This is a genomic window from Enterococcus sp. LJL98 (assembly GCF_054871745.1).
On sequence record NZ_JBTXLU010000012.1, the window covers coordinates 1 to 112,479 of the forward strand.

Consider the following 112,479-nt stretch of genomic DNA (forward strand, 5'->3'; position numbering starts at 1 on the left):
AAGTGCAGTGATGTACGGAGCGGACTGATACTAATCGTTCGAGGACTTAACCAAAGTTCTTAAAATAGTCTTGGTAAGACGCAATGATTTCTTCAAATCCAGTTTTGAGTGAGCAATGTTTACTCAACAATTAAATAGTGTGGTGGCGATAGCGAGAAGGATACACCTGTACCCATGCCGAACACAGAAGTTAAGCTTCTTAGCGCCGATTGTAGTGAAGGGTTTCCCTTTGTGAGAGCAGGACGTCGCCACGCCATTCAAGACTTAGGAAAATTCCTAAGTCTTTTTCTTTGGTTATTCTTTCAGTCTATCATTAACGAAGGGAGCGTTTTTTTACTTATTTACTTCCCGGTAGATAATCGAAATGTTCGCATAATTTGAAAAAATAAGGCAAAATGAAGAAAAGGGGTTGAGACAAATGAAAAATCAAAAAAAGGACTTAAAAGAAAGGTTAAATGAATTATCTTATGCAGTCACTCAAGAAAATGCAACAGAACGTCCTTTTACTGGGACTTATGATAATCATTATGAAAAAGGCATCTATGTTGATATTGTCAGTGGCGAAGCTTTATTTTCTTCAACAGATAAATATAATGCAGGATGTGGTTGGCCCTCATTTACGCGTCCACTGCCTACTACTATCATAAAAGAAAAAACAGATCGAAGTTTAGGCATGGAGCGAGTTGAAGTTCGTAGTCACGAGGCGGATTCACATCTGGGGCATGTTTTTACGGATGGCCCATTAGCTGAGGGTGGATTACGCTACTGTATTAATTCTGCCGCCTTAAAGTTTATTCCATTAGAAGAAATGGAAGCAAAAGGTTATGGCCGTTTTATTTCTTATGTAAAATAATCAAGAGGCCTAGTGAAAGAAATTTCTCTAGGTTTTTTCTTCTCTTGTACCATCGAATGAAAGACGGGTTTCGCTCCTTAAAAGAGGTTGTTTTCATAGAAACTCATGCTATAATAGATACAAACAAACGTTCTCTTTTTTTTGGGACTTGAGGTAAATAAGTGATGTATCATGCGTGAAAACTTGATAAGTAAGGAAGATTCAAGGTACAATAAAGGGAACACGTAGTAGAAAGGGATTGTCATGTACGAATATATTAAGGGAAAAATTACTGGAATTACACCGGCTTACATCGTACTAGAAAACCAAGGTGTCGGTTATCAAATTCAATGCGGCAATCCGTATTATTATGCTGGAAAAGAAGCACAAGAACAACAGATATTTGTGCATCAAGTGATTCGAGAAGATGCCCATCAACTTTATGGCTTTAAAACAATCGAAGAAAAGAAGCTATTTTTACGACTCATTAGTGTTTCAGGTATAGGACCTAAAAGTGGTTTAGCAATTATGGCAAACGAAGATCATTTAGGTTTGATTCAAGCGATTGAATCAAATGATGTGACCTACTTAATGAAATTTCCAGGAGTTGGAAAAAAGACGTCTCAACAGTTGATTTTAGATTTGCAAGGAAAGCTGGGCGATATTTTAGAAGAAGGACTGCCGGTGAAACAACCACAGCTCTTTGATGGTGACCACCATCTCGAAGAAGCGCTGGAAGCCTTAAAAGCGTTAGGTTATAGTGAGCGTGAAGTGAAGAAAGTCCAAAAAGAGCTACAAAAAAATGTTTGTTCGACAACAGACGAGTACTTACGTATTGCGTTAAAACTGATTATGAAGAAATAAAGGAGTAGTCAATGGAAGAACGAATGATTTCGCCAATCGAAAGAGAGGAAGACACATTTGAAAAGTCGCTACGTCCACAATTTTTTAAAGAATACATTGGGCAAGACAAAGTAAAAAATGAACTGAATATTTATATCCAAGCTGCGAAACAACGAGAAGAGTCCCTTGATCACGTCTTGCTTTACGGACCACCAGGTTTAGGAAAGACAACGATGGCTATGGTCATTGCAAATGAAATGGAAGTAGCGATCAAAACAACAAGTGGCCCCGTAATTGAAAAACCTGGAGATCTGGTTGCTATTTTAAATGAATTAGAGCCAGGAGATGTTTTGTTTGTTGATGAAATTCATCGTTTACCGAAAATTGTCGAAGAGATGTTGTATTCAGCAATGGAGGATTATTATATTGATATCATGGTTGGCCAAGGAACAAGCGCTCATCCCGTCCATTTTCCTTTGCCGCCCTTTACCTTAGTTGGAGCGACAACTCGTGCAGGAATGCTCTCTGCGCCTTTAAGAGACCGATTTGGCATCATCTCTCATATGGAATACTATGCCGAAGAAGATTTACAAGAAATTATCTGTCGTTCAGCAGAAATTTTTATGACGGAAATTGTTGAAGAAGGAGCACTTGAAATTGCGCGTCGCTCACGTGGCACTCCTCGGATTGCCAATCGATTATTAAAAAGAGTCCGTGACTTTGCTCAGGTTGAAGGAGATGGTGTGATTGATCAAAAACTTGCCGATCATGCACTGGAACGTTTACAAGTCGATCATGCAGGACTAGATTATGTCGATCAAAAGTTAATTAAAACAATGATTGAACTTTATAATGGCGGTCCTGTTGGTTTGAGTACATTATCGGTGAATATCGGTGAAGAACAAGAAACCGTTGAAGATATGTATGAACCCTATTTAATTCAAAAAGGTTTTTTAAAGCGTACATCAAGAGGTCGAATGGTGACTCGTTTGTCTTACGAGCATTTTCAATATCCTTACCTCGAAAAATAAAGGAGTCGAAAACAATGCGTGTGTTATTTGTTTGTTTAGGTAATATTTGTCGTTCACCAATGGCAGAAGGCTTGCTTCGAAAGGCCGCGAAAGAACAAGCCTTGCCCCTCGTTGTTGATTCTGCAGCGACGAGCCAATTTCAATTAGGGAAAGCACCACATCCTGGGACACAAGCCATCTTAGAAGCAGCGGGAGTCGATCATCATGCAATGATTGCTCGACAAATTGAAAAAAAAGATTTTTCCAAATATGATTATATCATTGGAATGGATCGGCAAAACGTAACCGATTTACTCAGACTTGCGCCAGAAGAAGAACAAGATAAAATTCATTTATTTCTATCCGTCTTACCGGAGCAAACCGTTCTAGATGTTCCAGATCCTTGGTACACAGGCGATTTTGCCCAAACCCAACAAATGATTGAAGCAGGGCTCGTGGCTTGGTTAGAAAAGCTAAAAACCACCGACAAATGAAGTGATTTAGGAGGCGAAAAAGATGGAGAAAAAACCAAATACCTTAAAAAAAATAGGTCAGCGTATTGTCATGACATCAGTCACCTTGTTGGACCATTTATTTAACGACCATTTGGTAGCCGAACAATTGCTTGAGGAATCCCGTATAAAGCTTATGGAAGCAGCTTTGAACCATTCGATGGTTGTTTTACAATTACAAACAGAGAAGATTGATCGTTTTGAAACCGTCGTGGGTTTTGTTGCAAGTAAGAAAATGGACAAAGGGCACGTGGTCATAAAAATGCAAAATAACCCAAATCAATTACGAATCATCCCATTAAATCAGATTGAGAAAGTCAGTGTGTTAGGTAGAAAAAAACCGCTTGCTAAATAAAAAATCTTCTTCTTTCGTTAAGGAGGGAAGAAGGTTTTTTTTATTGCCAAAAAAGCTGTCAAAATGGAACCGTTTTTAGTATCCTTAATAAGAACCAATAATTATGATTCATCAGAAAGGATTTATTTGCATGAGTATGAAATTTTTAGATTTGGCGACACCCGAATTATCTGAAGAATCCCTTATCTTTTCATCAGAAAGCACGCCATTAATCCTATGGAAGAAAGAAGAAGCGACCGTTTACTTTCATCTGTCAGAAGAAGAATTAACAAAGAAAAGTCTCCAAGTAAAAAGTTCCTCTCACGTGCATACGCAGTTGTTTCAAGTGCAAACGACAAAAGCGCATCTTGGACGAGGAGTGACATGGGGAGAAATTCCGAATGCACCGGTCCATTCTTTTTATGACCGATTGCAACCGTATACAAGCGGCGAGGAACTAAACACCACTTTATTTGGATTGTCTGTAAGTAGCTCTGAAGCAGGACAATGGACAGCTGTGATTGAATTGATTGAAGAAGAAAGAGTCATCGACACTTTGACGATTTCCTTTGAAGTCTTGGATTTAGCATTACCAATGCAGCCTTTATTTGATTTAGAACTCTGGCAATACCCTTACACAGTAGCGCGGTACCATGGGATTGAGAACAATCAACTTTTTCAATCGCAGCATGAAGCGCGTGTGAAGGAAAACTTAGCCTGTTACCAGGCAGCAGGCGGAAAAACAATTGTGACAACGATTGTGCATGATCCTTGGAATCATCAGACATACGATCCATATCCCAGTCTGGTAACTTGGACCAAAAAAGGCGCCACAATGACGTTTGATTTTACGGCCTTTGACCAATATGTAAAATGGAATTTGGCATTAGGAATTGATCAAAAGATTAAATGTTTTTCCTTATTGCCCTGGGAAGATCAGATTTATTATTTCGATGAGACGGGAAAACAACAGAAAGAGAAGTTGGTGATTGATTCCCCCGAGTGGCATCGTGTTTGGGGTCAGTTTTTAATGGCCTTTGTGGCTCATTTAGAAGAAAAAGGTTGGTTTGAAAAAACGTATATTGCGATAGACGAACGACCGGCAGAAGTTTTAACGTGCGTTTTAGCCTTATTGAAAAAATATCCGAATCGACAAGGAGGCGTCTTAAAGTTATCTTGCGCCATGGACTATCAAAGTTTTGATGAACGGTTATTAGATCAAATTGCTGATCTATCAATTGGGCAAAGTCATCTCGGTGATCAAAAAGCTTTTCAACAGCTTTGTGCCAAACGCCGGGCAAAAGGCCTGTTTACATCGATTTATAACTGTGTTGGAGACTACCCAGCCATGTTTTTATATAGCCATCCATTAGAAAATCAATGGATTATTTGGAATGCAATGGCTTATGGGGCCGATGGTTTTTTACGTTGGGCCTTGGATGCATGGGTGAAAGAACCGCTTGAAAATGCTAGTCATTGGTATTGGGAGAGTGGCGATCCGTTTTTAATCTATCCAGGGGGGCAATTATCGATTCGCTATCAACAAATGATGCAAGCACTCATCGATGTCCAAAAATACCAATGGTTACAAGCGGAAAATCCAGCCTCTGTCCGTGAGTTAACAAAATCCCTTGCACAGTGGGGACCGCTACTTGGGAAAACGAATGCCTATGGTGCACAAGTTGCAGCATCGAAAGAAAATAGCAATCAATTAAGACAGCAAATGGCGACTTTGCGTGAACATTTAGCGCTGGGAGCGAGAAACTATTTAAAGGAGTCAAATACATGGAAATCAATCAATTAACAAAAGTAGTTCCAACCGCACGCCAATTGGCTTGGCAAGAGACGGAATATTATGGCTTTATTCACTTTGGTGTCAATACGATGACCGATCGTGAATGGGGGCTGGGAGATGAACCGTTATCCTTGTTTCATCCAGAAAAATTAGATGCGGATCTATGGGTTAAGACCTTGGCAGAAAGCCAAATGCAAGGCGTGATTCTAACTTGTAAACACCATGATGGTTTTTGCTTATGGCCGACGAAAACAACCGAGTACAGCGTGAAAAATACTCCGTGGAAAGAGGGGACAGGTGATTTAGTACAAGAAGTTTCAGCGGCCTGTCAAAAGTATGGCTTGAAGTTTGGGGTTTATTTGTCGCCATGGGACCGCCACGAGCCGAGTTATGGCAGTGGACAGGCCTACAATGACTTGTATGCCCAACAGTTAACAGAACTTCTAACGAATTATGGCGACATTTTTAGCGTTTGGCTGGATGGAGCAAATGGTGAGGGGCCGAATGGGAAACAGCAAAACTACGATTGGGAGCAAATCAATCAGCTCGTTCGACGGTATCAACCACAAGCGGCGATTAGTGTTTGCGGGCCCGATGTTCGTTGGTGTGGGAATGAAGCAGGACAAACGAGGGCACAAGAATGGAGCGTCGTACCCGCAGCATTACAAGATTTAGAAAAGATTGCAGAGCGGTCACAACAAGTCGATGACGGGCTCTTTTCACGCAAAGTAACTTCAGGCGATGAGGATTTGGGAAGCCGAGAAGTTTTAGCGGATTATCAAGGAGAGTTAGTTTGGTTTCCAGCAGAAGTGAACACATCGATTCGTCCAGGTTGGTTTTATCATGCGTCAGAAGATGACCAGGTGCGGACGGTGGAAGAATTGTACCAAATTTATTTGAACTCAGTTGGTGGGAATGCGACCTTTTTACTGAATATTCCACCGAATCAAGCAGGTGAAATTCACGCAAATGACGTGGGCGTGTTAATGGCACTTGGTGAAAAAATTAAAGCCGTAAAAGAAGAAGCGGTGATTCGCCGTGGAACCTTGAGTGATTCGAGTGGGCAATGGTCAGGAAGCGTTGCGGACTTTTTAGATGACGCCAATCAAGTGTGGTCGCATCATACCATGCAAGAAAGCCCCTATATCCAAGTGAATTGGGAAGAAGCGCAGACCCTTTCTCGAGTGACCTTACAAGAAGACATCAGTCAAAGCCAACGAATTGAAGCTTTTAGTGTTTATTATTACCATAATCATCAATGGAAAAAATGGCTGACGGGTGGCATGGTAGGTTACCAACGGATTTTAGAAGGGGAACCGATTACGACGACTGGCGTGCGCGTGGTCTTTCACGCCTATCGGGAGTATCCAACCCTTCGCAAAATCAATTTGAATTAAAAAAAGACAATCGAATCGATTGAAAGAGAGTGACCCCCAAAAGTTAGACCAAAAATCTAACTTTTGGGGGTCGCTTTAAAAGGCTGTGACTTTTGTTGCGGCTTTTTGTCGTTAATGAAGGAGGCGCGTAACGAGCTTCCCCCTTGGCTCTTATGAAAGGCAAAAAAAGACCTACCGGCGGGGACCGGTAGGAAAGGAGTAAAAATGAAAAAGTGTTTGTTAGGGTTGTTTGTTGGTATGCTTATATACTACCGAGTAAATGTGAATATTTTGTGACGAAAATCTTGGAAAGTTGTTAAGATTATTTTTTTGATGCGAATCGCCAAATCATGCCACCTGCAAATCCGATAAGTGCCGGTAACAGCCAACCCATTCCAATGCCAAATAGTGGCAAGGTGGCACTCCCTAATTCGATGAAAAACTGGGCAAACCCTGTCTCCCGAATGAAAGCTGGACTGGCATTTAGGCCGTCAATGATCGATGCGATTAAGGTAAAGAGTGTCGTCATTTGATAAACTTTTGGATCGTGTTTAAAAATCGGACCGACAATTGCTAATAAAATTAAGGTCATCGCTAGTGGGTATAAAAACATTAAGACGGGAATTGAAAATTCAATGATTTTTGTTAATCCGACATTGGCAAAAACACCAGCCATGAGACTAACGAGTGTTGCAAAGAATAAGTAACTACGACGAGGAAACATTTCAGCAAAGGTTTCAGAAAAAGCGGAAGTTAAGCCAATGGCTGTTTTTAAACATGCCGAAATCACAACTAGTGCTAAGACGATACTGCCATAGGAACCCAGGTAGTATTGAGCGATTTGAGCAAGCGCGATCCCGCCATTTTCACTTAGCGTAAAGGTTCCGAGACTCATCGCGCCCATATAGGCTAATAAAGTATAAATAATTCCCATCAAAACCACGCTAATCGCCCCTGATTTAATGGTATCTACCGCGATGGTAGCTGGCTTGGTGACTCCACGGTTTTGAATGGTTGTTACGATAATAATACCAAAAGCCAAGGAAGCAAGAGCATCCAGCGTGTTGTAGCCTTCTGTAAAGCCAGTGAAAAAGGAAAATTCTTGATAGGCGTATTGAACCGGCGCATCGGCAACCGCCCCTAAAGGTTGAATAAAAGCAAATACAATTAAAATACCGAGTAAGATTAAAAAGAAAGGATTTAAATATTTTCCAATATAATCAAATAGCTTGGAAGGCTTTTTCGCTAAAAACCAGGCAGTCAAGAAGAACAAAGCGCTAAAAAGAGCTAAAGCAAGTGTCAGCTGTTCTTTTGGTAAATAAGGTGCAAAAGCAATCTCAAAAGAAGTGGTCGCTAGCCGTGGTAGGGCAAAGAAAGGGCCAATAACTAAATATAATAAAATCGTAAAAATAAAGGCGTAGGACTGGTTGACACGCGAAGCAAGATCGAATAAGCCTTTGCTCTTGGAGCTTCCGATTGCAATGACGCCAAGAAAGGGCAGGCCGATACCTGTAATTAAGAATCCTAGGTTGGCCCAAAAAACATTTTGACCGGCCATTTGACCGAGGTGAACTGGGAAAATCAAATTACCTGCACCAAAGAAAAGGCCAAAAAGCATCGAACCAATCGTTAAATAATCAGTAAAAGTTAATTTTTTCTCCATAAAACTCCCCCACAATTCTCTTCTATATTGTTACAAAAATAACAAAATGCTTAGTAAATAGCAATTCAAAAAGAGGTATTTTCAGTAAATTCTTAGTTAAATGATAGAACACTCTAACAAATGAGATAAGAAAGTGAAAAATGTTCGCTTTATTTCCTTTTTGCCACAAAAGAAAAAAAGTCTATGACAGGGAGATGCTCCCCCTATATTGGACGTTTATTTCCTATATAGGAGGAGCATCTCACCGCAGTCGCAGACCCTTTTCTTTCGTATCACAGGATAGGAAGCTTACACAACTACTCTTTTTTCGCGCGATTCATAAAAACAATGCTTAAGCGAGGATCCGACTTAAAAAAGCTTTCGTACGTGCTTCTTTGGGATGGACAAAGAGGTCTTCTGGTGTGCCTTCTTCAGCGATGACACCCTTATCCATAAAAATCACGCGGTCAGAAACTTCCTTGGCAAAGCCCATTTCATGCGTGACAATGACCATGGTCAAACCGGTATCTGCAAGGTCTTTCATTGTTTTTAGCACTTCGCCCACCATTTCTGGATCAAGGGCGGAAGTCGGTTCATCAAAAAGCATAACATCCGGGTTCATCGAGAGGGCACGAGCAATGGCTACCCGTTGTTTTTGCCCACCTGAAAGTTGATTCGGTTTGGCTCCTTGGAATTGTTTCATGCCGACTTTCTCTAGGTTTTCTAGGGCAATGGCTTTGGCCTCTTCAGCGCTCCGTTTTAAGACGGTGATTTGACCAGTCATGCAATTTTCTAATACATTCATATTGTTAAATAAATTAAAAGATTGGAAGACCATTCCTAGATGCGTCCGGTATTTTGGTAAATTATAGCCTTTTGCTAGGACATTTTTTCCTTCGTATAAAATTTCGCCGCTCGTGGGTTTTTCAAGTAAGTTAATGCATCGTAACAAGGTTGATTTTCCTGAACCGGAAGAACCAATGATTGTCAGGACCTCCCCTTTATTCACCGATAAACCAATACCTTTTAAGACTTCGTTTTGACCATAACTTTTTTTCAGCTGGTTAATTTCAATAATTGTTGACATAAGAGCCTCCTATTCTAATTCCTGAACGGTTTCATCAATTTTGGTGTACGCAGAAGGACCATCCATTTTCTTTTCCATTAGGCGTAATAAACGTGTCGCTGTGAGGGTCATGACTAAATAAATGACACCAATAATTAAGAAAGTTTGGAAAAACTGGTAATTGGTCCCAGCAGCTGCTGTTCCTTGGAAAAATAAGTCGGCGACACTAATGACGCTTAACACGGCGGTATCTTTAATGTTAATGACCGTTTCATTTCCAATTGCCGGTAAAATGTTTCGTACAACTTGTGGTAAAACGACTTTGCGCATGGTTTGGGTATGAGTCATCCCAATTGCTTGTGCCGCTTCAAATTGGCCTCGATCAACAGCAAAAATGCCTCCACGGACAATCTCAGACATATAAGCGCCCGTATTAATTGAAACAATCAGCAATGCCGCAACCGTTCGATTCAAGTCGATACCAAAAGCCAAGGCTAAGCCGTAGAAAATAACCATCGCTTGAACCATCATCGGCGTTCCACGGAAAACCTCGATGTAAATGGTTAGACAGAAGTCGCCGAGTTTTTGGAAGAAGCGAGCCACAAGGTGTTCGCTTTTAGGTAACGTTCGAAAGACACCGACCAATAAACCGATGAGTGTTCCTGAAATGGTTGAGAAAATGGCGATGAAAAGTGTTAAACCTGCTCCTTGTAAAAATAAAACGCCGTAATCATCGATAATTTTTTTGAAGCTGTCCATTAAGCTCGCCGTCGCGTCTTGGCCAGCGGAAGGTTGATTTTTAATCGCTTCATCCATTAAGGCAGTTCGTTCATCCTGGGAGATACCAGCCAAAATTTGATTTACTTCTGTGACAAGGGCGTCATTTTTTCGCATGCCAATCGCAACTTGGACGTCTTCTGGTTCCGTTTGAAAACCATTTGCTGGCTCAAAGGCAATCATCGTGAAATTATCATTGATACTGCTAGCGGTAACCCCTTCTGGTCGTTCACTAACGTAACCATCAATGATACCTGAAGCAAGTGCGACCCGCATCGCTGAAAAATCTTTCATGGGGTCCAACCGTTTGACATTTGGAATTTGATCAATCACGGAGTAGTGGAAGGTATTTAATTGACCGGTCACCTTCGCGCCTTCAAAATCGGCCAAAGTCGTTGCTTGAGCAAAGTCACTGTTTTTACGTGTGACGATGACGAGGTTTGATTCGTAGTAAGCTTCTGTAAAATCAATTTTTTCTCTGCGTTCCGCGGTTGGGGACATTCCGGCAATAATGGCATCAATTTTACCTGATTCCAGTGCGGGAACGAGCCCGTCCCATTGCGTTGGGACGATGACAAGTTCACGTCCGAGTCCTTTGGCGACCCGCTTCGCCATTTCTACATCGTAACCACCGGCAAAAGCATTTTTTTCTCCATACTTTAAGACGGCTCCGTGGGCATCGCTTGTTTGGGTCCAATTAAAGGGCGCATAAGCCGTTTCCATTCCGACCCGAAATTGACCTTCAGGGGTCTTGTCATCCGCTGCCACAACGAAATGGTTACCGAAAAATGAAAAGGCCAAGCTTAATAATAGAAACAAAGTCATTCTTTTTTTCATTGAAATTCTCCTTTTGTATTTGAATCGTGAATATTCTTCGAGGTAATGGATGGTTTTTAAAGACAAAAAAACAGCCGGTCTCTATGGTTAGAAAGCGGCTGTAGACAGACTGAAATAAATTTGTCGACAAACTTCTCACAAAAACATAGCGCACCTTAGTGTAAAACTAAGACAGTTCGCAAGTTATTCGCTTGCGACCCAACGATTTTTAGAAAGCAGCTAAAAAACGTTTCGGCGATGTTCCCTAGTCCTGCGTCAAAGTGTTGCTTCACTCGACAGGGTTAATGAACCTCGCGACCTCTACCTGGTTGAAGGTATCTCGTATTCAATTGATTTGTCACTGGTGACTGAAGCGATTGTAGCTGATTTTTAAAGGAATGTCAAATAAGGTGAGAAAGACCTTTAATCGTGCATGAAGTCAAAGAAAGTTTCTTTTCGCGTGATTGGTTGGGGAAAGTGAGAAAAAACCAGCTGTGACAATTGTCACAGCTGGTGAGTCAAAGATGCCTTAAGCGGTTTTTAATTTTGGTTCACGACCTAAAATTGCTTGGAGGATGGTTAAAACACCCATTATACCTAAGATTAGGTAGATTAAGCTTGAGTATTGAGTGACTCCAAATCCCCATGTGCGGAAGACAAGAAGGGAAATGCCTAAAACGATCATTGCCATAACGTTAAAGAAAGCAAAAGCCCATAAGTTTCCGTTTTCTTTTCGAGTTAAGTAAAAAACAGAGAAATAGAAACTCACGGCGGTCCATGCGATACATACGAAAATAATTGCCCAGTAAATCATTGCTGCTAACATCTTTATTTCACCTCACTTAAAAAATCAATCCCCTTGATTTTAACATTTATTTGAAAATCTGTCATGAAATATTTGTGAAAAACTTCGACTTTGTGTAAAAAACAGCTGCTAGCGAAAAAAAGCCCCCTTTCGCTTCTCATTTTCGGTATAATGAAGAAAAGAAAGCAAGACTAAAAGGAGTTTGAAAGATGGGAAAACGTAGTGAAAAGGAAAAAATGATTGCTGGTGAACTGTATCGAGCAGGCGATCCTGAGTTAGTAAAAGACCGTCAAGCGGCACGTGCCGTTTTAGAAGTATTTAATCAAACATTAGATCCGGCTGTTCGGGAAGAGCTACTAAAGGGGATTTTGGGGCAAGTAGCAGATACGATTTATATTGAACCGAATGTCCGTTTTGACTATGGATACAATCTTTTTGTGGGAAAAAATTTCTATGCGAATTTTGATTGCATTTTTCTTGATGTTTGTCCGATTACTTTTGGCGATCATTGCATGCTGGCACCAAATGTGCAAATTTATACTGCGAGTCACCCCTTAGAGCCGGCTGCACGGAAGAGTGGTTTGGAAGACGGGGCGCCGGTGACGATTGGTCATAATGCTTGGATTGGCGGAGGTAGTATTATTTTACCTGGAGTCACGCTGGGAGATAATGTCGTTGTGGGTGCGGGGAGCGTTGTAACAAAATCGTTTCCAGATAATGTCGTCTTAGCGGGCAATCCCGCTCGAGTGATTCGTTCTTTAGCAGAAGAAAATGTTACGGACCAGTCCCACCCCTTGGCGGCGACACGTCAAAAGATTGATGCCATTGACGCGCAAATTGTCAAGCTATTAGAAACGCGCATGACAGAAGTTTCAGAAGTTATCCGGATAAAAAAAGAAAATGGCATGGAAGTTCTCGATCAAACGCGAGAAGATCAAGTATTAGAAAAGGTTCGTCAACGGGTTCAAAACCCCGACTATGCAGAAACAATTGTGGCCACCTTTTCAGATGTGATGGCTCAATCGCGCCAGTATCAAAAAACGCAAAAGGAGCGATAAGTATGTTAGATGGGGAGCAACGACGAAAAGAAATTCTCGCAAGACTTCAAAAGACGAAACAAGCGGTGAGCGCGACGAAATTTGCCAAAGAATTTGGTGTGAGTCGTCAGGTGATTGTCGGCGATGTCGCACTTTTACGAGCAGCTGGGGAAGAAATTCTCGCGACCGCCCGAGGTTATCAATTAAACGCGAAAGAAATGGCGTCGGGCTTCTTAGCGAAGATTGCAGTACAACACGAAGAATCACTGACAAAAATCGAGTTAGAAACGATTTTAGCTTTTGGTGGGGAAGTCATCGATGTCGTCGTGGAACACGAGCTGTATGGTGAGCTTGTCGGTGGGTTGCATATTGCAAGCCAAGCAGACGTCGAGCGGTTTATGCAAAAGTACCAACACGCCAATGCTCGTCTCTTGTCACAGTTGACCAACGGCATTCACTTACATACCATTCGCTATCAAAAAGCAGGTGATTTAAGCAAAATCAAAGCAGCTTTGGCGGAAAAAGGTATTTTGTACCAAGGATGAAGGCAACCAGCCCTGGTCACCAAACTCTAGGTGAAGAACTTCCAAGGAATTTTTTACACAGGAAAAAAAGAGGTTGACAAAGTGTAGCGATTGCTGTAAATTAATGAGCAACAGCAAAATAATAAGAATTCCAATGAGAAGGAAAGTATACTTGGATGCTTTATTAGAGAGGCTCTGGTCGGTGAAAAGAGCTAAGTTCAGAAAAGTAGAAAAATGGCCTTGGAGGAAAGTTTGTCGATAAGTAGGCAAGCTCGGATCGTTTCACCGTTAAAAGAAACGCCAATCTTTCATGCAAAATGAAATTGTTGGGTCTAAGGGAAGGCAACTTCCGAACAAAAGGTGGTAACACGAATTTTCGTCCTTTTACTAGTTTCAACTAGTAAAGGGACTTTTTTGTTTTTTTAGGCACATGGATTGGGTCAAGGGGTGAATGATTCACTCGAAATGAGGTGGTACCACGCAAGAACGCGTCCTCAAATGAAGAAAGAATTCTTTGTTTGAGGGTGCGTTTTTTTGATTGGGAAACCGAAAGTTTAGACAAATTTAGGAGGAAGAACATGATTGAATTAAAAGATATTTCTGTGATTTTTAATCAAGGAAAACGTCAAATTAAAGCAGTAACCGATGTAAACTTAACGATTGAACGCGGCGACGTGTATGGAATTGTCGGGTATTCCGGCGCTGGAAAAAGTACGCTCGTTCGAGTGATTAACTTGTTACAACGGCCGACTACGGGGCAAGTAACGGTCGATGGGACGGAACTAACCCATCTAACCGCGAAAGAACTTAGAGCCAAACGCAAATCGATTGGGATGATTTTCCAACACTTTAATTTAATGGATAGTCGAACAATTTTTGATAACGTTGATTTTTCATTGAAATATTCAAAAAAAACAAAAAGTGAACGTCAAGAAAAGGTAACAGAACTACTCGAACTAGTCGGACTGGCAGACAAAGCCAATGCCTATCCAAGTCAACTCTCGGGTGGTCAAAAACAACGCGTTGCGATTGCAAGAGCGTTAGCCAATGATCCTGAAATTTTACTTTGTGATGAGGCAACGAGTGCTTTAGATCCGAAAACGACTTTACAAATTTTAGCTTTATTAAGAGAACTAAATAAAAAATTAGGCTTAACGATTGTACTTATCACGCATGAAATGCAAGTCGTGAAAGAAATCTGTAATCGAGTCGCAGTGATGGAAGACGGGCGTGTGATTGAACATGGCGATAGCGTTCAAATCTTTAGTCAGCCAAAACAACACTTAACAAAAGACTTTATTCGCACGGCAACGCATATTGACCAAGCCTTAGAGACGATTGTCGGTCATCCGAAGTTAGCAAAATTAGCGGAAGACGAATGGTTAATCGAACTTTCCTATGTCGGTGAACAAACGAGTCAACCGATTATCGCAGAATTATTTAGTTCTTATGAGGTAGTCACGAATATTTTATACGGGAACGTGGAAATTATCCAAGAAATACCATTGGGTAGCTTGATTGTCACCTTGAAAGGGACCTTAAAAAATCGGCAAAGAGCCTTTGAATATTTAAGAACTCAAGGGGTGAACGTGACGATTTTACAAGAAAGTAAACAAGGAGGGAATGCATAATGTATGCTTTTTTTGAAACATATTTTCCAAATGCCATCGCGATTCCAGATGAGTTTGTGAAGGCAACGATTGAAACCATTTATATGACTTTTTGGACGTCGTTAATTGGCGGTTTGTTAGGAATCTTTTTTGGCGTCTTACTCGTAGTTACTCGACCGGGAGGCATTTTGGAGCAGAAACCAATCTTTGCCTTTTTAGACCAGGTAGTCAATATCGTGCGGTCGATTCCCTTTATTATCTTGCTGTCCTTACTGGTTGGTTTTACCCGTTTGATTGTTGGAACATCGATTGGGGCGACAGCGGCTTTGGTCCCTTTAATTGTCGGCGTGATTCCATTTTTTGCCCGTCAAATTGAAATTGCTTTACTGGAAGTGGATCCAGGAGTCATTGAAGCGGCAGAAGCGATGGGAACGAGTCCTGTAGGCATTATTTTCCGCGTCTATCTTAAAGAAGGGTTGGCAGGGATTGTTCGAGTGTCTGCTTTGACCATTATTAATATTATTGGTTTGACTGCGATGGCCGGAGCAGTTGGTGCCGGGGGGCTCGGTAGTATTGCCGTTACTCGTGGACACAACCGTTATCAAACAGACGTGACGATTGTTGCCATGGTCATCATTTTAATTTTAGTTTTTATTAGTCAGGCCATTAGTAATCAAATCATTAAAAAAATTACACACTAAGATTAGGGGAGGAAATGAAAATGAAAAAATATGTATCGTTTGGTTTAGCAGCCCTTGCTTTATTGGTTTTAGCAACAGGCTGTGGAAAAAAGGCAGTAGAAGAAGAGCGAGTAACCGTGAAACTTGGCTTAATTGGTGAAGACACCGATGTATGGGATGACGTTCAAAGCCGTTTGAAAGAGGAAGGGATTGACTTGGAATATGTCAAGTTTACCGAGTATAGTCAGCCCAATATTGCTTTAGCAAATGGCGATATTGACTTAAACTCTTTCCAACATCAATACTTTTTAGATAACTTCAATGCAGAACATGATACCGACTTGACCTCGATTGGGAATACGGTGAATGCGCCTTTAGGCATTTATTCAGAAAAAATAAAAGACGTGAGCGAAATCAAAGCAGGCGATCAAGTTGCCATACCGAATGATGTAACGAATGGTGGTCGTGCCTTGAATCTGTTAGAAGCAGCTGGTCTAATTACAATTGATGCGAGCAAAAAACAGGCGCCCACAGTTTCTGATATTACTGAAAATAAGTTAAATTTAGAAATTGTTGAGTTAGAGGCTTCGCAAACGGCACGAGCAATCCAAGACGTGACCGTTTCAGTGATTAATAGTGGTATGGCCGTGGATGCTGGTTACATCCCCAATGACGATGCGATTTTCTTAGAACCAGTCGATGAATCGTCTCGTCCATACGTTAACATTATCGTTGCGCGAACAGAGGATAAAGAGAATGAAATTTATCAGAAAGTCGTTGCTGCCTATCAGACCGATGCCACGGTGAAAGTGATTGAAGCGACTTCAAAAGGGTCAAGTATTCCTGCTTGGGAGACCTTCGGCGAAAAATAAAAAAGAAAATGAAGAAAAAAAGGAGAGAATGGTTATGACAATCGCAACAAAAACAAAACATGAGGTTATTGAGACATTTATTAAAGAAAGTTTACCAAAGTATCAAGCATTAGCTCTTGCGATTCATGAACACCCCGAAGTGAGTAATTATGAAGTATATTCTTCGCAAGTATTAATTGATCAATTAAAAGCAGAAGGTTTCGACGTGACAAAGGACGTGGCTGGACACCACACTGGCTTTGATGCCCGTTACAAATCAGAGAAACCCGGACCGACATTGGCATTTTTAGCAGAATATGATGCTTTACCAGGCATTGGTCATGCTTGTGGGCATAATTTATTTGGCAATTATTCGGCACTTGCGGCAAGTGCCTTGAAACAAGTCATTGAAGAAGTCGGTGGTGAGATTCGTGTCTACGGAACACCAGGGGAAGAAGGGGGCGAAAATGGTTCGGCCAAAGGAAGTTTTGTCCGTGAAGGCTTCTTTACCGATGTGGATGCGGCCTTGTGTGTGCATCCAGGCCATCGCTACACCAAGACGTCTACCGGACTCGCAAACGATCCGGTTGATATTAAATTTTATGGAAGAGCGAGTCATGCGGCGGGGGCTCCTGAAAAAGGGATTAATGCCTTAGAAGCAGTCATTCAAGTGTTCAACAGCATCAATGCCTTACGCTTGCACTTGCCAAAGGATGTCAATATCCATGGAATTATTACAGACGGTGGCGTCGCAGCAAACGTCATTCCAGAATTTGCCTCTGCTCGTTTTTATTTACGAGCGGCGAATCGAGCAACGCTAAATGACGTGTACGAAAAAGTGGAGAATATCGTCAAGGCAGCAGCACTGGCGACAGGCGCAATTTATGAATTTGGTCTTTTCCAAAATTCGGTGGATGACATTATTGTGACAGACGCTTTTGATGAGGTTTTCTTTAGCCACGCGCAAGCAGCAGGGGTTCCAGAACATGAAATTGTCGCAGCCAAAAAACAAAGTTTAGGCTCTTCAGACGTAGGCAATGTCAGTCAAGTCATTCCAACGATTCAACCGACTGTTTCCATCTCAGATGATTACATTGCTGGACATTCAATTGAATTTAAAGCGGCGGCTCGCAGCGAAAAAGGGTTACGTTCGATTGGCATTGCAGCAGAACTGTTAGCGAAAACCGCGTTGGATTTGATTGAACAACCCGCCCTGTTAGAAAAAATTAAAGCAGCACATCAAGTGAGTTTGGCAAAAGGAAATTAATACAAAAAAAGGTTCCAATTCTCGTAGAATTATCCACGAGAACTGGAACCTTTTTTATTTCCCAAGTGCGTACGTGACTTACTCAATCACTAAGACGTCTGGTGTTAAAGCAAACGGATTTTCCTTGTGAATGTGATCGTAAAACATCACACCGTTTAAATGGTCAATTTCATGTTGTAAAACAATCGCTTGGTAGTTTTTAAAGCGAATTTTTTTGTTTTCACCTTGTGCATTCGTATAAGTGACCGTAATACGAGCAGGACGAATCACATAGCCTGGCACTTCTCGGTCGACGGATAAACAGCCTTCACCATCTGCCAAGCAAGCATCTTGCACGGAGTGGCTCACAATTTTAGGGTTATACATGACTTCTTTTAATAGCGGTTGGGGTTGTTCCGGATCGTTACTTGGGATTAAGACTGCAATGATCCGTTTTAACACAGCCAATTGTGGCGCAGCTAAACCGACGCCCCCACGTAAGGCTAGTTCTTCTGCTTTCACGGGATCTTGGCTATTTTCTAAAAATTCAAGCATCGTTTGGCCCAATTTTTGATCTTCTTCACTTAAGGGAAAAGGAACAGTTTGGGCAGTTTCCCGCAAAGCAGGGTGGCCTTCACGAATAATATCTTTCATTGTAATCATAATAAGTAGACTTCGCTCTCTTTCATCAAAAAATCAATCCCTAAAGGAAGGGATCTTTACTTGGTTAGTTTACCATAAAAGCATAAAAAGAGGCAAAAGAGAAATCAAAAACCTTTCTTTTTACCAAAAGTTAAGAAACATCTGAAATACTTCATCTACCGGACACTTGAATCCTACGAGAAGAGTGGCGTTTAGGAAGGTGCAAAAAAAATCACAAAAAAATCAATCCTTTTAGCTTGAGCTTTTTGTAAAAAAAAGCTAAAATGACAGAGTGTCATATGACAGGGTGTCATAGAGAGGAGGAAGAAGGATGCCGACAGAAACCTTTTTTAATTTAGCGAAAGAAAAACAAGAACGCATCTTAAAAGCAGCAGAGCGAGAATTTTCGCGAGTCGGATTAAAAGAAGCTTCGATTGCACGAGTGATTAAAGAAGCGGATATCTCGCGTGGCAGTTTTTATCAGTATTTTGAGGACAAAGAGGATTTATACTATTATTATTTTCAAACGTTAAAAACCAATGGGCATCGTTTTTTGATGCAAGCGATTGAAGAAAATCAAGGCGATTTATTTGCAGGGGTAGAAGAATATTTCATGCGCTTGTTGCCCGAAGTTTTTGAGGGAGAAAATCAAGCTTTTTTTCGGCATTTGTTTATGAATATGGATGCACATGGCTTCCAAAGGGTCATACCTTATCTCGAAAAGAAACAAAACAGGCAACTGGAAGATCATGCAAAAGCGATGAAGCAAAATCAAGCGCATCTGATTCAGGTGGTGAATCGAAGCAATCTTGCCGTAGCGAATGAAGAAGAGTTATTGCTACTATTTAAAATGCTGATGCATGTTCTTTTCTCAACGATTGCAGAAGGTTACCGCGAACAAAACAAGCAGATAGACACGACACTTGAACGCATCACTCAGCGTTTTTTAACGAAATTACAATGGCTCAAAGCGGGCGCAAGAAAGGATGAATCAGATGATTAAACTAGTGAAACGCGTCTCACTCGTTTCGGCAATGATGGCTGTGTTATTTATGGTCGTACAAGTGATTTCCGATTTGTATTTACCAAATCTAACTTCCAATATTATTAATGACGGGGTGGCCAAAGGAGACATTGATTATATTTGGCGAACCGGTTTGATTATGCTCGGATTTTCTCTCATTAGTATTCTTGCAGCAATCGGAAATACCTACTATGCGACGAAAGAATCACAAAAACTTGGTCAAACCTTGCGTAGCGAAATGTATCGGAAGGTTGAACATGCGTCAATTAAAACATTTGATAAATACGGAACAGCTTCGCTCATTACTCGAACAACGAACGATATTAACCAAGTCGCTTTAGTGACACAGATGTTTTTACGGATGATGATTAATGCTCCGATTACCTTATTAGGAGCGAGTTTTTTAGCTTACCAAAAAGATGCCAAATTAACTCAGGTTTTTTTAGTTGTCATTCCAATTATGATTCTAGTGATAGGTACGATTATGTTCTTTGCAGTGCCACTCTTTAAGAGTATGCAGGAAAAAACAGACCGTTTAAACTTAGTTTTTCGGGAGAATTTAACTGGTGTGCGTGTGATTCGTGCCTTTAATAAAACAAAATATGAAGAAAAACGCTTTGATGAAGCCAATCTAGACTATACAAACACTGCAGTGAAAGTCAATACGATTGTCTCATCGATGATGCCTTTAATGACCTTAATTATGAGTGGAACAAGCGTTGCGATCACTTGGCTGGGGGCGCACTATATTTCAGATATGCAACTAGAAGTCGGAAATTTGATTGCTTTTATTTCCTATGCGATGCAAATTTTATTTAGCTTTATGATGTTTGCCATGCTCTTTGTCATGATTCCAAGAGGGCAAGCTTCTGCCAAACGGATCAATGAAGTCTTAGCAGAAGAAGATCATGTGTTAGACGTGGCGCACCCCGCAGAAATAACGCACCAAGGAGCAAAAGCTAGCCTTTCCTTTAAGCAAGTCAATTATCGTTATGAAGGTGCAGAAAAATTAACTTTAGAAAATGTCGATTTCCACATCAAATCAGGCGAAACCGTAGCAATTATTGGTGGAACGGGTTCAGGAAAAACAACGCTCGTGAATTTAATTCCACGTCTGTATGATATCGAAAGTGGGGGCATTTGGCTGAATGGTCAAAACATTGCGGAAGTTACCCAAAAAAATCTCCGTGAAAGAATTGGTTTTGTTCCACAAAAAGCGGTTCTCTTCATGGGAACCATTCGTGAAAATATGCAATACGGAAACAAGCATGCGACCGATGAAGAAATTTGGCAAGCTTTAAAAACCGCTCAGGCTGACGATTTTGTGCGTTCTTTACCAGAAGGCTTAGATAGTTGGGTTGAACAAGGCGGCGGCAACTTCTCTGGTGGTCAAAAACAACGACTCGCCATTGCTCGCGCCTTAGTAAAACCGGCCGATGTCTTTGTGTTTGATGATTCTTTTTCTGCCTTGGACTTTAAAACGGACGCGAAATTACGGGCGGCTTTAAAAGAAGACGTCACAGACGGTATATTGGTGATTGTTGCCCAACGCGTCAGCACAGTCATGGATGCCGATGTGATTCTTGTTTTAGATGAGGGACAGGTTGTGGGACAAGGGACGCACGAAGCACTACTTGCAACCAATGAAACCTACCAAGAAATTGTCGCATCGCAATTGAGAGAGGAGGATCTAGCATGAGCGAAAAAGAAAGAAAACCGCAAGGAGGCCGACCAATGAGAGGCGGTCCTGGACGTGGGATTGGAATGAAAGCGGAAAAGGCCAAAAACTTTGGACCGACCGTCAAACGACTTTTTCGATATTTATCCAAACGAATCGTGGCAATCAGTCTCGTTTTTATTCTAGCGGTGGCTGCAGTCATTTTCCAAATTCAAACACCGAAAATCCTTGGACAAGCAACAACCGAAATTTTCGCCGGCGTAATGAAAGGTGTCGAACAAATGAAAATGGGAGAAAAAATCACTCATTTTCCGATTGATTTTGATAAAATTGCGAAAATTATTGCCATTGTCATCGGCATGTATTTCATTTCTGCAATCTTCAACTTTGCGCAACAATTTATAATGACGCGTGTTTCTCAGCGTACTGTTTATGAATTGCGTCAAGAATTGGATGAGAAAATGAATCGCTTGCCAATATCCTATTATGATACCCATTCAAATGGAGACATCATGTCGCGTGCGATTAATGACATGGATAATATTGCGAGTACTTTGCAACAGAACCTGACGCAATTTGTAACGAGTATCGTGACATTTATTGGGGTTTTGTGGATGATGCTAACAATTAGTTGGCAGTTGACTCTCATTGCCCTCGTAACGGTTCCTCTAAGTCTCGTCGTGGTTATGCTGATTGCGCCAAAATCACAAAAATATTTTGCCGACCAGCAAAAAAGTCTGGGACGATTAAATGACCAAGTGGAAGAAACATATGGTGGACACACGGTTGTGAAAACCTTTAACCATGAAGAAGCCGATCAAGCCGTCTTTGAAATTGAAAATGAAAAACTTTACCATGCCGGTTGGAAAGCTCAATTTATCTCAGCCATGATTATGCCCTTAATGAATTTTGTTAAAAATTTGGGCTATGTTTTAGTGGCAGTCTTAGGGGGGATTAAAGTTGCCAATGGCCAGTTACCATTGGGAGATGTTCAAGCCTTCTTGCAATATACGAATCAATTTTCACAACCAATTACACAAATGGCAAGTTTAATGAATACGATTCAATCAACGGTTGCTTCTGCTGAACGTGTCTTTGAAATTTTGGACGAGGAAGAGATGCAAGACACCGCTTCTGGTTTACCAGTTGAAACGCAAACACCTTATAAAGTTTCCTTTGAAAATGTCCAATTTGGTTATACCAAAGAGAACTTATTAATGACTGGCTTCACACTTGATGTGGAACCAGGGGAAATGGTTGCAATCGTCGGACCAACAGGCGCCGGGAAAACAACGCTTATCAACTTGTTAGAGCGCTTCTATGATATTTCCGGTGGAAGTATTCGTTACAACGGGAAAGATACACGCGATTTTAAACGGGAAGAATTGCGCAGTCACTTTTCCATGGTGCTACAAGATACTTGGCTCTTTACAGGCACTATTTATGACAACATTTTATATGGGAATGAACATGCAACCAAAGAGCAAGTCCTTGCTGCAGCTAAGGCCGCCCATGTCGATGAATTTGTTCGGAAATTGCCTGAAGGTTATGATACCTTGTTAAATGAGGATGCCAGTAATATCTCTCAAGGTCAACGTCAGCTCATCACAATTGCTCGTGCCTTTTTAGCCGATCCAGATGTCTTAATTTTAGATGAAGCCACATCCAGTGTCGATACAAGAACGGAACACCTGATTCAAAAAGCGATGGGGCGTTTACTTGAAAAACGAACAAGTTTTGTCGTGGCTCACCGTCTTTCAACCATTCGCGATGCTAGCAATATTATCGTTATGAATCAAGGATCAATTGTTGAAACAGGCAACCATGAAAACTTAATGGCCAGAGAAGGTTTTTATGCCGAGTTGTATAATAGCCAGTTCTCAGAAGAAGCCGAATAATAAAAAGTAGTGAATGAAATGGCGTGCAATCAAAGAATAAGGAAGGGGGGCTGTGACATAAGTCCCAGAAGAAACCCAGAAAAAGGATATTTTATCCGCTTTTCTGGTTTTTTTGGTACAAAAAAAAAGAGCACAGGATCACTACTCCCGCACTCTAATCAACCACCCTCGAAAGGATGATACAAATGAAACCTAATTATAACATAAATCAAATGACTTTAGAAATTTCAACGAGCGATGGTATGTGTCAAGTTATTTGAGGTTGAATAAAAATTTGAACTATTGACAAGCAGCTATTAATATTTTTTCATTTAAGAATGCCTCAACTACGTTCGGCTGGCCTCGTCACTTATGATGGAAACCTGCTTCCATCATAAGTAACGAGGAGTAGTGGATAATTGATTTAAGGCGCTTGATAGACGGTCTAAAGAGGAGGTTGAGGCATAACCATACCCAATTCGCCCATTAAAGACACCTGTATGTAGAATAAATCGTGGTTTTCTTTGAACCGCATGCTTCATTTTCTTCCATCGTATTTCATTCTCATACACCTCATTCGGTAAATCATAATATTGATTCAACCAATCATCGAGCTCATGGTTTCGTAAACTATCAATCACTCAAATCATGGCATTTGCCCCTGTTTTTGTCCACAATCGACCTTGTCGCTTCATCCGATAGGTCATTTTTCGATGAGTACTTTCTATTGATCCAATACAGGAATGCTTATCTTGAACCCCTCGGGCTTTCAGTGGACACAAATATTGCCAATTTCGTTGAAGATACGCGGTTAAAAGGCGAAGTTGTTCCGTGTATTGTTCTTCATGAGCGTCATCAATCAACTTTCTGCAGTATCCAAACAAGCCTGTACACGACCAAAATCATATTGACTCACAGCCTCGATTAATTTCTTTTGAAGGAGAGGCAAAAAATTCAACCGTTCTTTGATTTTTTGGTGCACATGGTATTTATCTCTAAAATGTTCATGACGAAAACAACCTAAAGAAAGCTCTTCAAAGACGTCTTTTTCATAACCTGAACCGCCATCACTATTAGAAATAACGATGGTTTCTTTTAAGTCATACGTTGCTTGAAGATAAGCCATCATTTCTTTTTGTGCTTGTTTGCGATTCAGGTGACTTACAAAATGGGGACGAGTTAAGGTCGATCGATTACCGTTTTTTTCTCTTCCTTCCGACACTTGGAATCGATGGATTTCAAGACGTGTTTTTTGCTGACCTCGAATAAGTACGCCATCTCCTTCAAGATATAAAAAAGAAACTTTTTTCTTTGCTTGCATCCCTTCATATCGCTGTTCATGTGTCCTTTTCTCTTGAATGAGTTTCCCTGTCTTGATCACTAACTGTTGCACATTTTGGTGACTCATACTCTGAGTGGTTAAACAATCGATGGCTTTCGATACATGACGATACACCATCAGAGAACCAAGTTCGGAAACATTTCTAAGAACCAAAGAACTGTAACGTGTGCCTTTTCGAATACCTAAGAATTCATCCAGAGGATAACGAATGTTCCCTTCTTTATTTTTTAAGCGTCTTCGTTGACTTTGACGATTACTTTGATAACCTTCTTTTTTTAATTGCTCAAAAAGTTCATCATCAAGCTGTTTAAATGCTTGTTGAGCAATTAAACAAATGAGTTCGATAAAAAAGAGCATCATGGCTTTTTCTCGACTTAAAAATGTTTTTTCTTCCTTCATTAATTTAATTAAATCTGATATAATAACTTCCATAAGAAACCGCCTCTGTGATTAGTGCTTGCCAGCCCGATTATAGAATAACGGTTTCTTTTTTATTCGTCTACCCCTTACCTCAATAAATTTTACACTTAGAATTTTATCAAGACTTGTTTTATTGTTCGAAGGAGAATGACTACAAAGGATTGACAAAGAAACAGAATTTATCATCTTCTATGAAAATATCTATAAAATGCTACTGAAGTACCTTCCTCAAATCAAAAATACTTTTACGTTGCCTACGGATATCGTAATTTTTGATAATAATAGAGCTCGAATTTTAGTGAGTTTTGAAAACAAAGAAATAAGCAGGGAGCTCCAAGAGGAGCTCTCTGCTTAAAATGAACATTATTTAACTGTTTAAAAAGTCTTCCCCATCATTTGGCGTAGAGATTTTTTAAAATTAAATTTTAGTCAGTTAATATTATTTTCCGGAAAATCAAGATTAATTGACTAAATAAGGTGTTTTACATATACTTTCTATTGTTAAACTAATAGGATATATTTTCTTAAATTAAATTACATTGTTTTGGTGATTAAATGTCCAGGCAGTACCAGTCCCACGTTTAATTTTTAGAGTAAGAGTATTCCCCATTGCGTGAGGTCCATTATCAGGTGAAACATATTTAGTAAAACCTGTGTTATAAGACCATGAGTCTCCTGAAGGATATTTAGTAGCATTTTGAGCATTTAACATATCACTGCATCCATATACAAGAGTTAGTGAAGTTATTTGTATTCCCGATTGAGAAATTGAACGACCACCGGAAACTGTGTTCAATAAATACATAGTCTTACTGCTTACAATTTTTTTATCATAATAATTTGTTGACCATGCTTTCACAGAAATAGAAGAATCCCAAGCTTCCTCATACTTAGTACCAGCTGCTAAAGGAGATATATTACTTTCGTTAGCATTACTTGTATCGATTACTTCAGTTTGTACAAATGCCTCTTTTCCAGTAATATCTTCTACCAATTCAGAAATATCTATTGTATAGACTGGCAAGTTGTAAATAAGCCCTTCGTCACTAATAAACTCCGTAAATTTATTTTCAGATTGAGAAAATAAATTTACTTTATTTTCATTTAGAATACTATCTATATTCTTTTGAATATAATTATCTACATTGAAAATATCTTCTGCATCTAGGGAGGCGTCTATGTCAGTAGACGCCTGTATTGTCTGTGTTGAGGCCATTCCTAAAAATATTAAACTTACCAAAAATATTATTTTTTTCAATGGTGCACTTCCTTTCTATAGACCGAAAAAACAACAATAAAAAATATAAATTATATATCCTATTAGTTAAATTTTAGGTTACTCATGTAGAGCTAATCAAAACTAATCAGTAATTTGATATGTAATCGTACTAATATCATTAATTTTATTTTTTGAAGGAACTTGAGATGTACCTGGTTCTGGGTCATATTGAAAAATTTTTATAGTATGTGATCCTACAGTAAAAAATTCTGGGTACATTTCAGAATCATAACTTTCAACGACGGAATAAAGAGCATTTGTATTTTTGTTTTTAACATCTGTAATTGGAAAACCTGCATCAATTTTATCAAAATAAACTTTAATCGATTGCTTCGAATCTAGATTAGAGGCATTGATTTGAATAGTAGAGGTTTTAAGACTATCCAAGTTAGTACCATTTTCTATTTCTACTATTCGATCATTAATTATTGCGGAAAAAACTATATCTAGTTTACCAGTATCTTTTAATTCAAAAATATCAGTAACCTTATTGGAATTCACACATCCAGTACCTAAAAATAAAATTAAAGAAAAAGAACTAGTAAAAAAAATAGTCTTGAATTTCATTGAACAAACCTTCTTTTCATTACTCTATTTTTGTTTTTAATCTACGTTGCATTATAACTTAAGGATATCACTAATTTTAAAAAAAATCATTTAATACCCTTTCTCTTTATTTTAAAACTTAGTTATCTCACCTTTTTTAAATTTATCCATATTTTCACTCTAGATTTATGAGCAATGAGAAAAATAGAAATTACGATGAGGTTATTCAAGTTTTTGACCACGGTTGCAGAATCAAATCGAAGGCAGCAACAAGGAATTAAACTAGCGAAAGAGCGTGGTGTTTATAAAGTCCAACCTGTTCTTTATTCTCCAACCTCGAAAGACCTTCAAAAGCGAGTCGTCTATGGTTGGGTAATTTCTATGGGGGAATCAATCTCTCATGTTGCCAGGACCCACGTAATAACCAGACAAATAGTCTATCGAATTAAAAATGAAATTGCTGAATAAATAGGCAAATTTTCTACGGTAACTTTTTAGTTTAAATTTCTAGTTCTAGAAATAGTGCAACATAAAATAAAAAAGGTGACTAAAACTAGCATTAAAGATGAAATGTTTTTCATTTCTATATAGTCAGAAGCTGTTTTAAGAAGCTTTCAATTTATTATTAAGTGCTTACTATGTTCTAAGTGAGACAATAATTGTAAAAAAACATAATTAACCGGTTGATTTATATCATCAAAAGTTGATCTTAGGATACAATTTTTAAACGATTATCGCTTATGTAATGGAGGATAAATATTATGAAAAAATTATGTCGATTTCAAAGTAGTGAAAACGAAATCAGATATGACTTCTAATTCTTCCGTCAAATTGCTTGACGATATAAAGGCGAAGGCAATCTGAAGAACGATTGGAAAATGGATGGAAGACAATTTTAGCAGTACAAACTAAACATGATTTCAAAACTCTCCTTTTCATCATTTTTCCATCTCATTATTATTATTGTTTTTTTGGTATAAAATTACAGTTCGGATATAAAGATATAGCGTTAATATAAATATATGTTATAATTGTATTGTAAGCGTTTTTGTAAAAAAATCAAGTTGATTTTGTAATTTAATTATTTATAATCAGGAGGGAAAAAAGTCAAGTCCACAATCCTGTGTAAAATACTATACAATGCTCTCACTATTTTTTACTTGGTAAATTTAATATACTTTCTTGATGAAGAAAGCCACTCATCGTGTTGATCAATAAGGACTGCTCCGATTAAACGATTGGCTGAAGCGCAGTTTGGAAAGATACGAATAATTTTTTCTCTTCTGCGCACTTCTTGGTTCAATCGTTGAAGAAGGTCGGTACTTTTTAAACGGTTGTGGGCATTCTCAAATAGAGTATATTGAAAAGCATCTTCGAAGCCATTGTCCAGGTTTTCGCAAGCTTTTGAATATTTTATCTGATCGATATAGTCACTGACCAGGCGATTCTTAGCTTTCCGCGCTAAGTTGATATCTGTAAGTTTAAAGATCGATTTTATGGCCTCTCTAAAGGGTTTTGAATTCTTTTTAGGAATACTCGTAAGGATGTTTCTTAAAAAGTGAACTTGACATCTCTGCCAACTTGAATTTATGAACGACTGACGGATCGCAGAAACTAACCCTTTATGGGCATCGGAAATCACAAGTTCCGTTCTTCGTAATCCTCTGTTTTTAAGGTATTCAAAGAAATAGGACCAAGTATCCTCACTTTCTTCATTTTGAATCATGAATCCGAGGATTTCACGGTCTCCGTCTTTATTTATCCCAATAGCGATATGGCAACTTTTAGAAAGGACTCGATTCTCTTCCCGTACTTTTATATAAAGAACGTCTGTCATTAAGTATGGATAATCTTTCTCTGAGAGCAAGCGATTCTGCCACTCACTGACCATAGGATCGAGCTGTTCAGTTAGACTGGAAACAAAGGACTTAGACACCGATTTCCCACATAGTTCTTCTACAATTTTTGAAACTCTACGTGTAGAAACGCCGGAGACATACATCTCAATCATCGAAGCGAGCAAGGCTTTTTCATTTCTTTGATATCGTTCAAATATCGTAGGAGAAAACTTGCCATCACGTGTTCTAGGTACTTTTAATTCAAGTGTGCCAATACGTGTTGTATAGTTCCGCTCGTAGTAACCATTTCGCTGACTTTGTCTATTTTCAGACCGTTCATAATCTTCGGCTTGAATGTATTCGGTTCGCTGATTCTCCATTAATTGATTGAAAACTGTTGTTAAAATATTTTTAGATACCTCATCTTTTACGGAATATTCAATAATACTTTGAAGCTCTTCGCTATTCAGTATAAAATGTACTTGGGTCATGTAAAGTCCTCCTAGGTATGTTTTTGTGGTTAAAAACATTGTACCGTAAAAGGACCGTTACATGGCCTTTTCTCTTTTACACAATTATATGGACTTTATCACTTCTTTTTATTTTTAGTACCATTATTCTATTTAGCACTTTTTTCTATCTTGTTGGTAAGTCGGACAAAGAAAACAAACAAAATACAAAGAAGAGTTCAACGTACTTATCAACTGATGAAAGTGCGAGTTTATCTTCAACTTATTACGATCAAAAAATTGAAAGAGTAGTAGAGGTAGAAACCCAAGAATCAAAGGTTGAAACAAATGAAATATTTGAATTAAATTTAACAACTGGTCAAATTATTCAGTGGATTCAATCCGTATTGACAGAAATGGGAACTTGAATTTTCAAATCAGTTCGGTGTAGAGATTAGTTGGGAAGTCATATCAAAAAAATTCTTGATACTAGTCTGGTAAAAATCAGATATGCGGAGAATCCAATGCATGAAGCTTATCAGATAATGGAAGATTTAACAGGAACTTGGGCAGTACCACAAAGTGATAATATATTTACGATTCATAGGGATCGTACATGGACTACACATGTTTTTGGGGCGAGTGAAGATAGACAAATACCAGTCAGTATCATTTCTTACTACGCTGCCTCTAGAGTATTATATTTAACAATTGATGGTAAAGATTCCAAGGTATACATTATTGGTGATTATGATGAGTTGAGAATTGTGAACGACGGTGGAATAGGTACAAATTTTATTAGCATACGTGAGTAATACTTAAGGCCTAAATTAAAAATAAACTATAAAAGGGGCTGTGACATCTGTCACAGCCCCTTTGCTGTTTTACGAACGTTTGGCAGATAAACGGGCAACAAAAGGCTGCGTTTTTGGAAACTTCACGAAATTCGAGCAATTGAAAAAGCCACTTATTCGAATTTCTTTCCAATTTCTCAGAGAAAAACGACTTTTGTCACACCTTCTTTTTTTATGGGTTTTCAATTTTCACCATGGTATAATTAGAGTAATTAATTTGGAGAGGAAAGAAATGAATGACATTATCCTTAAAACACGTCACAGGCGGTTACGGCCATGTTCCTGTCTTAAAAGATCTTAGTTTTGAAATTAAGAATCATGAATTAGTAGGTTTAATTGGTTTAAATGGTGCTGGAAAAAGTACCACCATCAAAGAAATTATGGGGTTATTGCAACCTCAAAAAGGGACCATTACTTTAGACGGACTTAGTTTAAAAAATGATCCGGAAGCCTATCGTAAAAAAATTGGCTATATCCCTGAAACCCCGGTTTTATATGAGGAATTAACTTTGAAGGAACATATTGAAATTACCGCGATGGCTTATGATATCCCTCAAGAAATCGCCTTTCAACGGGCAGAGAAGTTACTGGCTATTTTTCGCTTAGAAAATCGAGTGGAGTGGTTTCCAGCGAATTTCTCTAAAGGAATGAAACAAAAAGTCATGATTCTGTGTGCGCTATTAACCGAACCAAGTTTATTAATTGTTGATGAACCCTTTTTAGGCTTAGACCCACTAGCGATTCACGCCCTATTAAAACTTTTCGACGAGATGAAGCAAACTGGGGTATCGATTCTAATGTCTACCCACGTGTTGGCAACAGCAGAGAAACATTGCGATCGTTTCATCATCTTGCATGAAGGGGAAATTCGCGCACAAGGCACGGTCCAAGAGTTACAAGTTGAGTTTGCCTTGCCGCATGCCTCTTTAGATGAAATTTATCTAGCGTTAACGAAGGAGGCGTGAGCATGACAAGCTTCTTTCAACAACGCGTTCGCTTGCATCAGCGACGCATGCAGCGTTATTTAAAATATGTATTTAATGACCATTTTGCTTTTACTATGACGTTTTTACTGGGAGGATTGGGGTATTATTATTCTGGCTTATTAAAAACCTTGCCTTCACCTTACCCTATCGGAAAAATTATCGTGCTGTTGTTTATGCTCCTGATGCTCCACTTTGGTCGTTTTGCGAGTTTAACGCAATTACCCGATGGTATTTTCTTATTACCTAAGGAAAAGCAAATGCGAGATTATTTAAAACAAGCCTTGATCTATAGTTGTTACGTTCCCTTTGGTGTGTTACTCCTGACAACTGCGATGGCCATGCCATTCATCGTGATTGCGACCGGGGGCTATCCTTTTTCCAGCGTACTTTTCTTTCTCCTTTTGAATTGGAGTTTGAAATTTAGTCATTTACTGATTCAACGCTTGGCTTTCTTTCAGGGAGTCGAGAGACAGCGCAAACAAGCCTATCTCATCTGGTTGGGGATCAGTGTCTTGATTTTTGCGACGAGTCTTTTTGCATCTTATTATCTGGCTCTTTTCTTTAGTTTGCTGCAGGTAGTTTTCTTTTACCAATGGCTATGGCTGAAAATGACGGCACCGATTGATTGGGAAAAACTCATTCAAGGAGAACAAACACGTTTGCGCCGCGTCTATCAGTTTATTCATTTATTTACCGATGTGCCTGAGATGCAAGGAACCATCAAACGCCGGAAATATTTTGATGGCTTCTTATCAAAAATCAAGTTCGAACAAAGGAACACCTATCTGTATTTGTTTATGCGACACTTTTTACGAGGGACCGAATATAGTGGCCTCTACTTTCGTTTAACACTCTTTGGTAGTCTACTGTTATTTTTTGTGACGGACTTTTGGTTTGTTTTAGGGCTGGGGAGTCTTTTTATCTATTTAATTGGCTTTCAACTATTGCCATTAAGTGAGCAATTTCGCTATATGACCACAGTGCAGCTCTATCCCATTTCACCTTCTCAAAAGCAAAAAGCTTTGCAACAACTCTTATTTGTTTTATTATTGGTAACGTCTTTGTTATTTGCTTTCATCACATTGTTTTCTTTGGCTTCACTTAGTCAAAGTCTACTTGTCTTAGGCGGTTACTGGTTGGTAGTCAGTGGCTTTATTTGGTTGTATTTGCCTTATCGGCTAAAAAAATAAAAACCAGCTACCCGAACATACATGTGCTTGACGAAGTTTGTTCCAAAAGATAAAATGAAAGTTACTGTCTGAAGAAATAAAGGAGGAGGCGTGAAGATGGATCTGCGATTAGATAGCGGTTGGAAAGTCCGGCCGATTAAAGGGGACACCGGAAAAACATATCTTGGATTAAATGCAGAAGAAAAAGTCTTCATTAAACGCAATACGACTCCAATGCTAGCAGCACTTTCAAAAGAAGGGATCACACCGAAACTGGTTTGGACCAAACGGATGGGAAATGGGGACGTCTTAACGGCGCAAGAGTGGTTGGATGGACGGATTCTAGCTTCTGAAGAAATCGGGGAACGCAATGACGTCATTGATGTCTTGTATCATTTGCATCATTCATACTCTTTGAGTAACATGTTGGAGAAAATGGGTGGAAAAACCTATACTCCTCAAAGAATGTTGCAAGAGTATCAAGCAGACTTGCCACAGACCTTACAAGAAAATCAGTTTTTGACGCTCGTCTATCAGTACCTTGAAGCGCAGACGCCAGCTTTTCAAAAAGCGGATAAAACCGTCGTGCATGGCGATGTGAACTGCCGTAACTGGTTAGTTTGTAATCATTACTTATATTTGGTCGATTGGGATTCGGTCATGTTTAGTGACTTATTTGTTGATATCGGGACAATTTTAGGTCATTACGTACCAACGTCGAATTGGAGTCAGTGGTTGATTAGTTATGGGATTCATCCAAATAGTGAAAATCTAGAAAAAACCTATTGGTACGCCTTATTAAGCCTATTACAAGAAATCAAGAAATACTATTTTAAAGGTGAGTACCAACAAATGAATCGTGAAATTTTACAATTAAAACGTATCTACATTTAAACACCAACGAAGTAAGAAGAGAGGCTGCTTGTCGCTTCTCTTCTTTTTAATCAGAAAGGATAAGAAAATGAGAGTTAGAAAACGTCAAGGAGCAGAAGTGTTAATCGCGACACACCCACAATATGTAGTTGATGAGCCACAAAAATGGAAGGGACGTTGGGCGGAGCGCTTTGGAAATGACCAACCAATTCATATCGAAATCGGTATGGGAAAAGGGCAATTTATCTTTGGGATGGCAAAAGCAAATCCTACGATTAACTATATTGGAATCGATATGCAAGTGAGTGTTGTCTCTTTTGCTTTAGACAAACTGATTGCAGAGGCATTACCGAACTTGCAGTTACTCCATGTCGATGGTTCTGAATTAACCAACTACTTTTCTGAGAGCGAGGTCGATCAAATTTATTTGAATTTTTCAGATCCATGGCCAAAAACAAGACATGAAAAACGCCGCTTAACTTATCAAACATTTCTGGCTGTTGACGAACAAATCTTACGTCCAGCAGGCGAATTGCACTTTAAAACGGATAATCAAGGATTATTTGAATACTCGTTAGCAAGTTTTTCGCAGTATGGCTTAATTTTGCAAAAAGTCTGGTTGGATTTACATGCCAGTAAGTTTGAAGGCAATATCATGACCGAGTATGAAGAAAAATTCTCAGCCAAAGGCCAACCGATTTATCGAGTGGAAGCAAAATTTCCTGATAAAACGAAAAAATAAAGCGTGAATTGAAAGAAAGAGAAAGCTACGATGAAAAATCGCTGGCTTTCTCTTTCTTTGTGTGACTCTTCTTTAGTTGAAACCCAACAAGAACTAGTCCTAGATAGGAAAGAGATGGAAAAAGACGAAAGTTTGTGAAAAGACAGGGAAATCAATTTGTTTTAATGAGGCGTGAAAATGGAGTCATAGAAAAAAATTTGCTAAGATAAGGAGAAAAGGAGGGTCGTAAAAGAAATACCAGATGGAAATCAGCGAGTCCATTCATCGGATGGAGACGTCTGGTCAAGTAGAACTGTCGTCGAATTTTTTCACTTCTTTGTCGTTTGGAATGAACGGGTCATCCAGCCTGTTTTTAAAATTGGAAGACCGAGCAAGGGTTGTCCCTTCAAAACAGCTTGCCGAATCGTCGGTAAAATGAAGCGAGTAGGGTTCGTTTGTTTGAAAGCGTTCTCCATAACATTCAGACACTTTTTCTAGCAAAGTTGATTTGAAAGGTGTCGTTGCCAATCGTAACATTGGGAAATGACGCTTGCGTGCCGTCATGTTTTTACAGCACGGATGATTCGGGAAATTAGGAATCGACAGGGGAGACAATGGGGCAGTTGGATTGAGGCAACCCGTCCCTTTTTTAGAAAAAGAGTAGACGGTGACTACAATACAGAAAAAAAGGAGTGTGTTCGTTGTGAAAAAACTGTCTATGGTCACACAAATTGTCCTCGCAGTTTTATTAGGGGTTGCTTTTGGGTTATTGTTCCCAACCATGGGATCCGGCTTAAAATTATTAGGGGATGCTTTTTTACGCTTGATGCAAATGGCGATACCGGTCTTGATTTTGGGCCAAATCATTCAGGCAGTCGCTGGCATTCAACCACAAGAATTAACAAAATTAGGCGGGAAAACCATTGCCGTCTTTGGTATTTCTTCTTTGTTAGCTGCCGCTTGGGGGGTCTTTATGGCCGTTGCTTTCCAACCGGGAAAAGGAATTGATTTGTCTGGGGCCAAAGATTTAGGCATCCAAGTACAAGAAATTTCTGCGGGAGAAACTTTTTTAAATTTTTTACCTACAAATATTTTTACGGCCTTGTCCCAAGGTTCGATTATTCAAATTATTGTATTTTCACTTTTTTTCGGTGTCGGCTTAAATCGCTACTTGCAAAAAAGACCAGAAACCAAATTGTTTGAATTGCTCGTGGACTTTAATGAAGTCATCATCAATATTATTCGCTATGTTATGGTCCTCGCACCAATTGGTATTTTTGCATTGATTGCTTCAACAATTAGTAGCTTAGGCTTACAGATTATTTTGCCCTTATTAAAGTATTTAGTTATCTATGGTATTGCCACACTGCTATTTATTGGCTTATGGCTACTCGTCTTAGCAATTTATTGCCAATTAAATCCCTTACAAATCGTGAAAAACATGCGGAGTATGACCGTCATGGCCTTAGCCACGACGTCATCGGCGATTACATTGCCGATTGCAATGGAAGAATCAATTGAAAAACTGGGCTTGAGCGAGCGCATTACCAATTTAGTGTTACCTCTAGGGATGTCACTCAATAGCAATGGTTCTGCGATGCATATGGCGATTACGGTGATGACGATTTCTCAAATGTATCAAATGGATTTTTCAATGGCAAAAATGGTCACGGTCGCGGTCACTGCAACTTTCGTTTCTCTGGCCAATGCAGTCGTTCCCGGTGCCGGGTTAGTTTCCTTAGCCATCATCGTTCCTCAACTAGGATTGCCAATTGAAAGTATTGCTATTTTTGCAGGTGTCGAGTGGTTCGTCGGCATGTTGCGTACCTTCTTAAATGTGAATTCAGATGTCTATTCAGCCATCTTAATTGCACGGACGGTTAATGAAATTGACGATACCGTTTTTAATCAAAAAGCGAATGAACAAGTGTAGATGGAAAGACTCAAAAGCAGGTACTGGCTTTGAAAAGGAACAGTGAAATGGTTTGATAAAAAAAAGGAGAAGTTGTCCCGGTGTCAATTTCTCGAAGGAGTGAATCGCAATGAATCGTTACAAGAAATGGTTTTTGCTGTGTCTGGTCGGGGTGCTTTCACCTGTGACTGTTTTTGCAGCAGAAATGGATGAAATTGTTGCCCCCGGTGGTTGGTTCGGTGTGCTGACGATCGTGCCACTCGTTGTCGTACTGGTCTTGTTGTTTTTAAAAGTGGATATGATTATTGCTGGAGTCGTTGGCGGTCTTTTAGCCATGCTGATTGGCGGTATTGGTTTAGCTGAAGCCAATGCACAACTATTGGAAGCCATTCCAACGATGCTGGGTATTACCGTACCGATTATTAATTCAGCCATCGCCATGGCCGTCTTTAAGTCTGGTGGGTATTCTGCCGCACTGACCTTAGCTAAGCGCGGTACCAAAGGGAAAGTCGAACTGGTTGCCGTCTTTATTGTTCTCTTGCTCGCGGCAGCCACCTACATGTCGGGCATCGGTGGTGGGAGCGCGATGGTCATTGCTCCGCTAGCCTTTGCAGCTGTAGGTGTCGTTCCAGAGTTAATTGCAGCCATGTCTCTTGCTGCTGCGGTTTCATTTACGACATCACCTGCGTCACTAGAGTCCAGTATCGTTTCACAATTAGGCGGATTCGATGTAAGTACTTACGTCGTAACCATGCGTCCTTACTGGTTGCTCTTTGTCGTACTGGCTCTTATTTTAGCTTATTGGGGGACAAAACGTCGAGAAGTAGGCTTTAAAGAAGATGCCAATGATGAATTTACCGCAATGACAAATGGTCAACTCTTTAAAGTGACCTTTCCCGCAATTTTCTTATTGTTTGCTGTCATTTTTGGTCCGCTAGTCAATCAAATGGTCGGTCTGGCAATTTTTACGCCCTTGGTTTACATGGTTGTCACGTTAGCTTTGATTTATTTGTGTACGAAATTTAATTTAAATGAAACAGTCGAAGCGATGATTGATGGTTCGACCTATATCTTGACCCGTTTGTTCCAAGTCGGCATTTTTCTAGCTTTTATTAATGTCATCGCCCAAACAGGCACCTTTGCCGTGATTGCGGGAGTTGCCAAGGAGGCTCCTGGGGCAGTCGTCGTTCCAGTCGCTGTTTTAACCGGTGTCCTAATCGGCGTTCCTGCTGGCGCCTATGTTGGCTCCGTCTTAACCTTAGTGCTACCAGTGGCGATTTCATTAGGCTTTAGTCCTCTAGCACTTGGATTTGTCACAATGGGGGTCGGACTAGGCAGTCAGATGAGTTTTGTCAACATTACGATGCAAGCCTTGTCTTCTGGCTTTGATTTACCGATTCTAGATGTTGTAAAAGGCAACGTCAAGTGGATTAGTCTCGCTGCCGTCGTGTTATTAGTTATTTCACTCGTGTTAGGATAAGAAGGAGGAAGAAGAAAAAATGGATTTATTAATTCAAAATGCACGGATTGATGATCAAAAAGCACTCACTGATATTGGGATTCACGAAGGGAAAATCGTTCAATTGGCAGCCAATCTCCCGGCAACAGCCAAACGGGTGATTGACGTTGCAGGAGCAGTCGTTATCCCTGGATTGGTTGAAAGTCATATTCATCTGGATAAGGCGCTAATTGCAAGCCGCAAACCGAATCAATCGGGAACACTAAAAGAAGCAATTGAAGTGACGGCAGAACTCAAGCCAACCTTTACCAAAGAAGACATTTACGAACGGGCAAAAAAAGCACTGGAGATGATTATTCCCAATGGGGTGACTGCGATTCGAACGCACGCGGAGTTTGATCCTGCGCAAGGTTTTACCGGATTTGAAGTTATTTTACAATTAAAAGAGGAATATAAAGACTTGGTGGACATTCAAGTGGTTGCTTTTCCACAAGAAGGGATTTTTAAAGCGCCAGGAACCAAAGAAATGATGTATCAAGCGATGGATATGGGAGCCGATGTTGTAGGTGGCATCCCTTATAACGATGCCCCAGCCAACGATCATATTGACTTGATTTTTGAAATTGCGAAAAAATATGACAAACCAATTGACCTACACCAAGATTTTGCAGATGAAGCCGATCAGATGAGTATTGAGTACCTCTGTCAAAAGACGATCGCAGAAGGGTATGAAGGGCGGGTTTCTGTTGGACACTTAACGGCATTACATGCGTTACCAAATGAAAAACTCCAACCAATCATTGAGTTGATGGCGCAAGCACAAATCAATGTGATGGCATTGCCGGCAACCGATTTACATCTAGGTGCGCGCAATGACGAATACAATGTCCGTCGAGCAGTAACGCCAATTCGTAAATTACGTGATGGAGGCGTGAATGTCTGTATTGCGACCAATAATATTCGAAATGCATTTACACCTTACGGCAATGGGGACCTTTTCCAAACCGCCATGTTGGCGATTCCGGTTGCCCATCTAGGAGGCGCCGATGATTTACCAACCGTATTACCAATGATTACCGAAAATCCAGCCAAGGCGCTAAAACTAGAAGGTTATGGGATTAAAGAAGGCAATCAAGCGAATTTAGTCGTCTTAGATACGAAACGGGTTCATGATGCGATTATTGATCTTCCTATCCGTCTTTTTGTCATTAAAGATGGCCGTGTAACGGTTGAAACCACGAAAGAGGTCAAAGTGAATCGTTAAGACATGCTTGTCAGCACGCACAATATTTGTGTGTGCTGTTTCTTTTCAAAAACCCATCAAAAGTCTGATAGACAACTTCTTTTACGAGCGATACAATCAAAGGAGGAAGAAAAATTGAAAAGAGGAGATGGGCTAAAATGATCGAATTTCAACAAGTGAGTAAGCAATATGGCGAGAAAAAAGCTTTGGAAAACTTAAACTTAACCATTCGACCGGGTGAAATTTTTGGTTTTCTTGGTCATAACGGTGCAGGAAAGTCTACGACGATTAAGAGTCTCGTTTCAGTTATCGAGCCAACTAGTGGCAAAATATTGGTAGACGGTCAAGAGTTAAGTCAAAATCGGTTAGCAATCAAGCAAAAAATAGGCTACGTCCCCGACACACCGGATTTATTTTTACAGTTGTCGGCAAGCGAGTACTGGGATTTAATTGCCGCAGCTTACGAGATGCCGCAAGAAAAAAAGGCCGCGCGGATAACCGAGTTGGCGACTTTATTTGATCTCTTGGACCACCAAGAAGCAGCGATTGGAAGTTTTTCGCATGGGATGCGTCAAAAGACGATTTTGATTGGAGCCTTATTACCCGACCCGGCAATTTGGGTGCTAGATGAACCAATGACTGGCTTAGACCCGCAAGCCGCGTATGATTTAAAGGAAATGATGAAGGCGCACGCAGCACGTGGCAATACGGTCATTTTTTCGACCCATGTGCTGGATACTGCGCAACAACTTTGTGATGAACTTGCTATTTTAAAAAAAGGGCGATTGATTTATCAAGGCAATACGGATGATTTATTGGCTCAATCCCCAGGAGAGTCTTTAGAAGCAATTTATTTACAAATGGCTGGTAGGAAAAGTGAAGTCGATATTCAAGTAGGCGGTGAAGGCAATGAATAAACAAAGGTTGTTGGCTTTAATGCGAACGTCTTTACTTTATACGAACCCTCAAGCGACCGATCAAGCTAGAAATAAAGGGAAATCAGGAAAAAAATTGACACGGAGCTTAATGTTTCAATATGTCTTTGTGGGGCTTTTGTTTACTGTCTTATATGGTGGCATGCTTTTTAACCTTGATTTTTCACAACTTCCAGGGTATTTCACCTTATATGTTGGCCTCTTTGGCTTATTGACGGTTTCTCAAGGCATTTCAGTCATTTATAATATCTTTTTCGAAAGCAAAGATTTAGCGGCCTATTTACCTTTACCCATTCGTCAGTCGGAAATTTTCTTATCAAAAATTTTAGTCGTGACCTTGACCGTTATTCCGTATCTTTTACCTTTACTCGTATTGTTTAGCTTAACCGCTTGGCAAGCAGGGCAATTACTCCTGGTGGCTGTCATTTTTGGTGTCCTTGTTTTTGTGTTGTTTGTTGGGATTTTGTTAGCTTTCTGTGCATTGATTGTTCTCGGGTTAACGCGGACAAAAATTTTTCGAAAACATAAAAAATTGATGACGACAGGCTTAATGTTTTTAACGACGATTTTGGCAGTTGTCGGTATTTTAATGATGCAATTATCAGAGACGACCGCTGAAGGGGGGAATGCCCTGATAAGCGACCGTGGAGAAATTCTTCCTTTTTCGCCAATCCATTGGGCGCTAAGTCAAACCTTTCGTGGGCAAGGATTGCTAGGTTGGGTGCTTTTAATCGGTGTTTTTTCCCTACTGGCTGTCTTGCTAAAAGTCTTTTTCTTACCACGTCTATATGAACAGTTAATCGAGATTTCTGCGACAGAAACCTTTCAAAAACGCAAACGTAAGGAACATCAAACGACGAAGCAACTCTTGCGTTCTTACAACTTGCAACTAATAAAAGAACCCAACATTGCCATGCAAGTATTATCAAGTTCATTGGTCTTACCCGTCGTCATGTTGGTGTCTGCTGGCGGCGTCATGACACGCTTGCTGGCGGATAGTCTTTCGTTACACTTTATCGGCGTTGTTTTTGTCGTTGGGCTCTTTGTGGCCTATATGTCTTGTAACCAAACGTCTTTTGTTGCCAACCTCATTTCACTGGATCGAGAAAATTATGACTTTATTCAAACCCTCCCTTTATCAAAAAAAACTTATTTAAAACAAAAATTCCTGATAGGGTTTGGGATTCAAGCGCTGTTAACAAGTGTCATTTTATTGGGGGCAGGCTTGTATTTGAAAATCTCTTGGATACTGTTGCTGGCAGCCTTGCTTGGTGGCTTACTGGGTAGTTATCTCTTAAGTTTGTTTTATTTTGCGCGTGACTATCGTCTGTTGTTGACCAATTGGACAAGTGTGACACAGCTCTTTCAAAGAGGGGGCGGCAACCTTTTAATGGGCCTATTGATTTTCGTAGGGATGTTCGTCGGCTTTGCCATCATTGGTGGTTATGCTTTTGCGACCGCCGTTTTGCCCTTTGCTCCCTTGACTCCGCTAGTACTTGGAGGCATTCTCTTACTTTCTGGAGGCATCCTCTATTTTTACCAGGTTCGCTTTTGGGAGCAATTAGAAAAATAGTTATCAGACGACAAAAACGCTGGTCAATCCTCCCTCGATTGGCCAGCGTTTTTGTTTATTTATTTATTTAAGGCTTGCGATGGTTTCATCAAATTCCTGTTTGATTGCAGCTAATTTGTCTGGATTTTCAAGCAATTCAAGAATTGTTAATGATAACCCTTGAGCGGCTTTAATCAATCCTTTTTTTCCATCAGGTGAAATGGTAGCATTGGCCATTTCAACGGTATGAGCATTGACTTCTTCTCCGCAAATTTTGATGAAACCTTGGATGGTTGGGCAGCGATAACTGACCGCGCCGACATCAGTTGAACCTGTTGCGACTTCATCTACGGGGTGAATGTCCGTTAATCCTAATTCTTCATATTTTTCGGTCAAGACGTCAGCCAATAAGTAGTTAATGACCGTGTCTTCATAGGGACATTCGTAGGTTGACGTTTGATAGGTTACGCCATTGGCAGCACAAATGCCATCAACCGCTTGAATCGCTTTATCTGTCATCGCTTTGGCATAGGCCATTGTCGGTGCCCGGAAGTAGTACTCAAGTGATGCATACGCTGGAATAACGTTTGCTGCTTCGCCACCGTCTTTTATCACACCATGAATATAGGTATGCGGGTTGGCGAATTGACGAATTAAGTTAATTTGCAAGTAACTCATGACAGCCGCATCTAGAGCGGAAGCCCCCGATTGAGGTTTGCAAGCATGGGCGTTCGTTCCAAAAAATTCAAATTTAATCGGATTTAAAGCAGACGAGCGACCGCCGACGCCATTATGGCTGCCTGGATGAACCATTAAAGCGACATCAACCTCATCAAAGACGCCAGCTTCGGACATACTGACCTTGCCGCCAAAATTTTCTTCTGCAGGTGTACCTACGACTAGTAGTTTACCGCCAAAGGAATCGATGATGCCTTTAATGGCTTCGCCTGTCGCTACGCCAATTCCGGCAATCAGGTTATGGCCGCAACCATGTCCGACTTCTGGTAGGGCATCAAACTCACACATGACTGCAATCGTGGGACCTGGTTTGCCTGTATCGTATTCACCAAGAAAACCAGTTGGAACGATATAACCAGAAGTGGTCTGAAACCCCGCCTGGTCTAAATAGTTTACGAGCAAGGCCATCGTTTCGAACTCTTCATTGCCAATTTCTGGATTGTCGTACATTGTTTGGACCAGCGCCATGTAATCGTCAATTTTATTTTCAATGGATGCTAAAATTGTTTCTTTGATCGTTTGAGTAGATGTTGTCATGTTCAATTGCTCCTTTATTTTTTATTCGACGGCTTCAACTGCAAGTTCGGTATATTCTTTCCGCCATTTTTCTAAGTTGCCATTTTCTAAGTTTTCTTGAATGACTTTGTTTGCCACTTCGATTAAGCTTGCGTTGTCATTGCTCTTTGGAAAGCCAATCACGTTTGTCGCGTATTTCTTATCGACATCTAAGTCAAAGGTTTCTTGTGGCAAAATCGTTAAATCAGGGAAGGTTGCTAACATTGGAATCACGTGTGAGGTTGACACTGTAATAACTTCGACGTCACCGGAGTTTAAAGCGAGAATGGCTGCATCCATTGTGCCAAATTGCTTAATTTTCTTTTCATCCGTGATGGTTGTCGCAAGTTCATACTGGATAGATCCGCCTTGCGCACCAACGGCTACTTTTGCTGCTTTTAATTCCTCTAAGTTTTGATATTTTTCGGCATTTTCTTTGGTCATTAAGACACCTTGGAAGCCATCAGCGGCCTCTTGTTGATAGCCATCAGAAAACTCCATGACTTGTCCTCTTTCATCCGTCCCTACAAAAGCTGCGATCCCTAAATCGACGCTTCCTGTTTGGATGTTTGCTAAAACACCATTAAAATCGGTTGGCTTAATTTCAAGTTCGACACCAATTTCATCCGCGATTGCTTGAATTAAGGCGATGTCGCTACCAACAATTTCTTTTTTACCATCTTTTAAAATATAAAACTCTGCGGGTGGAAAGTCTGGCGAAGTCGCCATCACGAGTTTACCAGCTGCTTTGATTTTGCTTAATTGATCGGTTCCAACCGCTGCGCTACTATCTGTTTTTTCATTGTTTTCACCGCTTCCGCAAGCAGCAAGTAAGATCAGTGATAAGAAGCCAACCATGGCTAATTTGATTTTATTTTTTTGTTTCATTTGTTTTCCTCCTAAGTAAGTGGTTTTTGTCTAAAAAGTAATTTGATCGAGAAAGGCTTTGGTTCGTTCTTCTTTTGGATGTTCAAAAATTTCAGTCGGTGTTCCTTCTTCAACGATGACCCCTTGATCGATAAAGAGTACACGCGAAGCGACTTTTTTCGCGAAATTCATTTCATGGGTAACAATGACCGTCGTTAAATGTCCTTTTGCTAAGGCTTGAATTACTAGCAAGACTTCTTTTACCATTTCCGGGTCTAATGCAGAAGTCGGTTCATCAAAAAGCATGACTTCAGGTTCCATCGCCAAAGCTCGAGCAATAGCAACCCGTTGTTTTTGTCCACCAGAAAGTTTATTTGGATACGTGTCTTTTTTATCCAAGAGGCCAACTTTTTGTAAGAGTTCTTCTGCAATTTTTGTGGCTTCAGCTTTGGATAAGTTTTTTAATTTCATTGGTGCAAGAATAATATTTTCTAAGACAGTCATATTCGGAAAGAGGTTAAAGTGTTGAAAAACCATCCCAATATGTTGACGAATTTGATCAATTTCTGTTTCTTTTAAATCTTTTTCGGTTAAGGATTGGTCTTTAAAGAAAACATCGCCACCGGTTGGTTGTTCCATTAAGTTCAAACAACGTAAGAAGGTCGATTTTCCTGAGCCAGAAGGCCCGATGATTGCAACGATTTCTCCTTTTTTAATTTCGGTTGTAATGCCTTTTAAAACTTTTAAATTGCCATAACTTTTTTGAAGCTTGCTTGTTTTAATCATAAATGCTTAACCTCTTTTCTAGTTGTTTCATTAAAGCAGTTAATGTGAATGTTAGGAAGAAGTAGATGATTGCGACAACAATTAAAGGTTCGAAAATGGAATAGGTGGAAGCTTTAATAATGTTGCTTGTATACATCACATCGAAAATCCCAACGACTGAAACAATCGAAGATTCCTTAATCATTGCAATAAACTCATTACCAAGACCAGGTAAAATGACTCGGATTGCTTGTGGAATAATGACTGCGTGCATCGTTTGTTTTCGACTAAGCCCAAGTGAACGTCCCGCTTCCATCTGGCCTTTATCAATGGCCTCTAAGCCGCCGCGTAGTAATTCGCAAATATAGGCGCCGGAGTTAATTGATAAAGCAACGACGGCAGTGAGAAATTCACGCGAACCATATGTTTCTCCCAAGAAGGGGAGAGCTGGAACGGTGAGCCCGATTAAAGGCAAACCATACAACCAAATGTATAGTTGAACGAGTAAAGGGGTTCCTCGAATAATTTGTGTATAAGCTGCTGCAATGGCTTGTAAGATTTTTTTCGGTGATTGTTGAAGTAAAGTTGCAAGCAAACCAATGATTGAACCTAGGAAAACAGTCATTAAAGAGAGGACGATCGTTACGATTGTTCCGTCAATGAAGGTGGGAATCCATTTGACCAGTTTGCCAAAATCAAGTGCGATTGCTGCGAATAAATAAAGATTCATAAAAGGCTCCTTTCGTAAATATTCATCAAAGTCTGTATATATGAATATTTCAGGGGTTAAATTTGTATAATATGTATAATAATCCTATTTAGAAAATAAAGCAAGCTTTTTTTGTATTTTTATTCAATTTTAAGTTAAAAATATTATATTTTATACAAAAAATGAATATGCGAGAAAGATGACAAGGGGGAAAAGATAAGGTACTCTTAGTAGAAGAAAGAAATTTAGGAGGAGAAAAAATGACACTTACTACAAGTTATCAATTAAACAATGGCATGGAAATTCCAATCGTTGGTTTCGGAACTTGGCAAACACCTGATGGAGAAGTGGCAGAAGAAGCGGTTTTAGCGGCTTTAAAAGCAGGTTATCGGCTGATTGATACGGCAGCAGTCTATGGAAATGAAGCATCAGTCGGACGAGCAATTAAAAAGAGTGGCCTGGCACGCGAAGAACTTTTCATTACAACCAAACTATGGAATGACCAACGAACGTATGAAGCGGCGCGCCAAGCGATTGATGAGTCACTCGAACGTCTAGGGTTAGATTTTATCGATTTGTATTTAATTCATTGGCCGAATCCTAAAGCGTATCGTGAGAATTGGCAAGCGATGAATGAAGCGTCTTGGCGTGCGATGGAAGAAGCGGTCGAAGCGGGAAAAATCAAAGCAATCGGTGTTTCGAATTTTCATCCGCACCATTTAGCGCCATTATTAGAAAGTGCTAAAATCAAGCCAGTCGTAAATCAAATCTACTTAAACCCGAGTGATCAACAAAAAGAACTGGTTGCCTATAATGAAAAACATCAGATTTTAAGTCAAGCCTATAGTCCATTAGGAACAGGTCAAATTTTCGAAATTGAGGAACTTCAAGAATTGGCAGACAAGTATCAAAAAACCATTGCACAATTGGTTTTACGTTGGAGTATACAAAAAGGGTTTTTGCCTTTACCAAAATCGGTCACAGAAGAACGAATCATTGAAAATACCATGCTTTTTGATTTTGAAATCACTGAGGCAGATATGAAAACCATCGACCAATTAGAAGGGCGCGCAGGAAGTGCTGGAAATCCAGATGAGAAGGACTATTAAAAAAGAGTCATTCGTTCGCCCAAACAAGCCATTTCTTTCGCATTCCTGTGAAGTGTAGTGCTTTTCCAAAAGTTCGACCGAAAAATCGAACTTTTGGAAGGCACTATTTTTATTCATTTTAACGTTTCGACGGAAGAAGGCAAGTGAAAAAAAGAAGGAGATTTATTTGAAAGAATCCTCGTTTCAGCGTATACTGCTCCATGTATCTTTTGAACGAGGAGGAGAAAAATGGATTTTTATCAAGCATTACAGTTGCCACCCTTGATGCTAAAACAGAAAATAAAAGAAGGGAAAAACCAAACTGAAAAACGTTTTTATCAAACAGCGATCGTGATTCGTTCTTTTTTGATGGTGGCTTTTTCCATTGCCTACATCTTATTGATGACCACACTTTTTGGACAGGAACAAAGCACGCTTGCCGTCGTGTTATTATGTATGTTGCTGAGCTTGCGCGTGGTTGATTTTGGTTATCGTGTAGAGCAAAGCTTACTTGGTTTGGCGGTCGTGTTTTTATTGCTTTTGTTTGCCCCTCAAGTGGCTGCAGAACTGCCACCAATCCTGCAATTTTTGTGTCATCTAAGTGCCTTATTTATAATTTTTTTGTTGACCAGTTATGATCGACAGTTGGGGAATCCTAGTTTGTATGGATTTTGTTATATTTTTTTAGTGGGAACCTTGCCGGGCAAAGAATTTTTTGCCAACCGAAGCCTGTTAATGTTTGGAACATATGTCTTTTTCGGTCTTATTTATTTCCGCAAACACCGTCATAAACATCGGAACTTGCATTTTCATCAACGTGTTTTTAGCGAGCGATTTTGGACGGAAAACAATCTTTTTTTGTTTTGTTTGGCTTTAGGAATTAGTCTTTTTTTCTTATTGATGGCGTATTATCCAATGGAACGTTCGATGTGGGCAGGATTTGCTTGTTCGTCCTTGTTAGCCGGGCAACGCAATCAACTCCGAAGTCGCTCAAAGGATCGTGTCTTGGGAGCCATCCTGGGTTCGTTGGGATTCTTTCTTTTGCTACTCGTGTTACCGGAAAAAGGATTCTTTTTAATTGGGCCCTTGGGTGGTTTTGCACTGGGACTGGTTACGACTTATCGCAACCAGACAATCATTAATTGTTTCGGTGCCTTGTATTTAGCCCGCCAATTTTATGCTGTCGAAGTTGCTGTTGGGTTGCGTATGTTCGCCAATCTCCTTGGAGTGGTATTCGCCTTAGGATATCTCTTGAGTCTGCGTTTGCTTTTTCAAGTAATTCAACCATTAAAAATACGTTTTTCAAAAGAAATCGACTAGTGAAAAAAAACGACAGGCTACGAGGCATCCATCTGAATCGAAACAAGGAAGCAAGAACCGTGATAAAAACCACGAGTCTTGTTTTTTTCTTTGGCATTTTGAAAAAAATGGGAGACAAAAGAATCAAGAAAGATCGAATAAACGAAGCATGCGTCGTTCGTTCTCAAGCCTCTTGCCAGAGGGGTATGTTATAATAAAAGAGAGTGTAAAATAAGATTGAAAGGGAGGTTTTTAAAATGGATGATTTAAAGCAATCCATTCAGACAGTGTTCAAAGGAGCTTTTCAAGCCGTTGCGACATTTCCTTCAGCTAGTATCAGTGCCTTTCTTTTCATGCTGACGACGATGGTTCGCATTCAAGTTGATGGGATGCAGGCAGAAAAATATCAATTGCTATTTAACAGTATTCATTGGTCTTTAGGTCTGTGCGCCTTATTTGGCTTGCTCTTAGTTACCTATCTTCGTGGAGCGGGAAAATCGGAAAAATTAATCGGAGGCGCGCAATGGTTGACCCCAGTTCTTTTTTTTCTCACCTTTTCTAGTTTGTATTTCTTTGGCAAAGTCCAACCGAGTCCAGATAGTTATCGAACGTATCCGTATTTGAGTGCTTTGACCAATGCACGGATGGGTATTTTGTATGGCATTCTTTTTATCGCTTTTCTCTTGGTTGCCGCTCGACCTAAAAAACAACCGAAGATGGCACGTGCTGTTTTTATGATCCAAAAAGGTCTTGTCGTGACAGGAATCTATGGCTTGGTTTTGTTTGCTGGAACGTCAGCAGTCGCAGGAGCCATTCAAGGGTTACTCTACCCAGCGATGAGCTTTAAAGTATATCAATATTTAGGCGCCATGGTTGGCTGGCTTACTTTTTTACTCTTTCTAGGGTATCTTCCTGACTTTACAAAAGATGAAAAGGATGCCAAAAGACAAGAAGCGGAAAGCCAATCGAAATTTACGCACTTCTTATTTTCTTATTTGTTCGTTCCAATTACGCTAGCATTAACCGTTGTTTTACTGCTTTGGGCGATAAAAATTTTATTCCAAGGTGTTGGCGATAATTTCTTAACACTTTCAAGTATTTCAACGAGTTATGTTGTCATCGGTATTTGGTTGCACTTAATGGTGCAAGAGGCCGACAACAAACTTGCCCGTTTTTATTGTCAGGTATATCCATGGGCGACCTTGTTAATTTTGGTGTTTGAAGGCTGGGCTCTGGTAACCCAACTTCGAGTATACGGCATGCAGACGACCGAATATTATTTTGTGCTTGTTTGGGTGGTGGCTTTGCTGGCAGTGATTTTGTTACTTTGGCAAAAAGACCAAGGTTATCCTAAAATTTTCCTGTTGCTAATGGCTGCCATGCTGTTTACTGTTTTACCACTTGTGGGCTATCAAAGCCTACCTATTCGCCTGCAAACGCAGCGCTTAGAGAACTTATTAATTGAAGCCAACATGTGGGAGTCAAATAAAATTATTCCAGGAAGTGAAACACTCGACCGTCCGTTAAGAGAAAAAATCACACTCTCGGCACAATTTTTAGCCCGACAAGAAGCCGAAAAAGTACCCACTTGGTTAACGATTTCGGCTTATGACAGTCAAAGCTTTGAGCAAGTCATGGGCTTTGCTCCAATTCGTCCAAGGCAAGACAGCCAGCCACCGGTGAAAGACGAGACGCAGAGCATGGATTTAAGACGTTCCGAGCAAGCCTTGAATATTCAACCGTATACTTGGCGTTTGACCTTGCGTTATGAAGAAAAACAAAAAGGGCAAGTCGCATCTTTTACCGGTCATGAAGGCGATTATGTGATTTCCTGGTTAGAAAATCAAGAAGAAAACCAAGTACCGCAGATAAAAATTACTTTGAATGAGCAAGAAATCGTATCGGAAAGTTTGGCTCCTTACTTGGAACAGTTATTGGCAGAACATCCGCTACAACCATTATCTGAACAAACGGAAGCGGTCCAATTAGACGACCTGGCCTTTCCATTTTCGAGTGATTACTTTGATGGAATCTTTGTTTTCAACGGCATTGAAGTACGACTAGATCCTAAAAAACAAGAAAAAACGTATTGGTTTGATATCGAAGGAATCTATGTAAATGAAAAAGAGTCAGACGATTAAGAAGCCCTTTTAACGAAAACGACAATCAACCGCAAGCATTCTTATAGACGGCTGACCGATGAAAAGAACTGTGTTTTTTGAAACAGTTCTTTTTTTTGAGTGAAGGAAAATGAAAGAGACAAAGAAGATTGCTTTTTCTCTTGAGTATGCTATTATTAGTAAACAAAAAGATGTTTAGTGGGGGTGTGAGGATGGCGACGATTCGTGATGTTGCAAAAGAGGCGAAAGTTTCTCCAGCAACAGTCTCTCGTGTCCTAAATAATGATCCAACGCTTTCGATTTTACCGGAAACCCGAGAGCAGGTCTTATTGGCAGTACGAAAATTGGATTATAGTTTGACCAAAAATAAAAAACGCGTGTCGGAAAAAAAGAAAATCATCTTGATTTTGGCCGTGACACGTGAAGATGAATCAGAAGATACTTACTATCGTTCCATTCGTAGTGGAATTATTGCAGAATGTCGAAAACAAAAAATCGACATTACCAAGGAAATCTTAGTTGAAGAAATCCCTCAATACGAAAGTGAAATCAAGCAGCAAAGTGGCATTCTTTCGATTGGAACGGTGGAGGAAACCGTGTTAGATTATCTAGGAAAAATCAGCCGCCAATTGGTTGTCCTAGATGATCCAAAGGCAAGCAGCGCCTATGATGCCGTCTATATCGATTTATCGGAAGCGACAAGAACGTTATTAGCTTATCTTTTTGAAAAGGATTATCGAAAAATCGGCTTTATTGGAGGCGTAGAAGGGCGTCGGAGCTTTCAAGGCAAGCAAGTGTTGGGCAATGAAGTCCGTTTTGAAACGTATTTGCGCTGGATGCATGAAAAAGGGTTAGAAGCCCACATTCAATACGAACTCGGTGAATGGACGGTCAAGTCGGGTTATGAGACGGCTCAACGCCTGCTTCAAAGAGAGCAACTGCCCAAAGCGCTTGTTGTCGCAAGTGACCCCTTAGCCATTGGTGTTTACCGGGCCTTAAAAGAAAGAAATCTCCGCATTCCCGAAGATATCGCAGTGGTGAGTTTTGATGATATCGAAGCAGCAGCCTTTTTAACGCCTGCCCTGACGACGGTGCGCTTTTTAGCAGATGATTTGGGGATGATGGGGGTACGAGTCTTACTTGATCGGCTGGAAAATGGCGAGCGCCACCCCGTTCGAGTGGTGATTCCAACAACGCTTTATGAACGAGAAAGCGGCTAAAAAAGAAGGAAGATTCATAGAGTTGTGACCACCGTCGCAGCTCTTTTTCTTTTTGTCTAAAATAAGCCTTGACAGAATAACTAGTAAACGATATAGTTAAACAAAAGTTACTTGTTTCATAAACAAGAAAGAGAAGGAGTGGGTATTTTGTTTACTACGCATCAAAAGTATGAAAATCCGAGAATTGTCGAGGAGAACCGAGAAGCGCCACGAGCAAGTTTTCAATCCTATCGAATGAAAGCGGCGTCATTTGTTGAAGGAAGTTCACCAGAGGATCGACGCTCCTTAAATGGGCAATGGGACTTTTTGTTGACGGACAGTCCGTTGGATGAACCAGCAGCTTTCTTCCAAGACACACGTCACTGGGAAAAAATTGAAGTCCCTGGAGAATGGCAAATGCAAGGATTTGGCAAACCAAATTATACAAACGTGCAATACCCTTTTCCAGTCGATCCACCTTTTGTACCAAATACGAATCCTACAGGCTATTACGTCCGAACTTTTGACATGACAAAGATCGAACCAGATACCCGATATTTGTTGCATTTTGCTGGTGTTGAGACCGTTTTTGATGTCTGGGTGAATGGCCAGTATGTTGGTTATGGAACGGGTAGTCGTTTGGCTTCCGAGTATGACATTAGCCACTATTTAATCGAAGGCACCAATCAGCTACAAGTCAAAGTCCTACAGTGGGCGGCCATGAGTTATGTGGAAGACCAGGACATGTGGTGGTTAAGTGGCATTTTTAGAGACGTTTATTTACTTGAACGTAAAAAAGGGGAAATCATTGATTACTTTGTCAAAGGTCATTTAACGAATGCCTATCGCGATGGGTTATTGGCGCTTGAAGTTGTCTTCCAAGAACTCTTGCCTCAAACAACCCTAATGATTCGTCTATGTAATACAGAAAATACAGAAATAGCCAGCGTAGAAGTGACACCAGAAAAATTGACGGAAACCTTTGAGTTAGAACTTGCGAATGTACAGAGTTGGAATGCAGAAGAGCCTTACCTTTATACCATGTATCTGGAAGTCTTTATCGCAGGTCAACTCTTACAAATGATTCCGCAAAAAGTCGGTTTTCGTGAAGTCGCAATTGAAGAAGGACTTTTGAAAATCAATGGGGAACCAATTATTTTTAAGGGTGTGAATCGCCATGAGTGGCACCCGACGAGTGGACGCAGTGTTTCTTTGGAATCGATGGAAGCAGATGTCCAAATGATGAAAGCGTTTAATATTAATGCAGTCCGGACGGCACACTATCCCAACGATCCGCGCTTTTATGCACTATGTGATCGTTATGGCCTTTACGTTATTGATGAAAATGACATCGAAACGCACGGAATGGAATTGGTGGGGCGTTGGCATGAATTAAGTGACAGCCCTGATTGGGAGCCAACCTATCTCGATCGGATGCAACGAATGGTCGAAAGGGATAAAAATCATCCTTCGATTATTATGTGGTCGCTTGGGAATGAATCTGGATATGGCGTCAATCATTTGAAAATGGCTAACTGGACGAAAAAAAGAGATGACACACGCCTTGTTCATTATGAGGGCGAAACGCGTGAAATTTTCTCGAAGAATTTAAGGACTGAAAATGAAGCGGGAGATCTTTATTCCACTATGTATACGTCATCTGAACGAATGGCCGAACAAGGGAAACGTGTCGAGCTGCAACAACCGCATATTTTATGTGAATACGGTCATGCGATGGGAAATGGTCCCGGCGGCTTAAAAGAATACCAAGAAATTTTTTATCGCTATCCACGAATTCAAGGTGGCTTTATCTGGGAGTGGATCGATCATGGAATCCAAGGAAAGACATCCGAGGGCGAAATCTACTACCAATACGGCGGTGATTTTGGAGAAACCCCGCACGACAGCAACTTTGTGATTGACGGACTCATTTTTCCCAACCGCCAACCTTCACCGGCGTTATTTGAATTTAAAAAAGTAATCCAGCCGGTTGAAGGAACATTTGATTTGGAAGCACGAAAATTCACTCTCATCAATCGCTATGATTTTAAAAATTTGCAAGAGCTACAACCTGTTTTTCTACTAAAACAAGAGGATCAATGCTTATTCGAACTCGAAATTCCGCCCTTTCATTTAGCTGCGCGGCATCAGTTAACACTTGATCTGCCAGAGGAAGTTTGTGCAGCGCTCGATCAACTCGATCAAATACAAGGAGAAAGTGTCTTGTCGCTCTTATTCTTTGAGAAGGAAGAAAAAAACCGGACATTCTTCCAAGCGGTCGCCTGGGAGCAAGTGGTTATTCACAGCTACCAACAGACGATTCAACCAGAAGAAACGTCGGTGACCGTCCATGAGACACCGACGACTGTTACAATTAAAACAAAGCAACTCAGCTTAACTTTTAATCGTCTGAATGGTCAATTAGAAAAATGGTTGAATGCACAAGAGGAAGTTGTTTTACAAAAGTTCACGCCGCATTTCTGGCGAGCGATAACCGATAATGATCGCTTGGGAATCGATGAATTTTTTGCCCCGGTAGTCTTAAAGGAATGGTTGTCTTATGGAGTGCATTTATTAGAAGAACGGCTGGTGGCATTTGACAATCAGGTGGAAGCCGACCAAGTGACCGTTCGCGTACAAAGTCGCATGATGCCGAAAACAAAAGATTGGGGAATCGAATTGACGACCACTTATCAAGTAACCGCAGACGATGCGCTAAAGATTCACGTGAGCGGGCAGCCATTTGGTAACCATCCAGCTACTTTGCCACGAATTGGGTGGCGCATGCAGCTACCAAAAGAACAACAGTTGGTGACCTGGTATGGGAAAGGACCAAATGAAAGTTACGTGGATAGTCAAACAGCCGGTTTTATTGATGTTTGGGAAAAATCCGTCCCTGAATTGTTTACACCCTACGTGAAACCACAAGAAAATGGCAATCGGATGGATACACGTCACGTAAGCATTCGAAATGCCGCAAAGACGGGTCTTTTCATCGAACAAGTCAGTCAACCCTTTCATTTTAGTATTCGTAATTACACGACAGAAATGCTTGATGCCGCCGAACACACCTATGACTTGAAAACGGCTGATTTTGTTGAGTTGACGATTGACTTTGCCCAATACGGATTGGGGTCGGCGAGCTGTGGACCCGATGTATTGCCGCAACATCGCCTGTCTTTAGCAGATTTTGAGTTTGGTTTTGCCTTGAAACAAATCACTAAATAAGAGGAGGAAAAAAAGATGAAACTTTCGAAAAAAATGATTACCGGTTTAACAACACTCGGCCTGACTTTGTTACTTGCAGCTTGTGGTACTGGAGGGACTTCAGGAAAAGACGAGTCATCGCAAGACACAAAAGCCAAAGGTGCATTAACCGTCTGGGCTTGGGATCCGAAATTTAATATCGCTGCTTTTGAAACCGCCCAAGCATTTTATCAAGAAGAACATCCTGATTTTCAATTGAATATCGTTGAAAATGCCCAAGCAGATATTGTTCAAAAACTAAATACGAGTTTGAGTTCTGGAACAACAAAAGGGCTGCCAAATATTGTTTTAATTGAAGACTATCGCGCGAAAAGTTTCCTAGACGCTTACCCCGATGCCTTTTATCCCTTAACCGATTTACTCGATGCCGATCAATTTATGTCCTATAAGGTAGATGCGACCAGTAGCAATCAGGTCCACTATGCCATCCCTTTTGATTCAGGAGTCACCGGCCTTTATTTACGCCAATCAATCATTGAAGAAGCAGGTTTGACGACGGCTGATTTTGAAAACATCACTTGGGATGAGTTTCGCGAGTTAGGAAAAATCGTGAAAGAAAAGACAGGCAAAGCAATGTTTTCAAATGACATGAACGACCTTGGCTTGCTACGGGTCATGATGCAATCAAGTGGGGCATGGTATTCTGGAGAAGATGGTGCCACCCCTACCTTTGAAGGAAACGCTTCTTTAGCAAAAGGCTTCGAAGACATCAAAGCGATGTTGGATGATGGCGTAATGGCAACTCATAACGGCTGGGACCAGTTGTTAGCAAACTTTAACAACGGAGAAGTCGCTGCAGTGGTGCAAGGAAATTGGATTACCCCTTCGGTGACAGCTGAAAGCGATCAAGCAGGCGATTGGCGAATTGTTCCAATCCCTCGACAAGACGGGGTAACAAATGCAACCAATGCCTCAAACCTCGGTGGTTCTTCTGTTTACGTGCTAAACATTGATGGAAAAGAAAAAGCAGCCAAATTTGTCTCAGAGACGTTTGGAAGTAGTACCGCTTTTTATGAAAAACTGATTACTGAGATTGGGGCTCTAGGTTCTTATGCACCTGCCAGTGAAACACCAGCCTATCAAGCAACCGTCCCATTCTTTGGCGACCAAGCAATCAATGTCCAATTTATGGACTGGGCAACGCAGATTCCCTCAGTTAATTTCGGGAAAAATACCTATGCTTTTGAAGATTTAGCGAAAGTGGCTTTGCAAGATTATTTAAATGGAAGCGATCTGACAACCGTCTTATCTCAGACACAAAAAACTGCTGAAACACAAGTGAAGTAAGCAATGAAGGAGTTTAAGGCAAAAACAACTGCCTTAAACTCTTTTAAATTAAAGGGGGAGCGTTATTTATGGAAGCATTGAAATTAAGTCAGACGAAAAGAAAGCAAACGATTGTCGGTTGGGCTTTTGTCTTGTTGTCCGTCGCATTAATTGTCGTTTTTTATTTCTATCCAATGGTACAAGCGTTTATTCTATCTTTAAAATCAGGTTCAGGAAATCACTTGTCCTTTGTTGGCTTGGCGAACTATCGACGTCTATTTTCAGATCCAACGTTTATTACTGCTACGAAAAATACCTTACTTTTTTTAATTTTTCAAGTGCCAGTAATGGTCTTGTTAGCGATGTTTTTTTCCGTCGTTTTAAACAACCAAGCCGTTAAGCTAAAAGGAGTTTTTCGGACGATTCTATTTTTACCAGCCGTCACGTCACTCGTTGCTTATTCGATTGTCTTTAAATCATTGTTTTCGAATAATGGGATAATCAATCATTTATTAGTAAACAGTCATCTTATTTCTGAACCGATTGCTTTTTTCTCAAGCCCATTTTGGTCAAAAGTAGTCATTATTTTAGCCATTACTTGGCGCTGGACGGGATATAATATGATCTTTTTCCTATCGGCTTTACAAAATATTGAACCGAGTATTTATGAAGCAGCGAGGATTGATGGGGCAAGTCCGGTGAAACAATTTTTCCATATCACCGTTCCAATGTTGAAGCCGGTTATTTTATTTTCATCGGTCACATCTACGATTGGTACCTTGCAATTATTTGACGAACCAATGAACTTGACGCAAGGTGGACCAGGGAATGCGACGACAACCATCTCGCAATACATTTATAACCTTTCCTTCAAATACACGCCTGACTTTGGTTATGCCGCTGCCGTTTCGTATGCGATTGTTTTAATGGTTATCGTGTTATCGATTGTTCAATTTAAAGTAGGAGGAAAAGAAAAATGAAAAAAATAATGATGTATGGTTTCTTAGGCTTATTTTCAATCGTCTTTGCCTTTCCTTTTTATTTTATGTTGGTCAGTGCAACGAATCACTCGGTCGATATTACAAAAGGCGCCTTACTACCCGGCAGCTATCTCATTCAAAATTTCAAAAATTTAATGAGTCAATACAATATTGGCGGCGCAATGTGGAATAGTGCGAAAATTGCCGTCTTGCAAACCGTTTTTTCTTTATTCATTGCCTCACTTGCTGGCTATGGTTTTGAAATTCACAAGAGTAAAGGGAAAGAGATTATTTTTAATCTTTTGCTCTTATCAATGATGATTCCCTTTGCAGCAATCATGATTCCTTTATTCCAAATGTTTGGTCAAATTTCACAAGTGATTCCTGCAATTGGGATTGATACGATCTCTGCGGTTATTTTGCCTTATCTGACGACTGCTTTTTTAATCTTCTTTTTTCGCCAAAACACACGGATGTTTCCAAAATCTTTACTTGAAGCTGGACGGATTGACGGCTTATCAGAAATTGGTTTATTCACGCGTATTTATGTGCCGACAATGCGTACCACCTATGCAGCGGCCGGTATTATTACCTTTATGAGCAGCTGGAATAGCTACATTTGGCCCTTAATTATTTTACAGACGCCTGAAAAACAAACCTTGCCTCTTTTAATCTCCAACCTAGGTTCAAGTTATACACCTGATTTTGGTTTAATGATGTTAGCCATTGTGCTCGCAACGATTCCAACGGCCGTGGTCTTTTTCGTGCTTCAAAAGTACTTTGTTGCTGGTATGTTGGGGTCCGTTAAGTAATCAGGCACTCGTTCATAATAACCAGTCGATGAGGGTCCCTTTTCTAAAAGAGAGGGAACCTTCTCTTTTTTTTGTGCAAAGTAGCCCTCATTGATTGACAATGAGAATCGCTTTCAGTTGAGGAAAACGCCTATCATATCCATAAAAAGGGTGCTAATGTTAAGGGAGTATGAAACAAAGGAGGGGATTTCGTTGGAAAAAATCAAAGAGAAGAGGACCTTCATTAGCACCGTTAGTTGTATCGTCTTTTTAGTGGCGGGTTTCATTCTTGAATTTGGTTTTCAGTGGCCAGGGAGTGCCTTCATTTATTTGGCTTCTGTCATCAGTGGTGGTCTGGAAATTACGTTGGCTGGCCTGCGAGAGTTCGTCAGAGAAAAACATTTCAATGTAGATTTATTAATGATTTTAGCGGCCTTAAGTGCAGGCTTGATTGGAGATTGGCGTGAGGGGGCTTTATTAATTTTTATTTTTAGCTTAAGCCATTTACTAGAAGAATACACGACCGAAAAAAGTGCCCGTGAAATCAATCGCCTCGTTGAACGCCAACCAAAAAAAGCGCGCCGCATGCAAGCGGACGGTACCTATGAAATGGTAGAGACTACAGATCTTTTGATTGGAGACCAGTTGGCCGTTTTTAAAGGGGAACATATCCCAACGGATGGCCAAATTATTCATGGGGCTTCCGAAATCGATGAGTCAGTAGTCAATGGTGAGAGTGTGCCGCGCTTGAAAGTTGTCGGTGAAGAAGTTTATGGCGGGACGCTAAATTTGGGTGACGTCTTAAAAATAGAAGTCAATAAGAGTCGTTCCGAGACGGTGTTTGCAAAAATCATTCAATTAGTTGAAACCGCACAAAATAGTCAAACCAAGACCGAGAGTTTTATCCAACGGGTCGAAAACCGTTACGTTCTTTTGATCCTCATCAGTGTGCCTCTAGCGATTTTATTCTTTCGCTTTGGCTTTTCTTGGGATTGGAGCGAAAGTTTTTATCGAGGGGTCAATTTGTTAGTTGTCGCAAGTCCGTGTGCCTTAGTGGCAAGCTCAACACCAGCTTTATTAAGTGCAATCAGTAATGGCGCGCGGCACGGCATGTTGTTTAAGGGGGGGACCTATCTTGAAGAATTAGCCGAAATCAAAAGTATCGCTTTTGATAAAACCGGGACACTCACGCAAGGGACCTTTCAGGTGACGGATGCGTATTGGGTAGAAGATCCTGCGACGCTTTTACCTTTTGTTCTTGGTTTGGAAGCCAAAAGTACCCACCCGTTAGCCAAAGGAATTGTTCGAAAGTGGCAAGCAGAGTATAGGAGTCTTGAGTTAATGACAGAAGAATTGACCGCACAAGGGATTCAAAGTAGGTACGACGGCGTGCTGTATTACGTAGGAAAAAAACGGAGTCAAGTTGTCGATCCGCCAGAATTGGCGCAGTGGAAACAAGCGGGGAAAACGGTTATTTATGTAGAAAAAGATCATCGCTTTGTTGGAGGGATTGCACTGTTAGACACCTTGAGCCCGCACGCCAAATCCGCTGTGACTTATTTTAATCAAGCGAGGATTCAAACTGTAATGTTAACGGGGGACCATCAAGAAACAGCAAAAACGGTTGCGAAAGAAGTCGGCGTCAAAAGTTATGAAGCCGCTCTTTTACCAGAAGATAAAGTGCGGCATGTCCAGCAACTGAAAGAAGCCTATGGGAAAAATGCGATGGTCGGAGATGGTGTCAATGATGCCCCTGCATTAGCGACCGCCACGATAGGAATTGCGATGGGTGAAGGAACAGACGTCGCAATGGACGTGGCCGACGTGGTCATTATGGAAAACAATTTAGCCAAGTTGGTTTACACGCATCGCCTATCGAAAAAGATGAAGAAAATTATCAAGCAAAACATTCTCTTTAGCATTTTGGTCATCTTCACCCTGATTAGTCTGAATGTCATGCAACGCTTGACGATTCCACTAGCAGTGATTGGTCATGAAGGAAGCACGATTTTAGTCATTTTAAATGGCCTTCGTTTGTTGAAAGAAGAAAAGACGAGCCTTTGATTGACGTACGCATGAAACAATGAATCGCTGATGGATGCGGGGCTGTGACAGCTGTCACAGCCCCCTTGGTGTTTTACGAACGTTTGGCCAGTAAACGGGGCTTTTTCGTAAAGTTTCTCAGAGCAAAACGACTTTTGTCACATTTCCGTTTTTCATTTTGAATAAATAAGGTGCGCGCATGTTTCCTTGCGCGAAATTTCTCTCGCTTCCTTTGAAAAATGGGGTAAAATAAAAGAAGAAAGAAAAATCAAGGAGAGAAAAAAATGCCAATAACTTATTATGTGAGCGCTTCACTGGGGAACGACCAAAATACTGGAATGACACCAGAAGTTCCCTGGAAGACGTTAGAAAAAATCAATCAGCAAGTCTTTCAACCTGGGGATCAAATTTTACTCAAAACAGATGATACATGGATGGGTGTCATAAAACCGCAAGGAAGCGGAACGAAAGAAGCGCCGATTCGTCTAGCGAGTTATGGCACGGGTGCGCGTCCGGTCATTCATGGAGGAGGGACGAAATATGGGGTCTACAGTAGTACGATTTTGTTAGAAAACCAATCGCATTGGCGCATTGAACAATTAGAATTAACGAATCATGGAACCGATGAAAGGGTGGGTCAACCTTTTTTAGCCCCTTATGTCCGAGCAGGAATTTATTTAATAGCGAATCGTCAAGGGACAAGGATTGAAAATATCAAAGTTCGTCAGTGTTATATTCACGATGTGGTTTCGCACACCGGAGGAGAAGTGCCAGGTGCTTCGGCGAAAATTTCAGGAGGCATTATCGTCTTGGCAGAGTATCGGGACATTCATGGTCAAAAGCAAATTCCCGATACTGCCAATACTGCGGGGTTTAAACAAATTGAGATTAGCCAAAATATTATTTATCGAGTCATGCATGAGGGCATTCGTACCAAGGTGGAAGGCGGCGCTTGGCCCCATTACCCACGAAATGGTGAGGACGTGACGATCAAAAATAATTATATTGAAAAAACCTTAGGAGACGGCATTGTGATGAGTGAAATTGCGACAACCGGGCTAGTTGAAGGCAACATTGTAAAAGACTGTGCCCATTGGGCGTTAAATGAAATTTATTATGCTGCTGTTTGGGCGCATTGCAGTGACAATCTTTTGTTTCAGTATAATGAAGTTTTTGATACACTCTATGGCCAAAAAGATGGGGAAGCCTTTGATGCAGACAATGAATGCCACGGGACCATTTTTCAATACAACTATAGTCATCACAACCGTGGCGGTGCACTACTTGTTATGGATAGTCAAACAGAAACGGTGTATCGTTACAATATTTCGGCCAATGACGGCTGGGGAGATGGAGAAGAAATCATTAATGACCATGCGACGAAAACACAGACACTCGATGCTTCGGTACCTAAAATTTATCACAATACTTTTTATATCGACCAAAATGCCAATCAGCCACTCTATGGCAGTTTGACCGGCCAAGGTTTTGCTTATTTTAAAAACAATTGGCTACTGGTCCAAACCAAAGACCAACAACTTCGCTTAGGAAAAACGGCCTTGGCGTGGGATTCGCACTTTCAAGGAAACCTCTTTCCAACGAAGACTTTCTTTCAGGAACAAGCTTGGACGCGTTTTTCGGATCAAAACCAGGCACAATTTGTCTCCCTGCCGGACTTAAAAGAGACACTGGCTGCCCATCGCACCTATTCACTTGAAAGTCAAGGATTGCAACAAATTGAAGCAGATTTGGCTCAACCGATTGCGCGTTTACGTCAAAGAGTGCAAATGTTTCAACCACCAGTCGATTTCCCAGTGGGGAAATCGCTAGCAGAACTGGAGGGCGCGCAGGATTTTCTAGGCTTTGAATGCCTATGCCCGCCGGTAGTTGGTGCGCTTTCGTCGATTGGAAAGAAAAAAAGACAGAAATAACCTTTGACAAATGAATGTGTGTTCATATATAATAGAGGTGACAAATGAACGAATGCTCATATATTCGTATGGGAGGTTTTTATTATGAAAACAATGACAGAACACACACATACCTGTCAAGGCGATCATTCACATCCAGAGGGTCACCAAGGGCATCACGAACACAAACACGGCGCAGCATCGAGTTGTGGCCACCACCACGACCATGGGAAATTACCAGTCGTTCTCTATTTTATTGGATTGGCTTTGTATGTCATCGCCTTGCTCGCACCCCTACCGGTTATTTTGGCGAATCTCTTCATGTTAGGTGCCATGTTGACTGCCGGTTATCATGTCATTTTAGAAGGAATTGGGGAAACCATCAAAGACAGTTTTCGTTTAAAAAAATTGTGGCCGAATGTTCACGTTTTAATGACTTTGGCGGCAATTGGCGCAGCGATTATTGGTGACTTTGACGAAGGCGCCTTATTAATTTTGATTTTTTCGGGGGCTCACTTTCTAGAGGACTATGCGGAAGGGCGTAGCCAACGAGAAATTACCTCTTTATTAAAAATGAATCCGACCGAAGCGCGTTTGCTTCAAGCAGATGGTGAAGTGCGGCTGGTTGATGTCGCGAGTTTGAAAATTGGCGATCAATTAAAAGTATTACCGGGAGACCAAGTACCCACCGATGGCTTGATCCTTTCTGGTAGCAGTACGATTAATGAGGCGTCCATTAATGGCGAAAGCATGCCGCAAGAAAAATCAAGCGGTGCCGAAGTTTATGGCAGTACCATCAATGGGCATGGCACCTTTACCATGGAAGTAACGAAAGACTCGGCCGACACGGTTTTTGCGAAAATTTTAACCTTAGTCAATCAATCACAGACGAGCCTGTCACCAACAGCCACGAAAATTAAACGGATTGAACCGCTTTATGTGAATACGGTGTTAGCCATCGTACCCTTATTTATTTTGGCTGGAGTCTTACTCTTTGACTGGGGTTGGTATACGAGTTTTTATCGCGGCATGGTCTTAATGATCTCTGCTTCTCCGTGTGCTTTGGCTGCCAGTGCGATTCCTGCAACGCTTTCTGGCATTTCAAATTTAGCCAAACGCGGCGTTTTGTTTAAGGGTGGGGCTTATTTAGCCAATTTAGCTGAAGTAAAAGTGGCCGCCTTTGATAAAACCGGCACGCTGACGGAAGGGAATCCTTCAGTGACGGATGTTTATTTTATTGATGAAGCCAAAGCCTCTCATTGGACGGAAATGATTGTCGCTATGGAAAAAAGTGCCAACCACCCATTAGCCAAAGCAATTCTCACTCATTTTTCTGAAGTGACGCCTCCAGAAATAGAGGTAGAAAATGTGATTGGCAAAGGGTTAGTAGCAACTCATGCAGGCAATCAATATCAAATCGGAAAAAAAGATTTCTTTCAAACAGTGCCGTTTGAGCTACTCGAACAAGCCGAAGCGTTAACACAGACAGGGAAAAATGTCGTTTTCTTTAGTGAAAATAATGTCGTGGTCGGCTTCCTTGCGATGATGGATTTACCGCAAGCAGCTGCTGCGCAAGTGATCGAGTATCTGAAGTCACAAGCGATCCATACGGTCATGGTGACGGGGGATGCCGAATCGACGGGTCAAGCTGTGGGCAAACTTCTTGGGATTGATGAAGTGAAGGGGAATGTCTTACCAGAAAACAAATCCTTGATTGTCGAATCACTACAAAAAACTTATGGTACAACCGTTATGATGGGAGATGGTGTGAACGATGCGCCAGCGCTTGTGAAAGCAGATATTGGATTTGCGATGGGGGACGGAACCGATGTTGCCATCGATGTCGCGGACGCAGTGATTATGAAAAATGATTTAACCCGCTTTAAGTATGCCCATCAAATCGCTAAGAAATTGGAGAGAATTGTGTGGCAAAACATGATTTTCTCGATGTTTGTCGTCATTGCTTTAGTGATTTTAAACTTTTTAGGGAAAATTGATATTGGGATTGGAGTCTTGGTTCATGAAGGCAGCACGCTGGTCGTGATTTTAAATGGCTTGCGACTCTTAGCTCCAATCAAAAAATAAAAAAAAGCTCCTTCTTTCTGAAAAAATAATGAAAGAAGGGGCTTTTTTCTGTTTAGTCGAACAAACAAAATGAAAAATGGTTTCAAAATTCGTCTTTAAGGCTAAACATGTTTTAAAATCGTTGAAAAATTTTATAAATAACCAAAAATTCATACAAATCTCATTTTCCTCGTTATAATACAGTAGAAGTTGACGAATCAAAGATCTCGGCTAAAGCCGCATGCAAAAGCCACTCGAATTGATTGAGGGCGGTGCCGAAAAAAAGATTGGGTGCCTGTTCTTGTAAAGTACGAGGAGAATACGTTTCCGTACTAATCGTAAGCGTCGCTAATTCACCAATTTTAGAATGGCGTTCACCAACAAAAGCGATGGTGGCCAGTTGATGTTTTTTTGCAACTTCTGCTAATTCGACCAAACGCTGTGTATTCCCAGAATTCGAAATAATGAGCAGCAAAATTTCTTCCTCAACATTTTCACGTAAAAACTCAAGATGGCTGTTGGCAGTTGCACGAAACCCATAAAGATTTAAGGCTTCATTCATATAGTTGGCAATGTTTTGTGAAAAACCAGAAGCTAAAACCATCATTCGCTTCTCACGGTACGTTTGTAAAAGTTTGGCAAATTGATGCTTTTCCTCCTCAGTCACTAAATCTACAGGTCCGGAGGCAGGCGCCGTCATCGGCGATTGTAAGTAAAAAACCAGTTCGCTATAACCTGAAAAACCAATTTTTTTCGACATATTGACGATACTGGCAGTCGAGACAAAGGCATGCTTGGCGACTTCACGAATTCCCATTTTTTTCAACCCTTCTTTTTCTTCATCCATAAAACGAAGGGCACGAGCTTCGGAATCATTTAATTGATATTTTTCAATTAAATTTTCAATATTCATCTTAGTATCACCCCAATAAAAATCTAGATAGGAGCATTATACCATGGAAAAGAAAAAAATCATTCAAGACCCTTGGGCAAGAACGACCACAAGAAACGGTTTAGCTGGCGATGAGGTCATCTCAGCCTTACAAAAATCGATTCGTCGTGGCTATGAAAAAGAGGCGTGTGAGTTTGCTTACGAAATGTATATCACATCCCCGCAATATGAGGAAAAATTATGGCGTCGTTTGCTTGCCATTTCAGTTGAAGACATTGGCATGGGCGATCCCCAAGCAGCAATCATGGTGAACAACTTTAACCAAATGCGTAAAGAATTTCAGTACAACGAATCGGATCGTTTAATGTTTATTATTCATGCGATTCGTTACCTATGTGCTTGCGAAAAAGACCGTTCGTCAGACTTATTAAAAAATATTATGATCAAGAGTTTTGCAATGGGCTATGTGCCGGAAATTCCTGATTATGCACTTGATAAACATACGACACGTGGCATGGAAATGGGACGCGATTCACACCACTTCTTACATGAAGCAAGTAAAGTCATTCCTCAAATGGCAGTCGACAATGATTACAAAGAGCGTTACGATGAAATTTTGAAACACTATGATCCAAAAAATCCAGTAGAAGATGCTTTCCAGTTTAATACTTGGCAAGTGTAACATAGGGGGAAAATAGAATGAAAAAGTCAGCCGGGTTCGTCGATCAACTCAATCGTCTTTTAAGTCCAATGGCAGCAAAATTAGGGAATCAGCGTCACCTACAGGCCATCTCAACGGGAATGATGTTTGGTTTGCCGTTTATCGTAATCGGTTCGTTTTTCTTAATCTTTGCGAACCCATCGATTAATATGGAGCAATACAATCCTGAAACTGCGGGGATCTTCTTGCGCTTTTTAGCCAGTTGGAAAGAGTTTGCTGTAGCCAATTATGACGTCATCACCGCGCCTTATAATTTAACCATGGGGTTGGTTGGATTAATTAGTGCCTTTGGAATTGCCTATTCTTTAGCGAAAGATTACGGACTCAATGCGTCCATGAATGGGATGATGGCCTTAGTTACTTTTGCCATGGTTTGTACGCCAGTAACAGAAGGAAGCATCAATTTAAACTACTTAGGAACGAACGGTCTCTTCGTGGCAATTATTATTGGGTTGCTTTCAGTCGAGATTGCCCGTGTCTTTGAAACCAAGAAAATTCAATTCTCTTTACCAGATACGGTCCCACCAATGGTGACGACTTTCATGAATACCTTGTTACCACTTTTAGCCAATATCGTGATTTTTTATGGAATGAACTTAATTTTCTTAGCAACAACTAAGCAGATTTTCCCAGAAGCCGTGATGCAAGTCTTAACGCCGGCGACCGATTTAGCTGGAAGCTTAGGTGGCTTCTTATTAATTGTTACTCTAGGAAACATTATGTGGCTCTTTGGGATTAACGGTTCTTCGATTATTTTCCCACTCGTCTTTACTTTAGGAATCGCGCAAACAGGTTACAATGCCGATCAATTAGCAAATGGCGAAGCGATGACGCACTTAATGAACTTACAAATGTTCCGTATTTCAGTGATGGGCGGTGCCGGGGCTACAATGGGCTTAGTCATTTTAATGATGCGTAGCAAGGTCAGTGAGTTCCGTACGATTGGAAAAATTTCATTGATTCCAGGTTTGTGCTCGATTAACGAGCCCGTGATCTTTGGCTTACCGATTGTATTTAATCCGATCTTAGCTTTTCCTTTCTTAGTGGCACCGATTGTCAATTTACTTTTGACTTACTTTGCTCAAAAGATTGGTCTGATTGGATTGGGATTCATTATTGATCCATCCTTTACACCATTTGTTGCCCAAGCCTACTTATCGAGTATGGATTGGCGAAATGTCGTCTTCACACTCTTCTTAGTCTTTACGAGTGCGATCATTTATTACCCATTCTTTAAAATTATGGAAAAAAATCGCTTAGAAGAAGAAAAATAAACGCAACAAAAAAACCAAGGCCGAGGCTTTGGTTTTTTTGTTGTCATTTTTAATCGAGGTGAAATTGATCGGTTAGTGTTTTTAAACCGGCTGAAATTTCATTGAGTTCGCCGACGTGTCCAATGAATTCTTCCATTGTTGCCAGTACCTCTTCTGCATTGGCAGAGACTTCTTGGGTACCAGCAGCATTTTCTTCGGTGGAAGCTGAAATGGACTCTAAATTGGTTAGGACGCTTTCTTGAATCGTGGCAATCTCACTGGTGGAAGCTTGAATGTTGCTGACACCATCAATTAAAGCCTGACTGCGCTTAAAGACTTCAAGAGAGGATTTGATGGCATTCCCAATTAAGACTGCTTGGTTTTCGCCGCCAGTTAAAGATTCCGCAGTCTGTTCTAACATCTGATTGGATTGTTGCTGAATCCGTGAGATGATCGTTTCGATTTCCGTCGTCGATTGTTTACTTTGTTCTGCTAATTGACGGATTTCGGTTGCGACAACGGAGAAGCCTCGGCCAAATTCACCAGCGCGAGCAGCCTCAATCGAAGCATTCAAGGCCAGTAAATTGGTTTGATAGGAGATGTCATTAATGACTTGGATAATCTTGGTAATATCTTGAATATTGTTATTCATGACATTCATATCGGTAACCAAGGTATTTAAATGGGCGAGCTCTTCTTGCCAGTTGAGACTGACTTGATCCATGATATCCATGTTTTCTTGGTTAATGGCCATCGCTTCTTGCGAGTCGACGTTCATCGTCGAAACATTGTCTAAAAGTCCATGAATGACTCGTGACAAGTCTTGGACGCTCACGACGCTGCCTTGTGTTTCTTGTGCTTGATTGCTCGTGATTTCTGCAATCCCGACGATGGTTTCGGTCACTTCTTCTGTGGCAGTATTGGTTTGCTTCGCCAGTTCAGAAAGCGAATCTGACATGGCAGCAACGTGCTCACTTTCTCCTTGCACACGTTGAATCAGTTGACCGACCGCATCAATCATCTGATTATAATGGAAAACTAAACGATGAATTTCATTGCCCTTCGCGTCAGGATAAACGGCACGTTTGGCCCAGCTAACAAAAGAAAAACGTTTTTCCTTGGTTTGGGTTAAGCGGAAAATATGCTTAAGATGGCCCGTGCTAATTTGTTCAAAGCGCTTGGTGAAAATTAAGATGGTTTCTTTAAACAAGGTGACGACGAGTGCGGTCACGACGATGACAATCAGCATCATGACAAGGAGAATCAAGGCTGCTGAGAATAAAAGGGCTCGGATTTCTGTTTGATACTCTTGCTTTCCAACGTTAATCATTACCCAATCTTTACTACCATTTGTTCCTTTATTAAAATAAGCGCCACGGTAGTCGCTCGGACTTTGGTCTTTAATAAAGCCACTAGGTGTTTGGGCAGCGACGATTTCACTAAAAAGAGGGAAGCCACTCAAGTCTTCACCAATGGCACTACGATTGGAAGCACTGATAACAATCCCAGTACTCGATACTAAAAAGACTTCACCGGTCCGACCAACGGCAAGATTTTTCACAACATTATCTACATTGGTATAAGCAACATCAACGGCTAAAACAAGCCAATTGCCATTAAAATCTTGAAAGGCTTTTGCAACTGTTACGAGGTAATCATCGATTACATTGAAGTAGTAAGGATCTGTCTGATAAGTTTTTCCTTTTTCTGCGAGGCCTTTCATGAACCAATCCAATGAAGTGGGTTCATAGTCATCTGCGACTGGTTCAAGCGTGGCATAGTCCCCTTCGGTTGTAGCCAGTACTAATTGTTGGATGTTATGATCGCCAATTGCCGATGTTTTTAAATCCCTTTCGATCGCTTCCTTATCAAAAGGTTGTTTAAAGGAAGCTAGCTGAATCATTTCATCGACTCGAATATCCACGGCATTAAACAATTCTTCTTGTACTTGTAAAATCGTCTTTGCCCCAACATCTTGTGCAATTTCATTTCGCTCCTCGATTAAATCCAGTGAGATACGAATAGAGGAAAAGAGCATCGCCAAGATTGGCAAAAGCGCCGTAAGGATCAAAGTAAGAGCAATTAAAGGCAAGATACTTTTTTCCTTCGTTCCTCGTTGAAGTTTCAAATGTAAAAATTTCATTTCCTCATCCTTTCACAAGCTGTTTGATTCTTTTAAACAGACTACTCTTTTAAATCGGTAAAAAAACGGAATCACTTAAGTCAAAGGACAAAAGATTCACAAAGAAAGACGGAATGCTTCCTTTCGATAAACCGTAAGGAAAGCAAGCGGCGCGAATAAAGAGTCTGCGACTTTTGCCACAGACTCTTTATTCGGTTAATTTGTGATTTGGAATTGATTGGTTAATTTTTGCAGACCTTCAGCAATCGTACGTAGTTCAGCGACATGTCCAATGAATTCTTCCATCGTCGCCAAAACTTCTTCCGCGTTGGCCGAAACCTCTTGCGTCCCGGCAGCATTTTCTTCGGTGGAAGCCGAAATCGTTTCTAAGTTTTCTAATGCCACTTGTTGGATGGTGACAATCCGATTCGTTGCTTGTTGAATTGCCTCAACGCCTGAAATCAACAATTGACTGCGCTTGAAAACTTCCAAAGAAGAGGAGATGGCTTGTTCGATTAACTGCGACTGTTTCTTTCCACCTTCAAGTGATTGGGAAGTTTGCTGGACCATTTGATTCGATTGTGCTTGAATCTGGGCGATAATCGTTTCAATTTCTTCAGTGGAACGTTTGCTTTTTTCAGCCAGTTGTCGAATTTCGGTGGCAACAACGGAGAAGCCGCGACCAAATTCGCCCGCCCGTGCTGCTTCAATGGAGGCGTTTAGCGCTAAGAGATTTGTCTGATAGGAAATATCGTTAATCACATGAATAATTTGGTTAATGTCTTGAATATTGGTATTCATGCCACTCATTCCAGTCATTAAAGTTGCCATCTGACTAAGTTCACTTTCCCAGTTGTGGTTCACCGCGTCCATGACTTCCATGCTTTGCTGATTCATATTCAAGGATTCTTGTGATTGTTCACTCATCGTTGTGACGTTACTTAAGAGTTCGTTGACTACCGTTGAAAGTTCTTGGACTTTCTCAACGCTGCCTTGCGTTTCTTGCGCTTGAGAACTCGTCACGCCTGCGATTTCTGAAATGGTTTCAGCCACTTCTTCGGTTGCTCGATTGGTCTGTTTCGATAAATCAAGTAAGGATTCGGACATCGTCGCCACGTGATCGCTTTCGCCAATCACTTGCTGGATGAGCGAACGGACCGCCACAATCATTTGATTATAATGAAAAGCCAACTGTTGGATTTCGTTGCCAGCTTCATCTGGGCGTGCAAATTGTCTTGCCGCCGTTTGAAACCCTAAGAATTTGGGCCAAGTGACTTGCTTTTTTTTGTCTGATTTTGCTTTGGTTTTCTTCGTTTTTTTTGTTTTTCTTTCTTTTAAACTTTTTGGATTTAAAATCAGTTCCAAGTTTCCTTGACTAATTTTTTGAAATTGTTCGCTAAACAAACGAATCATTTCTCGGACAAAATAAACAACAAACCAGACGAGTAAGGCGATAACAAGTAACATGACGAGCAAAACAATCCCCGAACGAATCATCAAAGAACGAGTTTCAGCTGCGTATTCGTCAGGAGCAATGTCAATGAGTGCCCAAGTTGTACTATCGGTGGAGCCTTTATCAAAATAAAAATCGTTTTCCGCTGTCCCCGTCATTTCAATAAAACCTTTGAGTTGATTGGAATCCTGAATTGCCTGTAATTGGGGACGATCGGTTAAATCGGTTCCAATTAAGGAAGGGTCCGAAGCACTAATGATAATCCCAGTTTGGCTAATTAAAAAAATCTGACCCGTCCGGCCTACAGTTAGTTTTTTCACGACTTGATCGACACTTTGATAAGAAATATCAATCGCGAAAACACCCCATTCACCATAATTGTTTTGGAAAGCACGAGCAGCCGTACTAATATAGCCATTGTCATCTGCGGCAAGATAAGGATCGGTCCGAATGGAACGGCCCTTGCTTGTCATGGCCATTTGAAACCAAGGCGTTGCTGTTGGATCAAAGTCGATTGCCGATTCTTTGACTGAGGTAAAAGTACCATCTGCAGTGGTAAAGGTCATTTGTAAAATCGTTGTATCTCCGAGACTCAGTAAGTTTAAAGTTTTGTTTATTTCATCTAGGTCAAACTTATCTGTAAATAGTGGGAGATGAACCATTTGATCGATTTTATTATTTACATTTGTGAAAATCGCTTCCTTTACTTCCAAAACCGTATCCGCACTACTTTCTTGACTAACGTGATTTCTCTCTGTTAGCAGTGTGGTTGAAGTGGATAAAGAGCTGTAAAACATGGTAAATACTGGAATTAAAGCAGTTGCAAGTAAAACAAGAGCGATAATGGGTGCAATACTTCGTGTTCTTTTTTTCATACAAACGAATCCTTCCTAAAGATCAATACTGAGTCTGAACAACTGTGAGAATATAAACGAACAGACGTTACTTTTATTTATCGGTGAAAAAAAGAAGAAGTTAAGCGTTTTTATTGGATAAAAAAGAAGGGTGCCAAAAGGGAGGTTTTTGCAAACCGTCTTTTGGCACCTCTTTTTTTGAAGCGCAGGAAAAATATTACCTAGGCATCTTCTAAATGGAATTGGGCAGTCAAGGTTTGTAAATCAACCGATATTTGACTCAATTGATTCATATGGCCAATAAATTCTTCCATTGCCGCCAAAACTTCTTCTGAATTGGCGGAAGCCTCTTGGGTACCGGCTGCATTTTCTTCGGTCGAAGCCGCAATGGTTTCCAAGTTTTCGAACACGTTCTTTTGAATGATCCCAATTTGATCCGTCGATGTTTGAATCTGATTAATGGCATGGACCAGGTCGGTATTTTGCTTATAGACTTCATCTGAAGCCGCAATCGCTTGGGCGATCAAGGTTGCCTGTACTTCGCCACCTGCTAGTGTTTGGGACGTTTCGGCTACCATATCGGCCGATTGGCTTTGAATTTGTCGAATAATGGTTTCGATTTCTTCGGCCGATTGTTTACTTTGTTCAGCTAGTACCCGAATTTCGGAAGCGACAACGGCAAAGCCACGTCCAAATTCGCCTGCACGAGCCGCTTCGATGGAGGCATTTAAAGCCAAAAGGTTGGTTTGATAGGAGACATTGTGAATCACATGAACCATTTGATTAATGGCTTGAATACTGTGATCCATCCCACCCATATTGGTCACCAATCCTGTGAGGTGTTGCAATTCTTTTTGCCAGTTTTCATTGACATGGGTCATGATTTCACGACTTTGTTCGTTGATGCCTAAGGACTCTTGCGAATGGGCATTCATGGTGGTCACATTCGTCATCAATTCATTGACAATCGTTGACAACTGTTGCACTTTGACCACACTCTGCTCGGTTTCAATGGCTTGTGAACTGGTCGCTTCGGCAATTCCTGTAATCATTCCCGCGGCATCCTCAGTGGCGGAATTGGTTTGTTTTGAGAGATCAAGCAGGGAGTCAGCCATTGTCGCAACAGTCTGGCTTTCGTTTTGTACGCGTTGAATCAGTTGACTGACGGCTTGAATCATTTGGTTATATTGGTAGACGAGGCGATGCACTTCTGTTCCTTCGTTATCAGGGTAGACCCAAGCTTGCGCCCAAGCTTGAAAAGAGAAGCGCTTCTTTTTTTCTCGTTTTGTTCGTTTAATTGTACTTAGACGTCCTTGGCTGACGTCATCAAATTGTTTCATCAAGACGAGAATGACTTCCTTTATCAAAAAGACGACCGTCAGAATAATCAAGGTGACTACAAGAAACATGATTGCTAAAATCACAAGAGAAGAAAAAATTAACGAACGGCTCTCAGGCGTATACTCTCCATTTTTTAAACTAATAAAAATCCAAGTCGAACCATTTTCGGGTCCTTTATCGAAGTAAATGTCATCGACGTCGGGAAAATCGCTCGCAGCCAGAAAACCGGAACGGTCGGTCTGTTCTTTAATCGTTTTAAAATCTTCAAACGTTGCGAGCGTTTCTCCAATGAAATCAGGATTGTCAGCACTAATCACTCGGCCGTCATCTGAAACCAGCCAAAGATTTCCTGTTCTTCCAACCGTCAAACTATTGACCAAATTATCCACGTTTTGGTAAGAAGTATTGACTGCTAGGGCGGCCCATTTCCCGGCTTTATTTTTAAACGAGCGTGAGCCAGTGGCATAGTAACTTTTTCCATCGTTACTTAAAACCGCACTCGATCGCAAATAAGTATCTTTTTGTGCAAAAACCTTTGTTGACCAATTGCTAATAGCCGCAGCGTCGGTCTCGTGGGCACCAAAAGCGGAAGTCATTTCCCCATCTTCGGTTAAATAAATAATATCAAAGACGTTAATGTCACCAGTAGCTGCCGCTTCAAGGGCCGTTTGGATTTCCTTTAAATCCATTTTTTCTTGAAAAACCGACAAGGCTAGCAGCCCATCGATCTTATTTTCTGCACTAATAAAAATATCTTCTTTCATTTGCATTAAGGCATTTGAGGCGCTAATCTGCGTCGCTTGATTTCGTTCAACGAGGAGCCTTTTGGAAACTTGAATCGAATTTAATAGCATCGAGAAAATCGGAATCAAAACCATCAAAGCAAGTACGGCAGCAATGTAGGGGGAAAGGCTTTTCTCCTTCTTTTTTTCTTTCTTTTTTTGCTCTTTTCTTGTGAAGTGTGTTTTTGAAAACAAAATATCATCCTTTCATGTCGCCGTTTTTGAGCAACAAAAGATAGTATCGGATAAAGAGAATGAAAGTTAATGAAAAAAGAAGGGAAAATATGAAAATCCTTCGAAACAAAATGAAACCGTCTCGAAGGATTTTTCCCTTTATTTAATTTTAAATTGCGTAGTTAAGTCTTGTAACCCTTCAGCAATTGTTCGTAATTCCGCAACATGTCCAATGAATTCTTCCATCGTTGCTAAAACTTCTTCGGCATTGGCAGAAACTTCTTGTGTGCCCGCCGCGTTTTCCTCGGTTGAAGCGGAAATCGTCTCTAAGTTTTCTAATACGAGGTCTTGAATTGTGACAATCTGGGTCGTTGCTTCTTGAATAGCTGCAAAACCTTGGATTAACGCATTGCTATGTTCGAAAACTTCATCCGAAGAAGCAATTGCCCGATCAATCAAGCCAGATTGCTTCTGACCGCCTTCAAGCGATTGTGCCGTTTGTTGAACCATCTGAGTCGATTGTGCCTGAATTTGACTGACTATCGCTTCAATTTCTTCGGTTGATTGTTTGCTTTGTTCTGCCAATTGACGAATTTCTGTGGCGACCACTGAGAAACCACGGCCGAACTCTCCTGCGCGTGCCGCTTCAATCGAAGCATTCAAAGCGAGTAAATTTGTTTGATAAGAAATATCATTAATGACCTGAATAATTTTATTAATGTCTTGGATGCTAGCATTCATCCCCGTCATGTTTTGCATCATTGCTGCCATGTGGGTGAGTTCGGTTTGCCAGTTTTGATTGACTTCTCCCATGATGGTCCTACTTTCTTCGTTAATTTTTAGAGAAGCTTGTGACTGCTCGTTCATCGAAGAGACATTAACGAGCAGTTCGTTAACGACGGTTGAAAGTTGTTGGACTTTTGTGACGCTATTTTGTGTTTCATGGGCTTGCGAACCGGTGACTTCTGCAATTCCCGTAATTGTTTCGGCGACTTCTTCTGTCGCTAGGTTGGTTTGCTTGGAGAGGTCTAAGAGAGAATCTGACATGGTAGACACGTGCTCGCTTTCCCCTTGGACTTGGACGATCAAAGAACCAATGGCTTGAATCATTTGGTTATACTGTGCGACCAGTCGATGGATTTCATTGCCATCTTTTTCCTCACGTACAAAGCCATGCGCCCAATGTTTGATTGAAAATCGGCGTTTTTCGGTCGTCGGATGAATCTGTTCGAGTTGTCCATGGCTGATTTTTTCAAATTTCATTCCTAGAACATTGACGATTTCTCGAATGACCGTAATCATACTCACAACAATTAGGAGGACGAAAAGAATCATCCCTCCGAGAACTGCGGCTGAAGATAAAAGCAAGGAACGAATTTCTTCTTGATATTCATCCGCTCCGACCTCGACAATTGTCCAAGCAGTACTACCGGCAACGCCTTTATCAAAGTAAAAACCTTCCGTTTCGCCATCGTTGACTGCGATAAACCCGGTTTGCTCATCGGCCTCAACAATCGCCTGAAAACTTGGATGTTCAGCAAAGTTCGTCCCGGTGAGTTCCGAATTGGCAGCACTAATAATCGTCCCAGTATCCGCAATTAATAAGGCACTCCCTGTTCGACCAACTGCTAAATGAGCAAGCACTCGATCGACATTTTGGTAAGAAACGTCTACCGAAAGCACGCCCCATTCACCAACTTTATTTTGGAAAGCGTAAGAAACCGTATTAACAAACGATTCTGTCGTGACATCAATATAAGGTTCTGTTCGGACAATCTCTCCTTGATTTTCCATGGCCAATTGAAACCAAGGTCGGGTAGTGGGATCGTATTCGCCAGCAATCGGTGTATCCGTTGCGTAGCGGCCGTCTGTCGTTCCAAAGGTAAGTGCCAGTGCCGTCGAATCACCCAGACCAGCGATTTGAAGGACTTCTTCAATTTTCTTTGGTTCAAAATCACGTTGGAAGACAGGGTGGGTGACGAGTTCAGTTAATCGCTGTTCAGCGGCATCAAAAACAGCTTCTTTGACTTCGTTGACGGTTTCAGCGGCACTGTGCTGAATGACTTTGTTTCGTTCAAATAAGAGATTACTAGTAATAGAAAGCGAACTAACTAACATCGAAAAAATAGGAACAAGGGCAGTAAGCATTAAAATCAAGGCGACAAAGGGAGCAATACTTTTTGTTTTGCGTTTCATAAAAAATCATCCTTCATATTGTTTTATTCTTCTGACAATTTGGAACTACCCATCAGTTATCGGTTGGAAATGATTAAAAGTTAAGTTTCTAACGAGGGGATTTTGAACATAACCGCTGTCATTTAATTAAAAGAGACGTAAACGAAAAGAAAACAGCCTTTTATCAGACCAAAAAGAGTCTGATAAAAGGCTGGAATGTGTTGAAAAATCACTTTAAAGTTTGACGTCAAATTGGTCGGTCAACGTCTTCAAATCATCCGAGATTGTCTGCAACTCAGCAACATGTCCGATAAATTCTTCCATGGTTGCTAAAACTTCTTCGGCATTGGCTGAAACTTCTTGCGTACCAGCTGCGTTTTCTTCGGTTGAGGCAGAAATGGTTTCTAAGTTTTCAAGCACCATCTTTTGAATGGTAACAATTTGATTGGTGGCTTGTTGAATCTCTTCGACACCTTGGATCAGGTCATTGTTGCGACGGAAAACATTACTGGAAGAAGAAATGGCCTGTTGTATCAAGTCAGATTGTCTTTCGCCACCATCTAAGGATTGAGCGGTTTGTTCCACCATGGCCTTAGATTGACTCTGAATTTTATTTATAATGCTTTCAATTTCTTCCGTCGATTGTTTGCTTTGTTCAGCCAGTTGACGAATTTCAGAAGCAACAACGGCAAACCCACGACCTGCATCCCCAGCGCGTGCCGCTTCAATGGAAGCATTTAAAGCCAATAGATTTGTTTGATAAGAAATGGCATTAATGGCATGAATAATTTGATTAATGTCTTGGATATTTTCGTTCATTCCGTTCATATTTTGCATCAAAGTATTCATTTGATTTAATTCGCTTTGCCAATTTTGGTTGACTTGATCCATAACATCCATGCTTTCTTGATTCATTTGCAGCGATTCTTGCGACTGATTCGTCATGGTTGAAACATTGCCCATTAATTCATTGACGACAGTCGATAGCTGCTGCACTTGTGTCACGCTATTTTCTGTGTCATTGGCTTGTGAACTGGTGATTTCGGCAATCCCAGTAATTGTTTCAGCCACTTCTTCCGTTGCCGCGTTGGTTTGTTTTGATAATTCAAGTAAGGAATCAGACATGGAAGCGACATGAGCGCTTTCTCCTTGCACTTGATGGATGACGCCGCCTATCGCTGCAATCATCTGGTTGTAGCTTGCGACAAGGCGATGAATCTCGGTGCCATTTTCATCAGCGTAAACAAAGCGTTGGGCCCATGAAGTGACCGTCCAACGATTGGTTTCTTTGGCAGTCAAACGAGGAATCACATTTAGATGCCCTTGGCCAATTTGATCAAATTGATTCATCAAGATTAAAATAATTTGGCGTACTAAAGCGATAATCATCCAACTAATTGCTGCCACGATGAGGGCCATAATGACGAAAACAGCCACAGAAGAAAAGAAAAGTAATTGCTTTTCTCGAGCATATTCATTGTTCGCGATATTAATAATGACGAAAGACTCTGCCGGTGTTTTGCCACGATCGAAAAATAGATCCGATGTTTCGTTGTCGTTAATGGCAATATGGCCACTCGTTGCGGTTTCTTCATGAATACGCGAAAAGTGTTCGTATTGGCTGAAGTCCATCCCGATCAAGGAGGGATCAGTTGCACTCAAAATCAAACCATCGTTGGTTACTAAAAAGATTTCCCCCGTTCGACCGACACTTAGACTTTGCACAACATCGTCTACGTTTCGGTAGGAAATATCGGCGCTTAAAACAGCCCATTCTCCCTTTTTGTTTTGGAAAGCTTTTGCAATGGTGTTGACTGCTTTTCCTGTTGCAGCAGCTTGGTAAGGCTCCGTCCGAATGATTTTCCCTTTGTTGGCCATGGCCTGTTCATACCAAGGTCGTGAAGTAGGGACATAACCATCGGGGGTGCCGTTTGCTGAAGTAAAGACATCTTTTTCCGTGGTAAAGACCATTTGAGAAATATTTTGATCACCAGCGATAGCAAATTGCAGCCCTTTTTCAATTTCTGCTAAATCAAATGTTTCGCTAAACATCGGGTAGGCAAGTAAGGTGTCTAATTTGCCTTCAGCAGAAGCATAAATCGAGTCTTTGACTTCAAGAATGGTCTTAGAAACCGATTCTTGCGTCTGCTCATTGCGTTCAACTAATAAGTTGTTTGAGACAGTTGTCGAAGTAAAGAACATGGCTAGAATAGGTAAAACAGCGATTACCATCAAGGCGAAACCAATATAACTACCCACACTCTTTTGTTTTTTGAAAATTTTCATTTTAAATCAACATCCTTTTCTATTTGGTAAACACGAGAGAGACAAAAACGACCAGGTTTTCTTTCGCACCGTATCTTGTGGGCTGAGGAAGGGGGAGAGCCCGTGGATACATACTTTGAGACAAACCAGATAAATACGATGCGATTCAGAGAGCCCCTCTCAAAATCGAGGCGGATTGCGAGTCATCATCATAAAAATAAGAACCTAAATAGGAGTATCGGTTCAAAAAGAAAAGAATTATAGTTTTTTTTGAACAAAAATATAAAAAAGAAAGATTTGTGAAAAAAGAAAAATAAAAAAAGTGGAATCGCTAAAAATGACAACTTTTATATAGGAAGGGAAGAACAGGAAAGTTTGTGAAAAACTAGGTTAAGAAGTTTTTTTCGTAAGTAATTGGTAAAATGTTCATTAGATATTTCTAATGCGAGATAAAAAGAACAGAAGTTTTTGAGTTCAAATAACTAAAATTAAATTTGAAACCCTAGATTAATGTTGGTATCAAGCGGTTGATAACGTTTTTCACATAATGAGTAAAAGAAAGATTGTTTAAGAAGATGACTGTGAACAAAGAAGCATCGAATTAGAAAGAGGTTGTAAAAGTGAGAAAGATTTATTATACTGGTTCAGGACTCGAAAGATTGAACAAAACAATAATTGTTCTAAAGTGAAAAATAAATAAAAGAAGGAATCAATCACAACAATCAGTGTTCACTTTTTTTGGAAATTGAGATGAAAAATGAAAGGAGCGTGATGTCGATGGAGACATACAATCTTTTGAAAAATGCGTTGAATGTTTCAGCAACGCGCGCGAATCTAATCTCCACCAATATTGCGAATGTCAATACCCCTAATTATAAAACCAAACGCATTGAATTTGAAAAAGAGCTCCAAGAGGCAGTCGGGAAAAATTCGTTCAAATTACACACCACACATCCGAAACATATCGGCCACCTCACAGCAGTGACACCCCGCATCGTAGAAAACCAAATGACCAGTGTGAAAGCGAACGGAAACAATGTCGATCTAGATATCGAAATGGTCGATCAGGCCACAAACGGACTTTACTATCAAGCGCTTACAGCCCAAGTGAATGGGCGTTTAAAAATGATGAATTATGTGACGACTCACTAAACACCGCACGGGTCATTGATTGCGAATAAATAATCGTGAAGGGACGAACAAAAATGACTATTTTTACAGGATTAAACATTAATGCCAGTGGCCTAGCCTTGGAACGTTTAAAGCTAGACACGATTTCCACCAATATTGCGAATGCCAATACCCATCAAACGACGGACAGTGCCGCCTATCAAAGAAAAACCATTGAATTTTCAGAAAGTTTAAAAAAATTTCAATCAACGAATACGACACAAGCATCTCGTCCTCCAATGAGTTTTGGTGTAAAAGTAGACGGCATCTTACAAGATACAACAGAAAACGTGAGTTATGATCCGACCAATCCAGCGGCCGATGAAAATGGCTATTTGGCACTATCGAATGTCAATATGGCCGATGAAATGGTTGCCATGATTGAAGCCGTTCGTACGTATGAGGCCAATGCTTCGTCATTAGAAGCCAATAAACTGCTATTAAAAAAAGCCCTTGAAATATCAAAAGACTAAGCCAGAAAGCGAGAAAATACCATGGACCCAATCAATCACATGCAACAATTAGTAAATTATCGTTCAAGTCTTCAAGAAGCAACCAACCCCCATGCAGTGAATGCAAAAATAGGAACGACAGATGAAACGGGCAAAACATTTAGTGATTACTTTAGCCAAGCCTTTACGCAAATCAATCAAAAAGTAGAACAAATGGATCAAGATACGCTCGATGTGATAACAGGCAACGAAACCGACTTAGCGCAAGTCATGATTCGAATGAATGAAGCGCAATTGACTTTGCAAACAGCAACCCAAATTCGAAATAAATGTTTAGAAGCATACAACGACATCAAGGGGATGCAATTTTAAAAAGATGAGGAGAATGAAATAAATGGTTGCGAAATTGAAAGATGGGTTAGAACAATTAAAAGAGAAATGGCAAGAAACTAGTCCGCTCGTCAAAAAAGCAATCGTTTTATTTGCCGTCAGTGCCGTCGTTGTAGGTAGCTTTGTCTTTTACTTCGTAACAAAGGTTGATTACGGAATCTTATTTTCAGACATGAGTTCCGCAGATGCTGGCATGATTAGTCAAGATTTAAAAGAAAAGAAAATCCCTTATCAACTGAAAGACAACGGGAAGACGATTTTGATTCCGGTAACTGAAATCGATGAATATCGCATTGACTTAGCAGTTGATAATAAATTACCAGATAGTACAACAGGTTTTGAATTATTTGACACTGCTGGGATTATGACGACCGATGAAGATCGTAAAATCATGTATCAACGAGCGCTAACAGGTGAGTTGCAGCGAGCGATTCATTCCTTGGATGGTGTCGAAAAAGTAAAGGTCATTTTAGTCACACCAGAGGATGACTTGTTTTCGACCAATCAAAAAGAAGCAACGGCGTCCATTGTTTTAACCTTAAAAAAGGCTTTAGAACCAGCCTCCATTCAAGGGATTGTGGCGCTGACGACAGGTGCCGTTGAGAATTTAAAAGCGGAAAACGTCAAAGTGGTTGACAGTAATGGTCAAATCTTGTCAGTGGTGGAAGAAGAGGATGATTTTTTCCAAGGTGGCGCAAACAATAAGTACATGGAAATGAAACGTAGCTATGAAGAAAGCCTGGAAAAGAAAGTGGAGCGTTTATTAGAACCAATCTATGGAGCCGATCGGGCGAAAGTTTCCATTAACGTCGATTTAGATTTTGATTCTGTGGAAAGCACACGGACAACCTATGGCAATCCTGAGGTGCGCAGTGAAAACGTGCAAGCGACAGGAACGGGCGAGGACATTGAACGTGCTCAGACCGGCCAAGTCAACGACAACGTGACAAACGTAACAGGTGGTACAAATGAAGGCAATAGTAGTTACAGTCGGAGCATTAATAATGAGTTAGATACAGAAGTTGTGACCACAATTAATGCACCAGGGACCATTCGTCGAATGACTAGTTCAATCGTGGTTAGCGCCAATGTCCCTGCTGACGTTCGCCGTGAATTAGAAGCCTTGGTCGCTTCAGCGGTTGGCTTTGATGAAACGCGCGGAGACAATATTGCTGTTCAAGGAATAGACTTTAACCAAGGGGAAGAAGTCATCGAAGAGGAGACGCAAGGAGGGGCAATCGCTATCAAAGACAATTTCAATCAATACTTACTCTATTTTGTTATTTTTTCAGGTGTGATTTCCACCTTACTCATTGTGATTTTGACAATTGTCTTGCTAAAAAGAAAACGTCAAGAAGAAAATTACCTCGTAGCGGATGAAGAAGTTGAAGAAATGACTGAAGAAGCACGCGTGACGGCAGCACCAATTTTTGAAACCTTCGATGTCGCTGATGAAACGCCTCAAAGGGATGAACGAGAAGAAAACGAAAATCCAATCGAGAAAAAACGTCAACTTCAAAAAGAACAAGTCCGTGAACAACAACGAAAAGATAAAGCCGCGAAAGACTATGCCGTTGAAAATCCAGAAGTCGCAGCAGAATTAATAAAATCTTGGTTAAAAGAACTTAAATAACAGGGAGTGAAAACGATGGATTCAATTGAGGGTGTAAAAAAAGCAGCCATATTATTAATTTCATTAGGTTCTGAGACCTCCTCGCAAATTATGAAACTCCTCCCTGAAGATGTGATCAAGAAGGTTAGTTATGAGATTGCGAACATGGAATTTGTGAGCCCAGAAGAAAGGGACCGTGTTTTAGAAGAATTTGTTGAAACTTCTGCCGCTAGAAGGTATGTCGTTGATGGCGGAATTGATTATGCTAAAGACTTGTTACAACAAGCTTTAGGACCCCAAAGGGCCAAAGAAGTGATCGATGTCTTAACACAAATTCAATTAAGAGAGCGCCCGTTTAATATGGCACGAAAAGCCGATACCCAACAATTAACAAATGTCTTGTTGAATGAACATCCACAGATTGTCGCCTTGATTCTATGCTATATGCAACCAGAAAAAGCAGCAAATATGTTGGCGCAGTTTCCTGATCACTTGCAAGTGGAAATTGCTGAAAGAATTGGTACGATTTCAAGTACTTCACCGGCCATCATTGCAAAAATCGAAAAAGTCATTGAAAACCGCTTCTCCAATTCGATTGAAAGTGACACCGAAACAGTTGGTGGCGTGAATACCTTAGTTGAAATCTTAAATTCCGTTGGACGTAGCACAGAGAAGAATATCTTGACCGATTTAGAAAGTCGCCAGCCGGACTTATCCAATGAAATTAAGGCGAGTCTCTTTACCTTCGAAGACATCGTTGGCTTGGACCGCTTGGATGTTCAAAAAGTCCTTCGCGATGTGGAAAACAGCATGTTAGTCTTGGCGCTTAAAGGGACAACGGATGATATTCGCCAATTTATCTTTGGCAACCTATCAAGTCGTGCAGTGGAAAACATTAAAGAAGAAATTCAATTTATGGGGCCAACCCGTCTATCTGCGGTAGAAGAAGCACAACAACATGTTGTTGCAGTAATTCGCCGCCTCGATGAAACAGGTGAAATTTATATCGGAAGAGGCGATCAAGATGCAGTGGTCAAGTAAGCATATTTTAAAAGATATTCGTATGGAGGCCCATCAAAAACCGATTTCCATTGAAACGATTGTGCCGCTTGCGCCAAAGCCGGTTCGGACTTCGGAACCTATAAAAGAAAAAAAAGCTGCTTTGACCCCAGAGCAACGAAGAGCTTTTGAAGAACAGGCGGCCAAAGAAAGAGAAGCTGCACGCCTAGCAGCAGAATTAAAAAAATTGAACCAACTAAAAGAAGAAATGCTGGCACAAGCGCAAACACAAGCGCAGCAGATTTTGGAAGAGGCACAGCTAGAAAGTGAACAAATCAAAAAAGCGGCTTATCAAGCCGCTTTTGAGCAGGGAGAAAAAGCTGGAAATCAAGCCGGCTATCAAGCAGGAATCGAACAAGCGACAGTCACAGCGCATGGCTTATTGCAAACGGCACAAGCCAATGCCGAAGCGATCTTCGAAGAAAGTCAAAAATATGTGCAAGAAAAGAAAAGCGAATGGACCGAGGCTGTCGTTCAAATGGCTGAAGCCCTTATCAAAAAACAGTTTTCAGTCGATGAACAAACCATTTTAGCCGTGTTAGAACCCCTATGGTTGGAAATTGAACAACCTGACCAAATGTTGCTTGTGCGAACGCATCCCGATCACGTTCAAGTCCTCAAGGAAAGACTCGAAGAAAAGAAAAAAGAAATCAGCCACTTCCGTTATGTTGTGCTAAAAGAAGAAAGTTACCATCCGTATCAAGTCGAAATCGAATCGGATGAAATGCTTTTAACATTTGATTTAGAAAAAGAACTGCACACATTTTTACAGCAGTTGAAAAAGGGTGAGTAAGAAAATGACGATTCATTTACCGTTCGCTTCGTTTATTGAAAAAGCCCAACAAACACCCTTTCGTACCTTATACGGCAAAGTAAGTGAAGTCGTTGGGCTAATCGTTAAAGTGGAAGGGCTCGACGTGTTTGTCGGTGAAATTTGTGAAATTGCCGTGCGTAACGGTGAGAAAAAAACACTTGCTGAAGTAGTAGGTTTTGTGAAAAAAACAGTCTTGCTCATGCCTTTAGACGAACTCGAAGGGATCGGTCCTGGCTGTTTAGTGAAACCAACAGGGAAAACTTTGACAATCAAAATAGATGATCAGCTGTTAGGAAATACCTTAGATGGTCTAGGACGACCAATGGATCGTTGGATTGATACCTCAGACTTTGAAGAGTACCCTGTCATGCAAGATTCACCTGATCCTTTTGAAAGGGAAAAAATCGGCGCGGTTTTACCAACCGGTGTTCGAGCAATCGATGGGTTACTAACAGTAGGTGAAGGGCAACGGCTCGGTATCTTTGCCGGAAGTGGTGTTGGGAAATCGACCTTGCTAGGGATGATCGCCAAATATTCTGAAGCGGAGATTATTGTCATCGGTCTAATCGGTGAGCGAGGCCGTGAAGTCAAAGAATTTATTGAAAACGAACTGGGACCTGAAGGATACCGTCGTTCGGTCGTGGTCTGTGCGACTTCGGATGCGCCACCGCTCGTTCGTTTGAAAGGGGCCCATGTCGCCACGGCGATTGCCGAGTATTATCGTGACAAAGGCAAAAAGGTGGTCCTAATGATGGATTCTGTGACACGTTTTGCGATGGCGCAACGTGAAATCGGCTTATCGATTGGTGAACCGCCAACGACCAAGGGCTACACCCCTTCAGTCTTTACTGCTCTACCCAAATTACTGGAGCGAAGTGGGATGTCAAATAAGGGATCAATCACGGCTTTTTATACGGTTTTAGTTGAAGGAGACGATATGAATGAGCCTATCGCGGATGCGGTACGTGGAATTTTAGACGGCCATCTGATTTTGTCGCGAAAAATTGCCGCTCAAAATCATTATCCTGCGATTGATATTCAAAATAGTTTAAGCCGCTTGATGAAAGCCATTGTAACACCCGAACAATCGAAAAACGCCGGTGACTTAAAAGAAAATTTAGCGACCTATCAAGAAGCCAAAGATTTAATTGATATTGGCGCCTATAAGCCCGGCAGCAATGCGGTCGTAGACTATGCGATTAGCTTACACCATCCAATCAATCAATTTTTACGCCAAAGTGTCGATGAATTTTCAGAATATCAACAAACACAGAGGCAACTACAGCAGTTATTTACTTAGTATTTTTGAAAGATAAAAAAGAAAGAGGCAGAACATGCAAAAGTTTACCTTTAGTTTAGAAAAAGTATTAGATGTACGTTGGACAGCTGAAGAAGAGGCCAAGCAAGCATATGCGACCGCTCAACAAGCTTTGTATGAACAAGAAGAAAATCTTCGTTTGCTTCGACAAGAAAAGGCAGAACTTTTAGAAGTGCCTGAAGTCGGAGTGAATCGCATGCAAGTCCGTTACTGGTATTTGATGGAGTTGGAACGTCAAACCGATTTGGCACAATCTCAAGTCGCTCATTTTCAACAAGCAGTCGAGGTCGCGCTCGAACATTACATTCACGCGCAAAAAGAAAGAAAAATACTAGAACGTTTAGAAGAAAAAAAATGGGAAGAACATCAAGTCGAAATGAAACGCGAAGAACAAAAAACGTTAGACGAGATGGGGCTGCGCAAGTTAGCCATTCAATAAAAGGGGAGGAGGGGAAGAAATGAAAGAAATCCAAGCCGCAACGACTGCGGTATTCGTGGGGAAGAAGGCCAGCGGTCACGCACAAGCAATCGATTCGCCAACCTTTCAACAATTCCTCCAAGGCTATACTTGGTCAGCCGAGTCAAATTCCCCCCAGGGAGAATCGGAAGTAGACGACGCCTTATTCAGTGAAACAGAGAGTGAGTCAACACTCGAAAGGGGAATGACTGACGAGTTCGTACCAGATGAAGGGCAAGCAGCTTTCAGCGAAGTGCCTGTTGCTCCGCCAGTTGTCGAAAATCAAGCGCCCCTTCAATTGCTTGAGAGTCCATTGACGGCACAACAGTCAATGAACTTCGCCGCTCAATGGACCGAGCCAGAAGCAAGGACTGAGGAGGAATGGCTTTTAAGAGGAAATGTGACACCTGTCACGGAGTCGTTGATCAGCAGTCGCTTGGCAGGACCATTGGAACAGCCAGCAAGTGAGCAGTGGAACGAAAACACCCCCTCACTTGTCGCAGGTCAGCAATCACAGGTAGGTCAAACATTCCTTGAAGGGCAAGCGGAGCGGGTCCATTCGATCGAAGAATCCGACAATCAATCGTTGGCCAAGACGGCACCTAAAGAAGTGAAGCAGGTAGAAACAAGTACGGTGCTGCCAAAAGAATCGCCAGTAACGATGGCAGAAAAAATTAACGTTAGCCCAGAACCGTTGGCAGCAAACGCGGTACAAGCGACGATGACTTTCCCAAGTACCGTCATTGAAAAAATGGAACATGGAAAAAGCGAAGCAGTCCCGATGGCCGTGATTGAAAAAATCAGCCAACCACTCGTCGAAAAAGTCACGACCATGAACACTTTTGACACTCAAAAAATCACAGTGGCACTCTTACCTGAGAAATTAGGCAAAATGGAAGTGACCATTCAAGTTACCAATCAAAAGGTGCAACTTGAATTTCTAGTTGAAAGTAGTCAGACGCGACAGATGCTTGAAACCATCACGACAAAGTTCGAACAAGTCTTAAATAAACAAGCCTTTCCACCGCAATTGTCGCAAGAAAAAGTCACACCAGCGACACCGCTAGCATCACCATTACAAAACGAAATGGGCTTTTTTAATCAATCTGCTTTTCAGCAAAGTTTTCAACAAGAAAGACAACAAGCTACGTTTTCTGGGAAAACAGGTCCCCAAAAAACATTTGCTGACCTTACAACAGAAAAGATGGAAAACCTTCCAAGTAAGGGCAGTGTGGATCTTTTAGTCTAAATCGAAAAAGAAAGGAACGAACAATCAATGCCAAGTTCAGTCAATAACTTTGCGAATACTTATGGACCAGAAGTTGCTTCTGCTCGTAATCGCGAAAAAAGCAATCCATCGGATATTTCAATGGATGATTTTTTGAAAATTTTAGCGGCATCAATGAGTAATCCGACCGTAATGGGCGGAGAATCCGGAGGTGGCGGTAACGCCGGTACGGATTATATTGGCCAATTCATTCAATTTACTTCATTACAACAAATGAAAGAAATTGGGGATGGCATGGTCAGTTCGTTACAAATGACTCAACAACAACAAGCCTTTGATATGATTGGCCGTCAAGTGACAATTGCCGATGGCGAAGAAACTGTTCAAGGGATTGTTGAAAAAGTCAAATTTGTCAATGGCTATGCCACGATTGTTGTGCACGGAACGGAGTATTATTTAGGCGCTGTGCAAGAAGTCGGTGACCGAATAGGACGCACCGATGAAGCGGACTCGACACCTACACCAGAGGAATCAGCGGACGAATGAGACCGATAAGAAACGATTTCGATTGGCTGGGGATTCAAGCGAAGGCGGCACAGCCTTCGCGTCCGGTGAAAGCGAGCGACCAAACCCGTTTTGAAGCACATCTTCAAGCCAAAAAAAGAGAAGTTCATGTCTCAAATCATGCCAAAAAGCGGCTGGATTTGCGACAACTTCACTTGCAAGCAGAGGATTATCATCAATTGAATCAAGCCATCAATGAACTAGAAGAAAAAGGCGGCAAAGAATCTCTCCTAGTTTATAAAGAAATGGGTTTCATTGCGAATATTCAAAATCGAACGATTATTACCGCGATGGATATGGAAGAACTCCATACCATTACCAACATTGATAGTGCCAAATTTATTAAATAAAAAACGGCTGGACTTGAAAAAGAGGCCCTTGCATTTTCGGACTGATTGAAGAAAATGCCCAACAATAGGAGGATGAAAGAAATGTTACGATCATTATATTCAGGTGTTAGTGGAATGAAAGGTTTACAAACAAAAATGGACGTGGTTTCCAATAATATTGCAAACGTGAATACGGTTGGCTTTAAATCAAGCCGTGTCGTCTTTCAAGATATTATGAGTCAGACAACAGGGAGTTCGAGTGCAGCAGGAAATGGTTTAGGGGGGCAAAATGCCCAACAAGTTGGACTAGGTGTCCAAATTGGTGCGATTGACACGGTGCATACAGTCGGCGCACCGCAATCAACTGGGCGAGAACTGGACTTTTACATTAGTGGCGGAGGTTATTTTGTTTTACGTGGTCCGGGAGCAGATGGAGAAGCAGTGAATTACTATACGCGTGATGGGTCGTTCGTTCGTGACTCTGAAGGAAACCTAACCAATAGTGGCGGGATGAAAGTCATGGGTGCCGTTGTGAATCCGCCGGTTGAGTATGATGACAATTTCCAATTAGATTCCGTGCCGGTCGATGAAAATAATTTGACAACCTTAGCTGTCCCAGAAACCTTACCTGGTGCGGCTGATCCCAATGACCCTTCCGCAGAATACAAATCGATGGGCATTGATGCCAACGGGTTAGTCTTGGCTCGGTATGGGGACAAGACTTATGTCGTGGGTCGTGTTGGACTTGCAACATTTAATAATCCCGATGGTCTAGAAAAAGTCGGCGGTAATAACTATCAAGTAGGTGCCAATACGGGAGATCCAATTATTGGTGTCAGTGGTGCAAATGGAACAGGTGCCCTCCGTTCAGGTGCGCTAGAAATGTCAAATGTGGATTTATCAAGTGAATTTACAGAGATGATTATTGCTAACCGTGCTTACCAAGCCAACGCACGAACCATTACAACATCTGATGAAATGTTACAAGAATTAATTAATTTAAAACGTTAACCGTTCCTTAAACGATCAAAGAGGTGAAAACAATTGATTCTTTTAACCGCATTAAATAAAAAAAGTTTTTATTTAAATCCCGATTTAATTTATCGCATGGATGAAACACCCGATACGACGATTACACTTACCGATGGCAAGACCCTTGTTGTCGGTGAATCGGCTCAAGTGGTAGCTGCCCGAATTCTGGCCTATCGTCGAGAAATCTATCGTGAATTACTCCAAGCAGTGAAACAATCAGAAGAATAGGAGAAAAAGACGTGGCAAAAAATGAAAAAAAAGCGAAAAAAAGCAAAAATGAAGAGGGAATTCTTGAAGGGGAAGCGACGCTAGTGGAGAAAAAACCACTAAATTTGGCTATTTTGATTCCGATGATTGCCGTGATTGCCATCGCAGGGAGTATTGCAGGCACGATTATTACCAATAAGTTCATCGCACCTCCAGTTGTTGTCGGTGCAGAAGGTTCAAATGGTGGGAATGCTGCGGGGAGCAGTAAAATTACCGATGATCAAGTCATTGTCCCGATGGATGAGTTCTTGGTGAATCTTGCACAAGGAGAAAAAGAAAAAGCCCAATACATTCGGATTACCCTTTCGTTATTAACAGGTGGGGAAAAAGATAGTCAGGAAATCACGAAAAATGTCGCGGTGATGCGTGATAGCATCGTCAATACTTTGCGTCAAAAAAGCAGTACGGATATTTTAGCTGGAGCAGAAGGTGTCGCCAACTTAAAAAGCGAATTGCGCGATGCGATTAACGAATCCTATGGCAAATCGATTATTGTCGAAGTATTTATTACCGATTTTGTGATTCAGTAATGAAAGGTTGAGAACAAGAAATGGAACTATTTTTTTCTGTACTTAAAATGATTGTCTTTTTACTCGTTATCATCTATGCCATCAATTGGTCGCTAAAGTATTTAAACCGCTACACGAACCAATCGGCCGATGCAATTCAAGTCATTCAACGTTTAGGTGTGAATAAGTCTTCTTCGATTGCGATTGTAAAAATTTTAGATCAGTACTATATCATGAGTTTGTCGGAACACCAAAACCAGATTATAAAGATTTTATCGCCAGAAGAAGTTTTGCAATATCAAGCAACGCTCGCCCCTCAAACAGAACCTTTTGTTCCAAGTGCTTTTTCAGAGTTAGTGAAAAGCAAAGTGGAACAATTAACCAAAAAGAAAGAGGAGTAAGGACATGAAAAGTAGAAAAAATAGGACCTTTTGGTGGATGGCTTTTTTGCTAGCGGGCTTGGTTTTCTTTTTCAAACCAATCCCCGTTGAGGCCGTCACGACCGATGAGTGGACCAACACCATCAGTCAACTTGTAACTAATGGTGACGGCAGTAACACGGTTGTGAATAATTTTATCTTAATTACGCTTCTTTCCTTGATTCCTGTCCTACTGATTATGACGACTTCCTTTACTCGAACGGTCATGGTTTTGTCCTTTGTGCGAAATTCTTTAGGAACGCAACAAAACCCACCGAACCAAGTCTTAATCGGTTTAGCCTTGTTCCTAACCTTTTTTGTGATGCGTCCGGTCTATACGGATATTTACGAACAGGCGATTCAACCCTATCAAGCGCAAGAAATTTCACAAGAAGAAGTATTTGAGCGCTCAGAAAATCGCATGAAAGAGTTTATGTATGGCCAAACACGCAAGCAAGATTTAGAGCTTTTCCTAGAAATTGCCGAAGAGAAAGGCAAGTATCCTTCTTACCAAGAAGTACCCCTAACAATCTTAACCCCGGCTTTTATTATCAGCGAGTTACGAACGGCTTTTAGTATTGGTTTTTTACTTTTCATCCCTTTTTTAATTATTGATATGGTTGTCGCCAGTATTTTAATGTCAATGGGGATGTTTATGTTATCGCCAGTCATGATTTCCTTGCCGTTTAAATTATTGCTCTTTGTCTTAGTGGATGGCTGGTATTTAGTAGTGGAGTCTTTGGTTCGTAGTTTTCAGTAAGAATAAATCTCGAAAGAAAGTAGGGAGCGATCGATGTCAATTGAACTTGTTGCCCAAGTGATGCGTGATGCCTTTTTACGAATTTTATTAGTAGCTGGCCCAGCCGTACTCGTGGCGTTAGCGGTAGGTCTAGTGGTGAGTGTGTTCCAAGCAACCACTCAAATTCAAGAACAAACCTTAAGTTTTGTCCCAAAATTAATTTCTATTTTTTTAACCATCTTGCTTGCAGGAAATTTTATGCTCAATTTATTAATCAATTTTACGAAATCGATTTTTAAAATGATTGCATCGATGTAGGGCCTGTCCGATGGAACAAGTACAATTAGGCTTACTTATTTTTATCCGAATGACTGCTTTTATGGTGATTTCACCCGTTTTTTCTCAAAAGGGGATTCCCAATCTTGCGAAAGTGATGCTTTCTGCGGCTTTGATGCTTGTGACTTTTCCGCTTGTGACTGATTTTGAAGTCATCGGCAATCTCTTTCTTTTTGCACTGGTCGTTTGGAAAGAAGTACTTTTTGGCCTCGCCATGGGATTTTTAAGTCAATTGATCTTTACTGGGGTTGAGATGGCCGGACAAATGATTGACTTTCAAGTCGGTTTCTCGATGGCGCAAGCCTTCGATCCGACCTTTGAAATGATGGCCTCACAGTATGGCAAACTCTATTACTGGTTGACACTGATGCTCGTCTTTTTAACGAATTTGCATCATTTATTAATCAAAGGCTTGATTGCGTCTTTTCGTCTCGTTCCTTTAGGTGCAGCCACCTTAGAAGGCCCAACGGTTGAAGGCGTGATGAGACTCTTTGCGCTGACCTTTGAAATGTCTTTGCATTTAGCGGCACCTCTAGTGATTTCAGCCATGATTATTGATATTTTGCTCGGAATCTTATCCCGTTCGATTCCACAAATTAATGTCTTAATGATGGGGATGCCAATGAAGACTTCGATTAGTTTTGTGATGTTCTTATTGCTTTTACCAAATACCCTAGAGTATTTGACCAAGATGCTGCCAAGGTCCATTCAGTATCTGAACGAATTTATCAAGGCCATTGGACAAGTGAGGTGAGGAAATGTCTGACAAAGATGGAAAAACAGAACAACCAAGCCCCAAGCGATTAAAAGACTCGAGGGAAAAGGGCGATATCCCCAAAAGTTCCGACCTTGTCCCAGCCTTGTCTTTATTCGCTTTTTCCATGGTCTTTCTTCCCTTATGGGAGTACGTTACTACCCAATTGATTCCCTTAATGACGAGCAGTTTTCAACGGCTCGCAAATTATGAGACCTTATTAAATGATTTGCCAAAGCTAGGTGTTCAAACAATCGGCTTCTTTTTTCTCCTGTGCGGTCCTTTCCTAATCGTGAGCGTGCTAGTCGCTTACTTGGGAAATTTAGTGCAAGTCGGACTTCTTTTTTCAACCAAAGTCATCAAACCGAATTTTAAGAAACTCAATCCAATTGCTGGATTTAAAAACCTATTTGGCATGCAAGCCATCATGAACAGTTTGAAGACGATTGCCAAGTTTGTACTTGTTTTTTACTTATGTTATCAAAAATTTGTCGCGGTTTTGCCTGAAATTACAAAATTAAATCAAGTCGGCACGCAACAATTATTGAGCTTTCTTTTAAATTTTGCCAAAGAGCTGATGTTTCAAATTGCGATTTTCTTGTTTGTGATTGCCTTGGGAGATTACATGTATCAACGCTATAGTCATCGTAAAAAGTTACGCATGACAAAACATGAAATTAAAGAAGAACATAAGCAAATGGAAGGGGACCCCCAAGTCAAAGCCCAGCGAAAAGCACAACACCAAGCCAACATGCGTAACTCCATCGCTAAAGTGAAAGAAGCGACTGTAGTCATTACGAACCCGACGCATTATGCGATTGCGATTCGTTACCAAGTTGGTGAAGATGACATTCCGACCGTTTTAGCCAAAGGGATGGACGAAATTGCGCAAAAGATGAAAGAAGAAGCCAAAAAATTACAAGTTCCAATGATTGAAAACCGAGCAGTCGCACGGGCGCTCTATCCTTTAGTAGAAGCGGGCGATCACGTTCCCGTTGAAATGTATGAGTCCATTGCAGAAATCATTGCGCTTGTGTACCAGTTAGAAGAAAAAAAGAAACAGAAAATTTAAGGAAAAGTAGAGGAGAGAATACACGATGGATGGAGCAAGACCCCAAAAAAATAAAGCAATCAGCCTAGCAGATATTTTGATTTCCTTTTTAGTCGTTGGGATAATCGCCTTGATTTTAATCCCCTTACCAGCGGCCATCCTCGATTTATTAATTATCGTTAATTTAACTATTGGGATGAATATCTTATTGATTACTTTATTTACAAAAAACGTGTTAGAATTCGCCACTTTTCCTACCGTTTTATTAATTACGACGATGTTTCGCCTAGGATTGAATTTATCTTCAACCCGTTTAATCTTAACGCAAGGCAACGGCGGGCATGTCATTGATGCCTTTGCCAATGTCGTTGCCGGCAGCAATTACATTGTCGGTATCATTCTCTTTGTGATTATTATGATTGTGCAACTCGTCGTGGTTACCAATGGTGCCGGACGCGTTTCCGAAGTTTCGGCCCGTTTCACCTTAGATGCGATGCCTGGAAAACAAATGGCCATTGACTCGGATTTAAATTCCGGTTTAATTACGGAAGAAGACGCCCGCAAACGCCGGAAGGACTTGCAACGTGAAGCAGATTTCTTCGGTTCGATGGATGGTGCGAGCAAGTTCGTAAAAGGAGACGCGATTGCCGGAATTTTAATTACCGTCATCAACTTGATTGGCGGTTCCTTAATCTTCTCGATGGGCGGGCAAATGAGTATGGGAGAAGCCTTCATGACATTCGGCAAGCTTTCCATCGGTGACGGACTAGTCAGTTCCATCCCTGCCCTGCTGATTTCGGTAGCATCCGGGATTATGGTTACTCGCTCTGATAACGGTAGCTCCTTTGGGAAGGACATCGCAGAGGACGTTTTACGCAATCCGATGCTGTTTCGCATAATGGGAGTCATCCTCTTCGTCTTAGCTTTAGTCCCAGGTTTTCCTTTTCTCCCATTTATTCTAATTGGAATCGGCTTGTTTGCTGCGAGTTTTGCGATTAAGCAACAAGAAGAAAAAATCGCGAAAGAACAAAAAAAGGAAGCCCAGCGTTTAGCCTTGCAACGAAAAAAAGACCAGCAAGAAGAAGACGATTCAGTCGCTTCTTTCCAAGTCGAGCCGATTTCGATTGAAATTGGTTACGGTCTAATTCAAATGATTGATAGCACCACTGACAATAGCTTGATGAACCGAATTATTGCGATCCGAAAACAAAGTGCCCATGAATTGGGGATTCTCGTCAGCCCGGTTCGCATACGCGATAACTTATATTTAGAACCAAATGACTATTCGATTAAGATTCGTGGCAACGAAGTCGGAAAAGGCGATATTTATCCGAATAAATTTATGATTTTGCGTTCAAATGAGGAAGACTTTCCCTTTGATGGCATCTTGACCAAGGAACCGGCCTTTAATCTAGAGGCGATGTGGATTGATGAAAAAGATCGTGACATGGCAGACTTACAAGGTTTTACCATTATTGAACCCTTAACCGTTATTGCCACGCATTTGAAAGAAATCATTTATGAACATGCGCCGGAACTCCTTGGTCGTCAAGAAGTCCAAAAATTATTAGAAGGAATTAAAGAACAATACAGTGTTGTCATTGATGAACTGATCCCTGATATTTTACGTCTAGGAGAAGTGCAAAAGGTCTTGCAAAATTTACTAGACGAACAAATTCCAATCAATGACTTGGCCACAATTTTAGAAACATTGGCCGATTACGGTTTGGTAACCAAAGATACCGAGACCTTAACTGAGTACGTTCGTCAGTCGTTAAAACGTACGATTGCTGCAAAATACATGGATGAAGCGCAGCAGTTAAAAGTAATTGTCCTTCACCCAAAAGTGGAAGACCTCGTGACACAAAGCATTCAAAAAACAGCGACAGGATCGTACCCTGTCTTAAAACCCGAATCCGTCAATTTACTCTTAGAAGCACTAGGAAATGTGCATCAACAATTAATGGCGGAAGGTACGCCCCATGTAATTTTGGCTTCTCCTAAAATTCGTTTGGCGATACGCAAACTGATTTCCTTTAATTTTCCAGATATTGCTGTCTTATCCTTAAATGAAATCCCGAATGAAGTCATGATTGAGTCTGTTGGTAGTATCGAAATCTAGTCTAAGAGAAAGGATGCCTTCAATTGTATGAATTAAGTTTGGAAGATGAAATAATCAAGTATTTACCGTTAGTGGAACGAGTAGTGAACCGAATTAAGATTAAAAACACGGATTATGAACAAGGTGATTTATTTAATATTGGTGTGATTGGTTTAATGGATGCTCTAAAAAAATATGATCCAACAAAGAAAGTTCCTTTTGAAAGTTACGCCGCCATCCGAATTCGCGGGGCAGTGTTTGATGAAGTTCGGAAACATGGCAAGATTTCTCGTTATCGAATGGGGCAATTGAATGCCTACTATCAAGCAAAACAAGAACTCGAACAAATCGAAAAACGAGAAGTCACAGACCTAGAAATTTGCGAACATTTACAAATTAATCAAAGTCAGCTAAACGATATTTACGATAGTTTAAACTACTTAGCCAGTGTTTCCTTAGAGGCAACCTTGTTTAATCAAGACGATGATGGCCTCACGGTTGAAGATACTTTAGTCGATGACCGCGTGGAAAATGCAGAAGAAGAAGTCGTTGAAAATGAACGCAAACAAGCATTGCAAACAAGCATTGAGACCTTAACCGAGCGCGAACAAATTATTTTAAACCTCTACTATACAGAAGAGTTAACCTTAAAAGAAATCGCAGAAATTTTAGGTGTTTCCATTGCTCGAGTGTCCCAAATTCATGGAAAAGTGATTGGTAAATTAAAACTGAAAATTGAGGAGGAGTTACGATGATTCGTTCGATGGATACATTAACGAAAAGTTTTCAATTATTACAAAAAAGACAAGAAAATACTAGTAGCAATCTCGCCAATAGTCAAACAAATGGGTATCAAAGCCAACGCTTGTTTCAAAAGACCCTAGAGGAAGTCAACTTACACAACTATCAAGGCGGACCTGAAGTCAATCGTCGCCACGAGGTGGGAGGCTTCACTTTTGGCAATGAGTTAGCTGGCACCCAGTTAAATACGGAGCGAGGAGCCCTGGAACAAACTGGACGTCCAACAGATTATGCGCTAGTGGCAGATGGTTATTTTAGCGTTCGTCTACCAAATGGCCAAGAGTCGTATACGAGAAATGGTCATTTTACGACAAACGACCAAGGACAATTGGTCACCCAAGAAGGCTACCTTGTTTTAGGAGCGGCTGGACAAGGCGTTTTGGCCAACCAAACCTCGCCGAACTTTCGAATCGTTCAATTGGATGCAGCGGGTACGCTTAACCATCAAGGAAATGGCTACTATACGAGCGAGACTGCGGGTCAAGTTTTACAAAATCCGCTGACAAGACAGGGCTTTTTAGAAACGTCCAATGTAAAAGTTGCTGATGAAATGGTCGAACTGATGCAGACCGCACGTGAATTTGAAGCCAATCAAAAAACCTTAAGTACTATCAATCAAACATTACAAAAAGCGACCAATGAAATTGGCCGAGCATAGGAGACTTGATTTATGAATCATCTATTAAATATTAGTCGGTCAGGTATCAATGGCTTGCAACAAAAACTTGATGTGACGGCCCATAACTTGGCAAACGTCAATACGGCCGGCTACAAAAGGAAAACCTTGCAGTTTCGCGAGCTACTCAATAACCCGATTGCCAACCAGGCACCGGTCAACGAAAATGCCAATCCAGCAGTGATTAATCGTGGGGTCGAAGGACTGGTCATGCAAGACCTTTGGCAACAAGGCAGTTTTTTAGAAACGGGAAATCCGTGGCATTTTGCCATTGAGGGCGACGGGTTCTTTGGTGTGCGTGATGCCAATAATCAATTACTCCTTACCCGTGCGGGCGCTTTTGGCCAAGATGAAACGGGTCGTCTAGTGAACCAACAAGGGGAAGCAGTGGAAATGACCGATTTTTTACCTAGTAACCAATGGCCCAAAGGAGAAATCCATGTCACCGCAAGTGGTGCAGTGAGCATTGTCCACGCGGATCAACAAACGCCCGTCGGTCAAATCCGCCTCTACCAACCAACCGATTTCAATGCCTTGGTGGCAGTCGGAGAAAACCATTTTCAAGTCAATCCAGGCACCGCACTTGTGGAAAGCTTGCAAGGCAGTCGAATTCGTCAAGGGTCTTTAGAGCAATCAACCGTTGATGTGGCTCAATCGATGAGTGACATGTTGGTGACGCAAAGGGCCTACTCCTTGAATACACGTGCGCTTCAGTCAACCGATGAGATGTTCAGTACGATTAATCGTTTTACTGAATAGTTAGGTGACAGCGATGATTAAAGTAAAAAAACTCAATAAAATATACAAAAATGGCCAACAAGCCCTCAAAAATATTTCTTTTGAAATTACCCAAGGCGAGTTTGTCTATTGTGTTGGACCAAGTGGCTCAGGGAAAAGCACCTTGTTTAAAAGTTTATCAAAGGAAATTCAGGTGACGAGTGGGGCCATTCAACTAAGCCAATATCGGGTCGATCGAATTCCCGCTCGTGACCTCTATCTCCTTCGTCGAGAGGTCGGGATTGTCTCACAAGAAGACCTCTTGCTTGCGGGCATTTCTTGTTATGAAAACATTGCTTTTTCTTTACGGGTTCTCGGATTGAGTAAAAAAGAAATTCAAGAAAAGACTTTGGCGGCCTTAGCTTTAGTTGACATGACGGCTTATCAAAAATACTTGCCTGAAGAACTTTCAATCGGTCAAAAAAAGAAAATTGCGATTGCACGGGCTTTGGTCAATCAACCACCGCTTTTATTGGCGGATGAACCAACAGCCAACCTTGATGTGCATTCGGCCGTTGACCTAATGAAACTCTTTTTAAAAATTAACCAACGGGGCACAACGATTTTACTAGCCACGCATGATAGCACGATGGTCAACTCGATTCGCCATCGCGTCTTGGAACTCAATGCAGGCGCCTTAATTCGTGATGATCGAAAAGGTGGCTATACGCGTTTTTCTGATCCGAAAGACGTCTATGTTTGGTAAGGGACCTTAAATGAAAGGAACCGCTATCCGATACTTGTTAGTAGGACTCTATCTTGTGAAAGAAAATCAAGGTGTAGCGTCTTAAAATAAGGAGAATAGAAGGGATATGCCGATGAAGAAAGAGAATAAGCAAAGAAAGAAACAGACACTAAAAGGAATACTCACCTCTTTATGGCCGTTGACAATTACGGCAGCAGGACTTTTAGGAGGCTATGTTTTTTTAATTAAACCAATGGAAGACCCCACAATGATCCAGCGTTTTCTCGCTTTTTCTGTCACATTGATTCTTTTACATGCAGTCTTACGCATTCTTTTAGCGCTAGGGAACAAACCAGTCAACCAAAAAGAATTTCAATTGGTCTTGGCTGAATTAGAAAGCGTTCGGGGCGGTGATTTTTCAACGCAAAGTAATTTAACAGAACAAATCAAAGATGGCAAACTAAGTGAACTTGCCGATCATTTAATGGCGGTGGTAAACACCTTTAAAGCCGTCTTAGTTGGGATGAAAGAAGAAGGCACGAGCATGAGTGGCATGGTCGACCAATTAACGAATACGTCACAACAAGCCAAAAATGCGATGGGCAATATTCAAGCGTCCATGGATACGATTGCGCAAGCCAGCCGTTCCGAAGCACAAGAAGCAGAAGCCACCGTGCAGCAAATGAATGAATTGTCACAAGGGATCGAACACCTTTATGCGGAAATTAATCAGATGACCGGTTATGCCGATCAATCGCACGAAAGCAACATTCATAATTCACGCTTGATTTCAGAAGTGTTTGAAAGTTGGGAACAAGAACGCCAAAATCAATCCCAACTGGTGGAACAAGTCAATGCGATGAACGCAGGGATTCAAGACATTGGAAAAATCGTTCAATTGATTAATGATATCGCTGAACAAACTAATTTGTTGGCATTAAATGCCTCCATTGAAGCCGCACGAGCAGGTGAAGCCGGACGTGGGTTTGCGATTGTTGCAGAAGAAGTACGGAATTTAGCGGAACAAAGCAATGAATCCGCCAATAACATTCGAACAATGATTGACACGATTCGTTCAAGTTCCGGTCAAATCGCCAAAGAAATTGGGCGCTCGTTTGACGAAGGGCAAGCACGAACACAAACGCTAAATGAAGCAATGGCTTCTTCCAACACCGTTTCTGAAATTGTGGAACTCTTTGTAAATAGTATCCAATCAACGGAAAATTACTTAGCACAAATCGTTCAAAAACAAGAACTCGTGCAAAACTCAGTGAGAAACATTTCAGAGGCGGTCGTAGAAACCTCCAGCGGGACACAAGAAGTTCATGCGAATTTAGAAGATTTCTCCCTCTTAATTGATTCCTTTGAAGCGAATACCAAGGAAATGGAAACCATTGCCATGATCTTGAAGTATCAAGTTGAAAGCTTTAAGTTATAAAATAATACGCAGAAAAGAGAGGGAAACGATGGAACAATATGTTGTATTTAAAAGTCACGGTCAATTCTTTGCCATTTTAGTGCAAAATGTGGATCGGATTATTGAAGCAAACCAATTCATTCAATTACCAGAAGTCTCTGATTTTATTTTGGGTGTGTATGAATACCAAGAGCGTATGATTCCAATTGTGGATATTCGCAAAAAATTATTTAAAGAATACACCGAGAAAAAAGCAGAGACCAAAGTGATTTTATGTCAGTGGGAAGGACAATCCCTCGGCTTATACGTCGAAGACATTGTTGGCATTTCTTATATGGCAGATACGGCGTACGAAGAAGGTTTAGTTCGGGCGGCATCGAAACAAGGATACATTGATAAATTCTTAAAACTCGACGAGCAAGTAGTCATGATGCTATCGATGGACTTTTTGTTTAATAATCAGCAAGAAACGCCGGCTTTGGAAGAGTTAGAAGGGCTCATCCAAGCCCAAGAACAGGCAGCGGACTAAATGATGCAACCACCAAAAGAAGTGCGGGTGGGGATTTCAGATTATAAAACCGCCCAGGCACCAAACAAATTAATTACCGTTGGACTCGGCTCTTGTATCGGTACGATTATTTATGACGAACGCTCCAAGGTCGGCGGGCTAAGTCATATTATGTTACCTGATAGTCGTTTCTTTACCAACCGTCAAGAAATTAAAGTGGCAAAATTTGCCGACTTAGCCATCCCGCAAATGGTCAAAGAAATAAAATTGCAAGTGCCACGGCCGCAATTAAAAGCAAAAATGGTCGGTGGCGCGAGCATGTTTGCCTTTGGAAATGCCCAGTCCGGGCCAGGCATTGGCGAAAGAAATATTGAAGCGGTTGAGAAAATCTTACAAGAGTTAAATATCGCCATTGTCTCAAAACACGTGGGTGGCAATGCCGGTCGAACCATGGTCGTTGATTTGAATGATTTTTCAACCATGGTTCGGATTGTTAACAAAGAGGTTGTTTATATTTAGAGGAGGGTAAAAATGGATATATTCGTCGTCGATGATTCGGCGTTTATGCGTAAAATTGTGACCGACTTGCTGCGAAAGATGCCCAACGTTCAAGTCACGCATACAGCAAGAAATGGCAAGCGCGCCTTAGCCCTTTTAGAAGAATACCAGCCAGATGTCATCTTATTGGATGTCGAGATGCCGATTTTAAATGGCCTAGATACGTTAAAAATCATTAAAGAAAAATATGACATTCCCGTCATAATGCTGAGTGCCTTAACCAATAAAGAAATTACGATTGAAGCGTTGAATCTAGGCGCTGCTGATTTCGTTGAAAAACCAATGAATATCAAAGAAATAAAAGAAGAATGGATTCGTGAATTTTATTGGAAGATTAAAAGTCTCCCCCAACAAGAAACACGAACCAATGAACCAGTCAAAGAACGCCCAGTCGTCGTGCCCCCACCAAGTGTCGTAAAATTTCCGACACGGGTGCAAGCAGTCGTGATTGGTGCTTCAACCGGTGGCCCCAAATCCTTGTTGAAAATCATCAAAGATTTACCGGCACCATTGCGTCTACCAATTTTTATCGTCCAACATATGCCAAAAGGCTTTACCGCTTCATTTGCTCAACGGATGAACGAAGAATCTCAAGTGGAAGTCAAAGAAGCCGAGCATGGTGAACCGATTCAAAACAAGGTCTACCTTGCACCGGGCGATTACCATATGGTTGTGCGTGATGGCCGTATTTGGTTAGATCAAGAAGAAAAAGTGCATGGCACGCGACCAGCTGTCGATCATCTCTTTCGCTCAGCCGCACAAGTTTACGGCAAAGAACTTGTTGGCCTCCTCTTAACCGGAATGGGACGAGACGGAGCCGCTGGGATGAAGCAAATCGTCCTGCAAGGCGGGTACAATATCGCGCAAGACAAAGAAAGTTCCATCGTCTTTGGTATGCCGCGGCACGCCATTGAAGCCGGAGTCGTGCAAGAAGTTTTAGGACTGGAAGCGATTGGAACAAAATTAAAACAGATTGTTAGGTGAGGAAAGTGGCATTAAATTTTGATTTTTTTAATCAATGGGTGGAAAAGAAATTAGGCATTCAACTAGACGCCTATAAAGAACGCCAAATGCAACGTCGCATCGGGAATATCGTAGAAGCCTCAGGCCATACGACGCTAGAAAGCTACGCAAAATATTTAGAACAAGATGCTGTGGCAAAACAAGAATTTCTATCGCATCTTACAATCAATGTCACAGAATTTTATCGCAATAAAGAATTATTTGACGCCTTTGAGAAGCAGATTGTCGCGCTCAGCCAAACCACACCAGAGTTGAAAATTTGGAGTGCCGCTTGTTCGATTGGTTCTGAGCCTTATACGCTCTCAATGATTTTAAAGAACAACCAGATTTCACGAGCGAAAATTGTCGCCACCGATTTAGATGTCGACATTTTAAAACGCGCTCGAACGGGTCGTTACACGCAAAGCGAGGTCAAAAACGTTCCTACAACCGATTTGGCCCAGCACTTTACCGCAATCGACCAAGACTATCAAGTCAAGCCGCATGTGAAACTACCTGTACACTTTAAACAGCATGATTTATTAAAAGATCGCTACGAAACCAAATGCCACATTATCGTTTGTCGTAACGTAACGATTTATTTTAAAAACGAAGCACGCGATGAAGTCTATCGCAAGTTTAGTGAAGTGTTAGAACCAGGGGGACTGTTATTTACTGGCGCGACGGAGACCATTAATTTTTCGGAACGCTTTGGCCTAAAAAAAATTGATTCATTTATTTACCAAAAAAATGGCACCATTTAACCATGGAAGGAGTTGAAAAGAAGTGGATGATAATCAAATCTATCGGAGTTTATTCTTTGAAGAAGCCGACGACCATCTGGAGCAGTTAAATGATAACGTCCTAGCTTTGGAGAACCATCCGAATGACCTGAATTTATTAAATGAAATTTTCCGTTCAGCCCATACCTTAAAAGGGATGGCTGCAACCATGGGCTATGACGTGATGACGGAATTAACCCACAAAATGGAAAATATTTTAGAAGAATTTAAAACAGGGGCCTTACAAATTAACAGCGAATATATTTCCTTGATTTTTAGCTGTTTGGACCGCTTATCCATTTTAGTGGAAGATTTACGGGCCGATAAAGAATTGCAAATGGCTCAAATCGCGGACGTCTTAGTGGAACTGGAAAAAGTAGAAAACCATGCCGGGATTGAAGTGCCCTCAGCCTTAGAAACACAGACGGAGGTAGGCGCCTTACAAGTGTCCTTTGCCCAGCTGGAGGAATCCGACCTTTTTGTGATTGACCAAGCAGAAGAAAGCGGACATACGGCTTATAGTGTCGCTGTTCGTTTGGAAAAAGAGTCGATGCTCAAAGGACCACGCGTCTTTCTCGTGATGGAAAAACTCGAACAAAGCGGGGATATCTTACATACCGAACCGCCAATGGAATTATTAGAAGAGGGCGAATTTGATACCGATTTTCAGCTTGTTTACTTAACTGAAAACAGTTTGGAAGAGGTCCAAGAAAACATTCTAAGCAATAGTGAAATTGAAGCGATTGTCGTGGAAGCATTTGATGAAGCGCGTCATCGACAAGTTAAAAACGAAGCGACTTTTGAACAAGTTGCAACAACTGAACCCAACAAGCAAGAAACGCAAAAGGTCGTGTCACAAGCGACGCATCAAAACAATCAATCGATTCGGGTCGATTTGTCGCGCTTAGATTTATTCTTAAACTTAGTCTCAGAATTAGTCGTCTATCGTAACCAACTAGAAGACGTCAGCAACCGCGAAAATATCAATGAAATTAAAGATTCATTGGAACAAGTTTCGCGCTTAACTTCTGAATTGCAAGATTTAGTTTTAAAAATCCGTATGCAACAAGTCAACGTCGTCTTTAGTCGTTTTCCAAGAATGGTACGTGACTTGTCAAATGAACTCGGCAAAGAGATCGACCTCGTCATTACTGGGGAGGACACAGAACTCGATAAAACCGTTGTTTCTGAATTAAGTGATCCACTGGTCCATTTAATTCGGAATTCACTCGATCATGGCATCGAAAGGCCTGATGTTCGAGAAGCAGCTGGCAAAGACCGTACAGGGACGGTTCGTTTGACTGCTTTTCAAGAAGGAAACCAAGTAATTATTACGATTGAAGACGATGGAAAAGGCTTAAATCCGGAAATCTTAAAAGCAAGTGCCGAGAAAAAAGGCATTGAAACAGCCAATCTAACCGATGAAGAAATCCAGCGCTTGATTTTCCATCCCGGGTTTTCAACTGCTGCAGAAGTCACAAATATTTCCGGTCGAGGCGTTGGAATGGACGCGGTACAAGCGAAAATCACCTCCTTGGGCGGCACGATTGACCTAAAAAGTGAAGTTGGTGCAGGCACCCTCTTTACCATTCGTTTGCCATTAACGCTCTCGATTATCGACGCCTTAATGGTGCAAGTGGCCGAGGATACGTTTGCCATTCCACTCGATGTCGTGGAACGGGTTGTTTTAATGAAGGAAGAAGAAATCGTCCAAACTTTAAATAAGGAAGTCTATTCCTTCCAAGGAAGCATGATTCCAGTCATCCGGATGAACAAAATGTTAGCCATCAATGAAGCGGTGATGGATCGCTACTACGGAATTATTGTCAACATCGATCAAAAATACTACAGCATTTTAGCCGATCGTCTGATTGGGCAACAAGAAGTCGTCATCAAAAAGATTGATGGCATGCTGCAACAAACGCGTAAATATCAAGGCGCAACCATTTTAGGGGACGGCTCGATTGCCTTGATTTTAGATGTCAATGCGATTTGTAGTGACCAAAGGAGTCTATAATGAATTTTACAGCGTTAGAAATTGACGGGTTGAAAGAAGTCATCAATATTGGTGGCGGCAATGCAGCAACCAGCATTTCAAGATTGGTGAATCGCCGCATCGACATGCGTGTGCCAGAAGTGGAGATTTTAAGTTACGAAGCGATGTATGAACAAGTCATGGAAGATTCAGAAGAAGTCTATGCCGTGATTAGCCAAATCTTAGGCGACGTGCGCGGTGTTTTTCTTTTCGTCTTATCCGATGAGACGGCCAAACGAATGACGGAATTTATGATTGGGGCAAAAAATGCCAGCGACGAAGTGACGCATTCCGCAGTCATGGAAATGACGAACATCGTTTCGAACTCCTTCTTAAATGCGATTGGTACTCTCTTAGAGCAACAACTGATTTCTTCCTTACCCGTGATGCAATACGATTATTTCGGGGCAGTCATCAGCAGTACCTACATGGCTTTAGAGCAATACGATGAGCAAGTCTTGATTATTCGCAATGAATTTTTCTATGATGAAGAACGCTTAGATGCTTCATTGTTTTTTATCCCAGAGATGGGTGTTACGAAAAAAATATTAACAGCTTTAGGAATTTGAAAGGGGAACACCACCAATGTCAAAAAAAATCTTAATCGTCGATGATGCGGTCTTTATGCGAATGAAATTAAAGGATATTTTAGAAAAAAATGGCTATACCGTTGTCGGGGAAGCAGAAAACGGCAAAGAAGCATTTGAAAAATACCAAGCCTTGGCTCCAGACCTTGTGACAATGGATATCACGATGCCAGAAGTCGATGGGTTAGAAGCTTTAAAAATGATTAAAGCCCACGACGCTGCAGCCAAAGTCGTGATGTGTAGTGCCATGGGACAACAAGGGATGGTAATGGACGCGATTCGTGCCGGTGCGCTTGACTTTATCGTCAAACCATTTGATACCGATCGGGTCATTAAGGCTGTTGATAAAGTATTAGCTTAAACAGAGGAGACGTGTTAAAATGCAAATGATTCTCTTTAAAATGAACGATCGCTACTATTTGATTTCAGCAGAGACAGTCGAAGAAGTCATTGATACGACGCACATGACGCGAGTTCCCCTTGCACCAAAATGGGTGGAAGGACTCATTAATTTGCGTGGTACCATCTTAACGGTCGTCAACTTGGCAGAGTTGATTGGATTGCCAAGACCAGATGAACATAAAAATATTTTTATTATGAAAAACGAAGAGGAACTTCGAGGTCTCCTAGTGGAAGAAGTCATAGAAGTGATTGATATCCAGCCAGAAGATTTGGAGTTACGAGAAGACAACGACCAGGATTATTATTCGGGCATTGTTTCTTTCCCTGACAAAGTAGCGAATGTGATTGATGTCAATCATTTGATTTTTGAGTAAATGGAGGTGTCATTGTGGATCAAGTATTATCGCAACAAGAAATCGATCGCCTCTTGAACGCCATGAATAGTGGTGAAATTGATGAAGAGGTTGCGGTCGAGGATAACGAGGGATCAAAGATAAAAAATTACGATTTCCGTCGACCAACAAAACTATCAAAAGAATACATTAACACCTTACATATGATTTTTGAAGATTTCTCAAAAATGGGGAGTGGAGTCTTGTCTACCCAACTAAGAACCAACGTGCAAATGCAGCTCGTTGCGATTGAACAAATTAGTTACGACGAGTTCATTCACTCCATCCCGAAATTTACCCTCTTAGGGCTGTTTCGTTCCCAACCATTAAATGGCATTCAAATGCTTGAGATGAACCCACAATTATGTATGTTGTTAGTGGAACTTTTATGTGGCGGCCTAGACATTCGTCAAGCGCGGAAAGTCGAAGAAGATTTTTCAGAAAAGAAAAGCTTCACCGACATCGAATTGGCCGTGCTCGAAGCGGTCGTAGAAAACTTAACGGAAGTTTACCAACACGTTTGGAAAGATATCACTGAATTAAATACCGTCGTCGATGGTTTGGATACCAACCCTCAGTTGTTGCAAAATATGTCTCCCAATGAACCCGTTGTACTCGCAACGTTCACGGTGAAAATTTTAGAAATTACAACGTTTGTGAACCTCTGTATTCCTTATGTTTTCTTTGAAGGCATCATCGACAAGTTAAGTTTTCGCAACTGGTTTGACACCAATAAAACAACGAATAATGAAGACACCGATGAAATCCAAAAAAGCATTAAGAGCGTTTATTTAGATTTAGAAGTTTTCTTAGGAAGCGCACAAATGAGTCTATCAGATTTCCTTCACTTAGCACCAGGGGATGTCGTGAAACTCGATCGTAAGACGACAGAACCCTTAGTTACTTATATAGAAGGCAAGCCTTTCTATCGAGTAAAACCAGGGCGCAAAGACTCACATCTCGCTGTTGAATTAATTGATAAAATAGAAGGAGACGAAGACGAATGAGTGGAAGTTTATCACAAGCAGACATCGACGCAATGTTAAGAGGAGCAGGAGACTTGTCCGCTCCTGCGCCTAGCAGCAGCCTCGATGAGCAAACAAAACAAGACATTATAGGAGAAGTCGGCAATATTTCAATGTCTCAAGCCGCAACGACACTTTCTGCGATCTTAAATCGCCGTGTGAGTATTACGACACCTCGCGTAAACAAAGTCAAATTCCGGGTGATTTTAGAAGAAATGATTGCTCCCAAAGTAGCGGCAACCGTTAGCTATAAAGCGGGGATTAGTGGGACGAACTTAATGTTATTAGAAGTCAGTGATGCCATTATTATTGCTGATTTAATGATGGGTGGCAATGGAGCACCGGAAAGCCAGCAATTTACCGAGCTGGAATTAAGTGCCGTAGCAGAAGCGATGAATCAAATGATTGGCTCCGCTTCGACCTCAATGGCGACCATGTTTAATCGAATGGTCGACATTCTACCACCCGATGTCAAGCTTTGGGAACAAGGCACAGAAATTGATTACGGCGGCCTCAAAGCAGACGATGACATTTATTGTATTTCATTTAACTTGGACGTCGAAGGTGTGATTGAAAGTGAAATCATGCAAATCTTTACCGAAGCAGTCGTGGTAGATGTGACGCAAGCGATGTTAAACGACAAAGCCGAAGACGTACGCGTGCCGGAACCGACGCCAGTTGCACCGGAACCGGTTGTCGTACAACCAAGTGTTGTCGCACCTGAGCCAACACCGATTGCGACGAACATCCCAGAACCAGTCAAACCAAGTGTCTCAGTGAGCCCTGCAGCTTTTCAACCCTTAACTGGTGGCGGCTCCTCAGAAGGAGACAATCTGGACTTGATTTTAGATGTTCCCCTTGATTTAAGCGTCGTTTTAGGAAAAAGTCGCAAATCAATTAAGGAAATTTTAGCCTTAAATACCGGTTCCGTTGTTGAACTCGATAAACTAACCGAAGAACCACTAGAAATCTTAGTCAACGGCAAGCTGATTGCTACCGGAGAAGTCGTGGTCATCAACGAAAGCTTCGGGGTACGTATTACCAATATCCTGTCACAAAAACAACGACTACATAACTTGCATTAAGCCAAGGCGAGAGGACTGTGACAAAAGTCATGGTCCTTTCAGTCTAGCTAGCATTTTTTCTTTTGATTCGTGACATGAGAAAAAAATTAAACACAAAGGTTTAACTTTTTTCTGATTTCACCGATAATATCAAGTACAGAGGAAAAAGCAGAGGAGGGATTTTTATGAAAATCAATCAAAATTACGGAAAATATCAAAAAGAAATGTATCCACAAGTACCCAATCATGAATTAGCGAAAGCCAAAGCCACTGAAAAACACAGTGACACGCCAACGGTTAAGCTATCTGAAACAGCCCAAAAAATTCGTCAAACGAATACAAACGAAACGAAAAATGCCCAAAAAATTGCGGAAATTAAAAAGGCCATCCAAGAAGGCACTTATCAAGTTTCCGCGAAAGAAATTGCAGAAAATATGTGGCGAGGAATGAAAGAAAAATAGATGAATGAAGCGAAATTCGACAGTCAATTGCAGCGGTTTTTGCAATTGCTAAAAAAAGAAAGAAAAGCCTTGATAAACAACCAGCCGGAAAAATTAGAAGCGATCGTCGAGCAAAAAGCCGCCTATGTTTCGGTCTTTGATGACTATCAAGGCTCGATTTCTGAACGAACGAAAGCACTCATTTTGGCCATTCAAGCGCAACAAGAAGAAAATCTTTTGTTAACGGAGCAAGCAATTAGCTACCAAAACATGTTGATGGCCGCGGTCAAGCAAACGATGAAAACCACCCCGCACACGACGTATTCAAAGCAGCAGGCTAATACGGACAAGCAAGCGCCAACAACCATGATTAATACAGAATTTTAGGAGAAGAAGATGACTGGATTATTTGGATCACTCGGAACAGCCACTCGTGGAATGAATGCCAATCAAACGGCATTACAAACGAGCGGTCATAACATTGCTAACATTAATACGGATGGCTACTCACGTCAAAGAGTCCGCATGCAAACCGAACAACCTTATTTAATGGCAGGTGTCGGCACCATCGGCATGGGTGTCCGGACGACAGGGGTCGATCGGATTGTCGATAATTTTATTCGCACCCAAAGCCAAGGTGCTTATTCAAAATACCGCTTTTTTGAACAAAAGGCCAACGCACTCGGCCAGTTAGAACAATACATGAATGAGCCATCAGAAACCGGTGTCATTCATCAGCTATCCGTCATGCATGACTCGTGGGCCAAGCTAGGCAGTAATCCTGAACTAGGGACGTCCAAAACCTTAGTCGTTGAAAATAGCAGTAGTTTTGCCGATATGGTGAATCAGACCACGAATCAAATCAATCAATTGAAAAATGAAATGGTTGATAGCATCGAAAAAGATGTGCTCGATTTAAATGAAAAATTAAAAGAACTCGACATTTTAAACGGTCAAATCTATGATTTGGCTAGTCAAAATACAGTGCCAAATGATTTACTTGACCGCCGGGACTCCCTATTAAAAGACCTTTCCGGGTTAGCAGAGATTCACTCTGAATTTGACATGTATGGCCGTGTTTCTTCCTTAAAAATTGGAGGCAAAGCAACAGGGACAGAAGTGTTAACCATTGGCGAACGCAAAGAAATTAGTGTCGTGACCGGCAGCGAAGACCCAAGTCAGACGATTTCACTCGGTGGCAATGCCCAAAAGAAAAGTGAAATTGCTGGGGAAAAGTTACCTTTAGGCACGATTGTGATTGCCGATACTTCGACCAATCCTGCGACCGTCGAGACTATTGAAGTCAAACAAGGAGAAATTGGTGGCTATCAAGAAGCGACCAAAGAAGTCACCGCACGTTTAGCCGAATTACAGACCTTTATCCAAAGTGTCGCGGATACCTTGAATCAAACTTATCGAGCAGAAGCGGGCGAAGATTTCTTTACCTTTACCACTGAAGGTAAGTTGGAAGTCAACCCCAATTTACGTGAGAATCCAACCAATTTAATCGTTGGAAAGGCAGATGCTAACGGTGTCCGTCAACCAGGAGATGGGTCATTAGCGACCGCCATCGGTCAACTTTTCAATCAAAAAGATGGCGATCATTTGACCTTTGCAGATCGTTACAACAGCATCGTTACAAAAAATGGCATTTCAAAGCAACAAGCGGATAACACAGCCGATGCCCAATTAACCGTTTTAAACCAATTAGAATATAAAAATGAATCCGTATCTGGTGTCAATATTAACGAGGAAGTTTCAGATGTGATGCGCTTTTCGCAAGCCTTTCAAGCCAACGCGCGGGTCTTGCAAACCATTTCTGAAATGCTAGATACACTGATTAATCGAACAGGAGTGTAAGCGAGATGCGTGTTTCCAGTAACGTGACTTATAATGATTTTATTAAAAACCTCAACCGAAACGCGGTGAAGGTCCAAAAATCATTGAATCAATTAGCGAGTTTAAAAGAAGTTAGTCAATCGTCTGACAATCCTTTGCTGGTTTCAAAAATCATCAACTTAAACGTTTCATTAGGCCAAAATGCAACCTATGCTCAAGAAATCAAGGACAGTATTTCTTGGAGCAATACGCAAGATAGTGCCTTAGGAAGTGTTGGAGAGTCGATGAACCGTATTCGGACATTGATTCAAGCTTCAGGAACGGCGACGGCAGGCAAAGAGGAAGTCAATGCCAATAAAAATGAAATTCAACAAGAAATTCGTTCGATTGTCGACGCCTTAAATACCAACTTTGATGGCCGTTACGTCTTTGCCGGTCAAGCGACTGACAAAGCCCCCTACTCCGTGAAAGAAAACGCGGCAGGGGAAGTGATTGGCATTGAATATCACGGCACAGCGGATCAGTTACCAAGAGAAATCTCAGATGGTGTTTCGATTGGCCTCGTCACCGATGGTAGTAAAATGATGACGGCAAAGGGCGAAGGTTTAAGTGACTTTTTTGAAAAAGTCATGACGGCTTTAGACACGGATGATAAAGAAGCCTTGTCCGGTGATTTAATTGGTGACTTAGATCAATTTAGTAGCAACTTTGTCGATACGCGGACCCAGATTGGGGCAGTCACCAATCGTTTGAAATCGGCAGAAGCACGGAACGAAGCAGAGAAGATTGATTTAAGTCAGTCCTTATCGGATCGTCAAGACGTGGATATTGCCGAAAAATACATGCAGTACCAAAACCAAATGTTAGCTTATCAAACAACGATGGCCATGGGAACCAAAATTATGCAAACCACCATTTTAGATTACGTTCGCTAAACCAAAAAAGGTTAAGGGAAAAGGAGGAACCCTTTTTCCTTAACCTTTTTTATTAAAATGAAGAAAAAGAGGTGAAAAAATTGAATGAATTATCAAAAATTCCCCCCGTCCAACTGCCAATCACGACGATTGCCAGTAACATCACCCAAACGCCGCAAACACCTTTGGATCAAAAGGTAGCCTTGACCAAACAGGAAAAAGCCGTCGTAGCCAAACGCAAAAAAACGAAAAAAGACCAAGTCGCCATTAACGAGCAGCACTGGACACGCTTAAACGAACGCCGTGAAATTGAAGTTTTACGCGATTTGCAAATTGTCGTCCTTTTTAGCCAACTCCTCCAACAAGGATTGTGGCACTTGCAAGAAGGAATGGCCCCTATTCTTGCCCAATTGTCTGAGAAGGCTCGAAAAAAAGCGTCCGTTCGTCAGAGCTTAACTGCGGAGTACCAGGCAATGTTAAGGCAAGTCCAACAAAAGAATCAACCGATTGAAAAACAATTAACCTTCATTGTCGAAAAAGGCGCGCATTTGATTGAAACTCACCAAGGTTATTGGCAGATTAAAAATCGCCAACGCACCTTTCCCGTTCAAATGATGCTCGCCACCTTTTTGACCGAATTTGCCACCGTGACCTTTCCCGAAACGGCAGCCGCTGAGAAAAAACTCGCTCAAAAAGCCGAAGAACTGTTAGAAATGCAAGCGCATGTTACTTCGGAAAAACAAAAAGTCCATGCCAAACAAGCCCTTTTCGAACAACAAAGGCGCCAATTTACGGCCGCCGAAACCCAACGAAAAGCCCAGCAAGAAAAATGCCTCTATTGGGAACGCCTACTGGAAAGCAAAGCGATTGAACAGGCCCATATCCAAAAGAAAGTCCAACAAATGGCCCTCGTCCATCCCTTAAAACGTAAGCAACAGGAATACCAGGCCTACGTCTTACGCGACCAAGTCATTCAAAAAGAGCTGACGGCCGCCGCCTTAGAAGTCAAAAAAGCCAATGGCATTTACCGTGCGCTTGAAAATCAAGCCAAACATACGCAAAAAATCAAGCAAGACACCCAAAAACAAGTGACGAACTTGGAGGCAGCTTTAAGTCAATTGCAAGAAAACTATCAACAAGCTGCTCAAAAAGAACTAGCTTTACTTCAAACCGTTCAAGCGGAATTTCAAAGCGCGTATGACAACTTACAAACAAGAATAACTCAATATGTCACCGATCTTCATAACGAGCAGACCAAAACCAATCAATTAGAACAATATTACCGCCAGCAACTCGAGTCCGCTCTAGCGACCCTAAAGCAAAAAATCAAACATGCCCCCCAACCCTTTGCCCAAAAAGTTCGAGCAAGTCTCCAACAAGAACTCCTAGACGAACAAAGCGCCACCATATTGACCCAAGCCAACGCCGAATCTTCCAAGGTTCAGCAACTCCTTGAAGAAAAATAAAAAGCAGATCCCATTCGCCGATTAAACTTCTCGTCCCTTCTACCGATAGATTGGTTAGAGGGTCACCCTTACAAGAAAAATTAGGAGGTAACACACAATGAGAATTAATACAAACGTATCTGCAATGAATACTTACGGTCGTTTAACGAACGCTAACGCATCAAAAAGTGGATCATTAGCAAAATTATCATCAGGTTTACGTATCAACAAAGCGGGCGACGACGCAGCAGGACTATCGATTTCAGAGAAAATGAAATCACAAATCGGTGGCTTGAAACAAGCAACACGTAACGCCCAAGATGGGATTTCTTTAATCCAAACGGCTGAGGGTGCTTTAAACGAAACCCATGCAATTTTAGGTCGTATGCGTGATCTAGCCGTTCAAGGAGCAAATGGTACTTTAAGCCATGATGACCGTGCAGCCTTAAATAAAGAATTTGGGGCATTATCGAATGAAATTACGCGTATTGCTGAGGAAACAGAATTTAATACTAAAACCTTATTGGATAGTGATGGAGCAGAGTTTGTTTTCCAGATTGGTGCAAATAATAATCAAACAATGAAAATTACGATTGATGACATGAGTGCTGGATCATTAGGCTTAGATGAAAATGTTTCTTTGGTCGCTGATGAAGCGACAGTTAACGCAGCTGTAGCTGGTTTAAAAACAGCTTATGAGGACTACGACCAAGACTCAGGAGCAAAATCGATTTCTGCTAAGGAAGCAACAATACCAGGATTGGAGCAAACTTATAATGATGCAACAGATCCAGGAGATAAGGCTGATGCATTAGAGGCCTTGAACAAAGCTAAAGGAGAATTAGAAACACTAAAAAAAGAGCGAGCAACAGCTTTTAAGGCATATGAAGACGGATTCGCTAAAGCTGCGGATGCTCCAGGACGTGAAGCATCAGATGCTGCAATCAGTAAGATTGATGATGCAATTAAGACTGTTTCTGAACAACGCTCAAGCTTAGGGGCGGCGCAAAACCGTTTAGGTCATACAATCAAAAACTTAACTACCACTCAAGAAAACTTAACGGAAGCAAACTCACGCATCCGTGACGTCGATATGGCAGAAGAAATGATGGAATTCACGAAGAACAACATCCTTTCTCAAGCAGCAACTTCAATGCTTTCTCAAGCAAATGCAATGCCAAACAGCGTTTTAGGTTTATTACAAGGGTAATCATAACTTTTGAACTCGACAGTCATGTCGAGTTTTTTCTTTTTGAAAAACTTAAATGATTCAAATACTTTCCGATAAGTAAGAGTAGAGGGTCACCCTTACAAGAAAAATTAGGAGGTAACACACAATGAGAATTAATACAAACGTATCTGCAATGAATACTTACGGTCGTTTAACGAACGCTAACGCATCAAAAAGTGGTTCATTAGCGAAATTATCATCAGGTTTACGTATTAACAAAGCCGGAGACGACGCAGCAGGACTATCGATTTCAGAGAAAATGAAATCACAAATCGGTGGCTTGAAACAAGCAACACGTAACGCCCAAGATGGGATTTCTTTAATCCAAACGGCTGAGGGTGCTTTAAACGAAACCCATGCAATTTTAGGTCGTATGCGTGATCTAGCCGTTCAAGGCGCAAATGGTACTTTAAGCCGTGATGACAGTGCAGCCTTAAATAAAGAATTTGCGGCATTGTCGGATGAAGTGACGCGTATTGCTGAGAAAACAGAATTTAATACAAAAACCTTATTAGATAAAGACGAAACAAAATTTACTTTCCAAATTGGTGCGAATAATAATCAAACCATGGAAATTGAGATCAACAGTATGAAGGCCGCTGACTTAGGAGTTGACAAAGGAACCGTTCAATTAGCACTGGCTGGTGATACAGAAGTAATTCCTGGAACTTTAAAAGCGGATGGAGATATTGATACTACGGGAATCTCTTTAGCAGACGCGAAGACAGCACTTGAAAATGCAAATAAGATGGATAAAGATACTGAAGCTGAGATTAAACTTCGTGATGCTGCAATAAAACTAGCTCAGACAAACTTAAATACAGTCGAAAAGGGTTATGCGGAGAAAAGTCGTGAAGCATCAGATGCTGCAATCAGTAAGATTGATGATGCAATTAAGACTGTTTCTGAACAACGCTCAAGCTTAGGTGCGGCGCAAAACCGTTTAGGTCATACAATCAAAAATTTAACTACCACTCAAGAAAACTTAACGGAAGCAAATTCACGCATCCGTGACGTGGATATGGCAGAAGAAATGATGGAATTTACGAA

General features: G+C 41.1%; 99 protein-coding genes, 1 rRNA gene, 1 pseudogene, 1 riboswitch and 1 other annotated feature. Of the genes and pseudogenes, 82 read left to right on the forward strand and 19 right to left on the reverse strand.

Annotated features, from left to right (window positions below; genetic code table 11):
* The first annotated feature begins 138 nt into the window (after positions 1-138).
* From rrf to ACYSNO_RS09925, 8 genes are all read left to right on the forward strand, one after another.
* Positions 139-254 (forward strand): 5S ribosomal RNA (gene rrf, locus ACYSNO_RS09890).
* A 164-nt stretch (positions 255-418) separates the two neighbouring features.
* Complete coding sequence (gene msrB / locus ACYSNO_RS09895) at positions 419-853, forward strand: peptide-methionine (R)-S-oxide reductase MsrB (protein WP_461730922.1); 435 nt, start codon at positions 419-421, stop codon at positions 851-853.
* A gap of 243 nt (positions 854-1,096) precedes the next feature.
* Positions 1,097-1,696: a Holliday junction branch migration protein RuvA gene (ruvA, locus tag ACYSNO_RS09900; protein WP_461730923.1), complete on the forward strand. Its 600-nt coding sequence runs from the start codon at positions 1,097-1,099 to the stop codon at positions 1,694-1,696.
* An 11-nt stretch (positions 1,697-1,707) separates the two neighbouring features.
* On the forward strand, positions 1,708-2,706 hold the full coding sequence (gene ruvB / locus ACYSNO_RS09905; protein ID WP_461730924.1) for a Holliday junction branch migration DNA helicase RuvB: 999 nt from the start codon (positions 1,708-1,710) through the stop codon (positions 2,704-2,706).
* Between the two features lie 14 nt (positions 2,707-2,720).
* Positions 2,721-3,179, forward strand: coding sequence for a low molecular weight protein-tyrosine-phosphatase (locus ACYSNO_RS09910; protein WP_461730925.1), 459 nt, complete (start codon positions 2,721-2,723; stop codon positions 3,177-3,179).
* Between the two features lie 22 nt (positions 3,180-3,201).
* Entirely contained in the window at positions 3,202-3,552 is a 351-nt protein-coding gene (locus ACYSNO_RS09915) for a hypothetical protein (RefSeq protein ID WP_461730926.1), read from the forward strand.
* A 130-nt stretch (positions 3,553-3,682) separates the two neighbouring features.
* Entirely contained in the window at positions 3,683-5,335 is a 1,653-nt protein-coding gene (locus ACYSNO_RS09920; RefSeq protein ID WP_461730927.1) for a DUF4091 domain-containing protein, read from the forward strand.
* On the forward strand, positions 5,317-6,723 hold the full coding sequence (locus ACYSNO_RS09925) for an alpha-L-fucosidase (RefSeq protein ID WP_461730928.1): 1,407 nt from the start codon (positions 5,317-5,319) through the stop codon (positions 6,721-6,723). The genes ACYSNO_RS09920 and ACYSNO_RS09925 overlap by 19 nt, the downstream gene beginning before the upstream one ends.
* Before the next feature lie 301 nt (positions 6,724-7,024).
* On the opposite strand, the gene brnQ is transcribed toward ACYSNO_RS09925, so the two are convergent.
* The 4 genes from brnQ to ACYSNO_RS09945 all read right to left on the reverse strand — a co-directional run bounded on the left by brnQ (position 7,025) and on the right by ACYSNO_RS09945 (position 11,829).
* A complete protein-coding gene (brnQ, locus tag ACYSNO_RS09930) occupies positions 7,025-8,365 on the reverse strand; it encodes a branched-chain amino acid transport system II carrier protein (protein WP_461730929.1) in 1,341 nt (446 codons plus the stop codon).
* 331 nt (positions 8,366-8,696) lie between these two features.
* Positions 8,697-9,431 carry an amino acid ABC transporter ATP-binding protein gene (locus ACYSNO_RS09935; RefSeq protein ID WP_461730930.1) on the reverse strand — a complete coding sequence of 245 codons (735 nt, stop codon included), beginning with the start codon at positions 9,429-9,431 and terminating at the stop codon, positions 8,697-8,699.
* 9 nt (positions 9,432-9,440) lie between these two features.
* Entirely contained in the window at positions 9,441-11,024 is a 1,584-nt protein-coding gene (locus ACYSNO_RS09940) for an ABC transporter substrate-binding protein/permease (RefSeq protein WP_461730931.1), read from the reverse strand.
* A 138-nt stretch (positions 11,025-11,162) separates the two neighbouring features.
* Positions 11,163-11,335, reverse strand: a riboswitch (Lysine riboswitch).
* A 197-nt stretch (positions 11,336-11,532) separates the two neighbouring features.
* Positions 11,533-11,829: a hypothetical protein gene (locus ACYSNO_RS09945; protein WP_461730932.1), complete on the reverse strand. Its 297-nt coding sequence runs from the start codon at positions 11,827-11,829 to the stop codon at positions 11,533-11,535.
* 188 nt (positions 11,830-12,017) lie between these two features.
* Here ACYSNO_RS09945 and ACYSNO_RS09950 point away from each other — a divergent pair, with 188 nt between their 5' ends.
* From ACYSNO_RS09950 to ACYSNO_RS09975, 6 genes are all read left to right on the forward strand, one after another.
* The gene (locus tag ACYSNO_RS09950) at positions 12,018-12,866 is read left to right on the forward strand and encodes a chorismate mutase (RefSeq protein WP_461730933.1); all 849 of its coding nucleotides are present in this window, start codon (positions 12,018-12,020) and stop codon (positions 12,864-12,866) included.
* A 2-nt stretch (positions 12,867-12,868) separates the two neighbouring features.
* Positions 12,869-13,390: a 3H domain-containing protein gene (locus ACYSNO_RS09955; protein ID WP_461730934.1), complete on the forward strand. Its 522-nt coding sequence runs from the start codon at positions 12,869-12,871 to the stop codon at positions 13,388-13,390.
* A 124-nt stretch (positions 13,391-13,514) separates the two neighbouring features.
* Positions 13,515-13,756: a binding site (T-box leader), on the forward strand.
* Between the two features lie 191 nt (positions 13,757-13,947).
* A complete protein-coding gene (locus ACYSNO_RS09960; RefSeq protein ID WP_461730935.1) occupies positions 13,948-15,000 on the forward strand; it encodes a methionine ABC transporter ATP-binding protein in 1,053 nt (350 codons plus the stop codon).
* Positions 15,000-15,680 (forward strand): methionine ABC transporter permease, encoded by a 681-nt coding sequence (locus ACYSNO_RS09965; RefSeq protein WP_461730936.1) that lies wholly within the window; start codon positions 15,000-15,002, stop codon positions 15,678-15,680. The genes ACYSNO_RS09960 and ACYSNO_RS09965 overlap by 1 nt, the downstream gene beginning before the upstream one ends.
* Before the next feature lie 20 nt (positions 15,681-15,700).
* Positions 15,701-16,531 (forward strand): MetQ/NlpA family ABC transporter substrate-binding protein, encoded by an 831-nt coding sequence (locus tag ACYSNO_RS09970; RefSeq protein ID WP_461730937.1) that lies wholly within the window; start codon positions 15,701-15,703, stop codon positions 16,529-16,531.
* Between the two features lie 28 nt (positions 16,532-16,559).
* Positions 16,560-17,777: a M20 family metallopeptidase gene (locus tag ACYSNO_RS09975; RefSeq protein ID WP_461730938.1), complete on the forward strand. Its 1,218-nt coding sequence runs from the start codon at positions 16,560-16,562 to the stop codon at positions 17,775-17,777.
* 78 nt (positions 17,778-17,855) lie between these two features.
* Here the strand turns inward: ACYSNO_RS09975 and def are convergent, their stop codons facing one another.
* A complete protein-coding gene (def, locus tag ACYSNO_RS09980; protein WP_461730939.1) occupies positions 17,856-18,419 on the reverse strand; it encodes a peptide deformylase in 564 nt (187 codons plus the stop codon).
* 310 nt (positions 18,420-18,729) lie between these two features.
* On the opposite strand from def, the gene ACYSNO_RS09985 reads away from it, so the two are divergent.
* Genes ACYSNO_RS09985 through ACYSNO_RS09995 form a run of 3 tightly spaced genes read left to right on the forward strand, consistent with a single transcriptional unit; the run spans position 18,730 to position 22,998 of the window.
* Positions 18,730-19,401 carry a TetR/AcrR family transcriptional regulator gene (locus tag ACYSNO_RS09985; protein WP_461730940.1) on the forward strand — a complete coding sequence of 224 codons (672 nt, stop codon included), beginning with the start codon at positions 18,730-18,732 and terminating at the stop codon, positions 19,399-19,401.
* A complete protein-coding gene (locus ACYSNO_RS09990) occupies positions 19,394-21,121 on the forward strand; it encodes an ABC transporter ATP-binding protein (protein ID WP_461730941.1) in 1,728 nt (575 codons plus the stop codon). The genes ACYSNO_RS09985 and ACYSNO_RS09990 overlap by 8 nt, the downstream gene beginning before the upstream one ends.
* Positions 21,118-22,998 (forward strand): ABC transporter ATP-binding protein, encoded by a 1,881-nt coding sequence (locus ACYSNO_RS09995; RefSeq protein ID WP_461730942.1) that lies wholly within the window; start codon positions 21,118-21,120, stop codon positions 22,996-22,998. Before ACYSNO_RS09990 ends, ACYSNO_RS09995 begins: the two co-directional genes overlap by 4 nt.
* Positions 22,999-23,369: 371 nt before the next feature.
* On the opposite strand, the pseudogene ACYSNO_RS10000 reads toward ACYSNO_RS09995, so the two are convergent.
* The 4 genes and pseudogenes from ACYSNO_RS10000 to ACYSNO_RS10015 form a co-directional block, all read right to left on the reverse strand.
* Positions 23,370-24,751 (reverse strand): annotated as a pseudogene (locus tag ACYSNO_RS10000) (ISLre2 family transposase).
* A gap of 517 nt (positions 24,752-25,268) precedes the next feature.
* A complete protein-coding gene (locus tag ACYSNO_RS10005) occupies positions 25,269-25,997 on the reverse strand; it encodes a hypothetical protein (protein WP_461730943.1) in 729 nt (242 codons plus the stop codon).
* A 102-nt stretch (positions 25,998-26,099) separates the two neighbouring features.
* Positions 26,100-26,585 (reverse strand): hypothetical protein, encoded by a 486-nt coding sequence (locus tag ACYSNO_RS10010; protein ID WP_461730944.1) that lies wholly within the window; start codon positions 26,583-26,585, stop codon positions 26,100-26,102.
* A 1,135-nt stretch (positions 26,586-27,720) separates the two neighbouring features.
* Positions 27,721-28,893 (reverse strand): IS256 family transposase, encoded by a 1,173-nt coding sequence (locus ACYSNO_RS10015; protein ID WP_461730945.1) that lies wholly within the window; start codon positions 28,891-28,893, stop codon positions 27,721-27,723.
* A 482-nt stretch (positions 28,894-29,375) separates the two neighbouring features.
* On the opposite strand from ACYSNO_RS10015, the gene ACYSNO_RS10020 reads away from it, so the two are divergent.
* The 10 genes from ACYSNO_RS10020 (at position 29,376) to ACYSNO_RS10065 (ending at position 40,576) form a co-directional block, all read left to right on the forward strand.
* Complete coding sequence (locus ACYSNO_RS10020; RefSeq protein ID WP_461730946.1) at positions 29,376-29,666, forward strand: hypothetical protein; 291 nt, start codon at positions 29,376-29,378, stop codon at positions 29,664-29,666.
* 275 nt (positions 29,667-29,941) lie between these two features.
* The gene (locus ACYSNO_RS10025; RefSeq protein WP_461730947.1) at positions 29,942-30,670 is read left to right on the forward strand and encodes an ABC transporter ATP-binding protein; all 729 of its coding nucleotides are present in this window, start codon (positions 29,942-29,944) and stop codon (positions 30,668-30,670) included.
* A gap of 2 nt (positions 30,671-30,672) precedes the next feature.
* A complete protein-coding gene (locus tag ACYSNO_RS10030; RefSeq protein ID WP_461730948.1) occupies positions 30,673-31,881 on the forward strand; it encodes an ABC transporter permease in 1,209 nt (402 codons plus the stop codon).
* Between the two features lie 96 nt (positions 31,882-31,977).
* Entirely contained in the window at positions 31,978-32,754 is a 777-nt protein-coding gene (locus tag ACYSNO_RS10035; RefSeq protein ID WP_461730949.1) for a phosphotransferase family protein, read from the forward strand.
* Between the two features lie 67 nt (positions 32,755-32,821).
* Entirely contained in the window at positions 32,822-33,475 is a 654-nt protein-coding gene (trmB, locus tag ACYSNO_RS10040) for a tRNA (guanosine(46)-N7)-methyltransferase TrmB (protein WP_461730950.1), read from the forward strand.
* A gap of 682 nt (positions 33,476-34,157) precedes the next feature.
* A complete protein-coding gene (locus ACYSNO_RS10045) occupies positions 34,158-35,387 on the forward strand; it encodes a dicarboxylate/amino acid:cation symporter (RefSeq protein WP_461730951.1) in 1,230 nt (409 codons plus the stop codon).
* Between the two features lie 109 nt (positions 35,388-35,496).
* On the forward strand, positions 35,497-36,846 hold the full coding sequence (locus ACYSNO_RS10050; protein WP_461730952.1) for a citrate transporter: 1,350 nt from the start codon (positions 35,497-35,499) through the stop codon (positions 36,844-36,846).
* 19 nt (positions 36,847-36,865) lie between these two features.
* Positions 36,866-38,089 (forward strand): amidohydrolase family protein, encoded by a 1,224-nt coding sequence (locus ACYSNO_RS10055; RefSeq protein ID WP_461730953.1) that lies wholly within the window; start codon positions 36,866-36,868, stop codon positions 38,087-38,089.
* A gap of 137 nt (positions 38,090-38,226) precedes the next feature.
* The gene (locus ACYSNO_RS10060) at positions 38,227-38,985 is read left to right on the forward strand and encodes an ABC transporter ATP-binding protein (protein ID WP_461730954.1); all 759 of its coding nucleotides are present in this window, start codon (positions 38,227-38,229) and stop codon (positions 38,983-38,985) included.
* On the forward strand, positions 38,978-40,576 hold the full coding sequence (locus ACYSNO_RS10065) for an ABC transporter (RefSeq protein WP_461730955.1): 1,599 nt from the start codon (positions 38,978-38,980) through the stop codon (positions 40,574-40,576). Before ACYSNO_RS10060 ends, ACYSNO_RS10065 begins: the two co-directional genes overlap by 8 nt.
* Positions 40,577-40,639: 63 nt before the next feature.
* On the opposite strand, the gene ACYSNO_RS10070 is transcribed toward ACYSNO_RS10065, so the two are convergent.
* The 4 genes from ACYSNO_RS10070 to ACYSNO_RS10085 are packed head-to-tail and all read right to left on the reverse strand — an operon-like array spanning position 40,640 to position 44,210.
* On the reverse strand, positions 40,640-41,830 hold the full coding sequence (locus ACYSNO_RS10070) for a M20 family metallopeptidase (RefSeq protein ID WP_461730956.1): 1,191 nt from the start codon (positions 41,828-41,830) through the stop codon (positions 40,640-40,642).
* A 21-nt stretch (positions 41,831-41,851) separates the two neighbouring features.
* On the reverse strand, positions 41,852-42,736 hold the full coding sequence (locus ACYSNO_RS10075) for a transporter substrate-binding domain-containing protein (RefSeq protein WP_461730957.1): 885 nt from the start codon (positions 42,734-42,736) through the stop codon (positions 41,852-41,854).
* Between the two features lie 30 nt (positions 42,737-42,766).
* Positions 42,767-43,501 carry an amino acid ABC transporter ATP-binding protein gene (locus ACYSNO_RS10080; RefSeq protein WP_461730958.1) on the reverse strand — a complete coding sequence of 245 codons (735 nt, stop codon included), beginning with the start codon at positions 43,499-43,501 and terminating at the stop codon, positions 42,767-42,769.
* Positions 43,494-44,210 carry an amino acid ABC transporter permease gene (locus ACYSNO_RS10085; RefSeq protein ID WP_461730959.1) on the reverse strand — a complete coding sequence of 239 codons (717 nt, stop codon included), beginning with the start codon at positions 44,208-44,210 and terminating at the stop codon, positions 43,494-43,496. The genes ACYSNO_RS10080 and ACYSNO_RS10085 overlap by 8 nt, the downstream gene beginning before the upstream one ends.
* Positions 44,211-44,449: 239 nt before the next feature.
* Between ACYSNO_RS10085 and ACYSNO_RS10090 the strand changes: the two genes are divergently transcribed.
* The 11 genes from ACYSNO_RS10090 to ACYSNO_RS10140 all read left to right on the forward strand — a co-directional run bounded on the left by ACYSNO_RS10090 (position 44,450) and on the right by ACYSNO_RS10140 (position 62,237).
* Complete coding sequence (locus tag ACYSNO_RS10090) at positions 44,450-45,298, forward strand: aldo/keto reductase (protein ID WP_461730960.1); 849 nt, start codon at positions 44,450-44,452, stop codon at positions 45,296-45,298.
* A gap of 228 nt (positions 45,299-45,526) precedes the next feature.
* A complete protein-coding gene (locus ACYSNO_RS10095) occupies positions 45,527-46,597 on the forward strand; it encodes an FUSC family protein (RefSeq protein ID WP_461730961.1) in 1,071 nt (356 codons plus the stop codon).
* Positions 46,598-46,833: 236 nt separating this feature from the next.
* Positions 46,834-48,717, forward strand: coding sequence for a hypothetical protein (locus ACYSNO_RS10100; RefSeq protein ID WP_461730962.1), 1,884 nt, complete (start codon positions 46,834-46,836; stop codon positions 48,715-48,717).
* A gap of 191 nt (positions 48,718-48,908) precedes the next feature.
* The gene (locus ACYSNO_RS10105) at positions 48,909-49,916 is read left to right on the forward strand and encodes a LacI family DNA-binding transcriptional regulator (RefSeq protein ID WP_461730963.1); all 1,008 of its coding nucleotides are present in this window, start codon (positions 48,909-48,911) and stop codon (positions 49,914-49,916) included.
* 147 nt (positions 49,917-50,063) lie between these two features.
* Complete coding sequence (locus ACYSNO_RS10110) at positions 50,064-53,123, forward strand: glycoside hydrolase family 2 TIM barrel-domain containing protein (protein WP_461730964.1); 3,060 nt, start codon at positions 50,064-50,066, stop codon at positions 53,121-53,123.
* Positions 53,124-53,138: 15 nt separating this feature from the next.
* Positions 53,139-54,449 (forward strand): ABC transporter substrate-binding protein, encoded by a 1,311-nt coding sequence (locus ACYSNO_RS10115; protein WP_461730965.1) that lies wholly within the window; start codon positions 53,139-53,141, stop codon positions 54,447-54,449.
* 68 nt (positions 54,450-54,517) lie between these two features.
* Positions 54,518-55,408: a carbohydrate ABC transporter permease gene (locus ACYSNO_RS10120; RefSeq protein WP_461730966.1), complete on the forward strand. Its 891-nt coding sequence runs from the start codon at positions 54,518-54,520 to the stop codon at positions 55,406-55,408.
* A complete protein-coding gene (locus ACYSNO_RS10125; RefSeq protein WP_461730967.1) occupies positions 55,405-56,220 on the forward strand; it encodes a carbohydrate ABC transporter permease in 816 nt (271 codons plus the stop codon). Before ACYSNO_RS10120 ends, ACYSNO_RS10125 begins: the two co-directional genes overlap by 4 nt.
* A 192-nt stretch (positions 56,221-56,412) precedes the next feature.
* Entirely contained in the window at positions 56,413-58,263 is a 1,851-nt protein-coding gene (locus ACYSNO_RS10130) for a heavy metal translocating P-type ATPase (RefSeq protein ID WP_461730968.1), read from the forward strand.
* A gap of 263 nt (positions 58,264-58,526) precedes the next feature.
* Entirely contained in the window at positions 58,527-60,173 is a 1,647-nt protein-coding gene (locus tag ACYSNO_RS10135) for a right-handed parallel beta-helix repeat-containing protein (RefSeq protein ID WP_461730969.1), read from the forward strand.
* 84 nt (positions 60,174-60,257) lie between these two features.
* A complete protein-coding gene (locus ACYSNO_RS10140) occupies positions 60,258-62,237 on the forward strand; it encodes a heavy metal translocating P-type ATPase (protein WP_461730970.1) in 1,980 nt (659 codons plus the stop codon).
* Positions 62,238-62,409: 172 nt separating this feature from the next.
* Here ACYSNO_RS10140 and ACYSNO_RS10145 read toward each other — a convergent pair whose 3' ends face one another.
* Positions 62,410-63,129 (reverse strand): MurR/RpiR family transcriptional regulator, encoded by a 720-nt coding sequence (locus ACYSNO_RS10145; RefSeq protein WP_461730971.1) that lies wholly within the window; start codon positions 63,127-63,129, stop codon positions 62,410-62,412.
* Positions 63,130-63,172: 43 nt separating this feature from the next.
* Between ACYSNO_RS10145 and ACYSNO_RS10150 the strand changes: the two genes are divergently transcribed.
* Positions 63,173-63,790 (forward strand): AAA family ATPase, encoded by a 618-nt coding sequence (locus ACYSNO_RS10150; RefSeq protein WP_461730972.1) that lies wholly within the window; start codon positions 63,173-63,175, stop codon positions 63,788-63,790.
* A 17-nt stretch (positions 63,791-63,807) separates the two neighbouring features.
* Positions 63,808-65,103, forward strand: a complete 1,296-nt coding sequence (locus tag ACYSNO_RS10155; protein WP_461730973.1) for a PTS sugar transporter subunit IIC — start codon at positions 63,808-63,810, stop codon at positions 65,101-65,103.
* Between the two features lie 49 nt (positions 65,104-65,152).
* On the opposite strand, the gene ACYSNO_RS10160 is transcribed toward ACYSNO_RS10155, so the two are convergent.
* From ACYSNO_RS10160 to ACYSNO_RS10180, 5 genes are all read right to left on the reverse strand, one after another.
* Positions 65,153-67,225, reverse strand: a complete 2,073-nt coding sequence (locus ACYSNO_RS10160; protein WP_461730974.1) for a methyl-accepting chemotaxis protein — start codon at positions 67,223-67,225, stop codon at positions 65,153-65,155.
* Positions 67,226-67,420: 195 nt separating this feature from the next.
* Complete coding sequence (locus tag ACYSNO_RS10165) at positions 67,421-69,532, reverse strand: methyl-accepting chemotaxis protein (protein WP_461730975.1); 2,112 nt, start codon at positions 69,530-69,532, stop codon at positions 67,421-67,423.
* Positions 69,533-69,732: 200 nt separating this feature from the next.
* Positions 69,733-71,829, reverse strand: a complete 2,097-nt coding sequence (locus tag ACYSNO_RS10170) for a methyl-accepting chemotaxis protein (RefSeq protein WP_461730976.1) — start codon at positions 71,827-71,829, stop codon at positions 69,733-69,735.
* A 138-nt stretch (positions 71,830-71,967) separates the two neighbouring features.
* Positions 71,968-74,004 (reverse strand): methyl-accepting chemotaxis protein, encoded by a 2,037-nt coding sequence (locus ACYSNO_RS10175; protein ID WP_461730977.1) that lies wholly within the window; start codon positions 74,002-74,004, stop codon positions 71,968-71,970.
* Positions 74,005-74,217: 213 nt separating this feature from the next.
* Positions 74,218-76,269: a methyl-accepting chemotaxis protein gene (locus tag ACYSNO_RS10180; RefSeq protein WP_461730978.1), complete on the reverse strand. Its 2,052-nt coding sequence runs from the start codon at positions 76,267-76,269 to the stop codon at positions 74,218-74,220.
* A 756-nt stretch (positions 76,270-77,025) separates the two neighbouring features.
* Here ACYSNO_RS10180 and flgB point away from each other — a divergent pair.
* The 42 genes from flgB to ACYSNO_RS10390 all read left to right on the forward strand — a co-directional run.
* Positions 77,026-77,400, forward strand: a complete 375-nt coding sequence (gene flgB, locus ACYSNO_RS10185; RefSeq protein WP_461730979.1) for a flagellar basal body rod protein FlgB — start codon at positions 77,026-77,028, stop codon at positions 77,398-77,400.
* 53 nt (positions 77,401-77,453) lie between these two features.
* The gene (gene flgC, locus ACYSNO_RS10190; RefSeq protein WP_461730980.1) at positions 77,454-77,891 is read left to right on the forward strand and encodes a flagellar basal body rod protein FlgC; all 438 of its coding nucleotides are present in this window, start codon (positions 77,454-77,456) and stop codon (positions 77,889-77,891) included.
* Positions 77,892-77,912: 21 nt separating this feature from the next.
* Positions 77,913-78,242, forward strand: coding sequence for a flagellar hook-basal body complex protein FliE (gene fliE / locus ACYSNO_RS10195; protein ID WP_461730981.1), 330 nt, complete (start codon positions 77,913-77,915; stop codon positions 78,240-78,242).
* Positions 78,243-78,264: 22 nt separating this feature from the next.
* Entirely contained in the window at positions 78,265-79,893 is a 1,629-nt protein-coding gene (fliF, locus tag ACYSNO_RS10200; RefSeq protein ID WP_461730982.1) for a flagellar basal-body MS-ring/collar protein FliF, read from the forward strand.
* A 15-nt stretch (positions 79,894-79,908) separates the two neighbouring features.
* Entirely contained in the window at positions 79,909-80,913 is a 1,005-nt protein-coding gene (gene fliG / locus ACYSNO_RS10205) for a flagellar motor switch protein FliG (protein ID WP_461730983.1), read from the forward strand.
* A complete protein-coding gene (locus ACYSNO_RS10210; RefSeq protein ID WP_461730984.1) occupies positions 80,897-81,724 on the forward strand; it encodes a FliH/SctL family protein in 828 nt (275 codons plus the stop codon). The genes fliG and ACYSNO_RS10210 overlap by 17 nt, the downstream gene beginning before the upstream one ends.
* Positions 81,725-81,728: 4 nt before the next feature.
* On the forward strand, positions 81,729-83,045 hold the full coding sequence (fliI, locus tag ACYSNO_RS10215; protein WP_461730985.1) for a flagellar protein export ATPase FliI: 1,317 nt from the start codon (positions 81,729-81,731) through the stop codon (positions 83,043-83,045).
* A 34-nt stretch (positions 83,046-83,079) separates the two neighbouring features.
* Positions 83,080-83,502: a flagellar export protein FliJ gene (fliJ, locus tag ACYSNO_RS10220; protein WP_461730986.1), complete on the forward strand. Its 423-nt coding sequence runs from the start codon at positions 83,080-83,082 to the stop codon at positions 83,500-83,502.
* A gap of 19 nt (positions 83,503-83,521) precedes the next feature.
* Complete coding sequence (locus ACYSNO_RS10225) at positions 83,522-84,769, forward strand: flagellar hook-length control protein FliK (RefSeq protein ID WP_461730987.1); 1,248 nt, start codon at positions 83,522-83,524, stop codon at positions 84,767-84,769.
* 27 nt (positions 84,770-84,796) lie between these two features.
* Positions 84,797-85,294, forward strand: coding sequence for a flagellar basal body rod modification protein (locus tag ACYSNO_RS10230; RefSeq protein ID WP_461730988.1), 498 nt, complete (start codon positions 84,797-84,799; stop codon positions 85,292-85,294).
* The gene (locus tag ACYSNO_RS10235; RefSeq protein ID WP_461730989.1) at positions 85,291-85,662 is read left to right on the forward strand and encodes a flagellar protein; all 372 of its coding nucleotides are present in this window, start codon (positions 85,291-85,293) and stop codon (positions 85,660-85,662) included. Before ACYSNO_RS10230 ends, ACYSNO_RS10235 begins: the two co-directional genes overlap by 4 nt.
* A gap of 81 nt (positions 85,663-85,743) precedes the next feature.
* Positions 85,744-86,652 carry a flagellar hook-basal body complex protein gene (locus tag ACYSNO_RS10240; protein WP_461730990.1) on the forward strand — a complete coding sequence of 303 codons (909 nt, stop codon included), beginning with the start codon at positions 85,744-85,746 and terminating at the stop codon, positions 86,650-86,652.
* Positions 86,653-86,685: 33 nt separating this feature from the next.
* Positions 86,686-86,901 carry a flagellar FlbD family protein gene (locus ACYSNO_RS10245; RefSeq protein WP_461730991.1) on the forward strand — a complete coding sequence of 72 codons (216 nt, stop codon included), beginning with the start codon at positions 86,686-86,688 and terminating at the stop codon, positions 86,899-86,901.
* Between the two features lie 11 nt (positions 86,902-86,912).
* Positions 86,913-87,470, forward strand: a complete 558-nt coding sequence (locus tag ACYSNO_RS10250; protein WP_461730992.1) for a flagellar basal body-associated FliL family protein — start codon at positions 86,913-86,915, stop codon at positions 87,468-87,470.
* A 20-nt stretch (positions 87,471-87,490) separates the two neighbouring features.
* A complete protein-coding gene (locus ACYSNO_RS10255) occupies positions 87,491-87,850 on the forward strand; it encodes a flagellar biosynthetic protein FliO (protein ID WP_461730993.1) in 360 nt (119 codons plus the stop codon).
* A gap of 4 nt (positions 87,851-87,854) precedes the next feature.
* Entirely contained in the window at positions 87,855-88,628 is a 774-nt protein-coding gene (gene fliP, locus ACYSNO_RS10260; protein WP_461730994.1) for a flagellar type III secretion system pore protein FliP, read from the forward strand.
* Between the two features lie 60 nt (positions 88,629-88,688).
* On the forward strand, positions 88,689-88,925 hold the full coding sequence (gene fliQ / locus ACYSNO_RS10265) for a flagellar biosynthesis protein FliQ (RefSeq protein ID WP_461731020.1): 237 nt from the start codon (positions 88,689-88,691) through the stop codon (positions 88,923-88,925).
* Positions 88,926-88,935: 10 nt separating this feature from the next.
* Entirely contained in the window at positions 88,936-89,697 is a 762-nt protein-coding gene (gene fliR / locus ACYSNO_RS10270; RefSeq protein WP_461730995.1) for a flagellar biosynthetic protein FliR, read from the forward strand.
* A gap of 4 nt (positions 89,698-89,701) precedes the next feature.
* The gene (gene flhB / locus ACYSNO_RS10275; RefSeq protein WP_461730996.1) at positions 89,702-90,769 is read left to right on the forward strand and encodes a flagellar biosynthesis protein FlhB; all 1,068 of its coding nucleotides are present in this window, start codon (positions 89,702-89,704) and stop codon (positions 90,767-90,769) included.
* Between the two features lie 25 nt (positions 90,770-90,794).
* Entirely contained in the window at positions 90,795-92,870 is a 2,076-nt protein-coding gene (flhA, locus tag ACYSNO_RS10280) for a flagellar biosynthesis protein FlhA (protein WP_461730997.1), read from the forward strand.
* 23 nt (positions 92,871-92,893) lie between these two features.
* Positions 92,894-93,604, forward strand: a complete 711-nt coding sequence (locus tag ACYSNO_RS10285) for a sigma-70 family RNA polymerase sigma factor (RefSeq protein WP_461730998.1) — start codon at positions 92,894-92,896, stop codon at positions 93,602-93,604.
* On the forward strand, positions 93,601-94,308 hold the full coding sequence (locus ACYSNO_RS10290) for a flagellar hook-basal body protein (RefSeq protein WP_461730999.1): 708 nt from the start codon (positions 93,601-93,603) through the stop codon (positions 94,306-94,308). The genes ACYSNO_RS10285 and ACYSNO_RS10290 overlap by 4 nt, the downstream gene beginning before the upstream one ends.
* Before the next feature lie 12 nt (positions 94,309-94,320).
* Positions 94,321-95,085: a flagellar hook-basal body protein gene (locus ACYSNO_RS10295; RefSeq protein WP_461731000.1), complete on the forward strand. Its 765-nt coding sequence runs from the start codon at positions 94,321-94,323 to the stop codon at positions 95,083-95,085.
* A 13-nt stretch (positions 95,086-95,098) separates the two neighbouring features.
* Entirely contained in the window at positions 95,099-95,809 is a 711-nt protein-coding gene (locus tag ACYSNO_RS10300; protein ID WP_461731001.1) for a cell division ATP-binding protein FtsE, read from the forward strand.
* A gap of 112 nt (positions 95,810-95,921) precedes the next feature.
* Positions 95,922-97,226 carry a methyl-accepting chemotaxis protein gene (locus ACYSNO_RS10305; protein WP_461731002.1) on the forward strand — a complete coding sequence of 435 codons (1,305 nt, stop codon included), beginning with the start codon at positions 95,922-95,924 and terminating at the stop codon, positions 97,224-97,226.
* A gap of 28 nt (positions 97,227-97,254) precedes the next feature.
* A complete protein-coding gene (locus ACYSNO_RS10310; RefSeq protein WP_461731003.1) occupies positions 97,255-97,734 on the forward strand; it encodes a chemotaxis protein CheW in 480 nt (159 codons plus the stop codon).
* Positions 97,735-98,232: a chemotaxis protein CheD gene (locus ACYSNO_RS10315; RefSeq protein ID WP_461731004.1), complete on the forward strand. Its 498-nt coding sequence runs from the start codon at positions 97,735-97,737 to the stop codon at positions 98,230-98,232.
* A gap of 12 nt (positions 98,233-98,244) precedes the next feature.
* Complete coding sequence (locus ACYSNO_RS10320) at positions 98,245-99,255, forward strand: protein-glutamate methylesterase/protein-glutamine glutaminase (protein WP_461731005.1); 1,011 nt, start codon at positions 98,245-98,247, stop codon at positions 99,253-99,255.
* Entirely contained in the window at positions 99,252-100,037 is a 786-nt protein-coding gene (locus tag ACYSNO_RS10325; protein WP_461731006.1) for a CheR family methyltransferase, read from the forward strand. The genes ACYSNO_RS10320 and ACYSNO_RS10325 overlap by 4 nt, the downstream gene beginning before the upstream one ends.
* A gap of 22 nt (positions 100,038-100,059) precedes the next feature.
* Complete coding sequence (locus tag ACYSNO_RS10330) at positions 100,060-102,072, forward strand: chemotaxis protein CheW (protein ID WP_461731007.1); 2,013 nt, start codon at positions 100,060-100,062, stop codon at positions 102,070-102,072.
* Complete coding sequence (locus ACYSNO_RS10335) at positions 102,072-102,659, forward strand: chemotaxis protein CheC (RefSeq protein ID WP_461731008.1); 588 nt, start codon at positions 102,072-102,074, stop codon at positions 102,657-102,659. The genes ACYSNO_RS10330 and ACYSNO_RS10335 overlap by 1 nt, the downstream gene beginning before the upstream one ends.
* Positions 102,660-102,675: 16 nt before the next feature.
* Positions 102,676-103,038: a response regulator gene (locus ACYSNO_RS10340; protein WP_461731009.1), complete on the forward strand. Its 363-nt coding sequence runs from the start codon at positions 102,676-102,678 to the stop codon at positions 103,036-103,038.
* A 19-nt stretch (positions 103,039-103,057) separates the two neighbouring features.
* A complete protein-coding gene (locus ACYSNO_RS10345) occupies positions 103,058-103,453 on the forward strand; it encodes a chemotaxis protein CheW (RefSeq protein ID WP_461731010.1) in 396 nt (131 codons plus the stop codon).
* 14 nt (positions 103,454-103,467) lie between these two features.
* On the forward strand, positions 103,468-104,478 hold the full coding sequence (gene fliM, locus ACYSNO_RS10350; protein ID WP_461731011.1) for a flagellar motor switch protein FliM: 1,011 nt from the start codon (positions 103,468-103,470) through the stop codon (positions 104,476-104,478).
* Positions 104,475-105,581 (forward strand): flagellar motor switch phosphatase FliY, encoded by a 1,107-nt coding sequence (gene fliY, locus ACYSNO_RS10355; RefSeq protein ID WP_461731012.1) that lies wholly within the window; start codon positions 104,475-104,477, stop codon positions 105,579-105,581. Before fliM ends, fliY begins: the two co-directional genes overlap by 4 nt.
* 164 nt (positions 105,582-105,745) lie before the next feature.
* Entirely contained in the window at positions 105,746-106,021 is a 276-nt protein-coding gene (flgM, locus tag ACYSNO_RS10360; RefSeq protein ID WP_461731013.1) for a flagellar biosynthesis anti-sigma factor FlgM, read from the forward strand.
* The gene (locus ACYSNO_RS10365; protein WP_461731014.1) at positions 106,022-106,387 is read left to right on the forward strand and encodes a hypothetical protein; all 366 of its coding nucleotides are present in this window, start codon (positions 106,022-106,024) and stop codon (positions 106,385-106,387) included.
* 9 nt (positions 106,388-106,396) lie between these two features.
* On the forward strand, positions 106,397-107,860 hold the full coding sequence (gene flgK, locus ACYSNO_RS10370) for a flagellar hook-associated protein FlgK (RefSeq protein WP_461731015.1): 1,464 nt from the start codon (positions 106,397-106,399) through the stop codon (positions 107,858-107,860).
* 5 nt (positions 107,861-107,865) lie between these two features.
* Positions 107,866-108,774, forward strand: a complete 909-nt coding sequence (locus ACYSNO_RS10375) for a flagellin N-terminal helical domain-containing protein (RefSeq protein WP_461731016.1) — start codon at positions 107,866-107,868, stop codon at positions 108,772-108,774.
* A gap of 80 nt (positions 108,775-108,854) precedes the next feature.
* Positions 108,855-110,219: a hypothetical protein gene (locus ACYSNO_RS10380; RefSeq protein ID WP_461731017.1), complete on the forward strand. Its 1,365-nt coding sequence runs from the start codon at positions 108,855-108,857 to the stop codon at positions 110,217-110,219.
* Positions 110,220-110,316: 97 nt separating this feature from the next.
* Positions 110,317-111,408 carry a flagellin N-terminal helical domain-containing protein gene (locus ACYSNO_RS10385; RefSeq protein WP_461731018.1) on the forward strand — a complete coding sequence of 364 codons (1,092 nt, stop codon included), beginning with the start codon at positions 110,317-110,319 and terminating at the stop codon, positions 111,406-111,408.
* Between the two features lie 127 nt (positions 111,409-111,535).
* Positions 111,536-112,479 (forward strand): flagellin N-terminal helical domain-containing protein (locus ACYSNO_RS10390; RefSeq protein WP_461731019.1); only part of this gene is annotated, 944 nt, incomplete at its 3' end.

What these genes read in the sequence shown, in the direction of transcription:
- msrB (WP_461730922.1), top strand. Translation starts at nt 419, where the DNA reads ATGAAAAATCAAAAAAAGGACTTAAAAGAAAGGTTAAATGAATTATCT.
- ruvA (WP_461730923.1), top strand. Translation starts at nt 1,097, where the DNA reads ATGTACGAATATATTAAGGGAAAAATTACTGGAATTACACCGGCTTAC.
- ruvB (WP_461730924.1), top strand. Translation starts at nt 1,708, where the DNA reads ATGGAAGAACGAATGATTTCGCCAATCGAAAGAGAGGAAGACACATTT.
- ACYSNO_RS09910 (WP_461730925.1), top strand. Translation starts at nt 2,721, where the DNA reads ATGCGTGTGTTATTTGTTTGTTTAGGTAATATTTGTCGTTCACCAATG.
- ACYSNO_RS09915 (WP_461730926.1), top strand. Translation starts at nt 3,202, where the DNA reads ATGGAGAAAAAACCAAATACCTTAAAAAAAATAGGTCAGCGTATTGTC.
- ACYSNO_RS09920 (WP_461730927.1), top strand. Translation starts at nt 3,683, where the DNA reads ATGAGTATGAAATTTTTAGATTTGGCGACACCCGAATTATCTGAAGAA.
- ACYSNO_RS09925 (WP_461730928.1), top strand. Translation starts at nt 5,317, where the DNA reads ATGGAAATCAATCAATTAACAAAAGTAGTTCCAACCGCACGCCAATTG.
- brnQ (WP_461730929.1), bottom strand. Translation starts at nt 8,365, where the DNA reads ATGGAGAAAAAATTAACTTTTACTGATTATTTAACGATTGGTTCGATG.
- ACYSNO_RS09935 (WP_461730930.1), bottom strand. Translation starts at nt 9,431, where the DNA reads ATGTCAACAATTATTGAAATTAACCAGCTGAAAAAAAGTTATGGTCAA.
- ACYSNO_RS09940 (WP_461730931.1), bottom strand. Translation starts at nt 11,024, where the DNA reads ATGAAAAAAAGAATGACTTTGTTTCTATTATTAAGCTTGGCCTTTTCA.
- ACYSNO_RS09945 (WP_461730932.1), bottom strand. Translation starts at nt 11,829, where the DNA reads ATGTTAGCAGCAATGATTTACTGGGCAATTATTTTCGTATGTATCGCA.
- ACYSNO_RS09950 (WP_461730933.1), top strand. Translation starts at nt 12,018, where the DNA reads ATGGGAAAACGTAGTGAAAAGGAAAAAATGATTGCTGGTGAACTGTAT.
- ACYSNO_RS09955 (WP_461730934.1), top strand. Translation starts at nt 12,869, where the DNA reads ATGTTAGATGGGGAGCAACGACGAAAAGAAATTCTCGCAAGACTTCAA.
- ACYSNO_RS09960 (WP_461730935.1), top strand. Translation starts at nt 13,948, where the DNA reads ATGATTGAATTAAAAGATATTTCTGTGATTTTTAATCAAGGAAAACGT.
- ACYSNO_RS09965 (WP_461730936.1), top strand. Translation starts at nt 15,000, where the DNA reads ATGTATGCTTTTTTTGAAACATATTTTCCAAATGCCATCGCGATTCCA.
- ACYSNO_RS09970 (WP_461730937.1), top strand. Translation starts at nt 15,701, where the DNA reads ATGAAAAAATATGTATCGTTTGGTTTAGCAGCCCTTGCTTTATTGGTT.
- ACYSNO_RS09975 (WP_461730938.1), top strand. Translation starts at nt 16,560, where the DNA reads ATGGTTATGACAATCGCAACAAAAACAAAACATGAGGTTATTGAGACA.
- def (WP_461730939.1), bottom strand. Translation starts at nt 18,419, where the DNA reads ATGATTACAATGAAAGATATTATTCGTGAAGGCCACCCTGCTTTGCGG.
- ACYSNO_RS09985 (WP_461730940.1), top strand. Translation starts at nt 18,730, where the DNA reads ATGCCGACAGAAACCTTTTTTAATTTAGCGAAAGAAAAACAAGAACGC.
- ACYSNO_RS09990 (WP_461730941.1), top strand. Translation starts at nt 19,394, where the DNA reads ATGATTAAACTAGTGAAACGCGTCTCACTCGTTTCGGCAATGATGGCT.
- ACYSNO_RS09995 (WP_461730942.1), top strand. Translation starts at nt 21,118, where the DNA reads ATGAGCGAAAAAGAAAGAAAACCGCAAGGAGGCCGACCAATGAGAGGC.
- ACYSNO_RS10010 (WP_461730944.1), bottom strand. Translation starts at nt 26,585, where the DNA reads ATGAAATTCAAGACTATTTTTTTTACTAGTTCTTTTTCTTTAATTTTA.
- ACYSNO_RS10015 (WP_461730945.1), bottom strand. Translation starts at nt 28,893, where the DNA reads ATGACCCAAGTACATTTTATACTGAATAGCGAAGAGCTTCAAAGTATT.
- ACYSNO_RS10020 (WP_461730946.1), top strand. Translation starts at nt 29,376, where the DNA reads ATGCATGAAGCTTATCAGATAATGGAAGATTTAACAGGAACTTGGGCA.
- ACYSNO_RS10025 (WP_461730947.1), top strand. Translation starts at nt 29,942, where the DNA reads ATGACATTATCCTTAAAACACGTCACAGGCGGTTACGGCCATGTTCCT.
- ACYSNO_RS10030 (WP_461730948.1), top strand. Translation starts at nt 30,673, where the DNA reads ATGACAAGCTTCTTTCAACAACGCGTTCGCTTGCATCAGCGACGCATG.
- ACYSNO_RS10035 (WP_461730949.1), top strand. Translation starts at nt 31,978, where the DNA reads ATGGATCTGCGATTAGATAGCGGTTGGAAAGTCCGGCCGATTAAAGGG.
- trmB (WP_461730950.1), top strand. Translation starts at nt 32,822, where the DNA reads ATGAGAGTTAGAAAACGTCAAGGAGCAGAAGTGTTAATCGCGACACAC.
- ACYSNO_RS10050 (WP_461730952.1), top strand. Translation starts at nt 35,497, where the DNA reads ATGAATCGTTACAAGAAATGGTTTTTGCTGTGTCTGGTCGGGGTGCTT.
- ACYSNO_RS10055 (WP_461730953.1), top strand. Translation starts at nt 36,866, where the DNA reads ATGGATTTATTAATTCAAAATGCACGGATTGATGATCAAAAAGCACTC.
- ACYSNO_RS10060 (WP_461730954.1), top strand. Translation starts at nt 38,227, where the DNA reads ATGATCGAATTTCAACAAGTGAGTAAGCAATATGGCGAGAAAAAAGCT.
- ACYSNO_RS10065 (WP_461730955.1), top strand. Translation starts at nt 38,978, where the DNA reads ATGAATAAACAAAGGTTGTTGGCTTTAATGCGAACGTCTTTACTTTAT.
- ACYSNO_RS10070 (WP_461730956.1), bottom strand. Translation starts at nt 41,830, where the DNA reads ATGACAACATCTACTCAAACGATCAAAGAAACAATTTTAGCATCCATT.
- ACYSNO_RS10075 (WP_461730957.1), bottom strand. Translation starts at nt 42,736, where the DNA reads ATGAAACAAAAAAATAAAATCAAATTAGCCATGGTTGGCTTCTTATCA.
- ACYSNO_RS10080 (WP_461730958.1), bottom strand. Translation starts at nt 43,501, where the DNA reads ATGATTAAAACAAGCAAGCTTCAAAAAAGTTATGGCAATTTAAAAGTT.
- ACYSNO_RS10085 (WP_461730959.1), bottom strand. Translation starts at nt 44,210, where the DNA reads ATGAATCTTTATTTATTCGCAGCAATCGCACTTGATTTTGGCAAACTG.
- ACYSNO_RS10090 (WP_461730960.1), top strand. Translation starts at nt 44,450, where the DNA reads ATGACACTTACTACAAGTTATCAATTAAACAATGGCATGGAAATTCCA.
- ACYSNO_RS10095 (WP_461730961.1), top strand. Translation starts at nt 45,527, where the DNA reads ATGGATTTTTATCAAGCATTACAGTTGCCACCCTTGATGCTAAAACAG.
- ACYSNO_RS10100 (WP_461730962.1), top strand. Translation starts at nt 46,834, where the DNA reads ATGGATGATTTAAAGCAATCCATTCAGACAGTGTTCAAAGGAGCTTTT.
- ACYSNO_RS10105 (WP_461730963.1), top strand. Translation starts at nt 48,909, where the DNA reads ATGGCGACGATTCGTGATGTTGCAAAAGAGGCGAAAGTTTCTCCAGCA.
- ACYSNO_RS10115 (WP_461730965.1), top strand. Translation starts at nt 53,139, where the DNA reads ATGAAACTTTCGAAAAAAATGATTACCGGTTTAACAACACTCGGCCTG.
- ACYSNO_RS10120 (WP_461730966.1), top strand. Translation starts at nt 54,518, where the DNA reads ATGGAAGCATTGAAATTAAGTCAGACGAAAAGAAAGCAAACGATTGTC.
- ACYSNO_RS10125 (WP_461730967.1), top strand. Translation starts at nt 55,405, where the DNA reads ATGAAAAAAATAATGATGTATGGTTTCTTAGGCTTATTTTCAATCGTC.
- ACYSNO_RS10135 (WP_461730969.1), top strand. Translation starts at nt 58,527, where the DNA reads ATGCCAATAACTTATTATGTGAGCGCTTCACTGGGGAACGACCAAAAT.
- ACYSNO_RS10140 (WP_461730970.1), top strand. Translation starts at nt 60,258, where the DNA reads ATGAAAACAATGACAGAACACACACATACCTGTCAAGGCGATCATTCA.
- ACYSNO_RS10145 (WP_461730971.1), bottom strand. Translation starts at nt 63,129, where the DNA reads ATGAATATTGAAAATTTAATTGAAAAATATCAATTAAATGATTCCGAA.
- ACYSNO_RS10150 (WP_461730972.1), top strand. Translation starts at nt 63,173, where the DNA reads ATGGAAAAGAAAAAAATCATTCAAGACCCTTGGGCAAGAACGACCACA.
- ACYSNO_RS10155 (WP_461730973.1), top strand. Translation starts at nt 63,808, where the DNA reads ATGAAAAAGTCAGCCGGGTTCGTCGATCAACTCAATCGTCTTTTAAGT.
- ACYSNO_RS10160 (WP_461730974.1), bottom strand. Translation starts at nt 67,225, where the DNA reads ATGAAATTTTTACATTTGAAACTTCAACGAGGAACGAAGGAAAAAAGT.
- ACYSNO_RS10165 (WP_461730975.1), bottom strand. Translation starts at nt 69,532, where the DNA reads ATGAAAAAAAGAACACGAAGTATTGCACCCATTATCGCTCTTGTTTTA.
- ACYSNO_RS10175 (WP_461730977.1), bottom strand. Translation starts at nt 74,004, where the DNA reads ATGAAACGCAAAACAAAAAGTATTGCTCCCTTTGTCGCCTTGATTTTA.
- ACYSNO_RS10180 (WP_461730978.1), bottom strand. Translation starts at nt 76,269, where the DNA reads ATGAAAATTTTCAAAAAACAAAAGAGTGTGGGTAGTTATATTGGTTTC.
- flgB (WP_461730979.1), top strand. Translation starts at nt 77,026, where the DNA reads ATGGAGACATACAATCTTTTGAAAAATGCGTTGAATGTTTCAGCAACG.
- flgC (WP_461730980.1), top strand. Translation starts at nt 77,454, where the DNA reads ATGACTATTTTTACAGGATTAAACATTAATGCCAGTGGCCTAGCCTTG.
- fliE (WP_461730981.1), top strand. Translation starts at nt 77,913, where the DNA reads ATGGACCCAATCAATCACATGCAACAATTAGTAAATTATCGTTCAAGT.
- fliF (WP_461730982.1), top strand. Translation starts at nt 78,265, where the DNA reads ATGGTTGCGAAATTGAAAGATGGGTTAGAACAATTAAAAGAGAAATGG.
- fliG (WP_461730983.1), top strand. Translation starts at nt 79,909, where the DNA reads ATGGATTCAATTGAGGGTGTAAAAAAAGCAGCCATATTATTAATTTCA.
- ACYSNO_RS10210 (WP_461730984.1), top strand. Translation starts at nt 80,897, where the DNA reads ATGCAGTGGTCAAGTAAGCATATTTTAAAAGATATTCGTATGGAGGCC.
- fliI (WP_461730985.1), top strand. Translation starts at nt 81,729, where the DNA reads ATGACGATTCATTTACCGTTCGCTTCGTTTATTGAAAAAGCCCAACAA.
- fliJ (WP_461730986.1), top strand. Translation starts at nt 83,080, where the DNA reads ATGCAAAAGTTTACCTTTAGTTTAGAAAAAGTATTAGATGTACGTTGG.
- ACYSNO_RS10225 (WP_461730987.1), top strand. Translation starts at nt 83,522, where the DNA reads ATGAAAGAAATCCAAGCCGCAACGACTGCGGTATTCGTGGGGAAGAAG.
- ACYSNO_RS10230 (WP_461730988.1), top strand. Translation starts at nt 84,797, where the DNA reads ATGCCAAGTTCAGTCAATAACTTTGCGAATACTTATGGACCAGAAGTT.
- ACYSNO_RS10235 (WP_461730989.1), top strand. Translation starts at nt 85,291, where the DNA reads ATGAGACCGATAAGAAACGATTTCGATTGGCTGGGGATTCAAGCGAAG.
- ACYSNO_RS10240 (WP_461730990.1), top strand. Translation starts at nt 85,744, where the DNA reads ATGTTACGATCATTATATTCAGGTGTTAGTGGAATGAAAGGTTTACAA.
- ACYSNO_RS10255 (WP_461730993.1), top strand. Translation starts at nt 87,491, where the DNA reads ATGGAACTATTTTTTTCTGTACTTAAAATGATTGTCTTTTTACTCGTT.
- fliP (WP_461730994.1), top strand. Translation starts at nt 87,855, where the DNA reads ATGAAAAGTAGAAAAAATAGGACCTTTTGGTGGATGGCTTTTTTGCTA.
- fliQ (WP_461731020.1), top strand. Translation starts at nt 88,689, where the DNA reads ATGCGTGATGCCTTTTTACGAATTTTATTAGTAGCTGGCCCAGCCGTA.
- fliR (WP_461730995.1), top strand. Translation starts at nt 88,936, where the DNA reads ATGGAACAAGTACAATTAGGCTTACTTATTTTTATCCGAATGACTGCT.
- flhB (WP_461730996.1), top strand. Translation starts at nt 89,702, where the DNA reads ATGTCTGACAAAGATGGAAAAACAGAACAACCAAGCCCCAAGCGATTA.
- flhA (WP_461730997.1), top strand. Translation starts at nt 90,795, where the DNA reads ATGGATGGAGCAAGACCCCAAAAAAATAAAGCAATCAGCCTAGCAGAT.
- ACYSNO_RS10290 (WP_461730999.1), top strand. Translation starts at nt 93,601, where the DNA reads ATGATTCGTTCGATGGATACATTAACGAAAAGTTTTCAATTATTACAA.
- ACYSNO_RS10295 (WP_461731000.1), top strand. Translation starts at nt 94,321, where the DNA reads ATGAATCATCTATTAAATATTAGTCGGTCAGGTATCAATGGCTTGCAA.
- ACYSNO_RS10300 (WP_461731001.1), top strand. Translation starts at nt 95,099, where the DNA reads ATGATTAAAGTAAAAAAACTCAATAAAATATACAAAAATGGCCAACAA.
- ACYSNO_RS10305 (WP_461731002.1), top strand. Translation starts at nt 95,922, where the DNA reads ATGAAGAAAGAGAATAAGCAAAGAAAGAAACAGACACTAAAAGGAATA.
- ACYSNO_RS10310 (WP_461731003.1), top strand. Translation starts at nt 97,255, where the DNA reads ATGGAACAATATGTTGTATTTAAAAGTCACGGTCAATTCTTTGCCATT.
- ACYSNO_RS10315 (WP_461731004.1), top strand. Translation starts at nt 97,735, where the DNA reads ATGATGCAACCACCAAAAGAAGTGCGGGTGGGGATTTCAGATTATAAA.
- ACYSNO_RS10320 (WP_461731005.1), top strand. Translation starts at nt 98,245, where the DNA reads ATGGATATATTCGTCGTCGATGATTCGGCGTTTATGCGTAAAATTGTG.
- ACYSNO_RS10335 (WP_461731008.1), top strand. Translation starts at nt 102,072, where the DNA reads ATGAATTTTACAGCGTTAGAAATTGACGGGTTGAAAGAAGTCATCAAT.
- ACYSNO_RS10340 (WP_461731009.1), top strand. Translation starts at nt 102,676, where the DNA reads ATGTCAAAAAAAATCTTAATCGTCGATGATGCGGTCTTTATGCGAATG.
- ACYSNO_RS10345 (WP_461731010.1), top strand. Translation starts at nt 103,058, where the DNA reads ATGCAAATGATTCTCTTTAAAATGAACGATCGCTACTATTTGATTTCA.
- fliY (WP_461731012.1), top strand. Translation starts at nt 104,475, where the DNA reads ATGAGTGGAAGTTTATCACAAGCAGACATCGACGCAATGTTAAGAGGA.
- flgM (WP_461731013.1), top strand. Translation starts at nt 105,746, where the DNA reads ATGAAAATCAATCAAAATTACGGAAAATATCAAAAAGAAATGTATCCA.
- ACYSNO_RS10365 (WP_461731014.1), top strand. Translation starts at nt 106,022, where the DNA reads ATGAATGAAGCGAAATTCGACAGTCAATTGCAGCGGTTTTTGCAATTG.
- flgK (WP_461731015.1), top strand. Translation starts at nt 106,397, where the DNA reads ATGACTGGATTATTTGGATCACTCGGAACAGCCACTCGTGGAATGAAT.
- ACYSNO_RS10375 (WP_461731016.1), top strand. Translation starts at nt 107,866, where the DNA reads ATGCGTGTTTCCAGTAACGTGACTTATAATGATTTTATTAAAAACCTC.
- ACYSNO_RS10385 (WP_461731018.1), top strand. Translation starts at nt 110,317, where the DNA reads ATGAGAATTAATACAAACGTATCTGCAATGAATACTTACGGTCGTTTA.